Origin of the sequence: Streptomyces akebiae (genome assembly GCF_019599145.1) — a bacterium.
Taxonomy (GTDB): domain Bacteria; phylum Actinomycetota; class Actinomycetes; order Streptomycetales; family Streptomycetaceae; genus Streptomyces; species Streptomyces akebiae.
Genome location: NZ_CP080647.1, coordinates 169013 through 283165, shown reverse-complemented (window position 1 = coordinate 283165; position 114153 = coordinate 169013). Strand labels below are relative to the sequence as shown.

95 protein-coding genes and 1 pseudogene (2 of these 96 only partly in view) are annotated in these 114153 nt (G+C 72.6%); 53 read left to right on the top strand and 43 right to left on the bottom strand.

The features are described 5' to 3' along the window. Positions 1–434 carry the start of a ferredoxin reductase family protein gene (locus K1J60_RS01280; RefSeq protein ID WP_398683088.1) on the bottom strand. It extends 904 nt beyond the left edge of the window, so the window shows 434 of its 1338 coding nt (coding positions 1–434); it begins with the start codon at positions 432–434; its stop codon lies off the left edge, out of view. A gap of 786 nt (positions 435–1220) precedes the next feature. On the opposite strand from K1J60_RS01280, the gene K1J60_RS01275 reads away from it, so the two are divergent. The 3 genes from K1J60_RS01275 to K1J60_RS01265 all read left to right on the top strand — a co-directional run bounded on the left by K1J60_RS01275 (position 1221) and on the right by K1J60_RS01265 (position 3896). After that, complete coding sequence (locus K1J60_RS01275) at positions 1221–2381, top strand: PP2C family protein-serine/threonine phosphatase (protein ID WP_220644499.1); 1161 nt, start codon at positions 1221–1223, stop codon at positions 2379–2381. 98 nt (positions 2382–2479) lie between these two features. Next, positions 2480–2650: a hydrophobic protein gene (locus K1J60_RS01270; protein ID WP_220644498.1), complete on the top strand. Its 171-nt coding sequence runs from the start codon at positions 2480–2482 to the stop codon at positions 2648–2650. Positions 2651–2672: 22 nt separating this feature from the next. After that, a complete protein-coding gene (locus tag K1J60_RS01265) occupies positions 2673–3896 on the top strand; it encodes a phospholipase D-like domain-containing protein (protein WP_220644497.1) in 1224 nt (407 codons plus the stop codon). Between the two features lie 81 nt (positions 3897–3977). On the opposite strand, the gene K1J60_RS01260 is transcribed toward K1J60_RS01265, so the two are convergent. From K1J60_RS01260 to K1J60_RS01250, 3 genes are read right to left on the bottom strand one after another with little or no spacing between them, the layout of a single operon-like run. Further along, positions 3978–6281: an ABC transporter permease gene (locus K1J60_RS01260; protein ID WP_220644496.1), complete on the bottom strand. Its 2304-nt coding sequence runs from the start codon at positions 6279–6281 to the stop codon at positions 3978–3980. A gap of 3 nt (positions 6282–6284) precedes the next feature. After that, positions 6285–7034, bottom strand: a complete 750-nt coding sequence (locus K1J60_RS01255) for an ABC transporter ATP-binding protein (RefSeq protein ID WP_220644495.1) — start codon at positions 7032–7034, stop codon at positions 6285–6287. Next, positions 7031–7549, bottom strand: a complete 519-nt coding sequence (locus K1J60_RS01250) for a PadR family transcriptional regulator (RefSeq protein ID WP_220644494.1) — start codon at positions 7547–7549, stop codon at positions 7031–7033. Before K1J60_RS01250 ends, K1J60_RS01255 begins: the two co-directional genes overlap by 4 nt. A 124-nt stretch (positions 7550–7673) precedes the next feature. Between K1J60_RS01250 and K1J60_RS01245 the strand changes: the two genes are divergently transcribed. From K1J60_RS01245 to K1J60_RS01215, 7 genes are all read left to right on the top strand, one after another. Next, positions 7674–8939 carry an ABC transporter substrate-binding protein gene (locus tag K1J60_RS01245; protein ID WP_220644493.1) on the top strand — a complete coding sequence of 422 codons (1266 nt, stop codon included), beginning with the start codon at positions 7674–7676 and terminating at the stop codon, positions 8937–8939. A gap of 186 nt (positions 8940–9125) precedes the next feature. Continuing rightward, positions 9126–10772, top strand: coding sequence for a glycoside hydrolase family 13 protein (locus K1J60_RS01240; RefSeq protein ID WP_398683087.1), 1647 nt, complete (start codon positions 9126–9128; stop codon positions 10770–10772). Between the two features lie 82 nt (positions 10773–10854). Continuing rightward, on the top strand, positions 10855–12189 hold the full coding sequence (locus K1J60_RS01235) for an ABC transporter substrate-binding protein (protein WP_220644492.1): 1335 nt from the start codon (positions 10855–10857) through the stop codon (positions 12187–12189). 5 nt (positions 12190–12194) lie between these two features. Continuing rightward, positions 12195–13550: an ABC transporter permease subunit gene (locus K1J60_RS01230; RefSeq protein ID WP_220644491.1), complete on the top strand. Its 1356-nt coding sequence runs from the start codon at positions 12195–12197 to the stop codon at positions 13548–13550. Further along, complete coding sequence (locus K1J60_RS01225) at positions 13547–14392, top strand: carbohydrate ABC transporter permease (RefSeq protein WP_220644490.1); 846 nt, start codon at positions 13547–13549, stop codon at positions 14390–14392. Before K1J60_RS01230 ends, K1J60_RS01225 begins: the two co-directional genes overlap by 4 nt. Positions 14393–14556: 164 nt before the next feature. Next, on the top strand, positions 14557–15747 hold the full coding sequence (locus K1J60_RS01220; protein WP_220644489.1) for an alginate lyase family protein: 1191 nt from the start codon (positions 14557–14559) through the stop codon (positions 15745–15747). Between the two features lie 294 nt (positions 15748–16041). Then, complete coding sequence (locus K1J60_RS01215; protein ID WP_220644488.1) at positions 16042–18021, top strand: M20/M25/M40 family metallo-hydrolase; 1980 nt, start codon at positions 16042–16044, stop codon at positions 18019–18021. 65 nt (positions 18022–18086) lie between these two features. On the opposite strand, the gene K1J60_RS01210 is transcribed toward K1J60_RS01215, so the two are convergent. Together K1J60_RS01210 and K1J60_RS01205 are read right to left on the bottom strand one after the other, a co-directional pair. Further along, positions 18087–19136 (bottom strand): polyprenyl synthetase family protein, encoded by a 1050-nt coding sequence (locus tag K1J60_RS01210; protein WP_220644487.1) that lies wholly within the window; start codon positions 19134–19136, stop codon positions 18087–18089. Between the two features lie 12 nt (positions 19137–19148). Then, positions 19149–19640 (bottom strand): hypothetical protein, encoded by a 492-nt coding sequence (locus K1J60_RS01205; RefSeq protein WP_220644486.1) that lies wholly within the window; start codon positions 19638–19640, stop codon positions 19149–19151. A gap of 96 nt (positions 19641–19736) precedes the next feature. On the opposite strand from K1J60_RS01205, the gene K1J60_RS01200 reads away from it, so the two are divergent. Together K1J60_RS01200 and K1J60_RS01195 are read left to right on the top strand one after the other, a co-directional pair. After that, a complete protein-coding gene (locus K1J60_RS01200; RefSeq protein WP_220644485.1) occupies positions 19737–21761 on the top strand; it encodes a LodA/GoxA family CTQ-dependent oxidase in 2025 nt (674 codons plus the stop codon). Positions 21762–21838: 77 nt separating this feature from the next. Beyond that, entirely contained in the window at positions 21839–22999 is a 1161-nt protein-coding gene (locus tag K1J60_RS01195) for an NAD(P)/FAD-dependent oxidoreductase (RefSeq protein ID WP_259407499.1), read from the top strand. A gap of 23 nt (positions 23000–23022) precedes the next feature. Here K1J60_RS01195 and K1J60_RS01190 read toward each other — a convergent pair whose 3' ends face one another. The 4 genes from K1J60_RS01190 to K1J60_RS01175 all read right to left on the bottom strand — a co-directional run bounded on the left by K1J60_RS01190 (position 23023) and on the right by K1J60_RS01175 (position 27529). Then, a complete protein-coding gene (locus K1J60_RS01190) occupies positions 23023–24576 on the bottom strand; it encodes an FAD-dependent oxidoreductase (protein WP_220644484.1) in 1554 nt (517 codons plus the stop codon). Then, on the bottom strand, positions 24573–25301 hold the full coding sequence (locus K1J60_RS01185; RefSeq protein WP_220644483.1) for a class I SAM-dependent methyltransferase: 729 nt from the start codon (positions 25299–25301) through the stop codon (positions 24573–24575). The genes K1J60_RS01190 and K1J60_RS01185 overlap by 4 nt, the downstream gene beginning before the upstream one ends. A 70-nt stretch (positions 25302–25371) precedes the next feature. Then, complete coding sequence (locus tag K1J60_RS01180) at positions 25372–26625, bottom strand: lycopene cyclase family protein (RefSeq protein WP_220644482.1); 1254 nt, start codon at positions 26623–26625, stop codon at positions 25372–25374. A 277-nt stretch (positions 26626–26902) separates the two neighbouring features. Further along, positions 26903–27529 carry an RNA polymerase sigma factor gene (locus K1J60_RS01175; RefSeq protein ID WP_220644481.1) on the bottom strand — a complete coding sequence of 209 codons (627 nt, stop codon included), beginning with the start codon at positions 27527–27529 and terminating at the stop codon, positions 26903–26905. 321 nt (positions 27530–27850) lie between these two features. On the opposite strand from K1J60_RS01175, the gene K1J60_RS01170 reads away from it, so the two are divergent. The 4 genes from K1J60_RS01170 to K1J60_RS01155 are packed head-to-tail and all read left to right on the top strand — an operon-like array spanning position 27851 to position 32743. Next, positions 27851–29113, top strand: a complete 1263-nt coding sequence (locus K1J60_RS01170) for a polyprenyl synthetase family protein (protein WP_220644480.1) — start codon at positions 27851–27853, stop codon at positions 29111–29113. After that, positions 29110–30654 (top strand): phytoene desaturase family protein, encoded by a 1545-nt coding sequence (gene crtI, locus K1J60_RS01165; protein ID WP_220644479.1) that lies wholly within the window; start codon positions 29110–29112, stop codon positions 30652–30654. The genes K1J60_RS01170 and crtI overlap by 4 nt, the downstream gene beginning before the upstream one ends. Further along, positions 30651–31742, top strand: a complete 1092-nt coding sequence (locus K1J60_RS01160; RefSeq protein WP_220644478.1) for a phytoene/squalene synthase family protein — start codon at positions 30651–30653, stop codon at positions 31740–31742. Before crtI ends, K1J60_RS01160 begins: the two co-directional genes overlap by 4 nt. Beyond that, a complete protein-coding gene (locus K1J60_RS01155) occupies positions 31739–32743 on the top strand; it encodes a DUF5914 domain-containing protein (protein ID WP_220644477.1) in 1005 nt (334 codons plus the stop codon). The genes K1J60_RS01160 and K1J60_RS01155 overlap by 4 nt, the downstream gene beginning before the upstream one ends. A 203-nt stretch (positions 32744–32946) precedes the next feature. On the opposite strand, the gene K1J60_RS01150 is transcribed toward K1J60_RS01155, so the two are convergent. Then, positions 32947–33594, bottom strand: coding sequence for a class I SAM-dependent methyltransferase (locus K1J60_RS01150; RefSeq protein WP_220644476.1), 648 nt, complete (start codon positions 33592–33594; stop codon positions 32947–32949). 149 nt (positions 33595–33743) lie between these two features. Between K1J60_RS01150 and pgm the strand changes: the two genes are divergently transcribed. The 3 genes from pgm to K1J60_RS01135 all read left to right on the top strand — a co-directional run bounded on the left by pgm (position 33744) and on the right by K1J60_RS01135 (position 37025). Next, positions 33744–35384, top strand: coding sequence for a phosphoglucomutase (alpha-D-glucose-1,6-bisphosphate-dependent) (pgm, locus tag K1J60_RS01145; protein ID WP_220644475.1), 1641 nt, complete (start codon positions 33744–33746; stop codon positions 35382–35384). Positions 35385–35830: 446 nt separating this feature from the next. Further along, a complete protein-coding gene (locus tag K1J60_RS01140; protein WP_220644474.1) occupies positions 35831–36853 on the top strand; it encodes a trypsin-like peptidase domain-containing protein in 1023 nt (340 codons plus the stop codon). 22 nt (positions 36854–36875) lie between these two features. Then, positions 36876–37025: a hypothetical protein gene (locus K1J60_RS01135; protein ID WP_220651995.1), complete on the top strand. Its 150-nt coding sequence runs from the start codon at positions 36876–36878 to the stop codon at positions 37023–37025. Positions 37026–37111: 86 nt separating this feature from the next. Here the strand turns inward: K1J60_RS01135 and K1J60_RS01130 are convergent, their stop codons facing one another. The 7 genes from K1J60_RS01130 to K1J60_RS01100 form a co-directional block, all read right to left on the bottom strand. Next, the gene (locus K1J60_RS01130) at positions 37112–38932 is read right to left on the bottom strand and encodes a serine/threonine-protein kinase (protein WP_220644473.1); all 1821 of its coding nucleotides are present in this window, start codon (positions 38930–38932) and stop codon (positions 37112–37114) included. Between the two features lie 65 nt (positions 38933–38997). Continuing rightward, positions 38998–40578, bottom strand: coding sequence for an oleate hydratase (locus K1J60_RS01125; RefSeq protein WP_220644472.1), 1581 nt, complete (start codon positions 40576–40578; stop codon positions 38998–39000). A 132-nt stretch (positions 40579–40710) separates the two neighbouring features. Then, positions 40711–41088, bottom strand: a complete 378-nt coding sequence (locus K1J60_RS01120; RefSeq protein WP_220644471.1) for a hypothetical protein — start codon at positions 41086–41088, stop codon at positions 40711–40713. A gap of 85 nt (positions 41089–41173) precedes the next feature. Then, positions 41174–41887 carry a respiratory nitrate reductase subunit gamma gene (gene narI, locus K1J60_RS01115; RefSeq protein WP_220644470.1) on the bottom strand — a complete coding sequence of 238 codons (714 nt, stop codon included), beginning with the start codon at positions 41885–41887 and terminating at the stop codon, positions 41174–41176. Beyond that, positions 41884–42669, bottom strand: coding sequence for a nitrate reductase molybdenum cofactor assembly chaperone (gene narJ / locus K1J60_RS01110; protein ID WP_220644469.1), 786 nt, complete (start codon positions 42667–42669; stop codon positions 41884–41886). Before narJ ends, narI begins: the two co-directional genes overlap by 4 nt. Then, positions 42666–44219 (bottom strand): nitrate reductase subunit beta, encoded by a 1554-nt coding sequence (gene narH, locus K1J60_RS01105; protein WP_220644468.1) that lies wholly within the window; start codon positions 44217–44219, stop codon positions 42666–42668. The genes narJ and narH overlap by 4 nt, the downstream gene beginning before the upstream one ends. Position 44220: 1 nt before the next feature. Further along, positions 44221–47928 (bottom strand): nitrate reductase subunit alpha, encoded by a 3708-nt coding sequence (locus K1J60_RS01100; protein WP_220644467.1) that lies wholly within the window; start codon positions 47926–47928, stop codon positions 44221–44223. A gap of 345 nt (positions 47929–48273) precedes the next feature. On the opposite strand from K1J60_RS01100, the gene K1J60_RS01095 reads away from it, so the two are divergent. After that, positions 48274–49521: an MFS transporter gene (locus K1J60_RS01095; RefSeq protein ID WP_220644466.1), complete on the top strand. Its 1248-nt coding sequence runs from the start codon at positions 48274–48276 to the stop codon at positions 49519–49521. Between the two features lie 297 nt (positions 49522–49818). Here the strand turns inward: K1J60_RS01095 and K1J60_RS01090 are convergent, their stop codons facing one another. Both K1J60_RS01090 and K1J60_RS01085 read right to left on the bottom strand, forming a co-directional pair. Continuing rightward, positions 49819–50502, bottom strand: coding sequence for a CBS domain-containing protein (locus K1J60_RS01090; protein ID WP_220644465.1), 684 nt, complete (start codon positions 50500–50502; stop codon positions 49819–49821). Positions 50503–50543: 41 nt separating this feature from the next. Next, entirely contained in the window at positions 50544–51008 is a 465-nt protein-coding gene (locus K1J60_RS01085) for a cyclic nucleotide-binding domain-containing protein (RefSeq protein WP_220644464.1), read from the bottom strand. A gap of 196 nt (positions 51009–51204) precedes the next feature. Here K1J60_RS01085 and K1J60_RS01080 point away from each other — a divergent pair, with 196 nt between their 5' ends. From K1J60_RS01080 to K1J60_RS01045, 8 genes are all read left to right on the top strand, one after another. Then, positions 51205–51474, top strand: a complete 270-nt coding sequence (locus tag K1J60_RS01080) for a hypothetical protein (RefSeq protein ID WP_220644463.1) — start codon at positions 51205–51207, stop codon at positions 51472–51474. 350 nt (positions 51475–51824) lie between these two features. Continuing rightward, positions 51825–52748, top strand: a complete 924-nt coding sequence (locus K1J60_RS01075) for a carbamate kinase (protein WP_220644462.1) — start codon at positions 51825–51827, stop codon at positions 52746–52748. A 188-nt stretch (positions 52749–52936) separates the two neighbouring features. After that, complete coding sequence (gene pflB, locus K1J60_RS01070) at positions 52937–55201, top strand: formate C-acetyltransferase (RefSeq protein ID WP_220644461.1); 2265 nt, start codon at positions 52937–52939, stop codon at positions 55199–55201. A 5-nt stretch (positions 55202–55206) separates the two neighbouring features. Further along, positions 55207–55941 (top strand): pyruvate formate-lyase-activating protein, encoded by a 735-nt coding sequence (gene pflA / locus K1J60_RS01065; protein WP_220644460.1) that lies wholly within the window; start codon positions 55207–55209, stop codon positions 55939–55941. Positions 55942–56112: 171 nt separating this feature from the next. Beyond that, a complete protein-coding gene (locus K1J60_RS01060) occupies positions 56113–56742 on the top strand; it encodes a DoxX family membrane protein (RefSeq protein ID WP_220644459.1) in 630 nt (209 codons plus the stop codon). A gap of 190 nt (positions 56743–56932) precedes the next feature. Next, positions 56933–57838, top strand: coding sequence for a universal stress protein (locus tag K1J60_RS01055; RefSeq protein WP_220644458.1), 906 nt, complete (start codon positions 56933–56935; stop codon positions 57836–57838). Positions 57839–57863: 25 nt separating this feature from the next. Further along, positions 57864–58886, top strand: coding sequence for an alcohol dehydrogenase AdhP (adhP, locus tag K1J60_RS01050; RefSeq protein ID WP_220644457.1), 1023 nt, complete (start codon positions 57864–57866; stop codon positions 58884–58886). 5 nt (positions 58887–58891) lie between these two features. Continuing rightward, the gene (locus K1J60_RS01045; RefSeq protein WP_220644456.1) at positions 58892–59770 is read left to right on the top strand and encodes a universal stress protein; all 879 of its coding nucleotides are present in this window, start codon (positions 58892–58894) and stop codon (positions 59768–59770) included. Between the two features lie 17 nt (positions 59771–59787). Here K1J60_RS01045 and ppk2 read toward each other — a convergent pair whose 3' ends face one another. Then, entirely contained in the window at positions 59788–60591 is an 804-nt protein-coding gene (ppk2, locus tag K1J60_RS01040; RefSeq protein WP_220644455.1) for a polyphosphate kinase 2, read from the bottom strand. Positions 60592–60641: 50 nt separating this feature from the next. Between ppk2 and K1J60_RS01035 the strand changes: the two genes are divergently transcribed. After that, positions 60642–63020 (top strand): phosphoketolase family protein, encoded by a 2379-nt coding sequence (locus K1J60_RS01035; protein WP_220644454.1) that lies wholly within the window; start codon positions 60642–60644, stop codon positions 63018–63020. Between the two features lie 18 nt (positions 63021–63038). On the opposite strand, the gene K1J60_RS01030 is transcribed toward K1J60_RS01035, so the two are convergent. Then, on the bottom strand, positions 63039–63431 hold the full coding sequence (locus tag K1J60_RS01030) for an STAS domain-containing protein (RefSeq protein WP_220644453.1): 393 nt from the start codon (positions 63429–63431) through the stop codon (positions 63039–63041). A gap of 282 nt (positions 63432–63713) precedes the next feature. On the opposite strand from K1J60_RS01030, the gene K1J60_RS01025 reads away from it, so the two are divergent. Continuing rightward, positions 63714–64544, top strand: a complete 831-nt coding sequence (locus tag K1J60_RS01025; protein WP_220644452.1) for a universal stress protein — start codon at positions 63714–63716, stop codon at positions 64542–64544. Between the two features lie 26 nt (positions 64545–64570). Continuing rightward, positions 64571–65434, top strand: coding sequence for a universal stress protein (locus tag K1J60_RS01020; RefSeq protein WP_220644451.1), 864 nt, complete (start codon positions 64571–64573; stop codon positions 65432–65434). Between the two features lie 97 nt (positions 65435–65531). Here the strand turns inward: K1J60_RS01020 and ppdK are convergent, their stop codons facing one another. Next, positions 65532–68219: a pyruvate, phosphate dikinase gene (gene ppdK, locus K1J60_RS01015; RefSeq protein WP_220644450.1), complete on the bottom strand. Its 2688-nt coding sequence runs from the start codon at positions 68217–68219 to the stop codon at positions 65532–65534. A gap of 221 nt (positions 68220–68440) precedes the next feature. Here ppdK and K1J60_RS01010 point away from each other — a divergent pair, with 221 nt between their 5' ends. From K1J60_RS01010 to K1J60_RS01000, 3 genes are all read left to right on the top strand, one after another. Then, positions 68441–70159 carry a sensor histidine kinase gene (locus K1J60_RS01010; protein WP_220644449.1) on the top strand — a complete coding sequence of 573 codons (1719 nt, stop codon included), beginning with the start codon at positions 68441–68443 and terminating at the stop codon, positions 70157–70159. A 156-nt stretch (positions 70160–70315) separates the two neighbouring features. Further along, positions 70316–71080, top strand: a complete 765-nt coding sequence (locus tag K1J60_RS01005) for a CBS domain-containing protein (protein WP_220644448.1) — start codon at positions 70316–70318, stop codon at positions 71078–71080. Then, complete coding sequence (locus tag K1J60_RS01000; RefSeq protein WP_220644447.1) at positions 71077–71835, top strand: HAD family hydrolase; 759 nt, start codon at positions 71077–71079, stop codon at positions 71833–71835. Before K1J60_RS01005 ends, K1J60_RS01000 begins: the two co-directional genes overlap by 4 nt. A 95-nt stretch (positions 71836–71930) precedes the next feature. Here the strand turns inward: K1J60_RS01000 and K1J60_RS00995 are convergent, their stop codons facing one another. Beyond that, positions 71931–72521, bottom strand: a complete 591-nt coding sequence (locus K1J60_RS00995; RefSeq protein WP_220644446.1) for an Rv1733c family protein — start codon at positions 72519–72521, stop codon at positions 71931–71933. 393 nt (positions 72522–72914) lie between these two features. Between K1J60_RS00995 and K1J60_RS00990 the strand changes: the two genes are divergently transcribed. Both K1J60_RS00990 and K1J60_RS00985 read left to right on the top strand, forming a co-directional pair. Then, complete coding sequence (locus K1J60_RS00990; protein ID WP_220644445.1) at positions 72915–73985, top strand: zinc-dependent alcohol dehydrogenase family protein; 1071 nt, start codon at positions 72915–72917, stop codon at positions 73983–73985. Between the two features lie 202 nt (positions 73986–74187). Next, on the top strand, positions 74188–74628 hold the full coding sequence (locus K1J60_RS00985) for a pyridoxamine 5'-phosphate oxidase family protein (RefSeq protein ID WP_220651208.1): 441 nt from the start codon (positions 74188–74190) through the stop codon (positions 74626–74628). A gap of 176 nt (positions 74629–74804) precedes the next feature. Here K1J60_RS00985 and adhE read toward each other — a convergent pair whose 3' ends face one another. After that, a complete protein-coding gene (gene adhE, locus K1J60_RS00980) occupies positions 74805–77507 on the bottom strand; it encodes a bifunctional acetaldehyde-CoA/alcohol dehydrogenase (RefSeq protein ID WP_220644444.1) in 2703 nt (900 codons plus the stop codon). Between the two features lie 347 nt (positions 77508–77854). On the opposite strand from adhE, the gene K1J60_RS00975 reads away from it, so the two are divergent. The 3 genes from K1J60_RS00975 to K1J60_RS00965 all read left to right on the top strand — a co-directional run bounded on the left by K1J60_RS00975 (position 77855) and on the right by K1J60_RS00965 (position 81793). Then, positions 77855–78547, top strand: coding sequence for a response regulator (locus tag K1J60_RS00975; RefSeq protein ID WP_220644443.1), 693 nt, complete (start codon positions 77855–77857; stop codon positions 78545–78547). Positions 78548–78745: 198 nt separating this feature from the next. After that, complete coding sequence (locus K1J60_RS00970; protein ID WP_220644442.1) at positions 78746–80473, top strand: GAF domain-containing sensor histidine kinase; 1728 nt, start codon at positions 78746–78748, stop codon at positions 80471–80473. Between the two features lie 153 nt (positions 80474–80626). After that, positions 80627–81793: a pentapeptide repeat-containing protein gene (locus tag K1J60_RS00965; protein WP_259408212.1), complete on the top strand. Its 1167-nt coding sequence runs from the start codon at positions 80627–80629 to the stop codon at positions 81791–81793. A 154-nt stretch (positions 81794–81947) separates the two neighbouring features. Here the strand turns inward: K1J60_RS00965 and K1J60_RS00960 are convergent, their stop codons facing one another. The 4 genes from K1J60_RS00960 to K1J60_RS00945 all read right to left on the bottom strand — a co-directional run bounded on the left by K1J60_RS00960 (position 81948) and on the right by K1J60_RS00945 (position 87043). After that, positions 81948–83906: a PAS domain S-box protein gene (locus K1J60_RS00960; protein ID WP_220644441.1), complete on the bottom strand. Its 1959-nt coding sequence runs from the start codon at positions 83904–83906 to the stop codon at positions 81948–81950. 663 nt (positions 83907–84569) lie between these two features. Beyond that, positions 84570–85082: a universal stress protein gene (locus K1J60_RS00955; protein WP_220644440.1), complete on the bottom strand. Its 513-nt coding sequence runs from the start codon at positions 85080–85082 to the stop codon at positions 84570–84572. A gap of 217 nt (positions 85083–85299) precedes the next feature. Continuing rightward, positions 85300–85560, bottom strand: a complete 261-nt coding sequence (locus tag K1J60_RS00950; RefSeq protein WP_311588821.1) for a DUF1876 domain-containing protein — start codon at positions 85558–85560, stop codon at positions 85300–85302. Positions 85561–85696: 136 nt separating this feature from the next. Further along, positions 85697–87043 (bottom strand): phosphoribosyltransferase, encoded by a 1347-nt coding sequence (locus K1J60_RS00945; RefSeq protein ID WP_220644439.1) that lies wholly within the window; start codon positions 87041–87043, stop codon positions 85697–85699. 329 nt (positions 87044–87372) lie between these two features. Here K1J60_RS00945 and K1J60_RS00940 point away from each other — a divergent pair, with 329 nt between their 5' ends. Together K1J60_RS00940 and K1J60_RS00935 are read left to right on the top strand one after the other, a co-directional pair. Next, positions 87373–88368 (top strand): Acg family FMN-binding oxidoreductase, encoded by a 996-nt coding sequence (locus K1J60_RS00940; RefSeq protein ID WP_220644438.1) that lies wholly within the window; start codon positions 87373–87375, stop codon positions 88366–88368. Positions 88369–88806: 438 nt separating this feature from the next. Then, a complete protein-coding gene (locus tag K1J60_RS00935; protein ID WP_220644437.1) occupies positions 88807–89688 on the top strand; it encodes a universal stress protein in 882 nt (293 codons plus the stop codon). A gap of 272 nt (positions 89689–89960) precedes the next feature. Here K1J60_RS00935 and K1J60_RS00930 read toward each other — a convergent pair whose 3' ends face one another. Further along, positions 89961–90956: an Acg family FMN-binding oxidoreductase gene (locus K1J60_RS00930; RefSeq protein WP_220644436.1), complete on the bottom strand. Its 996-nt coding sequence runs from the start codon at positions 90954–90956 to the stop codon at positions 89961–89963. 260 nt (positions 90957–91216) lie between these two features. On the opposite strand from K1J60_RS00930, the gene K1J60_RS00925 reads away from it, so the two are divergent. Continuing rightward, positions 91217–92131 (top strand): universal stress protein, encoded by a 915-nt coding sequence (locus K1J60_RS00925; protein WP_220644435.1) that lies wholly within the window; start codon positions 91217–91219, stop codon positions 92129–92131. A 97-nt stretch (positions 92132–92228) separates the two neighbouring features. Here the strand turns inward: K1J60_RS00925 and K1J60_RS00920 are convergent, their stop codons facing one another. Together K1J60_RS00920 and K1J60_RS00915 are read right to left on the bottom strand one after the other, a co-directional pair. After that, on the bottom strand, positions 92229–92705 hold the full coding sequence (locus K1J60_RS00920; protein WP_220644434.1) for a pyridoxamine 5'-phosphate oxidase family protein: 477 nt from the start codon (positions 92703–92705) through the stop codon (positions 92229–92231). A gap of 154 nt (positions 92706–92859) precedes the next feature. Further along, positions 92860–93567 carry a CBS domain-containing protein gene (locus K1J60_RS00915; RefSeq protein WP_220644433.1) on the bottom strand — a complete coding sequence of 236 codons (708 nt, stop codon included), beginning with the start codon at positions 93565–93567 and terminating at the stop codon, positions 92860–92862. Positions 93568–93812: 245 nt separating this feature from the next. Between K1J60_RS00915 and gap the strand changes: the two genes are divergently transcribed. The 8 genes and pseudogenes from gap to K1J60_RS00880 all read left to right on the top strand — a co-directional run bounded on the left by gap (position 93813) and on the right by K1J60_RS00880 (position 103855). After that, positions 93813–94826: a type I glyceraldehyde-3-phosphate dehydrogenase gene (gap, locus tag K1J60_RS00910; RefSeq protein WP_220644432.1), complete on the top strand. Its 1014-nt coding sequence runs from the start codon at positions 93813–93815 to the stop codon at positions 94824–94826. A gap of 419 nt (positions 94827–95245) precedes the next feature. Next, the gene (locus K1J60_RS00905; RefSeq protein ID WP_220644431.1) at positions 95246–97621 is read left to right on the top strand and encodes a glycoside hydrolase family 65 protein; all 2376 of its coding nucleotides are present in this window, start codon (positions 95246–95248) and stop codon (positions 97619–97621) included. Positions 97622–97917: 296 nt separating this feature from the next. After that, positions 97918–98487 carry a hypothetical protein gene (locus tag K1J60_RS00900; protein WP_259407498.1) on the top strand — a complete coding sequence of 190 codons (570 nt, stop codon included), beginning with the start codon at positions 97918–97920 and terminating at the stop codon, positions 98485–98487. Beyond that, entirely contained in the window at positions 98484–98816 is a 333-nt protein-coding gene (locus K1J60_RS45520; protein ID WP_259407497.1) for a hypothetical protein, read from the top strand. Before K1J60_RS00900 ends, K1J60_RS45520 begins: the two co-directional genes overlap by 4 nt. Next, positions 98816–99613, top strand: a pseudogene (locus K1J60_RS00895) (serine/threonine-protein kinase); the annotation flags it as partial. The gene K1J60_RS45520 and the pseudogene K1J60_RS00895, both read left to right, overlap by 1 nt. Positions 99614–99863: 250 nt before the next feature. Beyond that, on the top strand, positions 99864–102554 hold the full coding sequence (locus tag K1J60_RS00890; protein WP_220644430.1) for a bifunctional acetate--CoA ligase family protein/GNAT family N-acetyltransferase: 2691 nt from the start codon (positions 99864–99866) through the stop codon (positions 102552–102554). Positions 102555–102574: 20 nt separating this feature from the next. Continuing rightward, positions 102575–103306 carry a CBS domain-containing protein gene (locus K1J60_RS00885; protein ID WP_220644429.1) on the top strand — a complete coding sequence of 244 codons (732 nt, stop codon included), beginning with the start codon at positions 102575–102577 and terminating at the stop codon, positions 103304–103306. Positions 103307–103336: 30 nt separating this feature from the next. After that, positions 103337–103855 carry a flavodoxin domain-containing protein gene (locus tag K1J60_RS00880; RefSeq protein WP_220644428.1) on the top strand — a complete coding sequence of 173 codons (519 nt, stop codon included), beginning with the start codon at positions 103337–103339 and terminating at the stop codon, positions 103853–103855. Positions 103856–103949: 94 nt separating this feature from the next. Here K1J60_RS00880 and K1J60_RS00875 read toward each other — a convergent pair whose 3' ends face one another. Beyond that, positions 103950–106247 carry a heavy metal translocating P-type ATPase gene (locus tag K1J60_RS00875; RefSeq protein ID WP_220644427.1) on the bottom strand — a complete coding sequence of 766 codons (2298 nt, stop codon included), beginning with the start codon at positions 106245–106247 and terminating at the stop codon, positions 103950–103952. Between the two features lie 203 nt (positions 106248–106450). Here K1J60_RS00875 and K1J60_RS00870 point away from each other — a divergent pair, with 203 nt between their 5' ends. Beyond that, on the top strand, positions 106451–107641 hold the full coding sequence (locus tag K1J60_RS00870) for an Acg family FMN-binding oxidoreductase (protein ID WP_220644426.1): 1191 nt from the start codon (positions 106451–106453) through the stop codon (positions 107639–107641). After that, a complete protein-coding gene (locus K1J60_RS00865) occupies positions 107634–108224 on the top strand; it encodes an Rv1733c family protein (RefSeq protein ID WP_220644425.1) in 591 nt (196 codons plus the stop codon). Before K1J60_RS00870 ends, K1J60_RS00865 begins: the two co-directional genes overlap by 8 nt. A 20-nt stretch (positions 108225–108244) precedes the next feature. On the opposite strand, the gene K1J60_RS47025 is transcribed toward K1J60_RS00865, so the two are convergent. From K1J60_RS47025 to K1J60_RS00840, 6 genes are all read right to left on the bottom strand, one after another. Continuing rightward, complete coding sequence (locus K1J60_RS47025) at positions 108245–108457, bottom strand: hypothetical protein (protein ID WP_398683084.1); 213 nt, start codon at positions 108455–108457, stop codon at positions 108245–108247. Continuing rightward, positions 108454–108645 carry a hypothetical protein gene (locus tag K1J60_RS47020; RefSeq protein WP_398683083.1) on the bottom strand — a complete coding sequence of 64 codons (192 nt, stop codon included), beginning with the start codon at positions 108643–108645 and terminating at the stop codon, positions 108454–108456. Before K1J60_RS47020 ends, K1J60_RS47025 begins: the two co-directional genes overlap by 4 nt. Positions 108646–108707: 62 nt before the next feature. Further along, positions 108708–109334 carry a CBS domain-containing protein gene (locus K1J60_RS00855; protein WP_220644424.1) on the bottom strand — a complete coding sequence of 209 codons (627 nt, stop codon included), beginning with the start codon at positions 109332–109334 and terminating at the stop codon, positions 108708–108710. 11 nt (positions 109335–109345) lie between these two features. Further along, positions 109346–109564 (bottom strand): hypothetical protein, encoded by a 219-nt coding sequence (locus tag K1J60_RS00850; RefSeq protein WP_317619688.1) that lies wholly within the window; start codon positions 109562–109564, stop codon positions 109346–109348. 127 nt (positions 109565–109691) lie between these two features. After that, complete coding sequence (locus tag K1J60_RS00845; RefSeq protein WP_220644423.1) at positions 109692–110360, bottom strand: DUF4389 domain-containing protein; 669 nt, start codon at positions 110358–110360, stop codon at positions 109692–109694. 51 nt (positions 110361–110411) lie between these two features. Further along, the gene (locus K1J60_RS00840; RefSeq protein WP_220644422.1) at positions 110412–110636 is read right to left on the bottom strand and encodes a hypothetical protein; all 225 of its coding nucleotides are present in this window, start codon (positions 110634–110636) and stop codon (positions 110412–110414) included. Positions 110637–111006: 370 nt separating this feature from the next. On the opposite strand from K1J60_RS00840, the gene K1J60_RS00835 reads away from it, so the two are divergent. Further along, entirely contained in the window at positions 111007–111909 is a 903-nt protein-coding gene (locus tag K1J60_RS00835; protein WP_220644421.1) for a universal stress protein, read from the top strand. A 29-nt stretch (positions 111910–111938) separates the two neighbouring features. Here the strand turns inward: K1J60_RS00835 and K1J60_RS00830 are convergent, their stop codons facing one another. From K1J60_RS00830 to K1J60_RS00815, 4 genes are all read right to left on the bottom strand, one after another. Beyond that, positions 111939–112343 carry a DUF302 domain-containing protein gene (locus K1J60_RS00830; RefSeq protein WP_220644420.1) on the bottom strand — a complete coding sequence of 135 codons (405 nt, stop codon included), beginning with the start codon at positions 112341–112343 and terminating at the stop codon, positions 111939–111941. Between the two features lie 78 nt (positions 112344–112421). After that, complete coding sequence (locus K1J60_RS00825; protein WP_220644419.1) at positions 112422–113396, bottom strand: sulfite exporter TauE/SafE family protein; 975 nt, start codon at positions 113394–113396, stop codon at positions 112422–112424. Beyond that, positions 113393–113974 carry a rhodanese-like domain-containing protein gene (locus tag K1J60_RS00820; protein ID WP_220644418.1) on the bottom strand — a complete coding sequence of 194 codons (582 nt, stop codon included), beginning with the start codon at positions 113972–113974 and terminating at the stop codon, positions 113393–113395. The genes K1J60_RS00825 and K1J60_RS00820 overlap by 4 nt, the downstream gene beginning before the upstream one ends. Positions 113975–114095: 121 nt before the next feature. Then, positions 114096–114153 carry the end of an MBL fold metallo-hydrolase gene (locus K1J60_RS00815; protein ID WP_259407496.1) on the bottom strand. 1400 nt of this gene lie beyond the right edge of the window, so the window shows 58 of its 1458 coding nt (coding positions 1401–1458); its start codon lies beyond the right edge, outside the window; its stop codon occupies positions 114096–114098.

Sequence of the window (114153 nt, the reverse complement as noted above, 5' to 3'; positions counted from 1 at the left end):
ACCACGACGACGATCGCCGCGGCCAGCATCCCGAGCAGGGAGGCCGGCACTCCGGCCAGCGCGAAGAAGGTCTTCGTCATCGACACGTCGTCGAGCCGCGCGTACCCCAGCACCACCAGCACGGCGTGGGTGAGGAGCGTCCACAGCAGGGTGAAGCCGACCCACCGGTGCCACACCGTCAGCCGGTCCATGCCGATACGACGGTCGAGCCACGGCAGCCGGGCCACCAGCAGCAGTTGGAACAGCATCAGCACGGCCGCGTGCAGACCGAAGAACTTGGCGACGGTGAGCACCCCGTTCTTGCCCGTGCCCGTGGTGAAGAACAGGATCTCGACGATGGTCAGGTTGACCACGACGAACGTCCACAGGGCCCAACGCGCCGCCCTGACAGGAGGTATGGTGCCGTGCCGCACCCGCGTACTCGTCGTCTCCACCGTTTCCCCCTCCGGTCCATGTGAGGTACCCCGCCCCGCTCCCGACAAGATCGCCAGGACCGGGGGCTCGAATCTGCCACGCCCCCTGGGAGCGGGGCAAGAATAGGGAACGTGGCAAGAATTGGACCCCCCTGGGCCTCGACTGGTTCCTCCTCGTTACGGCAGCACGCGAGTTCGACCGTGGTGGCGCCCCGAGTCTTGCTCCATGGCCCGGGTCCGCAGCAGGGTCACGGCGTCCTCCCGTGACAGCGGGGCCCGTTCGAGATGCGGATCCCGCAGGTGGCGAGTGGCCGCACCAGTCAGTGGGCCAGGAGGCAAACTGAGCAGTTCCACGATCGCCGTCCGACACCTCCGTGGAGGTCCGCCTCCCCGTAGGCGATCGACCCGCGCCGGGACCAGTCGCCCAAGGTCCGCTCGAAGGCTGGGGACATGGCCGTGACGGGGTGGCGCTCAGCCCCGGCGCCCTCCTGGCAGGTGAGCGGACCGGTCGGCTCCGCGAGGAGCGGTGGAGTGACAGGCACCAGCCCCAGGCGCTGTCGGAGCGGGACGACAACCGCTGCCCGCACCCGGCGGTCCGGCTCCTGAGCAGATCGAAACGTCCCATGACGGCGTTGAGCTCGTACGGCGTTCCCGCAGGGTGGTCGCACAGTCGCCGGTGGCTGCGGGCGGAGTGCGGGCGCGCGGAGGCAGCGCGTGTGACGCGGGCTGTGACCTCCTCCTCGTGAGCGCATCGGTGATGTCACGAGAACTCGGGGAAGAAGGTGCGGCAACCGATCGGAGGTTGTCGTGGAAGGTGCAGACCTGGAGCTGGGTGAGTTGTTGGCCGCTGCGGAGGCGGCCCCGCCCAGTGATTCCGTCGAAGTGGTGGCGCGCGATCTGCAGAAGCGGCTGGGTGCGGAGCGTGTGTCCTTTCTGTTCGTCGACCTCATGGGGCAGCGGCTGGTACGGCTCCCCGCGCCCGCCGGTGACCTCGCGGGCCAGGCCGAGCCGATCGATCTGCACGGCAGCGTCTACGACGACGTCCTGCGGAACCAGCGCCAGCACGTGGAGCCGGACGGACAGGACGGACAGCGAGTCATCACGCCGGTCACCAACCGCGGCGACTGCATCGGCGTCCTGGAGGTGACCCTGCAGCACATCGCGGACGCCGTGCTCCGGCAGGTCCGCGACGCGGCACACGCGTTGGCCTACATCATCGTCACGGACCGTCGCTTCACCGATCTGTACCACCTGGGCAGACGGACCACCCGCACCAGTCTGGCCGCCGAGATCCAGCACCAGCTGCTTCCCTCGTCGCCCTGCTGCGAGGCGGCCCAGTTCACCCTCGCGGCCGGGCTCGTCCCGGCCGACGACATCGGGGGTGACACCTACGACTACACACTCGACCGTGACACCCTGCACCTGTCCATCACCGACGCCATGGGCCACGACACCCAATCCGCCCTGCTCGCCACGTTGTTGGTCGGCGCGCTGCGGCAGGCGCGCCGCAGCGGCTGTGACGCCCTCTCCCAGGCAGAGCACGCCCACCAGGCCCTGTTGCGCCACAGCCGGGGCCTGGCCACCGGACAGTTGCTCTGCGTCGATCTCGAAACCGGCCTGTGCGAACTGGTCAACGCCGGGCACCCCTGGCCCCTGCGACTGCGGGACGGCACCGTCGAAGAGGTCGAACTCGCCGTCAACCTGCCCTTCGGGGTGTCGACCCCCATGCCCTACCGCGTACAGGAACTGCGACTGCGTCCCGGCGACCGCCTGATCCTGCTCACCGACGGGATGCAGGACCGTGGCGCCGCTGCCGCCGATCTGGTCTCCGTCCTGCGGGACACTCACGCGCTGCACCCCAGAGAGGTCGTCCGCAGCCTGACCGCCGCGGTGCTCGACGCCTGCCGCGGCCAGCTCAAGGACGACGCCACGGCCTTGGTGCTGGACTGGCACGGCCAGCCCGAATGAAAGCCACCCATGCCCCAGTTGTGCCTTCACAAACAAGGAATGATGGGGGATTGGTGAAGCATTAGCAGGGCAAACGACGGTGCAGGAGGTTGATAACAATGGTTCCCCTGCTTCTTGTCCTGCTTCTCGCCGTGATCCTCTTCGGTGCGGGTTTCGCCCTCGACGTTCTGTGGTGGGTGGCTCTCGCCGTCCTGGTGCTGTGGCTGTTGGGCTTCGTGATGCGCTCCACCCACGCCGGTGGTGGCCGCGGCCGCTGGTATCGATGGTGACGCGAGCGAGATGCCGACTGCCATGACCAGTACACAGGAACCGCCCGAGTTGGCCCCCCGACTCCTCGAAGGCCGCGGCGCGCCGTCCGTGGAGCACCGCGTCCTGCGCCTGCGCCGACGGCTGGAACGGCTGATAGGAGTGGCGGCGACCGAGGGCAACGCGCTCACCCCGCTGCGCAACGGGGACGAGATCTTCGCCGCGATGCTGGGCGCGATCCGTCGTGCCCGGCACACGGTGGACATGATGACGTTCGTGTACTGGAGGGGCGACATCGCCCGCGAGTTCGCCCAGGCGCTCGCGGAGCGGGCCCGCGCCGGGGTGCGGGTACGGCTCCTCCTGGACGGGTTCGGCAGCCGGCTGATCGAGACCGAGCAACTGGAGACGATGGAGCGGGCCGGTGTGCAGGTGGCCTGGTTCCGTAAGCCGCTGTATCTCTCACCGCTCAAACAGAACCACCGCTGCCACCGCAAGGTCCTCGTCGTCGACGAGGAGACGGCGTTCACCGGCGGGGTGGGCATCGCCCAGGAATGGTGCGGTGACGCGCGTGACGAGAACGAGTGGCGCGACACGCACGTCCAGGTCCGTGGGCCCGCGGTCGACGGCATGGCCGCCGCGTTCGCGCAGAACTGGGCCGAGTGCCACGACGAACTCTTCGACGAACGGGACCGGTTCATCGACCACCGCCCGCAGGGCGAGGCGATCGTCCAGGTGGTGCGCGGCTCGGCCAGCCTCGGCTGGCAGGACATGCAGACCCTGATGCGCGTCATGCTGGAATCCGCCGAGGAACGATTCCGCCTGGCCACCGCCTACTTCTCGCCGGACGCGTACTTCGTCGAGCTGCTGTGCGCGACCGCCCGGCGGGGGGTGGAGGTGGAGATCCTCCTGCCGGGCCCGCACACCGACAAACGGGTCTGCCGGTTGGCCGGTCAGCACTACTACGACGATCTGATCGCCTGCGGAGTGAAGATCTACCAGTACCGGCCGACGATGATGCACGCGAAGGTCGTCACCGTCGACCGCGTCGCCACGCTGATCGGTTCGACCAACTTCAACCGCCGGTCCCTCGACCACGACGAGGAGATCATGCTGGCCGTGCTCGACGGGGAGTTCACCCGCACCCTCGACGAACACTTCGAGGCGGACATCGCGTGCAGCGACGCGATCCGTCCCGGGCGTTGGAAGCGGCGCTCCCTCGTACAGAGAGCCCGTGAAGCCGCCGTACAGCCCATCCGCCGCTTCCTCTGACCGGGGATCCGGGGACTGGAGTCAGGAGACCTGCGATCGGGAGACCGCGCTCAGGTGGACCGGGAGTCCGTGCGAGCCCCGCTATGCCACCGCGCTCAGCGTGTCCGCGAGGCGTCGGCGGGCGGCGCGGGCCGCGGGGACGACGGCGAGGGCCAGTGCCCCCAGGAGCGCCGCCGCCCCGAAGGCGGACAGCGCCATGGGGGAGGGGCTCTGCGCGATGCCGGCCCCGATGCCGCTGGACCGGCCCTGGGCGTCGATCAGCCAGCGCGCGAGCGGGAGCCCCAGCGCCAGGGCGACCGCGATCGCGGCCAGGGCGGTGCAGCCCGTGGCGGTCACGGTGATCCCGGTGATCTGCCGCGGCGACAGCCCGGCCGCCTTGAGCGCCAGCAGGTCCCGTTCGCCCTCGCGCACGGTGCCGCCGATGACGGTCAGCAGTTCGACGAGCCCGATGAGCGCGAGAACGCCGAGCAGTCCGACGACGACACCCCGCAGCGGCGAGAGGCCGTCGGCGGGGTTCGTCACGGCGTGCACGTCCAGCTGTCCCCGGCCTGCCGTGCGGGACAGGTCGGCGGCGACCGCGTGCGGATCGGCGTCGGGACGCAGGCGCAGCTGGTAGAGCGTGGGGCGCAGTTCCGGGTCGTTCTCCCGGAGGGTGTCGAGGGAGGTGGAGACGACGCGGCCGGCGTTGTCCGGTTCGATGCTGCGGCCCACGATGTGCAGGATCTGCGGACGGCCGCCCACCGTCATGCGCACCCAGTCACCGACGCGCACGTCCAGCAGATCCAGCAGCCCCTGCCCGGCCACCGCCTCGTCGGGGCCCTGGGCGGTACGGCCCTCGGCGAGCGCGAAGGGGTAGGGGTCCTCGTTCGTGCCGAGGCCGCGCAGCGCGATCGTGGCCGTCTGACCCGGCACCAGCGCGGCCACCTCGACACCGGGATGGGCGGCGGTCACCTCGGGATGACGGGCCAGGAGGGCCCGTGTCGCCGGCGCGTGCGCGCCGTCGTCGACGTGCACGGTCAGCGCGGCCGGCAGACCCATCCGCTCCGGTTGGCCGTGGAAGCGGTCGATGGTCGTCCACGCGCTCATCGCCACCACGATCAGCGTCAACGGCAGCGCGAGCCGGGCGATGGTGGCCGGGGTGCGCGGTCGGCGGATGAACGCCTTGTGCCAGCCGAGGACCAGCGCGGGCGGCAGCCTCAGGGCCAGCGCCCGGCGTGCCACTGCGGACAGGCGTCCGCCGGTCGGTACGGCGGCCCGGGGCACCGGCACCGGGGGCACCCGCCCCGCCCGCCAGGCCGCGAGGCCGGTGGTCGCGCCGATGAACAGCACCACCGCCACGGGCACCGCGACGAGGGCGGCCGTGTGTCCGGGCAGCCCCTGCCACACACCGACCGCGTCCCCGAGCCGGCCCGGCAGCCGGGGACCCAGCGTCTCGGTGAGCGCTGCCGCGGCCAGGGCCCCCAGCAGGGCGTAGGTGAGGTGCTGGAGCAGGAAGACGCGCACCAGTTGGCCCGGGGTGAAACCGATCGCCTTCAGGATCGAGATGTCCCGCAGATGCCCTCGGACCCGGGTGCCGATCGCCCCGTGCACGGCGAGTCCCGCCGCGACCAGCGCGCCCAGTCCGAAGAGTCCCAGCACCTGGCCGAGCAGCCGGTCGTCGCCCTGGGCCTCCGCCCGCGCCTGCTGCCAGGAGGAGACCTCGCTGACGGCGCCGGCACCGAGCAGGGTGACGGCACGCTGGACGGCGTAGTCGGTGGCGTCGGGGTCGGTCAGCCGCAGCCCGATCACCTGGCCGCCGACGGCGCCGGTGGGGGGCAGGGCCGCCGACGCCACCCAGACCAGCCCGGGCCGCTCGCCCTTGCGGTAGCCGGGTTCGGCGCTGTCGGCGACGCCGAGGACGGTCAGGGGCCCGGCGTCGCCCGGCAGGGTGAGGACGTCCCCGGGCCCGGCCAGCAGCGCCTGGGCGAGGCGGCTCTCCAGCACCACCCCGTCGGGCCTGTCGGGGTCCAGCCAACGGCCGGAGGTGAGCAGCGGGCGGCCGGTGACGGGCCGCTCGCCGGTACCGCGCAGCTCGACCGGGGCGCGGGTGCCGCGGGAGGCGACCGTGGTGGCGGTGGTGGGGTAGGGGCCCGCCACCGCCTCGACCCCGTCCAGGTCGTGCAGTGCGGTGAGGTCCGAGGCGTCGGTGGAGGCGGCGGTGTGGATCCACACATGGGCGCCCCGGGACTGGGTGAAGACGCGCTGCCAGGGGTTCGTCGCGTAGCCGAACAGCGCCGCCGCCAGCAACAGGGAGGTGACGATGCCGACGGTGGCGAGGACCAGGAACAGGGCCTCGCCGCGATGGGTCCGCAGGTCCGAGTGCGCCCAGCGCAACATGGCTCGCATCGGTCAGTCCTTCAGCTCCAGCACGGCGGGGACCCCCGCGCCGGGCGACGGTGTGCCGTCCAGCTCGACGTCGTCGGCTATGCGGCCGTCGAAGAAGCTGATGACCCGGTCCGCCGCACTCGCCAGTCGTGCGTCGTGCGTGACCAGGAGGATCGTCTGCCCCCGCCGGTGGAAGCGGGACAGCACCCGCGTCACCTCGCGGGTCCCCTTGCTGTCCAGGCTGCCCGCCGGCTCGTCGGCCAGCAGCAGCGGGGGCCGGTTCACCAGGGCCCGGGCGAGCGCCACGCGCTGCTGCTCGCCGCCGGAGAGTTCGCCCGGCATGCTCCGCTCCTTGCCCGTGAGGCCCAGCTCGGCCAGCAACTCCTCGCGCTCGGCGCGCGCCCGCTTGGCGGAGGCCCCGGCCAGCAGTGCCGGCAGTTCCACGTTGTCCGCGACGGACAGGTCGGAGACCAGGTTGAAGAACTGGAACACGATGCCGATACGGCGTCGGCGCTCGACGGCCCAGCGCGCCTCGCTGTAGTCGTCCGTGCGCTCGCCGCCCAGCCAGACGCTGCCGCTGTCCGGCCGCTGCAACCCGCCGAGCAGATGCAGCAACGTCGACTTGCCCGCCCCGGACGGACCGGTGACGGCCACGAACTCGCCCTCGCGCACACACAGGTCCACGCCGCGCACGGCATGGGCGGGCGCGCCCTGCCCGTGGTGGGTCTTGACGAGGCCCTCGGCCCGCAACACAGGGATGGGGGCGTCGCTCACCGAGGCTCCTCCAGTTCCTCCTGGCAGCGCTCCAGCCAGTCGAGGTCGGCCTGGAGGTGCAGCATGGCGCCCTCGATCAGCAGCCGGGAGACACGGTTGTCCCGGCCGTTCTCGGCTGTGGAGAGCTTCGACAGGTTGCGCATGGTGTTCAGGTAGTGGCGCCGTTGTCTGTTGATCAGGGCGATCTGGTCGGCGAGACCGGTCTGCGGGGCGAGCGCGAGTTTCATGAAGAACTCGTCCCGGACCCGCGGCTCGTCCGCCGTCTCCTCGTACCAGGCGCGCAGCGCCTCCCGCCCGGCGTCGGTGAGGTGGTAGATCTTCTTGTTGGGCCGGCTCGACTGCTCGACCTCCTCGCCCTCGATCAGGCCCGACTTCTCGAGGCGGCCGAGGGTCACATAGATCTGGCCGACGTTCGGCTGAGGGTACGCGGCGCCCAGCAGTTGCTCAAGGTCCCGCTTGAGCTCGTAGCCGTGGGCCGGGCCGCGCGCCAGCAGGGCCAGGAGGGGCAGGCGCACTCGAGCTGTCCTCCTCGCAGCCTCGTATTGTGTTCCAGGCCCTAGTATCGCCCATACCTAACAGGTATACATGGCCTCTGACTCCGGGCGAAGGTGCCCGGTGCCGGTGTACAGGGAGGAACCTATGCGGTGGATACGCGCCGCCGGTAGGGGCCTTCTCGTCCTCGCGGTCGTTCTGGCCGGTTATGGGGCCTCCGGTGCCCAGGCCGACGGCGGACTCAGGGGCCGGGGTCCGCTGACCCTCGCCACCGCGGGCGACCTCACCGGCTATCTCGGCCCGCTCCTGAAGGGCTGGAACCGCGCTCACCCCGGGGAGAAGGTCACCCTCGTCGAGCTGCCGGACTCCGCCGACGAGACCCGCGCCCAGATGATCACCGACCTGCGCGCCGGTGAACGCGGCCGCTTCGACGTGCTCAACATCGACGTCACCTGGACCTCGGAGTTCGCGGCCGCCGACTGGATCCGTCCGCTGCCGAGAAACCGCTTCCCGCTCGGCAGCTTCCTCCCGCCGGTCGTGGACACGGCGACGTACGACGGACAGCTCTACGCCGTCCCCTACGTCACCAACGCCGGCCTGCTCCTCTACCGCTCGGACGTCCTCGCGGAGGAGGGCGTCCCGCCGCCCCGTACCTGGGCCGAACTGGAGCGCTACGCGAAGACCATCGCGCCCCGGCACGGACTCGGCGGCTACGCGGGCCAGTTCCTGCCCTACGAGGGCCTCACCGTCAACGCGGCCGAGGCCGTGTACTCGGCGGGTGGCACCATCCTCGGCGACGAGGGCGAACGCGTCACCGTCGGCTCGGCGGCCCGCGAGGGGATCGGCTTCCTCGCCCGCGGTGTGCGCGAGGGCTGGATCCCCCGGGAGGCGCTGGAGTACAAGGAGGAGGAGTCCAGGCGGGCGTTCCAGGACGGCCGACTCCTCTTCCTGCGCAACTGGCCCTATGCGTACGTCAGTGCCGCAGCCGAGGGCTCCGCGGTCGCCGGGAAGATCGGCGCCGTGCCGCTGCCGGGTCCGAAAGGGCCCGGAACCAGTGTGCTCGGCGGCTCCAACCTGGCCGTCGGAGCCCACGCCGAACACCCCGACACCGCCGCGCGCCTGATCGCGTACCTCACCGGCGAGCGCGTCCAGCGGCAGGTCCTCACGCGGGGCGCGCTGCCTCCCGTACGCGCGGAGCTGTACGAGGACCCCGACCTGGTACGGGAGTTCCCCTACCTGCCGACGCTGCGCGCGAGCGTTCTCGCGGCCGCTCCCCGCCCGAAGAGCCCGCGATACGACCAGGTCAGCATGGTCGTCCAGGCGGTCGTGCACGACGCCATGGCCGGGCGCCGGACGCCCGAGGCGGCGGTGCGACGACTGGCCCGCGAACTCGCGGCGATCTCCCGGGGCTAGTTCTTCCCCTCACCCCCTAGTTACATGTTAGGTAACGCGCGCGTCTCATGTGGCGCTCGACTGACCTGATAAGTCCGTATTTGACTCCCCAACTTCCCGGTAGCTTCCGTCTACTCGTTGACACCTCCTCGACATGCCTACCTAACATGCATGCATAACCGTCAGGTCGCACAGACAGGTCAACGGGTGAGCTCCAAGCACATCGACACACGTCGCTGGTGGCGCGACGCAGTGATCTACCAGGTGTACGTCCGCAGCTTCCTGGACAGCACGGGCGACGGCGTCGGCGATCTCGCCGGAGTCCGGGCCGGACTGCCGTACCTGAGGAAGCTGGGCGTCGACGGGATCTGGCTCAGCCCCTTCTACCCCTCGCCGCAGCACGACCACGGCTACGACGTCGCCGACTACCGCGACGTCGACCCGCTCTTCGGCGACCTCGCCGAGTTCGACCGGCTGGTGGCTGACGCCCGGCGGCTGGGCATCAAGGTCCTGCTCGACATCGTCCCCAACCACTGCTCCAGCGAGCACCCCTGGTTCCGCGAGGCGCTCGCCGGACCGCCCGGCGGCACGGCCCGCTCCCGCTTCCACTTCGCCGACGGGCGGGGACCGGACGGGGCCGAACCGCCCAACAACTGGCACGCCATGTTCGGCGGCCCGGCCTGGTCCCGCGTCACGGAGGCCGACGGCCGCCCCGGCCAGTGGTACCTGCACATGTTCACGCCCGAGCAGCCCGACTGGAACTGGCGTGACGCCGAGGTCGGCGCGTACTTCGACGGCGTCCTGCGCTTCTGGCTCGACCGGGGCGTCGACGGCTTCCGCATCGACGTCGCCGCAGGGCTCTTCAAACACCCCGAGCTGCCCGACTCGCCGGACCCGGAGGCCGACGCCCGCACCCGCGACTCGGTCAACCCGCTCGCCTGGAACCAGCCCGAGGTCCACGACGTCTGGCGGCACTGGCGCGCGGTGTGCGAGGAGTACACGGCACACGACGGCCGTGAGCGGCTCCTGGTCGGCGAGGTCTCCGTCCCGACGGCACGCGAACACGCCCGGTACGTCCGCCCCGACGAACTGCACCAGGCCTTCTTCTTCGACCTGTTGAGCGCCTCCTGGGACGCCGACGCCTTCCGCAAGGTCATCACCGAGGCCATGCAGGACATCGCCGGCACCGGCTCGACCGTCACCTGGGTCCTGAACAACCACGACCAGGTCCGCACCGTCACCCGCTACGGCGAACCGGCCACCGAGGGCAGCGGCCTCGGAGCCGCCCGCGCCCGCGCGGCCGCCCTGCTGATGCTGGCCCTGCCCGGCGCCGCGTACATCTACCAGGGCGAGGAGCTGGGCCTGCCCGAGGTGGTCGACCTGCCCGACGACGTGCTCACCGACCCGATCTTCCGCCGCACCGGAAGCCGTGCCCGCATCCGCGACGGCTGCCGGGTCCCGCTGCCGTGGTCCGGCCAGGCCTCACCCTTCGGCTTCACCTCCGGGGTGGAGGGCGCCAAGCCCTGGCTGCCGCAGCCCGAGTACTTCGCCGAGTACGCCACCGACCGGGCCCTCGCCGACACCCGGTCCTTCTGGCACCTGTACCGCGACGGACTTCAACTGCGCGCGACCCTGCCCCAGTTGGGCGAGGGCACACTGCGCTGGCTGGACACCCAGCCCGATGTCCTCGGCTTCGTCCGTGGCGACGGCCTGGTCTGCGCGGTCAACTTCGGTACGGCGCCCGCGCCCGCGCCCGTCCCCGGCACCCCTCTGCTGTCCAGCGGCCCCTGCCCGGCCGGGGTCCTCCCCGGCGCCACGGCCGCCTGGTGGATCGGTGACGACACCGGTTCCTGAGCCCCCACACCTCCCACACCTCCCGCACCGGCCCGTCCCGTCCTGGCCGTCTGCTCCATCACCTCCCGAAGGGACATCGACGATGATGCGACCACGTACCACCCTGCCCGCGAGCTGTACCGCCCTCGTCCTCACGCTGGCGCTCGGCGCGACCGCCTGCGGAGGCGGGGACCCCGTCGCCGCGGGCGGCGGCGACAAGCCGCTCGGCGGCCAGACCGTCTCCGTCGCCGGCGTGTGGTCCGGCACCGAGCAGAAGAACTTCCAGAAGGTCCTGGACGCCTTCACCGAGAAGACCGGCGCCAAGACCCAGTTCGTGTCCACCGGCGACAACGTCTCCACCGTCGTCGGCAGCAAGATCGAGGGCGGCAACGCCCCCGACGTGGTGATGGTCCCGCAGGTCGGCGTGGTCCAGCAGTTCGCCGAGGCGGGCTGGCTCAAGCCGCTGTCCGCCGCCACCGCCAAGTCGGTCGACGCCGACTACGCGAGCGTCTGGAAGGACTACGGCAGCGTCGACGGCACCCTCTACGGCCTGTACTTCAAGGCGGCCCACAAGTCGACCGTCTGGTACAGCCCCGACGCCCTCGACCAGGCGGGCGTCCAGCCGCCGAAGACGTACGACGAGATGCTGCGGGCCGGGCGCACCGTCTCCGACTCGGGCCTCGCCGCCTTCTCCGTCGCCGGACAGGACGGCTGGACGCTCACCGACTGGTTCGAGAACGTCTACCTCTCCCAGGCCGGCCCCGAGAAGTACGACGCCCTCGCCGCGCACGAGCTGAAGTGGACCGACCAGAGCGTGGTCGACGCGCTCACCACCCTCGGCGACCTCTTCGAGGACAAGCAACTCCTGGCCGGCGGGCAGAAGGGCGCCCTGAACACGGACTTCCCCGGTTCCGTCGAGAAGGTCTTCGGCCCCGAGCCCGAGGCCGGCATGGTCTACGAGGGCGACTTCGTCGCCGGAGTCGCCAAGGACCAGTTCGGCCGGAAGATCGGCGAGGACGCGGACTTCTTCCCCTTCCCGCCGGTCGGCGGCGGGAAGGCGCCCGTGGTCAGCGGCGGTGACGCGGCCGTCGTCCTGAAGGACGGCGAGAACACCAAGGCCGGCATGGCCCTCCTGGAGTACCTGGCGACCCCCGAGGCCGCCGCCGTGTGGGCCGAGGCGGGCGGCTTCCTGTCCCCGAACAAGGGGCTCGACCTCTCCTCCTACGGCGACGACGTCACCCGCTCGACCGCCAAGTCCCTGATCGAGGCCGGGGATTCGGTCCGCTTCGACATGTCCGACCAGGCACCGGCGGCGTTCGGCGGCACGAAGGGCGCGGGGGAGTGGAAGATACTCCAGGACTTCCTGCGTGACCCGTCCGACCCGAAGGCGACCGCGACCCGGCTGGAGAACGCCGCGGCCAAGGCCTACAAGGGCTGACCGCGATGACCGCCACACTCACGAAGGTGGCCGGTCCGCCCGCCGCCGGAACCGCCGCCCCCGAGCGGCGCGCCCGGCGGCGGGGCCGGATCGTCGCCCTGCTCTTCGTCCTTCCCGCGCTGCTCCTGCTCGGCGCCCTGGTCCTCTATCCGGTGCTGTTCTCGGTCGGCCGCAGCTTCTTCGACGCCTCCGGCACACGGTTCGTGGGCGGCGACAACTACACCGAGATGTTCCGTGACCCGGCCACCCTCAAGGCCGTGCGGAACACCACCGTCTGGGTCGTGGTGGCGCCCGCCCTGCTCACCGGTCTGGGGCTGATCCTCGCGGTGCTGGTCGAGAAGGTCCGCTGGGCCACGGCGTTCAAACTGCTGCTCTTCATGCCGATGGCCGTCTCCTTCCTGGCCGCCGGCATCATCTTCCGCCTCGCCTACGACGAGGACCCGGACAAGGGCGTCCTCAACGCGGCGGTCGTCGGCGTCCACGACGCCTTCCAGGGCACCTCCTCCTACCCCACGGCCCGCGCCCGTGACGGACAGGGCCTCACCGCGGGCGGCGGCGGTTCGTACCGTACGACCGCGACCGTGTCGCCCGGCGACACGGTGGCCCTCGGTCTGGTCGGCGTCGCGCCGAAGGACCTCGAAGGCGCGGCACCCGCGCACGCGGCGGCGGCCCGTACGGCGGGCCCCGACGAGCTGCGCGGCGTCGTCTACCTGGACTTCTCCCCTGGCGGGGGAGGCGAGCAGGGCGCGGTGGACCGCCGGGAGAGCGGACTGCCGGCGATGAAGGTCGAGGCGGTGCGTGAGGGGAGGACGGTCGCGAGCACGACCACGGCGTCCGACGGCTCCTTCCGCTTCCCGGACCTGGAGGCGGGCTCGTACACCGTCACGCTCCCCGGCTCCAACTTCGCCCCGCCCTACGAGGGCATCTCCTGGCTCGGGCCGACGCTCGTCACGCCGGCCGTCATCGGCGCCTACCTGTGGATCTGGACCGGCTTCGCGATGGTGCTCATCGGCGCCGGCCTGGCGACCCTGCCACGGGACACGCTGGAGGCGGCGCGGATGGACGGCGCCAACGAGTGGCAGGTGTTCCGCCGGATCACGGTACCGCTGCTGGCCCCCGTACTGACCGTGGTCTTCGTGACCCTCGTCATCAACGTGATGAAGGTCTTCGACCTCGTCTACATCATCGCGCCGGGGCCGGTGCAGGAGGACGCCACCGTGCTCGCCACCCAGATGTGGCTGGTGTCCTTCGGCGGCGGCAACGACCAAGGGCTCGGCAGCGCGCTCGGCGTTCTGCTCCTCCTGCTGGTCGTCCCCGCGATGGTCTTCAACGTCCGCCGCTTCAAAGGGAGTCAGCGATGAACGTCACCGCGCTCAGGCGGGCGCTCGGCAACAGTCTCGTCCAGGCCTTCCTCGTGGTCGTCGGCCTGATCTGGCTCACCCCGCTCGCCGGACTGCTCCTGTCCTCCCTCAGGTCCACCGAGGACACGGCCAGGGGCGGCTGGTGGACGGCGCTCACCGGCCCGGGGCAGCTGTCCTTCGACAACTACTCGGCGCTGCTGGGCAACTCGGGCATCACCCAGGCGTTCTGGAACACGGTCCTGATCTCGGTGCCCACGACCGTCCTCGTCGTCGTCATCGCGGCCCTCGCCGGATATGCCTTCGCCTGGCTGGACTTCCCCGGCCGTGACCCGCTCTTCCTGCTGGTGGTCGCCCTGTTGGTGGTGCCGGTACAGATCGGCCTGCTGCCGGTGGCCAAACTCTTCGGCCAGCTGGGACTGTTCGGCACCATCCCGGGGGTCGTCCTCTTCCACGTCTCCTACGGGCTGCCGTTCGCGATCTTCCTGCTGCGGAACTACTTCGCCGAGATGCCGAAGGAGATGCTGGAGGCGGCCCGGATGGACGGGGGTGGCGAGTGGCGCATCTTCACCCGTCTCGTCCTGCCCGTGGGACGGCCGGCCATCGCCAGCCTCGCCATCTTCCAGTTCCTGTGGGTGTGGAACGACATGCTGGTGGCGCTCCTGTTCGCCGACAGCTCGGCGCAGCCGCTGACCGTGGAACTCCAGTCACAGATCAGGCAGTTCGGCAGCAACATCGACGTGCTGGCCCCGGGTGCCTTCCTGTCCCTGATCGTGCCGGTCGCCGTGTTCTTCGCCTTCCAGAGGCACTTCGTCCAGGGGGTGATGGCGGGATCCGTGAAGTAGTGCCGGTGCCATGACACATGAAAGGGGATGCGCGGGGACCGCCCGCGCATCCCGCACCTCGCGCACTTCCTTCTATTGACATGTGCACGCTCGATTTCTATGGTCCGGACCAAGCTTCTGTATTCGGAACGGCGTTCCCATTCCTGAACGGAAGAGGTCATCGGATGCCACGCACCAGAACCGCCCTGCTCGGTGTACTCGCCCTGCTGGCCGCCCTGCTGAGCGTTCAGATCACCGGATCCGCCCCCCGCGCGACGGCCGCACCGGCCACCTTCACCCACCCCGGTGTCCTGGTGAGCCGGGGCCAGCTCGACCACGCCCGGTCGAAGGTGCAGGCCGGCCAACAGCCGTGGAAGGCCGCCTACGACGCCATGATGGCCAGCTCCTACGCCTCGTTGACGCGTGCCGCCAGACCGCGGCCCGTCGTGGAGTGCGGCTCGTCGTCCAACCCCAACAACGGCTGCACCGACGAGCGTCAGGACGCCATCGCCGCCTACACGCAGGCTCTCGCCTGGTACTTCACCCGGGACAGCCGGTACGCCAGGAAGTCCATCGAGATCATGGACGCCTGGTCCGCGACCATCACCGACCACACCAACAGCAACGCCCCGCTGCAGACCGGCTGGGCGGGTTCCACCTGGCCGCGCGCCGCCGAGATCATCAAGTACACCTACGACGGCGGCTGGCCGGGTGCGAGCCGGTTCGCGACCATGCTGCGCGACGTGTACCTCCCCGAGGTGATCAACGGCGCGTCGACCAAGAACGGCAACTGGGAACTGATCATGACCGAGGCGGCGCTCGGCATCTCCGTCTTCATCGAGGACCGCGCCGCCTACGACAAGGCCGTCCGCACCTATCTCGCCCGTGTACCGGCGTACGTCTACCTGAACGCCGACGGTGACCTGCCCGAGCCGCCCGCGGGCAGCAGCATCGACACCAGCGCCGAGATCATCAAGTACTGGCAGGGGCAGAGCACCTTCACCGACGGCCTCGCCCAGGAGACCTGCCGCGACTTCGGACACACCGGCTGGGGCATCGCCTCCCTCGCGAACATCGCGGAGACCAGCCGGATCCAGGGCCAGGACCTCTACCCCAGGATCCAGGACCGGCTGCGCCACGCACTGGGCTTCCACACGGCCTACGAGAACGGCGCCGCCGTACCCTCCTGGCTGTGCGGCGGCTCGGTCGACAAGGGGCTCGGCCGCGTCACCGAGGTCGCCTTCAACGCCCTGCACCACCGCCTCGGCATCGCGATGTCCCACACCCAGAGGTACACCGAGACACACCGGCCGTCGGGCACGGACAACTACTTCAACGCATGGGCGACGCTCACGCACGCCGACAATCCCGACTGAGCGCCTTTCGTGTCGCGGGCCGTTGACGATCGAGGGCGACGGTTGACGGTTGCCGGCCGGGCGGGCGCAGGTGCCCGCGCACCTCCACGCCGCCCGCGCTCCGTGCCTTCTTCAACTGTCCGAAGTTGAACGGCCTTCGCTTACATCCCGGGATGCGCGTGCGCAACCGAAGGCGGACGATGGAGTGGTCGGGAGCCCGGTCCGAGAGTGGGGACCTGGGCGGCGGCCCGGAACGTCCGCCAGGTCACACGCGGATTCCGGGCCGTTCACTTCGTGGTTCGTGGAGGCACCGCCATGCCCGTGCTCTTCTTCGACATAGGAGCGACCCTGGCCGACGCCCGGGAGGAGGCGGACGGTTCGCTGACGTTGCGGCCACGACCCCGCGTCCTCGCCGTGCTCGACGCCTTCTCCGACCTGCGCAAGGGGGTCATCTCCAACCCGGGCTCGGGCGAAGGCGCCGCGGAGCAGGCGGCGTCAGCCCTGCACGAGGCGTTTCCCGGCCGGTTCACGGACGACTCGCTCGTCCACTGGGGCCCCAAGAACAGCCGGGCGATCTTCGACGAGGCCGTTGCCGGGGCGGCGGCCGAGGGACATCCGGCCTCCGCCGCCGACGAGTGCGTCTTCGTGGGCGAGGACCACCAGGAGCGCGCGTTCGCCCGCCAGGCCGGACTGCGTACGGCGGCGCATCCCGTGTTCACCGGCGCCGCCCTGGAGAACCGGCCGGTCCTCTGGGCGCGGATCGAGCCGACAGGAGGGCTGGACCTGTCCGCACTGGAGTCCGTCGCCAACCAGAGCGAGGTCGTCCCCGTGCACGTCGCCTCGACGCGGCTCGTGCTGGCCATGGCGAGCATGCGCGGTGCCGAGGCACTCGAACAGGCCGGATTCACGGTCGACCTGCGGGGGCCGGTGGGGGACACGGCGGCCTTCCTGATCCGTGACGACCGTCCCCCCGCTCCCGGCCAGGGCCTCGCGGCCGCCGAGGACCGGGCGACGAGCCGCGCCATGTCCGCCTTCGCGATCGTCGCCGAGGAGGTCGCCGGCTCCACGGCCTCGCCCCTGCTCCCGCTGGGTCCCGCTCCCGGCGGTGTCTATGTGGCGGCGCCCGCCGACGCCCCGATCGAGGAAGTCCACCTGCCGGGCGCGAAGCCGGGTCACACCGAGCGACTGCTCCCGGACCCGACGCTCCTGTCCCGGCCCGCCGAGGCGTGGGCCCTAGGGCTCGCCGGGGGGCCGGCGCAAGACCTCGCGGAGCCGGGCGGGCCCGAAGCGGCGGCCGGTGACGGCCGTGCCTCACCGCAGACGATCGCCGCGGTACGCGCGGCCGTGACCCCGGAGGTGCTGCGCGGCCATGTAGCGCGCATCTCCGGAGTCGAACCGCTCAGGGAGGGCGAGGCGCTGCTGGTGCGCAGCCGTCACTCGTCCGCCGAGGACAACCCGCACGTCGTCGAGGCGCTCGCCGACCGCTTCCTCGGCCTGGGCCTGACGGTGCGGCTGCACCGGTTCCGGTGGCAGGGACGCCGGCTGTTCAACGTGGAGGCCGAGCACCAAGTGGCCGGAGCGGACTCGACCGTTCTCATCACCGCGCACCTGGACTCCACCGCCTCCGACGGTGAGTTCGTCGACGACAACGGCGACCCGCGCCCCTACGACCCCGCCGTGGACCCCGCGCCGGGCGCCGACGACGACGGCAGCGGAACCGCGGCCGTCATGGCCGCGGCCGAATGCCTGCACCACCTGCTCGAAGAGGGCAGGACACCGACGCGGAACGTTCGCTTCGTGCTGTTCAACGCCGAGGAACAAGGCATGGTCGGCAGCAAGTTCTACGCGCGGGCCGCGGCCGCCGAGGACGACCGCATCGCCGGTGTCTTCCAGATGGACATGATCGCGGGCCGCCAACCGGGCAGCACACCCGTGGTCGAGATCCACGCCGGTTCCTCGGTGCCGGGACCGGTCGTCGGCGCGTCCGACGCCCTCGGCGCCCTCCTCGCGGACACCCTGCCCGCCATCGATCCCACGGTGACGGTCCAACAGCTCACCGGCCCCTCCGATCCGGCGATCGGACGGAGCGACCACGCCAGCTTCCACGAGCGGGGATGGGCGGCCGTCGCCGTCTCCGAGGACCTCTTCGGCCCGACGGGCGAGCAGAACGGTACCGGCACCAGGAAGTACCACACCCCGGGTGACACCCTCGTCGACGTGGACCACAGCCCCCAGCACGCGGCGACGGTCGCCCGCTCCGTCACGGCGACCGCCTTCACCCTCGCGGGCCTGTGACCGCTGACCCGCCGGACGACCACCTGACGACCACCGGACGACCACCGGACCGGACCGAGGACCGTTCAGCTGTCCCGTTCCACCATGTAGAACGGCAGGTCGAGCAGGAACTGTCTCTCCTCGGTCTCGGGATGGTCGGCGAACGCCTCCAGCGCCTCCCTGTGCGCCTCCTCCGCAAGGGCCCGCGCCCTCGCCCGTACCGTCTCGACACACCCCGAGCCGAGCAGTTCGTCCCGTACCCACTGCACCTCGTCCTCGGTGCGTTCGGCGCGGGTCCTGCCCAGGAACCGCTCCATCCGCGCCCGTCGCGCCGGTGTGCACCGGCGCATGTACTCGATGAGGACGAGTGTGCGCTTGCCCTCCCAGAGGTCCCCGGAGATCTCCTTGCCGTACCGCGCGTAGTGACCCGTCAGATTGAGCAGGTCGTCCTGGATCTGGAACGCGGCACCGAGATAGCAGCCGTAGCGGTCGAAGCGGACCGTCGCGCTGTGCTTTCCCTCGGCCACGAGGGCGCCTACACGACAGGGATGGATACACGTGTACCAGGACGACTTCTTCATGCACATCCGGTAGTAGTCGTCGTCGACGAGGTCGCAGGCGTTGTTCCGGATCCAGCCGACCTCGATCGCCTGCCCCTCCAGTGAGTGGCGCATCATCAGCGCGGACTCCTGGAGGATCGCCCACGCGAGGTTGGGGCCGAGTGCCCACCGATTGGCCATCAGGTGCTGCAGGGCCAGCAGATTGGTCGCGCTGCCGACGTTGACCGCGACCCCGAGGCCGTACTCGGCGGGCAGCGTCGGCGCACCGCGGCGCATGTGGCTGCCGTCCTGCACGTCGTCGAGGATGAGGAACGCGTTGTGGGTGAGTTCGATCGCGACAGCCGAGTCGATCGCCTTCTCGATGTCGCCGCCGAGCGCCCGGCACACCGCCAGGCACAGCGCCGGGCGCAGCCCCTTGCCGGACCGGCTGGGGTAGTCGCGCACGAGGCTGTACAGCTCGTCCGGCGTCGAGTCCGGAATGCCGGACAGCAGTCGCGCGATGGTGAGGTCGCGGTAGCGCGCGAGAACCGACTCCACGGCTGAGGGGCCGACGCCCACGCCCGGTTCAGCGGTCATGGATCCGCCCTCTCAGACGCCGGGTCGCGGTGGTTCGCCGCCGGATTCCGCACCGGATTCCGGTGCGGAATCCGACGCCGACGTCTCGCCCGTCGCCGGCATGGGGCCCGCCGGCGGCGTGGTGAAGCCGAGATTGGCCAGGGTCCTGGCGGTCGCGGGCGCGTTCTCCACGAGGTTCATCGTGGTGTCGACCACGTCGTGCGCGTCGGTGGCCATACGTGACACCAGCGACTGGACCTCCGTGGTCTTGAGTTCGGTGAACATCTCCGCGGCCATCGCGATGAGGTCGTGCACGTCCTTGCGGACGCGGCTGCTCAGCATCTGGAACTCGTTGGGGTCGACCTTCTTCGTCGCCGCGTACTTCTTCTGCATGGCCGTGGCACGGCCCGAACCGTCGGTCAGCTCCTGCTGCAGGATCGTGGCCGCCTGCTTGACCACCTGGGAGACCGCGCGGGAGAGCTGAAGGCGCTCCGCGTCGACCCGATTGAGGTGCTCGTCGGACATGCGATCTCCTCGTGTAGAGAAATGCGCTGTTTGTGCAGATATGTGAGCGTAGTGGAAAGCGTCGGCGAGCCCGCGGAGCACAACGGAAGGTTCTCGATGGACGGTCACATCGTGCGGGTGAGGATTCACCCGGCAATCGGCGTCGCGCGGGTCGGCAACAGCGTCGAGGCGCCCTTCGTCGGCCCGGAGTCACCGGACCAGAAGCCCGCGGACCCCGGCTCCTTCAAGGACGCCGCGGGGGCGATCCGGAGGCAGGCCGCGCGTTTCCGGGTGTACGGCCACAACGCCGCGGGCGAGGTCGTGCGGGAACTCAAGCCGGGCGAGGCGGGTGTGTCCGAGATCCGGTGGACGGTGCATCTGGCCAACAAGAAGGCCGCCTGGTACCAGTTCCACGTGCCGCTCGACATTCCCGAGGGCGAGACACTCGCCCCCGAACAGTACGGCCGGCGCAACGCCGGCGTCGTGGGCGCCGACCGGAAGAAGCTGGTCAACGACCCCGGGAGCCGTACCGTCCGCGGCTCCCTGACGGAGACGCAGAAATTCGACACCGGCAAGATCATGGGCAAGGCCGTGTACCTCGGCGAGATCTCCACCCGCGCGGACGGCCGCTTGCTGGTGCTCGGCGGCAGGGGGCACTCCGCCTCGTACGCGAACGCTCCGATCACCGGAGTCGCCAACAACGACACCTGGTACGACGACGTGTCCGACGGCCCGGTGACGGCGAAGGTCCTCATCGACGACAGGGAACTGACGGCCACTCCGGCCTGGGTCGTGGTGGGGCCTCCGCACTACGCCCCGGGAGTGCGGTCCATCCGCACCCTCTACGACCTGCTCTTCGACGTCTTCGTCAAGGCCGGTTCACTGACCCGCCCGCAGCAGATCTCGTACACCGATCACATCGAACCGCTGCTGCGCCGCTTCTGTGATCTGCAGTGGGTCAACCAGGGCTTCGCCACCCAGTTCGGCTGGAACGGTCCGAACCACTTTGTCTCCCCCGCGCTGCGCGGGAGACTCGCCGATCCGTCCAGGCGGAGCCGGGAACTGCGCCGCCAGACGTACGTGGCCCTGCGCGACTGGGACCGCGACGGCATGTCCCCGCTGCCGTGGCCGTGGCTCTACGGTGACGCCATGGCCAGTAGGCCCAGGTCCGTACGTCAGCACATCACGCTGTCCCCGACCCAGGACTGGATGCTGCGACGCTGGGCGGACGGCGCGTTCCAGTCCGGGCCGCTGCGGCAGCCCCGTCCCACGCTCGACGACGCCCCCGTCGCCGAGCAGCCGGGGCTGCTGGACCGGGCGGCCCTGGAGAACTGTGCCGCCGACGCCTTCCACCCCGGGTGCGAGGTCACCTGGCCGATCAGGTCCCCGAGCATGTTCACCGCGCCCTTCCGCATCCGGCACCGTGCCCCGGGCACCACGGAACCTGACTTCGGACCCACCCTGACCCCGCAGGAGGCCGCCGCCGTGGGCGGACCGCTGTACGCGCAGGGGCCCGGAGACCTCACCCGCTGGATGGCCGCCCCCTGGCAGGCGGACACCGCGAGCTGCCGTTCCGGCTACGAGGTGCTGGCCAACCTCGGGCCGCGCTACAGCCCGTACCTGCCGACCTTCTGGCCCGCCCAGGTGCCCAACCACGTGCTCAAGCTGGTGGACTTCGAGACGGTGAACACCCCGCCGACCGGCGGCGACGACAGCGCCCGGGAGGAGGCGTTCGAGCGGCGGGCGACCTGGCTGCGCGGCCTGACCGGCACCATGAACGAGCAGCGCACCCAGATGATCACGGACTGGCCGAAGCTCGGCGTCGTCGAGGTGCGTGACTACACCGTGGGCGACGGGAAGTTCCCCGAACGGATCCAGGTGGAGTCCCGCCCGGGATCACCGCTCGACCAGGCGTCGGACACGGCGAACCTCGTCAACCTGCATGTGCCCGAGGCGGGGCCACCCACGCTGGCCGCCGCGGCGGGCGGCGTCCGGCCCGAGGACAGCACGGCCCTCGCGGCGGACGAGGCCGCGTATGTGGCGCGGGCGGTCAGCGAGGCCGCGCGGGCGACCGGCTACCGCGAGGAGGAGATCGCCGCCGGGTACCTGGAAAGACTCGACCCTTTCCACGAGGCGCAGTGAGGTCCGTGCCTGCGGCTGTGCCTGTGCCTGTGCGGGAGTCGGCGCTCGCGCCCGCACTCGATCCCGCTTTCGGAACGGTGCCTTTCGATGTGGTGGTGGCGGGCGGCGGCCCGGCCGGGTGTGCCGCGGCGCTCACCCTCGCCCGGGCCGGCCGTAGGGTCCTGCTGGCGGACGCCGGCACCGGGCCGCCGAAGGTCGGTGAGACGCTCGTGCCCGCCGGACGGGTCGTACTGGGCGATCTCGGCGTCACCGACCGCGTCCTCGGACCCGGGCATCTGCGCTGCTACGGCACCCTGTCGGCGTGGGGCTCGGCCGACCTGCGCGCCGTGGACTTCGTCAACGACCCGCACGGGCACGGCTGGCACCTCGACCGGCAGCTGTTCGACCGACGGCTGCGTGACGCCTCCCGCGCGGCCGGGGCCGAGGTCGCCGAGGACACGGCCGTACGCGGAACCGCACGGCGCCCGGACGGCAGTTGGACCGTGACCTTGCGCTGCGGCACGAGCCGCGCCGTGGCCGGTGGCGGCGTAGGCGTAGGAGCAGGCGGTGAGCGTACGGTGCGCTGCCGTTGGTTGGTCGACGCCACCGGCCGTGCCGCCGCGATCGCCGTCCGGTGCGGTGCGCGGCGGCGGGTCCGGGATCGGCTCACCGCCCTCCTGGCTCCGCTCGCGGCGGACCCCCGGGACACCGAGCGCTGTTCGCTCGTCGAGTCCGACGAGGACGGCTGGTGGTACACCGCCCCGCAGCCCGTCGGCGGGCGCCTGGTCGCCTACTTCACCGACACCGACCTGCCCGCCGCCCCCTACGCCGCGCACCACTTCCGGGGACGGATGCTGGCCACCCGGCACGTGTCCCGGCGGGTCCGGCCGCAGGGGGACCCGTCCGCGCCGTTCGACGCGCCGCGCCGGGCCGCCGCGCACACCGCGCACCTGGACCGGGTGTACGGAGACGGCTGGACCGCCGCCGGGGACGCGGCCCTCTGCTTCGACCCGCTGTCCTCCCAGGGCGTCCTGACCGCCCTGTACACCGGGCTGAGCGCGGGCCGCGCCGTCGACGCCCACCTGAGCCGCACGGGGCGCGGCGACGACTCGGCCCTCGCCGACTACGCGCACCAGGTCGCGGCCGCGCGGACCGCGTACGTGCGCGGCCACCGCTCTGCCCACGCCCAGGAGACCCGCTGGAGCCACCACGCCTTCTGGGCGCGGCGCCTGGCCGGTCTCCCCGAGACTCCGCACTGATCGTCCCGGCGCCCACGACGGGCTCAGCCGACGCGGGCGAGGCGGCGCAGCAGGGGGCCGCGGGCGCCGTCGGGGACGGTCCACAGGGTCTGGCCCCTGACCCCCCACCGCTCCAGCAGCGCGTTGGCGGCGAGGAATCCGCTCGTGGCCGCCCGCTCCATGAGGGCGACCGGGAGGCCGGTGCGGACCAGATCCCCGGCGACCACCAGAGCGGGGTCACCGGTGCGGACCGTGGGCCGGGCGTCGTACTCGCCGACCGGGAACAGCGGGCAGTCGGCCCGCCATTCGTGCCGTTCGTCCAGCACCGTCGCCGCGCGCGTCTCGGGGTACACCCGGTGCAACTGCTCCATTAGACGCTTCTGTTCGACGTCGTGGGGCGCGCGGTCGGACAGGGCGTAGGCGTGCAGTTCCACGACGGATCCGCCGGTGCGGGCCGCCCAGCGCGCGGCCTCGCCCTCCCAGCGGTCGAGCACGCTGACGTTGTCGAGCGGGCCGTAGCCGGCGGTGCCCAGGAAGCCGGGACGGTCGGCGGCGACGGGGCGGTCCAGCCACAGCCGGGAGACCAGGAAGGGCGGCGCGCTCCGCAGTCCCGCCACCCGTTCGCGCCACGCCGCGTCCGCCAGCCGTGGGGAGCGTTGGACGAGGCGGCGCAGGCCGATCGTGTCGAGGGCCAGGACGACCGCGTCGTACCGTCGTTCCTCCTGACCGGTGGCGACGAGGAAGCCGCCGTCGGGCGTGGGCTCGACCGCCTCGACCGGGGTCCCGGTGCGCAGGTCGGCCCCGTGGCCGCGCAGATAGGCGGCGAGGGGGTCCCACAGGGCGGTGGGGAAGGGCTCGTCGGGGACGTCGAACAGGAGTCCTTCGGCCGAGCCGAGGAAGTAGATGTGGAACATGAGGACCATCTCGGCCGCGGACAGTTCGCGTGGATCGGCGAAGAAACTGCGGGAGAACACCTCGAACGCGAGGTGCTGCGCGGCCTCGGGGAAGCGGATCGCGTCGAGGAAGTCGCGGGCGCTGACGCCGTCGAGACGGGTGTGGACCTCGGGGACCCGCACGTCCAGGAGGGGCAGCGCGGCGACCAGGTTCATACGGAACAGGTCCCGGAGCCCGAAGGAGGGGCTCAGGGCGACGAAGCCCAGCGCGCTCCACGGCGGGGTGCGCGGGACGTACCGGAAACCGTCGTGGAGACCGTCGGCGTGTCGCAGGGGGTAGTCGGGCAGTCCCCGCAGGCGGGTCAGGGTGGGATCGGTCCGCCGCAGCAGCCCGCGCAGGTTGTAGTACTGGCGGAAGAACGCGTGGAAGCCGCGGCTCATGGTGACGGTGGTCCCGTCGGACAGGACGGTCGGCCAGCCGGCCAGACGTCCGCCGAGGGTCGCCTCCCGTTCGTGGAGGGTGACCCGCACGCCGCGCTCCGCGAGGGCTGTCGCGGCCGCCAGGCCGGCGATACCGCCGCCGACGACAGCGGCCGTCGGCGGCCGGTCGCCCATGCAGCGCGGAGCGCCCGGTACCGCGTTCAGCCTGCGGACCCGCCGGTCCCTGCCGGGCCGCAGCGGGTCGTTGCCCCTGCGGGCCCTCATCGGCCGTCCCCCGCCGTGGTCGGTCGGCGGGCGACGATCGTGTGCGTGATGCCGGTCTGCCATCCGGGCAGGGGCAGTACCCGCACGGCTTCGAAGCCCTGGGAGCGGGCCCGCGCGGCGAAGTCGTCCGCGGTGTCGAACTCCACCACGCTGCGCCACAGATGGCGGTAGAGGCCGCCGTCGCCGAGGACGGTGGCGACGGGCAGGACCAGGCCACGGCACACGCCCGTCCACACGGCGCGGTGGAGGGCCCGGCCGCTGAGGGTGTACTCGTGCACCGCCAGGCGGCCCCCGGGAGCCAGGACGTCGCGCACCGTCGACAGGACGCGGTCGGGATCGGTGACGTTCCGGAAGAGGTAGGCGGCGAACACCGCGTCGAACGGCCCCTCCACCCCGGCCTGCGCCAGCCGCTCGGCGGGAGCGTGTACGAAGCTCACCCCCTCGCGCCAGGGTTTGCGGGCCGCACGCTCCAACATGCCCGCCGAGGCGTCCACCGCGGTGATCTCCGCCTCGGGGAGAACGGCGGCGAGCGCGGCGGTGGACGCGCCGGTCCCGCAGCCGAGGTCGAGGACGCGCAGGCCGGCCCCCCGCCGGGGCAGACGGAGGCGGCGGGCCGAGCGGCGCAACTGGCCGTGATAGCCGGGATTGGCGGACACCAGCGTGTCGTAGCTGCGCGAGGCGTGGTCGAACGCGGCGGACAGGTCCTCGTCGCGGAGCAGCGTCATGAGATCTCCTCGGTTCGGTGCACGGAAGGTCGCCGCCCTCGGTCCGGAGCACGGAAGGTCGCCGTGCCGGTCATGGGCGGCCGGGGTCGCGGTCCGGGAACGGTCCGCCGGAGAAGGGCTGTTCGGCGGAGAAGGGCTCTTCGGCCCATCCGCGGGGCAGCCAGGAAAGCTCCACCGCGGAGCGGAGCATCGGGAGCACGGGCGTGCGCAGGCCGAGTGCGAGATCCTCGTGCAGGCGGGTCCCCCCGTCCAGGAACCGCAGCAGGCGTTCCGCCGGAACCCGCGAGAACAACCGGGTGAAGAAGGCGGCGCCGTCGACCCGGCCGCTGTCCAGGGCTCTCAGCAGTACGGCGTCCATCGCGCGCGAGCGGGCCGAGTGAGCGGGGGGAGGCGCGGGGTTCCGGCCCGCGCGCAGTGCGGCGGCGATCGCTCGTGTCTGCCGCTGGATCGCGGAGAACGTATAGCCGGTGGACGGCCGTGTGGCGCCTCCGGCCGTACCGATGCGGAACACCGAAGGCCCCGATCGGCGGTCGAAGCGCGCGTCGGTCATGGGGATCACGCCGCTCTCCGTCGCGACGACCTCGAAGCCGCCCAGACCCAGCACGTCCTCGCTGTAGCGACGCAGCGCGGTGTCGTAGGTGGCACGGGGCAGGACGGCACCGGAGAACTCGGTGTACTCCACCAGCGCCCGGTCGCTGTCGGTGGGCAGGACATAGCCGAAGGCGAGTCCGCCGGGCGGCTGCGGCACCCGGAAGTCCATGAACTCCACCGTGCCGCTGTCGAACACCGGTCGCCGGGTGCGGACGAACCAGCCGTGGAAGTGCTGCAACAGGGTGGTGCGGGCGGCGGGCAGGCTCCCGAGGGGCCGGGAGTCGAAGACCCAGCGGGCGCGGACGGTCAGGGGGGAGCCCTCGCCGGAACGGGCGAGGAGCTCTGCTCCGCCGGCGACGCCGTCCACCGTCTCGACGGCCGCTTCCAGACGGCGGACCTCGTCACCGCGGGCCAGTTCGCGCGAGACGAGGTCCTCGAAGTCGTCCGAGCGGAGCATCTTGTAGGTCAGGGGCGCGATGTCCCTCTGAAGGATCCGGCCCTCGGGGGTCCGCACCCGCAGCCGCCGCCAGACGGCGCTGAGGGCGGCGTCGTACGGGCCGGGGCCCCTCTCCCAGAAGCACCAGGTGCGGCTCGGGGGACGCAGCGGGCCGGGTGGCGCGTCCACCAGGATCACCGACAGGCGGGGCTCGCCGGGGGCGCGTCGCGACAGCCGGTGGGCGAGGGACAGCCCGGCCGCTCCCGCGCCCACGATGACCACGTCGGCTTCCAGCACCTGCGGCTCCCTCCTCGTTGTCCTGTGTTCAGCGTGCTCAGCGTGCTCGGTGGCGTTCACCGGCGTTCACCGGCGTTCACCGGCGTTCCTCCGCATCCGTGCGCGTTCTTCCGCGCCGACGGGGGCGGGCGGGGAGGTCGGCCCTCCGTCAGTTTCCCGTCGCGGGGGCGGCCTCGGTGGCAGGCTCGACCGACGGGGAGCGGTTTCCCCGCCGGCCGCGGGGCGCCGCGCGTCGCGCCCCTCATGCGTGCGCCTCGATCGCGCATCGATTCGGGTGTCACGCCGAGTGGTCCAGGATGCCTTCCTCGCGCAGACGATGGCTCAGGCGTCGCAGTCCGCGCCGCGCATGGCTCTTGACGGTCCCCAGCGGCCAGCCGGTGACCTCGGCGATCTGTGTCTGCGTCAGGTCGTCGTAGAAGGCGAGGGTGAGCACCAGGCGCTGGGGTGCCGGGATCCGGGTGAACTCGCGGCCGATCAGGACCCGGTCGAGCACGGCGTCGGGCAGCGTGTCGGGGTTCACGGGCGCCTCGGTCATGTGCGCTCCGGCCGCCGCCACGAGTTCGGCCCGCCGCGTCCGTGCCGCCAGGGCGTCGGCGATCTTGCGTCGGGTGATGCCGACGAGCCAGGCCCCCAGGGGGCCGCGCTCCGGGGCGTATCCGGCCCGGCCGCGCCACGCGGCGAGGAACACCGACTGCCTGACGTCCTCCGCCTCCCGGGCGTCGCCGAGGGAGCGCCGGGCCAGGGTGAACACGAGTGGGCCCCAACGGTGGTAGACGGCGGTCAGGCAGCCCTCGTCCCCGGCGACGAAACCGGCTGCCAGGTCCTCGCACGCAGGAGCGTCCTCCGCCGGGCCCCGAGGCGGGACGCCGTCGTGGGTGTGCCTGGTGGCCTGCTGTGCAGTCATGGCGTCTGCTCCTTGTGAGGGCTGAGGTTCGTCGCGCCCCACGGGTTGACGGGCGTGCTGCCGGGGCACCCGTCCCCTCCGGGCCGGGCCCCTGTCGCCGGGCCGCTGCGACTCCTCCACCCTGCGAGGGCCGACCCGAGGGAGACAACTTGCATCGCCTGTGCAGCGCTTTGCGTCGTATCGCGTCGCGCTGTCGCACGCGCGGCGGCCCGTAGCGCGAACCGGCGGTGCCTTTTCACTCTTCCGGCGCATCCGTGCGCGCCTCTGCCACGGAAGGCGTTGAAGCAGACACCGCTGTTGCCGGCGACGGAAGGAACCCTGATGGGCCCCAGCGACGCGAAGGATCACCCTGCGGCAGCGTCACCGCCCGGATCCCCCGAGGAGGACCCCTCCCACGCCCCGGCGGACGCGTGCGACCCGCACGCCGTCGACCGCGACGTCCCCGGGGCCGTGCGACGCGTACTGGAGGGCCTGCTGGCGGAGCGCACCGAACGGGCCGCCGCGCTCGACCCGGTCTTCGCGGCGGATCTGGCCGAGCGCGTCGCCCGCTTCGCCCTGGACGGAGGCAAGCTCATGCGGCCGCGCTTCGTCTGGTGGGCCCTGCGCGCGTGCGGGGGAGGAGCCGCCGAGGCGGAGGCCGCCCTGCGTATCGGCGCCGCACTCGAACTGATCCAGACCTGTGCGCTGGTCCACGACGACGTCATGGACGGCTCCCGGCTGCGCCGCGGCCGACTCGCCCTGCACGCCGACGTCGCCGCGCAGTACGCCGACGTCACGGAACCGAGCCACGGGGCGCGCTTCGGAGAGGCCGCGGCGATCCTCGCGGGCGATCTGGCCCTGGCCTGGGCGGACGACATCGTCGCGGCCACCAGGACGGCACCGGTCGCCGGCCACGCCGTCCGCGAGCTGTGGAGCACCATGCGCACCGAGATGGTGGCCGGGCAGTACCTGGACGTCCAGGGCCAGGCCACCTCCTCCCGGTCCCTGGCCCGCGCCATCCGCGCCGCCTGTCTGAAGAGCGCCCTGTACTCCGTGGAGCGCCCCCTGGCCCTCGGAGCGGCGCTGGCGGGCGCGGACGCCGCACGGACCCGGGCCCTGTGCTCGGCGGGCCGGTGCGTCGGCATCGCCTTCCAGCTCCGGGACGACCTCGGCGACGTCTTCGGCGGTCCCCGGCACGTCGGCAAACCCACCGGGGGCGACATCCGGGCCGGCAAGCCCACCTACCTGGTCGCCGTGGCGCAGGCCCGGGCCGAGGCGGCCGACGACCGGCGTGCCCTCTCCCTGTTGCGGCGCTCCCTCGGCCGAGCCGATCTGTCGGAGCACCGTCTCGCCGAGGTCCGTGACGTGCTGGTCCGTACCGGCGCGCGCGACATCGTCGAGGCGAAGATCGACCGTCTGGTAGCCCAGGGCCTGCGTCATCTGGAGTCCGCCACGCTGGAGGCGGAGGGCCGACTGCGCCTGCGGGAACTGCTGCACACCACGGCCGGAAACCCGCCACCGCCTCCTTCCTCCGCCCCTCACGGTCCCCTGAACGGTGTGCCGGTCTCCCTCCTGCTGGGCGCCGTCGAGGGAGCCGCCCGATGACCAGGACCGTTCCCGGACGCACGGACCACGTCGTGGTCGTCGGCGCCGGACTCTCCGGCCTGGCGGCCACCCTGCACCTGCTCGGAGCGGGCCGCCGGGTCACGCTCGTCGAGCGCGACGCGCTGCCCGGCGGCCGCGCCGGACGCCTGGAGCGCGGCGGCTACCGCATCGACACCGGCCCCACCGTGCTGACCATGCCCGAGATCGCCGACGAGGCCTTCGCCGCGGTCGGCGGGACCCTGCGCGACCGGGTCGACCTCATCCCCCTGCACCCGGCCTACCGGGCCCTCTTCGCGGACGGCAGCGGCATCGACGTGCACACCGACGCCGACGCCATGGAGGCGGAGGTCGAGCGCTTCGCGGGCGCCGAGGAGGCGGCGGGCTACCGGCGGCTGCGCGGCTGGCTGGAGCGGCTGTACCGGGCACAGATGAGGCGTTTCATCGACACCAACTTCGACTCCCCCTTCCAGTTGCTCACCCCGGACCTCGCGCGGCTCGCCGCGCTCGGCGGTTTCGGGCGGCTGGACGCGGGGATCGGCCGCCATCTGCGCGACGAACGCCTGCGCCGGGTCTTCTCCTTCCAGGCGCTGTACGCGGGCGTCCCGCCGGCGCGGGCCCTCGCCGCCTACGCCGTGATCGCCTACATGGACACCGTGGCCGGGGTGTACTTCCCCCGCGGCGGGATGCACGCCCTGCCGCAGGCCATGGCGGACGCCGCCGCCGAGGCCGGCGCGGACCTGAGGTTCGGGCGGGACGTCGTCCGGCTGGAACGCTCCGGCGACCGCGTCACCGCCGTGGTCACCGCGCACGAACGCATCCCGTGCGACGCCGTCGTCCTCACTCCCGACCTGTCCGTCGCCTACGCCCTGCTGGGCCGACCGCCCCGCCGTCCGCTGCGCATCAGGCACGCCCCGTCGGCCGTCGTCCTGCACGCCGGCACCGACCGGACCTGGCCCGAACTCGCCCACCACACCCTGTCCTTCGGCACCGCGTGGCGACGCACCTTCGACGAACTCACCCGTACCGGCAGCCTGATGAGCGACCCGTCCCTGCTGATCACCCGCCCCACCGCCACCGACCCGACGCTCGCCCCGCCGGGCCACCACCTGCACTACATCCTCGCGCCCTGCCCCAACACCGACATCGGACCCGACGCCGCCGCGTGGGGCGACCTGGCTCCCCGCTACCGCGACAGCGTCCTCAGGGAGCTGGAACGGCGCGGATTCGACGGCCTCGCCGACGCCGTCGAGGAGCAGGCCCTCGTCACCCCGGCCGACTGGCACGCCCAGGGGCACGCGGCGGGCACCCCCTTCTCGGCCGCCCACACCTTCGCGCAGACCGGCCCGTTCCGGCCGCGCAACCTCGTACGCGGCACCGCCAACGCCGTACTCGCCGGCTGCGGCACCACCCCGGGCGTCGGCGTGCCGACCGTCCTGCTGTCCGGCAAGCTCGCCGCCGCCCGCATCACCGGCCGACATGCGACCCCCGTCCCCAGACGCCGGCGCACCGCGTCGGCCGCACCGGAAGGAACCTCCTCATGACCGCCCGCGAACTCGACGCGGCGGGCATCACCGAGCCGGTGCTGCGCGACGCCTACACGCGCTGCCGCCGCCTCAACGCCCGGCACGGCAGGACCTACTTCCTCGCCACCCGGCTGCTGCCCGTGGAACGCCGTCCCGCCGTGCACGCGCTCTACGGCTTCGCCCGCTGGGCCGACGACATCGTCGACTCCCTGGACACCGACGCGCCGGCGCACGCCCGCGCGGCGGACCTCGCGCTCCTCCACGAGCGCCTGGAACGCGGCCTGCGGGACGCCCACGCCCGCGGCGGGGGCCGGGGCGACGTCGTCGAGCCGGTCGTCCTCGCGCTCGCCGACACGGCCCGTCGGTACGCCATCGACCACCGGCACTTCAGCGACTTCATGGCGTCCATGCGCAGCGACCTGGAGGTCACCGACTACGCGACCTACGACGACCTGCGCACCTACATGCACGGCTCCGCCGCCGTGATCGGGCTGCAGATGCTGCCGATCCTCGGCACGGTGGTCCCGCGCGAGGAGGCCGCCCCGCACGCCGCCGCCCTCGGGCTGGCCTTCCAACTGACCAACTTCCTGCGCGACGTCGGCGAGGACCTGGACCGGGGCCGCCTCTACCTGCCCGCCGACCTGCTGAGCGCCCACGGAGCGCACCGGGAACTGCTGACGTGGAGCCGCCGCACCGGCCACCGCGACCGGCGGATCACCGAGGCACTGCGGGCCTTCGAGGACCTCACCCGTGGCGTCTACCGCGAGGCCGCTCCGGGCCTCGCCATGCTCGACCCCGTCTCACGCCCCTGCATCCGCACCGCGTTCGTGCTGTACGGCGGCATCCTGGACGCCGTCGCCCGTGACGGGTACGCGGTCCTGCACCGCCGTGCCGTGGTCCCCCGGCGACGGCGCGCCGCGGTGGCCGTCGACGGGCTCGTGCGCCTGACGGCGGCACGGGCGGCCGCACGGATGGCCGCACGGACCGCGGCGCGCGCCGGGGCACGGCGGACGGTACCGCCGGCGCCGGCCGCCCCACCCGCCGCCGGACACGAGCCGCCCGCCGTCACCGTCTCGCCCAACCCGCTTCACGAGGAGGTCGCGTGAGCCCCCGACGTCCCGCCCGCCGCGGACGGTATCCCCTCTCCCTGCACCGTGACCCGGTGCCCTGGGAACGACAGCGGCCCACGTGGCGCGAGGCCCGCCCGGCCGTGATCGCCGAGGCCCTCAAGCGGGCGCAGGCACGCCCGTCGGGCAACTGGTACGTCGTCGGCGAGACCCGGGACCTCCGGGACGACCGCCCGCTGGCCCGGACGATCGCCGGCCGGGAGGTCGTCGTATGGCGCGATACGGACGGCCGACCTGTCGCCGGGCCCGGCATCTGCCCCCATCTGGGCGCGCCGCTGAAGGACAGCCCGGTGCGCTGCGGCACCCTCATCTGTCACTGGCACGGACTCGCCCTGTCCGGCGGCCCGTTCGCGGGGTGGGAGCCGCTGCCCGCCCATGACGACGGAGTGCTGGTGTGGGTGCGTCTGGACGACGTGGGCGGCGAGTCGCCGCTGGAGGCGCCGGTGGTGCCGGTGCGGCCGGCCCGTGCGGCGTCGCTGTCGGCGGTCTACGTCGGCGTCGGCGTCTGCGAGCCGGAGGACGTCGTCGCCAACCGGCTGGATCCGTGGCACGGCGCCTGGTTCCACCCGTACTCCTTCGTCGACCTGACCGTCGTCGACGCGCCCGCCGGACCGGACGACGGGTTCACGGTCGACGTGTCGTTCCGGCTCGCCCGGCGACTCGTCGTGCCCGTGCGGGCGGTGTTCACCGCGCCCGAGCCGCGCACGGTCGTCATGCGCATCACCGAGGGCGAGGGCGAGGGTTCGGTGGTGGAGACCCATGCGACACCGCTCGCTCCCGACGACCGGGGTCGGCCCCGGACAGCCGTGGTGGAGGCCGTCGTGGCCGCCTCGGACCGGCCCGGTTTCGTCCTGGCCCGCAGGGCGGCGCCGCTCCTGCGACCGCTCGTGCGGGCCGCCGCGGGCCGCCTGTGGCGCGACGACCTTGCCTACGCGGAGCGGCGCTGGCACCTGCGCTCCACGGGACGCTTTCCCGGGTGAACCGGCTCGGGGCCGTCCGTGGTTCGGGACCCGCATGAGGGCCGGGCCCGTCTGCGGCTCGGGACCTCAAGAGGGCTGGCTGCGGCCAGGGACCCCCATGAGGGCCGAGCCCGTCTGCGGCTCGGAAACCCCGGGCGCGCATCCGTTCGGTCACGTCCGCCGGAGCGCCCCGGGGCCGAGCGTCAGTGACCGGACGCCGAGCGTCAGTCGCCGGTTCCGTCGCGACGGCAGTACAGGAAGAGATGGGGTTCGGGGCCGGCGCCCGGATGGTCCGGGGTGAAGACGGTGCCGTGCCGGGACAGGACCGTCAGCCCCGCCGCCTCCACCATGTCGATGACGCCCTCCTCGGCGAAGCTGGTCGCGCGGACCGGCCGGCCCATGAAGACCACCTCGACGTCGTCCTCGTCCGCGGGCACCGTGGCCAGCACCAGATGGCCACCCGGCCTGAGGGCGAGGGCGAGGCGCCGCATCAGCGCAGCCTGTTCGGCACGGGTCATCTGCAGCAGCGAGAAGAACACGCACACGCCGTCGAACGAGTCGGCGTCGAGAGGCAGATCACGGATGTCGACGCGGCGGAACTCGGCCTCGGGGACCTGGCGGGCGGCGAGTTCGACCATGACGGGGGAGACGTCGACACCCAGCACACAGTGGCCCGCCTCGACCAGCGCGGCCGCCGTCGGCCGCCCGGTGCCGCTGCCCACGTCCAACGTCCGCGCGGCAGGCGGCAGCCGCTCGACCAGCCACTCCAGGGCGGACAGATGGGCGGGAGCACGGGCGAACGCCTTCTCGTAGGCGGGACCCAGCGCGTCGAACAGCACGGCGGCGGGCGGCCGTCGGTCCCCATGGCTCACGTCGACGTCCCTTCGCCTCGTCGGCCCGTATCGTCGCACCCACCGCGCACCGGCCACAACGGGCGCCCGGTGCGCGTGCGTCCCCACGGGCCGGGCAGGGGAGAATGAGCACCGTACTCAACGGTCGACCTTTGCGGAGGAGCGGGGACATGCAGAACGCGCGAGCGGGCCAGGTCGCCGGGCACGAGGACCTCATCGACGTGGCCCGTCTGGTCACGGCGTACTACGCCCTGCGTCCGGACCCGGCCGAGCCCGGGCAGCGAGTGGCCTTCGGCACCTCGGGACACCGCGGGTCGTCCCTGGCGACGGCGTTCAACGACGACCACATCGCGGCCACCAGCCAGGCCATCTGCGAGTACCGCGCCGCCCAGGGCACCGACGGCCCCCTGTTCCTCGGCGCCGACACCCACGCCCTGTCCGAGCCCGCGCGGATCACGGCCCTCGAGGTGTTCGCCGCCAACGACGTGACCGTCCTCATCGACCAGGCCGACGGCTACACGCCGACTCCGGCGGTCTCGCACGCCATCCTCACCCACAACCGCGGCCGTACGTCCGGCCTCGCCGACGGCGTGGTGGTCACCCCCTCGCACAACCCGCCCGCCGACGGCGGCTTCAAGTACAACCCGCCGAACGGCGGACCGGCCGGTTCCGACGCGACCTCCTGGATCCAGGACCGTGCCAACGACATCATCGCGAGCGGCCTGAAGGACGTACGGCGCATCCCGTACGCCCGTGCCCTGGCCGCCCCCGGCACCGGCCGCCACGACTTCCTCGGGGCCTACGTGGCGGACCTGCCGAGCGTGCTGGACCTGGAGGCGATCCGGGCCGCCGGCGTCCGCATCGGCGCCGATCCGCTCGGCGGCGCCTCGGTCGCCTACTGGGGCCGCATCGCCGAACAGCACCGGCTCGACCTCACGGTGGTGAACCCGCTCACCGACCCCACCTGGCGCTTCATGACGCTGGACTGGGACGGCAAGATCCGCATGGACTGCTCCTCGCCGTACGCCATGGCCTCGCTCATCGAGCGGCGCGACCGGTTCGACATCGCGACCGGCAACGACGCCGACGCCGACCGGCACGGCATCGTCACGCCGGACGGGGGTCTGATGAACCCCAACCACTATCTGGCCGTGGCGATCTCGTACCTCTTCTCGCACCGGGAGCAGTGGCCCGCGACCGCCGGGATCGGCAAGACCCTGGTGTCGTCCAGCATGATCGACCGGGTCGCCGCGGACCTCGGCCGGCAACTGGTCGAAGTCCCGGTCGGCTTCAAGTGGTTCGTGGACGGACTGTCCGACGGCACGCTCGGGTTCGGCGGCGAGGAGTCGGCCGGCGCGTCCTTCCTGCGCCGCGACGGATCGGTGTGGACCACCGACAAGGACGGCATCATCCTGGCGCTGCTCGCCTCCGAGATCACGGCCGTCACCGGCAAGACGCCCTCGCAGCACTACGCCGGGCTCACCGAACGCTTCGGCGCCCCCGCCTACGCGCGCGTCGACGCCCCGGCGTCCCGCGAGGAGAAGGCGCTGCTCGCCAAGTTGTCCCCGCGCCAGGTCACCGCCGACACCCTCGCCGGTGAGCCGGTGACCTCGGTCCTCACGGCGGCCCCCGGCAACGGCGCGGCCCTCGGCGGCATCAAGGTCGCCACGGCCAACGCCTGGTTCGCGGCCCGCCCTTCGGGCACCGAGGACGTCTACAAGATCTACGGCGAGTCCTTCCTCGGCCCGGACCACCTGCGCCGCGTCCAGGACGAGGCCAGGTCGGTGGTGCTCACAGCACTGGGCAGCTGACGCGCGGGGCCGAACAGGCGGTGCCTGACGGCCTGACGGCCTGAACGTCGTCGGTCCGTCCACCGCCACGCTGGTTACCCGCCAAAACGACGGCCGTCGCCGTCCTGGCACATCTCCCTGTCCGGCCGGTTCACGACAGCCCGGCGTGCGGCGGCGGTGCCGTTGACAGGTGTCGGCCGGGTCCCCGGCGGGAGCGGCCTCTCCACCCCCGCCGGTCCGGGAGCAGGTGCGACCGGCACCACGACGCTGCCCACGACACCCGGGCCCGCAAGACAAGCGGCAATCCGGACCGGCCGAATAGCAGGTCTCCTCGCGGCGAGGAACAGAGCGGCTTGTCTGGGGCTGTTTGGCATGTCCCTGTCCCGCCTAGGTTCGCTGTGCTCCGCACACTGATCGGCTCTGCCGTCAGAGACAGGCACTGCACCGACCATCGAGGGAGACAGTTCGTGCGCAGTTTCAGACACGCGATACTTCCGCTGGCCGCGGCCACCGTACTGGCACTGATCGGTACGGCGACGGCCGCCGAGGCGGCGCCCGTCCCCGGCGCGGCCACGTCACGGGTCACCGCAGGTGATCCCGCCGCCGGGAACGGCGCCGACGTCAGCCACATCGCGCGGTTGTCGAGCGGGGCCCCGGTCGACTCGGCACAGGACCTTGCCGCACTGGAGCGGTACTGGACGCCCGAGCGGATGGCGAAGGCCGTCTCGCTCGACAAACGGCCCGCCGCGCCAGGGCCGCGCGCCGGTGAGACGCCCGGCCCCACCGGGAAGCCGGGGAAGATCCCGGCCGCCCCTGCCCGTTCCGACGCACCGGCCCCGCGCATCAACGAATCCGCCGCGGTGGGCAAGGTGTTCTTCACCAATCCCGGCAACGGCGGCACCTACGCGTGTTCGGCGAGCGCCCTCAACAGCGACTCGAAACAGATGGTCGTCACCGCCGGGCACTGCGTCCACGGCGGCAGCGGCGGCACGTGGATGACGAACTGGGTCTATGTGCCGCGTTACCGCTCCGGGGCCCGGCCCTTCGGCACCTTCGCCGCCAAGCAGATGCGCACGTTCAACGCCTGGATCAACAGCAGTGACCTCAGGCGCGACGTGGCCATGGTGACCACCTGGCCGCTCAACGGGAACAAGATCGTCAATGTCACCGGCGGTCACGGCATGAGCTGGAACTTCTCGCGCACACAGCCCATCACGATTCTGGGCTACCCCGGGAACCTCGACAGCGGCGAGATCCAGTGGGCGTGCACGGGCACGACACGGGCAGCCGGTGACGGCGGCATCGAGCTCCAGTGCAACTTCGGCGGCGGCTCCAGCGGCGGGCCCTGGCTGCGGGAGTTCAACGACTCGAGCGGCCTCGGATCCGTCAACGGGGTGATGAGCACCGTCACCTCCACCGGCTGGAACGAGGCCGCCTACTTCGACGACGCGGTCAAGGCGATGTACGACGCCCAGGGCGGCGTCACCTGACGATGGACAAGGAGGCGGGCCTGTGCGTCGTAGGGGGCTGGAATCCGAGCCGCGGCCGGACCCGGGTACCACGGCCCATGACGTCCGGCAGGACCCGGAGCAGGTCCGGGACCACTGGACACCCGAGCGGATGAGGGAAGCCGAGGACGCGCCCATGCCGAAGCGCGACTGACGGGGCGGACCGGTCCGCCGGAAGCACGGCACCCGGGGGCGTGGGGGGCGGGGGAGACCGCCGCTCCCCACGCGCCCGGGGTCATGTCAGTCCGCCGCGGGGTACACGCGGGTCACCTTGCCCTTGGTGTCGGCCTCCAGGTACCCGGACTGGTTGTACTCGTCGCTCAGGTAGACGGCCATGCCGGCCGGTGTGTCGAAGATGTCGTTGGGCTGCCTGACCAGCAGATAACGGTTCTCCGGGTCGGGGACGTTGAGCTTCTTCTCCGCCTGCTTCAGGAGTGCGGGAACCTTGTCCCAGTCGAAGTCGTCGAGACTGACGGGCTGTTCACCGCCCGCGAGGGTGCCCTTGATGATGCCCTTCTCCACGCCCTGCCCCGGACGGTAGCTGTAGGTGTCGTACTTGGTGTCACTGCCCTCGACCATGAGCTGGGCCGACACGTAGTCCGGGTAGACCGAGAAGTCCCCGTACCTGTCGCGGCCGGTCTCCTCCTCGAACGCCTTGATCGCCGTGCGGATGCCGTCCGGGGTCAGCATGTCGCCGGTCTCCGCGTCCTGCGGCTGCTGCGTCGCCGGGTCGTCGGACGGTGAGGCGTCGCCGGTCGGTGAGGCGGTCGACTTCGACTTCGAGGAGGAGGCCGAGGTCGACGTGGCCGGCGGGACAGTCGCGTTCGTGTCGCGGGCGTCGTCCAGGGGCAGCAGCCACCACAGCAGGACCAGGACGCCGGCGAGCGACACTCCCGACACGCTCAGCGGAACGGCGAGGCGCGGCCCACGTCGCCGTACGTCCTTCACGGGCGCGGTCGTCGGCTGGTACGGACCCGCGCCCGGCAGCGACTGGACCAGCGGTGGGTGGCCCGGCGGCGCGTGGACAGGCGGTGGCTGGACGGGCGTTGACTGGGAGGGAGGTGACTGGAAGGGAGGTGACTGGAAGGGAGGCGGACCGAATCCCGCGGCGGTGACACGCGTCGTACCGGGAGCGCCCGGGCCGACCCCGGTGGCGGGCGTCGGCGGGTTCAACGGATACGACGTGGGCTCGTCCCACACGGCCGCGGTCGTCGGCCCCGATTCGACCTCGGCGAGTCGAAGGTCCAGTTCGGCCGCCGACGGCCGTGCCGACGGATCCCGCACGAGCACGCTCATCAGGACGTCGCCCAGGGCACCGGCGCGCACCGGGGGCGCCACGTCGTCGTTGAGGACCGCGGCGAGGGTCGCCAGGGTGGAGCCCCGGCGCAGCGGGTGGTGGCCCTCCACGGCGGCGTACAGCATCATCGCCAGCGACCACAGGTCGGAGGCGGACCCGCCCTCGTGCCCCGATATGCGCTCCGGGGCCATGAAGTCGGGCGTCCCGATGACGGAGCCGGTGGCGGTGAGACCGCTCGTCTCCCGGATCGCCGCGATACCGAAGTCGGTGAGGACGGGACGTCCGTCGGGGCGCAGCAGGACATTGGCCGGCTTGACGTCCCGGTGCTGGATACCGGCGTCGTGCGCGGCCGTCAGCGCGCCCAGCACCTGCCGGCCGAGCCGTGCGGCCTCGGCCGGCGGCATCGGGCCCTCGGCCAGCCGGTCGGCCAGCGAGCCACCGCTGACCAGTTCCATCACGATCCACGGGTAGGTGCCGTCGCCGCCGTCGACGATGTGGTGGATGGTGACGACGTTCGGATGGTCGATGCGGGCCAGCGCCCTGGCCTCGCGCAGCACCCGCTCCCGCAGCGTCCGCGCGCCCTCGGGGTCGTACTCGGAGAGGTCCCGGTCGGGCGGGCGGACCTCCTTGACGGCCACGAGCCTGTGCAGCACCAGGTCCCTGGCCCGCCAGACGGTCCCCATCCCACCCCCGCCGAGGCGGGTCTCCAACTCGAAGCGCCCGTCGACGACTCGTCTTGCGGGGCCTCTGTCGTCCTCGTTCATGGGCGGGAGCATAGTGGCCGCAACCGACAGCTTTCGCCGCCCCGTGGACCGGGAGCCGGTGCGGGTCAGCCGGCGGGCCGACGGTGCAGCGTCTCCAGGGCGGCGGCCAGGACGTGCGGGTCGTGGTGGCCCTTGTGGACCGTCGGCGGCCGCCTGTCGAGGTGGAGGAGCCGGGACACCGCCGTCCACGCCGTGCGCACCGAGTACTCGACGGTGAGGACGACGTCGTCGGGCAGTTCGGCGAACTGCCCGATGAAGGCGAGGTTGACCGATCCCTCCGGCACGACCTCCGGCCGGTCGCCGTGCCGGCGTACCAGGAACTGGCTGGTGCGGTAGGGCATCAGACAGGGCACGACGGTGGAGGACTTCAGGACGCGGGTGGTGGTCCCCTCGTCGAAGGGCAGATGGTGGAGGACCTCTTCGAGGATCTCCCGGCCCGAGCACATGGTCATCGGCTTGGGTGTGTGGTTGCCGGAGCGCCCGGGGAAGAGGCCGTAGCCCCACCAGACGGATACGCCGTCCGGCTGGTCGCGGTAGACCGGCTGACGATCGGCCACGACGGTGAGCAGCCAGGGGGAGTCGGTGAAGGTCATCATGCCGCCCCGGCCGGTCTCGCGACCGCTGAACTCCGCGAGTGCGTCGAGGAAGACGGGGTCGTCGGCGGTGACCGTGAACGACACCCCGCGGGACTCCTTGACACGCTTGTCGAAGGCGGTCGGGTCACCGAAGTCCTCGCGTCCGCGGGCCAGCCGGTGCCAGAGCAGCCAGGCGTCCGAGCGGTGCGGGGGCGGCGGGGGAGCGGTGAAGTGCGATCCGACACTGGACGCGTCGGTCATGGAGCCGTTGGTGACCAGGACCAGGTCCTCGGGAGCGATGTCGATCCTCTCGTCGTGGCCGCTCCGGGAGAGGTGGATGCTGTTCACCGTTCCGCTCCTGGTCCCGGGGGTGAATCCGAGGTCGGTGACTCGGCATCCGGTGCGGATGACGACCCCTCGCTCGCGCAGCCAGGCCGTCAGGGGGCGCACGATCGAGTCGTACTGGTTGTACCGCGTGCGGTGGATGCCCGACATGGAGCCGAACTCCGGGAGCAGATGGAGGAAACGTCTGAGATGGCGGTGGAACTCGACGGCGCTGTGCCAGGGCTGGAAGGCGAACGTGGTGCACCACATGAACCAGAAAGCGGTGGTGAAGAAGTGCGGGCCGAAGCAGTCCGTGATCCGCTTGCCGTCCAGGTGTCTCTCGGGGGTGGCCGCGCACCGCACCAGTTCCCACCGGTCCCGCTCGGAGAAGCCCATGGACGTCGTGTCGACGATCTTGCCGTCGCCGTCGACGAGCCGGGCGATGTCGTCCCAGGCGAAGTCCTCGTGGCCGGCCAGGATCTCCTGGGTGACCGACACCGACGGGTCGTCCGTCGAGGGGATGGTGGACAGCAGGTCGTAGGTGCAGCGGAACTCGGCCTCGAACATCCGCCCGCCCCGCATGGTGTAGCCGGCGTCGGGGGTGCCACCCGCGTCGAGACTGCCCCCGAGGGAACGCTGCCCCTCGAAGAGCTGGATGTCCGCCCCGTCGAAACCGCCCTCGCGGATCAGGAACGCCGCCGCCGCGAGCCCCGCGATGCCACCGCCCACGAGATATGCCTTCGCCATCACACAACTCCTCGTCCTCGCCCCGTGGCCGGGGCCGCGCGTCCCACGATGGCCCGGGCCACGGGGCGCCGTCGGTGGGCCGTTGGTCATCGGCCGGGGCCGTACGGCCCTACCTGGCCGTGTGCAGGGGCGTCACTCCCCCGAGTCGGCTCCGCCGCGCCACGGTGGAGTGCCGGTGCGGCGGTCGCGGTCCCGGAGGTGGGCGGCCCTGTCGGTCTGCCGACGCAGCCGGTCCTGGAGCTCGTCGACGACCTCCGTGGCGGTGGCTTCCTCCGCGAGGACCACGACCTGGCGGCGCCCGACGCGCAGATCGGCGGTGGCCGACCACGGACGGCCGGCGTGACCGGCGGCCACGCGGACGATGCGCACCTCACCGGTGACGTCCGGCAGCCCCGGCCGGGAGACGACGGCGTCGATCTTCGTGCGGGCGTACGCCAGCGTCTCCTCGTCCACGGCGCCCTCGTGCCGCAGGACGACCTCGGGGGCGGCTGGTGCGATGTCGCGGGTCATGTGACGTTTCCTTTCTCGAACACAACGGGACCGGTGGCTTGAAGGGGAGGACGGATCGCCGCGGCCGGTGCGGTGGGACGTCGGCTCAGGCCGTGCGCCCGCGGTAGACCAGGTACGGGCGGACGAGGTAGCCGACCGGCGCGCTCCAGACGTGCACGAGTCGGGTGAACGGCCAGACGGCGAAGAGGAGGCAGGCGGTGAGGGCGTGCAGTTGGAACAGCAAGGGTGCCCCGGCGATCGCCTCCGGCTGGGGCTGGAGGGTGAACAGGCCCCGGAACCACACGGAGACGGTGGAGCGGTAGTCGTAGCCGGCGCCGAACACGTTGTGGGCGGCGGTGGCGGTGATGCCGAGCAGGACGGTGGCGGACAACAACGGGAAGAGAAGCTTGTCGCTGCGATCGGTGGTGAGGCGGATCCTGCGGGTCAGCAGACGCCGGGCGCACAGCATGCCGAGTCCGACGACCATGGCCGCACCCGCCACCGAGCCCGCCCAGACGGCGGTGGTGTGGTAGGCGTGCTCGGAGATCCCGGCGCCCTCCGTCCAGGACGCCGGTACCGCGAGGCCCACCACGTGGCCCGCGACGACCATGAAGGTGCCCAGGTGGAACAGCGGGCTGCCCCAGCGCAGCCAGCGGTGTTCGAGGAGCTGACTGGTGTGGGTGGTCCAGCCGAACTGGTCGTGGCGGTAGCGCCAGACATGCCCGACGACGAACACGGCGAGGCAGACGTACGGGACGGCCACCCACAGGAGGAGCTCGGCTCCGCTCGATGTGGCCAGGGTCGTGTCCGGGGTGTTCATCGGGGGCCTTCCGGGGACGAGAGAGGCGGCATGAGGGTGGGTGGTGCCTGCTCGGGCGGCACGAAGGCGCCGGGCGGCGCGAACTCGCCTGCCCCGTACGTCCCGTAGGGGTCGAGGCCGACGTCCTCGTCGGGCGGTCCCTGCGCGGCCAGCTCGGCGACCGCCCTCAGATCGGCCTCGGTGGGCGGCGGCAGCAGGGTGAGCAGGGCGGCGAGGACGTGTCGGTACGGGGAGTCGGCGTCGGTCAGGGCGTGGTGGATGAGCTCCAGGCCTCGCCGGTGCTGTCGTAGCGGCGCCTGGCCCGTCCGGGGCCCGGCGAGGGCGGCGAACTCCAGCACCACGGGGAGGTGGTCGGGCAGTTCGCCGGTGTCGGCGTCCCAGCCGGCCCCCCGGTACCGCTGGTTCAGGGTGAGCAGGGCCATGCCCCGGCGGCGGGTGTCGCCGTGCAGGTAGTAGGTCAGGTACAGGCTGCTCTTGCGGCGCAGGTCGAACATCTCCACGTAGTGGCGCTGCGGCCCGTCCGGCCCCTGGGCGGCGAACCAGGTGGTGAACACGGTCAGGTGCGCGGCGGCGGGAGAGGGCGGCAGTGCCGCCACCGCCGCCGTCAACTCGGACCGCGCGTCCATGAGTTCGGCGTCCGGGTACTGGAGCAGCAGGGAGCACAGCCGCAGCAGCAGGGGGAGGGCCTCGGCCTCCTCGCGGCCGGGACGGGAAGGGCGGCGCACGGCGGCCCGGACGCGGGTGCGGACGATGGCGGGGATCGTCGCCGGCAGCGGGCTCACGGGCGGCCTCCGGTGGTGGTGTCGCGGCGCAGGGTGGGCAGGCCGAGCAGCACACGGCGGCCGGACCGTTCGCCGTCGGGGGCCTCGACCGGGCAACGGTTCTCCACCGCGCCGAGCGCGGCGGCGTCCTCCTTGTGGGCGGCGGGGACGACGTACCGGTCGGCGTACTTCGCGACGGCGAGCAGCCGGTGCAGGTCCTCCGCCTCGCGCCCGGTGAGGCCGACGGCGTCGAGCACGGCCCCGTCGCCGTCCTCGCCGAGGGTGCGTGCACGCATGTACGAGCGCAGCGCGGTGAGTTTCATCAGCACCCCGGCGACGGCCCCGGTGTCCCCGGCGGTGAACAGCTCCGCCAGATACTCCAGCGGGATGCGCAAGCGGGTGACGGCGGCGAAGACATGGTCGGGGTCGTCCTGGTCGCCGCCGGCCGCGTCGACGGCGTCGAGGACCGGGGAGAGCGGGGGGATGTACCAGACCATGGGCAGGGTGCGGTACTCCGGGTGCAGCGGCAGGGCCACCTCGTAGCGCTTCACCAGGTCGTACACCGGGGAGCGGCGCGCCGCCTCCAGCCAGTCCTCGGGGATGCCCGACTTCCGTGCGGCGGCGATGACGTCGGGGTCGCGCGGGTCGAGGAACACACCCCGCTGGGCGTCCAGGAGGTCCTGCTCGTCGGGAGTGGCGGCGGCCTCACCGACCCGGTCGGCGTCGTAGAGGAGCAGGCCGAGGTACCGCAGTCGGCCGACGCAGGTCTCGGAGCAGACGGTGGGCTGGCCGGCCTCGACGCGCGGGAAGCAGAAGGTGCACTTCTCGGCCTTGCCGGTGGCGTGGTTGACGTACACCTTCTTGTACGGGCACGCCGTCACGCACATCCGCCAGCCCCGGCAGCGGTCCTGGTCGACGAGGACGATGCCGTCCTCGACCCGCTTGTACAGGGCACCGGACGGACAGGCCGACACACAGGCCGGGTTGAGGCAGTGTTCGCACAGCCGGGGCAGGTGGAAGAGGAAGGTCTGCTCGAACTCGAACCGCACCTTCTCCGCCCACTCGCCGGTGAGGTTCGGGTCGCCGCCCGCGTGCTCGGGTGCGCCGCCCAGGCCGTCCTCCCAGTTGGCGCCCCAGGTGACGGCGGTCGGCTTGCCGGTGAGGACCGAGCGGGGGCGGGCGACCGGCATGTCCGGGCCGGCCGGGGCACTGACCAGGTTGTCGTAGTCGTAGGTGACGGGCTCGTAGTAGTCCTCGACGGAGGGCAGGTCGGGGTTGGAGAACAGTGACAGCAGCCGCTTCACGCGTCCGCCGGAGCGCAGGACCAGCCGTCCGCGCCGGTCGAGCATCCAGCCGCCCTTCCACCGTTCCTGGTCCTCGTAGCGGCGCGGGTAGCCGATGCCGGGCTTGGTCTCGACGTTGTTGAACCAGGCGTACTCGACGCCCGTCCGGTTGCTCCAGGTCTGCTTGCAGGTGACCGAGCAGGTGTGGCAGCCGATGCACTTGTCGAGGTTCATCACCATCGCGACCTGGGCCATGACGCGTCCGACGGTGGCTTCGCCACGGGGCATGTCAGTACTCCACTTCCTGCGAGCGTCGGCGGATGACCGTGACCTCGTCGCGCTGGTTGCCGGTCGGGCCGTAGTAGTTGAAGGCGTAGGTGAACTGGGCGTAGCCGCCCGCGAGATGCGTGGGCTTGACCAGGAGCCGGGTCAGGGAGTTGTGGATGCCGCCGCGCCTGCCGCTGACCTCGGTCTTCGGGACGTTCACCGTGCGGTCCTTGGCGTGGTACATGTACACCGTGCCCTCCGGCATACGGTGGGTGACCACGGCCCGGGCGGCGACGACACCGTTGCGGTTGTACGCCTCGATCCACTCGTTGTCCTTCACGCCGATCTTCTCGGCGTCGGCGGTGGACATCCAGATCACCGGGCCGCCGCGGGACAGGGCGAGCATGAACGCGTTGTCCTGGTACTCGGAGTGGATGGACCACTTGGAGTGCGGGGTGAGGTAGCGGACCGTCACCTCGGCCCGGTCGCCGCCGAGTTCCTCGTTGCCGTAGTGCCTGCGGGTGTTCAACGGCGGGCGGTAGACGGGCAGTTGCTCACCCATCTCGGCGATCCAGTCGTGCTGGACGAAGAAGTGCTGACGGCCGGTGAGGGTGTGCCAGGGCTTCTTGTGCTCGACGTTGATGACGAACGGGGAGTAGCGGCGCCCGCCCGTCTCGCTGCCCGACCACTCGTACGACGTCAGTACCGCGCGGGGCTGGGTGCGGGTGTCGGCGAAGGTGATGCGTTCCGCCTCGCGCTCGGCGGACAGCTCCACCAGACCGTCGCTGCCGGTGCGTTCCTGGAGCTGCCGGAAGCCCTCCGTGGCCAGGCGGCCGTTGGTGGTGCCGGACAGGGCGAGGATCGCCTCGCACATGTGGGTGGCGGTGGCCAGTGAGGGCCGCCCGGCGCCCGGACCGTCCGGCGCGGTGCCGTTGAGGCGCCCCAGCCCGGCCACCTCCTGGTCCGGGTGGACGGTGACGCCCTTCGTCGTGGTGCCCAGGGTGTCCAGCAGCGGGCCGACGGCACGCATCTTCTGGGCCACGGCGGGGTAGTCGCGCTCGATCGCGACCAGCTTCGGCATGGTCTTGCCGGGGACCGGTTCGCACTCGCCGGCCTTCCAGTCCCGGACGACCCCGCCGGGCTGGGCGAGTTCGTCGGGAGTGTCGTGCAGCAGCGGCACGGCGAGGACGTCGGTGCGGGTGCCGAGGTGTTCGGCGGCCAGCTCGCTGAAGCGGTCGGCGATCGTCAGGAAGGTGTCGTAGTCGGTGCGGGCCTGCCAGGGCGGGGCGATGGCCGGGGTGAAGGCGTGCACGAAGGGGTGCATGTCCGTGCTGGACAGGTCGTCCTTCTCGTACCAGGTGGCCGCCGGCAGGACCACATCGGCGAGCAGCCCGGTGGAGGTCATCCGGAAGTCCATCGTCACCAGCAGGTCGAGTTTGCCCTCGGGGGCCTCCTCCCGCCACACCACGTCCTGCGGGCGTCCCTCGGGCGGGGTCTCCTCGGAGCGGACCGCCGCGTCCGTCCCCAGGAGGTGGCGCAGGAAGTACTCGTTGCCCTTCCCGGAGGAACCGAGCAGATTGGCCCGCCACACCGTCAGCACGCGCGGGAAGTTGGCCGGGTCGTCCGGGTCCTCGGCGGCGAACCGCAGCCGCCCGGACCTCAGCTCGTCGACGATGTGCTCGGCTACCGGGCGGCCCGCGGCGGCGGCCTCGTCGGTGAGGTCGAGCGGGTTGCGGTCGAACCCGGGGTGACCCGGCGTCCAGCCCATACGGATCGCCTGGGCCAGACAGTCGGCGGTCGCACGGCCGGTGAAGCGTCCCTCGCCCAGCGGGGACGCCAACTCGTCGGGCCCGAAGGCCTCGTAGCGCCACTGGTCGGTGTTGAGGTACCAGTACGAGGTGCCGGCCATGTGCCGGGTGGGCCGCTGCCAGTCGAAGGCGAAGGCCAGATGCTGCAGGCCGGTGATCGGTCGGATCTTCTCCTGGCCCACGTAGTGCGCCCAGCCGCCGCCGTTGACGCCCTGGCAGCCGGTCATCGTGACCAGGGCGAGGAAGGCCCGGTAGATGGTGTCGGAGTGGAACCAGTGGTTGGTGCCGGCGCCGAGAGCGATCATCGAACGGCCCTCGGTCCGCTCCGCGTTGCGGGCGAACTCCCGGGCGATCCGGGCGGCCTGCTCGGCGGGCACGGAGGTGATGGTCTCCTGCCAGGCGGGGGTGTACGGCTGTGCCGCGTCCTCGTACGACGACGGCCAGCTGCCCGGCAGCCCCGGCCGCTCCACGCCGTACTGCGCCAGCATCAGGTCGAAGACCGTGGTGACCAGGCGCCCGCCGATCCGGCGCACCGGGATCCCGCGCACCATCGTCGAGCCGCCCTCCGTCGGGCCCTCGTCGAAGCGGGGCAGGGTGATCTCGGCCGTCTCCTCGGCCCGTTCGAGCAGACTCAGCTCGGGCACCACATCGCCCAGGTCGAGATTCCAGCGGCCTCGCCCGGCCTCCCCCCACCGGAAGCCGAGCGAGCCGCCGGGGACCACCGGTTCGCCGGTGGCCCGGTCCAGGAGGACGGTCTTGAACTCCGCGTTCTCTTCGGTCCGCTCGTCGCCGCCGAGGTCGGCGGCGGTCAGGAACCCGTCCGGGACCAGACCGTGCTGGTCGTGCTCGCGCAGGGTCACCAGGAACGGGGCGTCCGTGTACGCCCTCAAGTAGTCCCGGAAGTAGGGCACTTCACGGTCCACCAGGAACTCGCGCAGGATCACGTGCCCCATGGCCATCGCCAGCGCGCCGTCCGTGCCCGGGTGCGGGGCCAGCCACTCGTCGGCGTGCTTGACGTTGTCGGCGTAGTCCGGGCTGACCGCGACGACCTTGGTGCCGTTGTAGCGGGTCTCGGTGAGGAAGTGCGCGTCCGGGGTGCGGGTGACGGGGATGTTGGAGCCCCACATGATCAGATAGCCCGCGTTCCACCAGTCGGCCGCCTCCGGTACGTCGGTCTGGTCGCCGAAGACCTGCGGGGAGGCGATCGGCAGGTCCGCGTACCAGTCGTAGAAGGACAGCAGCGTGCCGCCGATGAGTGACATGAAGCGGGCACCGGCGGCGAAGGACGCCATGGACATCGCGGGGATGGGGGAGAAGCCGGCGACACGGTCGGGCCCGTACGTCTTGACGGTGTGGACGTGGGCGGCGGCGATCAGCTCGCTCACCTCGTCCCAGTCGGCGCGTACCAGGCCGCCCTTGCCGCGCGCCCGCTTGTAGGCGCGGGCCTTGGCCGGGTCGCCGGTGATCTCGGCCCACGCCGCCACCGGGTCGCCGAGCCGCCGCCGGGACTCGCGCCACAGCTTCAGCAACTCCCCGCGCACATACGGGTACCGGACGCGGCTGGGGGAGTACGTGTACCAGGAGAACGAGGCTCCCCGGGGACACCCCCGCGGCTCGTACTCGGGGCAGTCCGCGCCGATCGACGGGTAGTCGGTGGCCTGGTGCTCCCAGGTGATGATGCCGTCCTTGACGTACACCATCCACGAGCAGGAACCGGTGCAGTTCACCCCGTGCGTCGAGCGCACCACCCTGTCGTGGGCCCAGCGGTCCCGGTAGAAGCCCTCCCAGCGGGGGTCGGCCTCGCCGAAGACGGCACGGCCGTCGGCCGACACCTCACGGCGGGTGAGCAACCTCCGCGCCGCGAGCGGCCATCCCTCGCCGCCGCGTGGCACCCGGCGCCCTGCGTTCTGCTCGTCGTCCATGGCCAGGACGCTAGGCGGGGCGGGCCCCGGCGCACCCGGGGTCGGCGGTCCCTGCCGGATGCCCGTCCGGCCCCATCGGGGACCGCTCCGACAGGGCCGAACGGCCCTGCGCCGGACCGGACATCACCGCTGCCGGGGTGTCGGCCCCGGCCCCGGCTCCGGTGCCGCCGGCCCCGGCTCCGGGACCGTCCGGCCGCCGGGAGGGACTGATGGCCCATGCCCAACCGATCTGCCCCCGCGGACAGTTGACGCGGGCTCTGGCCTGCCCGGACCCGGAGTCCGTGGCAGCAGCGTCAGCGCGAGCCCGCGAGCCCGCACACGCGTGAGAGGGAAGGGACGGACACCATGGTCCAGTCGTCGACAACACGGGACAGCGGGGCAGCGGCGGGTGACGCCGTACCCGGCCGGGCATGGCTGATGCTGGCCCTGGCCACCGTCGGCTTCGCCGTGAACTTCTGGGCCTGGGCCCTGTTGAGCCCCCTCGGGCCCCGGTTCAAGGACAGCCTGGAACTCAGCTCCTTCCAGCAGTCGCTGCTGGTGGCCGTCCCCGTCGTGGTCGGCTCGCTCGGGCGTGTCCCGGTCGGCGCGCTGACCGACCGGTTCGGGGGACGCGTGATGTTCCCCCTCGTCTCGGCGGCCACCGTCCTGCCCGTGCTCTACCTGGGCCTGGCCGGCCACTCCTCGCTCGCCGCGCTCCTGGCCGGCGGGTTCTTCCTCGGCGTCGGCGGCACGGCTTTCGCCGTGGGGGTGCCCTTCGTCGGCGCCTGGTTCCCGCCCGAGCGGCGCGGACTGGCCATCGGTGTCTTCGGCATGGGCATGGGCGGCACCGCGATCAGCGCCCTGTCCACGGTGAAGCTGGTCGACGCCCACGGCATGGCGAACCCGTTCCTGCTCACCGCGGCCGTGCTGGTCGCCTACGCCGTCCTGGCCGCGCTGCTCCTGCGCGACGCCCCCGGCCGCACGGTGCCCACCGAGCCGCTCTCGCGACGGCTGGCCGACACCCTGCGCCTCGGTGTCACCTGGCAGGCGTCCGCCCTGTACGCCGTGGCGTTCGGCGGCTACGTCGCCTTCTCCGTCTACCTGCCCACCTACCTCAAGACCGGCTACGGCCTCACCCAGGCCGACGCGGCGAACCGGATGGCCGGCTTCGTGCTCCTGGCGGTGGCGATGCGGCCGATCGGCGGATGGCTGTCGGACCGGCTCGGACCGGTGCGGGTCCTGGCCGTGGCACTCGGCGCGGTACTGGCGGGGGCCACCGTCCAGGCGCTCACCCCGGCCCTCGCACCCGTGGGCACGATCGCCTTCCTGACGATGGCGGCCGCGCTGGGCGCGGGCAGCGGGGCGGTGTTCGCCCTCGTGGCCCTGCTGGCTCCCGCGAACAAGGTCGGCTCCGTCACGGGTGTCGTCGGCGCGGCCGGTGGGCTCGGCGGGTTCGTACCCCCGTTGGTGATGGGATCGCTGTACGGCGCCTACGGGTCGTACGCCGTCGGTCTCGTCCTGCTGGGCCTCGTCGCGGCGGCGGCCCTGACCTTCACCGAGACCGGCGTCCGGACCGCCCTGACCCGCCGTGCGGCGGTGGCCCGGCCTCGGTGACCGATACCGAAGCACCGCTCGCGCCCTCGCCCCCGGTCAGGGGGCGAGGGCGCGAGCGGCGTGTCATGTCGGGGTCGGGCAGGCCACGACGGACGGCCCTCGTGGTCGTCCGCCAGGAGCACCCGTACGGGCGTCGCTCGGTGAGGGCGCGCGGCGCGGCCGGGGCCGCCCCTCTCGTCCGGGCGGCTGACGCGAGCGTGGGCCGACGCGACGCGACGCGCGTCGCGCGCGGACGCCGGGCGCGCCACGGCCGACCGGCTCGTTCGCCGTCGGCCGGTAGCGGCCCCGCAGGTGACCTCACCGAGGCGCGGCGGCCTCCTCCGGCTCCGGTGACGTTCCGGGGGGTGTCAGGTCGAAATCGACGGACACCACACCCTCCACGGCACGGACCAGCCGGGCCGCCACCGGCACCAGCGAGGTGTCCCGGACCCGGCCGCCGAGCCGTACGACACCGTCCCGCACGTTCACCCGAACGGCGGAGGCGGGAGACGGGAAGAGGTAGGCGACGACCTCGCGTCGCACTTCCTCGGCGATCTCCTCGTCGGTCCGCAGGAACACCTTCAGCAGATCCGCGCGGCTGACGATGCCCTCCAGCACCCCGCCGGCGTCGACCACCGGGAGCCGCTTGACCTTGGCCCGGGCCATCGTGCGGGCCGCCCGGGCGAGCGTCACCCCGGAGCGGACCGTGAGGGCGGGGGAGGTCATCAGCTCCTCGGCGGTCACCGCACCGGCCTTCGCCAGATCGGCCAGCCGTCGCAGCTGGGTGTACCGGTCGGGGTCGCTGTCACGGAACTCCTCCTTGGGCAGCAGGTCGGCCTCGGAGACGATGCCGATCACCCGGCCGTTCTCCTCGATCACGGGCACGGCACTGATCCTCCTGTCCCGCATCAGCTGGACGATCTCCTTGAAGGCCGTCCCCCGACCGACTGTCGCGACCGTACGGGTCATGACGTCGCCGACGATGTGCGGTGTGCCGTGCATGATCACTCCTTCGAGGTCCGCGCCGGGTACGGGCGGACGGGTCAGCGGGCGCTGCCGGCGCCGTAGGGGGCGTACAGGTCCAGCAGCCGGGTCCGTGCGGCCTGCAGACGATGGGCGAGCACCTCACCGACCCACAGACCCACGGCCCGGCCCATGGCCGGGTCCTCCTGGCACATGAGACGGACGGCCGTGGCGTCGAACTCGTACGCCCGCACCGGAGTCGTCGCCTCGGCGCCCAGGTGCCACACGTGCGGGGGGAACAGCCAGGACCAGCCGACGAGTTCGTTGTGCCGCAGCGACTCGATGACGGCCGGCCGGCGGCCCGGCACCCGCATGTCGAGCTCCACCGTGCCCGTGCGGAGGATCCAGAAACGGTCGGCACGGCTTCCCTCCTCGAACAGCCGTGTCCCCTGCGGGAACGCCACCTCACGGGCGACGCGCATCAGCCGCTGCCGATGCTCGGTGGGCAGCGCCCGCAGCATGCTGGGCGTGGGAGTGGTGATCATGGCGTGCCTCCAGGCGGTCTACCGGAACTGCCATGCCCAGCCTGTGCCGCGCCGCCCCCGCCCGCCATGGGCCGTCCGGTCCCTCACCCGGGCCGGTCGGCACGGCGGACGAGCCTTCCGGCACCCTGTGGCGACCGGGGCCCCGCTGTTCCATGGAGGCATGGGACGAACCGCCCGACCTAGGGGGATGAGCACCGTGGGTACCTCACTGACTCCCGACTTCTGGAGGCTGTTCGCCGTACTCCTGGCCGTGTCCGCGACGCTCACGTTCGTGTTGAGCACCGTGCTCGACGCGCTGTACGTACGGCGGCTGCGGCGCCGGCAGGACCGGCGGCCCACCTCTCCCGCGGAGGGGAGCGCGGACCGGCCGTCCGACACCCCCGCGGACGCTGCGCGGCACCACCCGTCCATGGCCCACCGGGGCCGGACCCCGCACCCGCCCCGGCGAACACCCGCGCACCGGTGACGGGCGAGCCCGGTCGTCCGGGGCCACGGCGCCGGGGCGGGGACCGCGGCCGGCCCCGAGGGGCCTGCCCGCGGCCGCCGTCCCGGCAGCGCGAGCGGTCCACCGTGCCAACTGCTCTCCGCCCACGGCCCGGACGGGCCGGAGGTCACCTACGACAACGTCACCTCACCCGCCTCGATCGTCTTCGACCAGGCCGAGAACCGACCGAGAACCGACCGAGAACCGACCGAGAACCGACCGAGAACCGACCGAGAACCGACCGAGAACCGACCGAGAACCGACCGAGAACCGACCGAGAACGGCTGCACACCATCAAGGCCGCACTCGTCGCCACCCTGGAGGACTGATTCATGCGCATGGTCGTCGCCCTCGGCGGCAACGCCCTGCTGCACCGGGGCGAACGCCCCGAGGCGGCCGTCCAGCAGGCGAACGTCGACCGGGTCGCCACCGCCCTCGCCGCCCTCGCCCGCGACCACGACATCGTCGTCACCCACGGCAACGGCCCCCAGATCGGGCTGCTGGCGACGGAGAGCGAGTCCGACCCCGCGCTGGGCGCGCCCTACCCGATGCACCTCCTAGGCGCGCAGACGCAGGGCATGATCGGATCCCTGCTGGCCCGCGCCCTGCACAACGCCATGCCGCGCCGCCGGATCGCCACCCTGGTCACCCACACCCTCGTCCGCTCCGACGCCCCGGCCTTCGACCGCCCCACCAAGTTCGTCGGCCAGGTGTATCCGCGGGACGTCGCCGACCGCCTCGCCCGCGTCCACGGCTGGCGCATGGCGCCGGACACCGGGGGCATGCGCCGCGTCGTGCCCTCCCCGAGGCCCGAGCGCGTCCTGGAGACCGACACGGTCCGCGAACTCCTCGCCACCGGCACCCTGGTCGTCTGCGGGGGCGGAGGTGGCGTGCCGGTCACCGCCGACCGTGTCACCGGTGCCCTCACCGGCGTCGAGGCGGTCGTCGACAAGGACCTCACCGCGGCCCTGCTCGCCGAGGAACTGAAGGCCGACTTCCTGCTCATCCTCACCGACGTGCCCTACGTCTACGACGGCTACGGCACCCCGGACCAGCGCCCCCTGCTGGACGCCACCCCCGACCAGCTGCGCGGGCGCGGCTTCGCCCCCGGCTCCATGGGGCCCAAGACCGAGGCCGCCGCACTGTTCGTCAGCCGCACCGGTGGGCTGGCCGCCATCGGCGCCCTGGACGCGGCCTACGAGATCGTCCACGGCCTCTCGGGGACACTGATCCGCCCCGATCTCCCCACGGGCTGACGGGCTGACGGGCTGACGGGCTGACGGGCTGACGCGACGACGGGCCGGGCGGGGCTCCGAGCCCCGGCCCCGGCCCACCGGGGACCAACGGCACTGCCGCGTGCGCCGCTCGGCACTCCCCCCGGGCCGCGCGCACGACGAGCATCCGAGGTGCAGGCAAGTGCGACGAACCGAGGAGAGGACCCGCGATGACCGCGACCACGACCACGACCGTGGGCAGCCGAACGAGCGACGCCTGGCGGGACTTCGCCGGGACACACTGGCGCGAGCAGGTCGACGTACGTGACTTCATCCAGGCCAACTACACCCCGTACGAAGGCGAAGCCGACTTTCTGAGCGGCCCGACGGACCGTACCCGCGCCGTCTGGGAGAAGATCGTCGCGCTGTTCCCCGAGGAGCGGAGCAGGGGCATCCTCGACGTCGACACCGCGACCCCCTCGACGATCACCTCGCACGCGCCCGGGTACATCGACCGCGAGCGCGAACTGATCGTCGGTCTGCAGACGGACGCGCCGCTCAAGCGCGCGATCATGCCGAACGGCGGCCTGCGGATGGTGGAGAACGGACTGCGCGCCTACGGCTACGAACCCGACCCGTTCGTCACCCGGGTCTTCGGCACCTACCGCAAGACCCACAACGACGGCGTCTTCGACGCCTACACCCCCGAGATGCGGGCCGCCCGCAAGGCGGGCATCATCACCGGGCTCCCGGACTCCTACGGACGGGGCCGGATCATCGGCGACTACCGTCGCGTGGCGCTGTACGGCACGGACCGGCTGACCGAGGCCAAGAGGGCCGAGCGGGCCCTGCTGGACGCCCGGCCCTCCACCGCCGACGTCATCCGGGACCGGGAGGAACTCGCCGAGCAGATAAGGGCGTTGGGCGAGCTGACCCGGATGGCCGCCGGCTACGGCTGCGACGTCTCCCGCCCCGCGACCACCGCCCACGAGGCCGTGCAGTGGCTCTACCTCGGCTACCTCGCCGCCGTGAAGGAACAGAACGGCGCCGCGATGTCCCTGGGCCGCACCTCGACCTTCCTCGACGTCTACCTCCAGCGCGACCTGACGGCAGGGCTCCTCGACGAGACCCGTGCCCAGGAACTGATCGACGACTTCGTGATCAAACTGCGGATCGTCCGCTTCCTGCGGACCCCCGAGTACGACGCCCTCTTCTCCGGCGACCCCACCTGGGTGACGGAGTCCCTCGGCGGCATCGGGGCCGACGGACGCCCGCTGGTCACCCGCACCTCCTTCCGCTTCCTGCAGACGCTGTACAACCTGGGCCCCGCACCCGAGCCGAACCTCACGGTGCTGTGGTCGCCGAGCCTGCCCGACGGCTTCAAGCGGTTCTGCGCCCAGGTCTCCATCGACACCAGCGCCGTGCAGTACGAGTCCGACGAGCTGATGCGCCCACGCACCGGGGACGACACGGCGATCGCCTGCTGTGTCTCCGCCATGGCCGTGGGGAAGCAGATGCAGTTCTTCGGGGCCAGGGTGAACCTCGCCAAGGCGCTGCTGTACGCGGTCAACGGCGGCCGGGACGAGATGACCTCCGAGCAGGTCGCCCCGGCCACGCCCCCGCTCACCGGGGAGTACCTGGACCACGCGGAGCTGTCGGCGGCGTACGACCGGGTCCTGGACTGGCTGGCCGCGACGTACGTCGACGCGCTGAACGTCATCCACTACATGCACGACAAGTACGCCTACGAGCGCATCGAGATGGCGCTGCACGACCACCCGGTGCACCGCTTCATGGCCTGCGGCATCGCCGGGCTGTCGGTGGCCGTGGACAGCCTGTCGGCCGTCAAGTACGCGCGGGTGAAGGTGTTCCGCGACGCCGCCGGCCTCGCCGTCGACTTCCGCACCGAGGGCGACTTCCCGACCTACGGCAACAACGACGACCGCGCCGACGACATCGCCGTCCGCCTGGTCGAGTCGTTCATGGCGAAGGTGCGCGAGCACCCCACCTACCGGGACGCCGAGCACACCCAGTCGGTGCTCACCATCACCTCCAACGTGGTCTACGGCAAGCACACCGGCAACACCCCCGACGGCCGCCGCGCCGGACAGCCCTTCGCCCCCGGCGCCAACCCCATGAACGGCCGCGATCTGCACGGGGTGGCCGCCTCGGCCCTGTCGGTCGCCAAACTGCCGTACGAGCAGGCGCGTGACGGCATCTCGCTGACGACGACCATCACCCCGGAGGGACTCGGCCACCGTCCCGACGAACGCGCGGGCCACCTCGTCGGCATCCTCGACGCCTACACGGCCTCGGGCGGCTTCCACATGAACGTCAACGTGTTGGACCGCGCCACGCTCCAGGACGCGATGGAGCACCCGGAGAAGTACCCCGACCTGACCGTGCGCGTCTCCGGATACGCCGTCAACTTCGTCCGCCTGACCCGCGAGCAGCAGCTCGACGTCATCAGCCGCACCTTCCACGGATCGACGTGAGCCGGATGCCCTCGCCCAGGGGCCGGATCCACTCCTGGGACCTGTCCACCGGCGTGGACGGTCCCGGGACCCGGTTCGTCCTGTTCGTCGCCGGCTGTCCGCTGCGCTGCCTGTACTGCGCCAACCCCGACACCTGGCACATGCGCGACGGGAAGGAGACCACGGTCGACGAGGTGATGGCGGAGATCGAGAAGTACCGTGCCTTCCTCACCACGGCCGGCGGAGGCGTCACCGTCACGGGCGGCGAACCCCTCCTCCAGTCCGGGTTCACCGGCGAGATCCTGCGCCGCTGCAAGGAACTGGGACTGCACACCGCCCTCGACACCTCCGGCTTCCTCGGCGTCCGCGCCACCGACGAACTCCTCGGCGACACCGACCTGGTGCTGCTGGACATCAAGTCCTTCGACGTCACCACCTACCGGCGGCTGACGGGCGGCGAACTGGGCCCCACCCTGAACTTCGCCACCCGCCTCGACCGGCTCGGCGTCCCGATGTGGATCAGATACGTCCTGGTGCCCGGCTGGACGGACGAGCCGGAGTCCGTGGAGGGCCTCGCCCGCTTCGTGGCCGGTCTCGGCGCGGTCGACCGCGTGGACGTCCTGCCGTTCCACAAGCTCGGCGCCGCGAAGTACGAGGCCCTCGGCGTACCGTTCCCGCTCCGCGACACCCCCGGCCCGGACGCCGACCTGACCGAACGGGTCCGTGAGCGGTTCAGGACGCACGGCGTGTCCGCCTACTGATCCTCACGTGCCGCCCCGCTCCCCGCCGCGCCGCTGTCGCCCAACAGGCCTCACAGACAGGGCCGTTCAGCCCCACAGCCGCAGACCTTCGGCATCCGGCGCGCCTCGGCGGACGCGACGAGAGTGGAGGCATCACACCAGGTCCCGACCGTCCCCGAAGGGAACACCATCATGGCCGTGCACGAGCACCCTCACCGGAGGCCGGGCCTCCACCTGCCGTCCTTCCGGGGGACCCGGACCGCCTCCGCGGCCGAGCCCACCCTGTCGGAAGCGGCCGGCACGCACGCGGTGGCGGCCTACTCGCTCGCCTCCCTGCGACTGCTCACCGGATTCGTCTTCCTGTGGGCGTTCCTCGACAAGACCTTCGGCCTCGGCTACGCCACCCAGTCCGGCAAGGGCTGGATCGACGGCGGCTCCCCGACCAAGGGCTTCCTCGGCTCCGTCGCCGTCGGGCCGATGGAGTCCACCTTCCACTCCTGGGCCGGCGACCCCTGGGCCGACTGGCTGTTCATGCTCGGTCTGCTCGGCATCGGGCTCGCCCTCACCGCCGGGGTCGCCCTGCGGCTCACGGCCGTGGCCGGCACGGTGATGATGGCGCTGATGTGGGTCGCCGAATGGCCGCCCGCCCGGCATCTGTCGGACGGCTCGCCGAGCATGTCGACGAACCCGTTCGCGGAGTACCACGTCGTCTACGCCGTCGTCCTGGTCGTTCTCGCCGCCACGGCCGCCGGAGACACCCTCGGCCTCGGCAGGGCCTGGGCCGGCCTCCCGCTGGTGCGCCGCAGCCCCTGGCTGCGTTGACCACGGGAGGGGCGGCGGGCCCGACGGTGGGCCCGCCGCCCCACGACCGCGCGGGGCAGGGCCGGTCGGCCCTCCCCAGGGACCTGCGGCCCCTGCCGGGGAACCGGCCCGCGGAAGAAGCTCTAACCGGGACACGGACGCCCCCGCTCGAACCCTCCGATCAGTACCCACGACCCCGAAGGTGGAGATCATGAACCGCACCGTCACCGTCGGCCTCGACGGCTCCCGCGAGAGCCGCTCGGCGGCCGAGTGGGCGGCCCGCGAGGCACAACTGCTCGGCGTGCCGCTGAAGCTGGTGCACGTCTGGGAGCCCGTCCCGGTCCCGATGGCGCAGGCACCGCTGCTCGGCGCGGAGACCCAGCAGCACTGGACCGAGCGCGTCCCCCGCGAGGCCGCCGAGGGCATCCGCCTGCGCCACCCGGGGCTCGAGGTCGTCATCGAGCACGTCTCCGGTCGCCCCGCCGAGGTACTGGTCGACGAGGCGAAGCACGCCGAGCTGCTGGTCCTGGGCTCCCGCGGGCTGAGCGGCATCGGCGGTTTCATGGTCGGCTCGGTCGGACTGGCGGTCGTGGCGCACGCCGAACGGCCGACCGTCCTGGTCCGCGCCGAGGAACTGGCCGCCGACGAGCACGAGATGGACCCGGCCGGCATCCCGTCCGCGGCGACACCGTTCCGTCCCGTCGTCCTCGGCCTCGACGTCGAGAGCCCCGACGAGGAACTGATCGAGTTCGCCTTCGCGGCGGCCGCCCGCCGCGGCACCTCCCTGCGGGTCGTGCACGGCTGGAACCCGCCCCCCTACTACGCGTACGGCCTCTCCGTCGACCTCGAACTCCACGGCGCCCTCGCCCGCCGCGAGACCACCGCCCTGGCCGAGGTCCTGAGCCCGTGGCGCGAGAAGCACCCGAACGTCGAGGTCACCGAGGAGTCGCACTACGGCACCCCCGGCAACCACCTCGTCGACGCGTCCCGCGAGGCCTCCCTGGTCGTCGTGGGCCGCCGGATCCGCCGCAACCCGTTCGGCGCCCACATCGGCCCCGTCGCCCACGCGGTCCTGCACCACAGCGCCGCCCCCGTCGCCGTCGTCCCGCACAACTGACGCCACAACCCGAGGAGTTGACCCCATGAAGGCAGCGGTCGTCCGAGCCTTCGGCGAGCCCCTGGTCATCGAGGACCGCCCCGACCCCGAGCCCGGCCCCGGCCAGGTCCGCGTCCGTGTCGAGGCGTCCGGACTGTGCCACACCGACATCCACGCCGCCCACGGCGACTGGCCCGTCAAGCCGAACCCGCCGTTCGTCCCCGGCCACGAGGGCGTCGGCCTGGTCGAAAAGCTCGGCGACGGGGTCACCCACCTCCGCCCGGGCCAGCGTGTCGCCGTGCCCTGGCTGGGCCGGGCCTGCGGGCGGTGCGAGCACTGCCTGTCCGGCTGGGAGACGCTGTGCGAGCAGCAGATCAACACCGGCTACGGCTGCGACGGCGGGTACGCCGAGAAGATGCTGGCCTGGGCCGACTTCGCCCAGCCGGTGCCGGACGGCGTCACCGCCGTCGACGCGGCACCGCTCACCTGCGCCGGCGTGACCACGTACAAGGCGCTCAAGGTCGCCGACGTACGGCCCTCGCAACTGGTCGCGATCTCCGGGATCGGAGGCCTCGGCCACCTCGCCGTGCAGTACGCCAAGATCGCCGGAGCGACCGTCGCCGCGATCGACGTCACCGACGAGAAGCTCCAACTGGCCGCCGAACTCGGTGCCGACATCCTCATCGACGCCCGCAAGGAGGACGTCGGCGAGGTGCTCAAGCGGCACGGCGGCGCCCACGCGGCCATCGCCCTCGCCGTGAACGACGCCGCCTTCGCGGCCGTCAACACGGGCCTCAGGCGTGGCGGCAAACTCGTCATGGTCGCCCTGCCCGCCCACGGCACCGTCCAGGTCCCGATCTTCGACACCGTCCTGAACGGCACGAGTGTGATCGGCTCGATCGTGGGCACCCGGCAGGACCTCGCCGAGGTCTTCCAGCTGCACGCGGCCGGCCGGACCAGGGTCATCTGCGAGACCCGCCCGCTGGCCTCCGTCAACGACTCCATCGACGAGGTGCTGCGCGGCCAGGTCAAGGCCCGGATCGTGTTCGACCTCGGTGCGGGACGGTGAGCGACATGACGCACGACCTGCCGATCGTCGTCGGCGTGGACGGCTCCGAGCCGAGCCTGCGGGCCGTGGACTGGGCCGCCGACGAGGCCGCGCTGCGCGGGACACCGCTGCGGCTGGTCTACGCCTCACTGTGGGAGCGGTACGAGGGCGCCCACCTCGCCGAGGACGTCGGCGGGACGTCCGAAGGGGTGCGGGCGGAGGTGATCGTGGAGAGCGCCGCCCAGCGGGCCGGCCAGCGCCGCCCGGAGGTGAAGATCACCACCGAGGTGGTGCCGGAGGAGCCCGAGTACACCCTGCTGCGGGAGAGCCGCACCGCCTCCCTGCTGGTGACGGGCACCCGCGGCCGCAGCAGCCTCACCGAGGCGCTCCTGGGCTCGGTGAGCCTGACGGTGGCCGCGCACGCGCACTGCCCGATGGTCGTCGTACGCGGCAGCCACGACAACCGGGCCCTGCCCACCACGCACGGCCGGATCGTCGTCGGCGTCGGTGAGCACCCGACGTCATCGGCGGCGGTGCGGTTCGCCTTCGACGAGGCCCGGCGGCGCGGGGCCGAGGTCGAGGCGGTCAGGGCCTGGCGGTGCCCCGCGCACGAGAGCACCGATCATCCGCTGCTCACCGGGGAGCCGGCGCGGCTGCACGAGGAACGGGCCGTGGAAGGCCTGGAGGAGGCTCTCCGGAAGGCTCCCGACGACGTCCGGCTGCGCCGCCGTACCGTCGAGGGCCATGCCCGGATCGCCCTGTCGGACGCCTCCCGCGACGCCGACCTCCTCGTCGTGGGAGCCAGGCGTCGCCAGCGCCACTTCGGACTCCAGCTGGGCCGGGTGACACACGGGGTGCTGCACCACTCCGCCTGCCCGGTCGTGATCGTGCCCGAGCCGGAGTGAGCACGGTGACCGGCTGCTCACACACCCGCCGCGTGATCCGGGACGTACGTCCGCAGATCGCGCGGCGGGCGCTCGTAGCCGGTCGACGGCGGGCGCGCCGGCAGTTCCAGCACCGGGGGCGGCACCTCGCTGTACGGCACCGACGCCAGCAGATGGGCGATCATGTTCAGCCGGGCCCGGCGCTTGTCGTCGCTCTCCACGACGTACCACGGCGCCTCGGCGATGTCGGTGTGCACCATCATCTCGTCCTTGGCCCGCGAGTACGCCTCCCAGCGGGTGAGCGACTCCAGGTCCATCGGCGAGAGCTTCCAGCGCCGCAGCGGGTCCTCCAGGCGCCGCCGGAAGCGCTCCTGCTGCTCGGTGTCGCTCACCGAGAACCAGTACTTGCGCAGCAGGATCCCGTCCTCGATCAACATGCGCTCGAAAATGGGGCATTGCCGCATGAACAGCTGGTATTCCTCTTTGGTGCAGAAGCCCATGACGTGCTCCACACCGGCCCGGTTGTACCAGGACCGGTCGAACAGCACGATCTCCCCGGCCGCCGGCAACTGCTCGACATACCGCTGGAAGTACCACTGGGTGCGCTCGCGCTCCGTCGGCTTGGGGAGGGCCGCGATCCTGGCGACACGGGGGTTGAGGTGTTCGGCGACCCGCTTGATCGTGCCGCCCTTGCCCGCCGCGTCACGCCCCTCGAAGACCACGACCAGCCGGGCGCCCTCGGCCCGCACCCACTCCTGGAGTTTCACCAACTCCGTCTGCAGTCGCAGCAGTTCCTTCTCGTACGCCGCACGCGACACCCTCGTCGCCTTCTTGCCGGCCATGCCGTCCTCCACCGCCCGACGACCCCCGTCGATGAGTTTGGGAGTCACCCATGACCCAGGTCGAACACCAGAACGTCACCGTACTTTCCGACGACGAACTGCGCACCCTGGACGCCCACTGGCGGGCCGCCAACTACCTGGCGGCCGGGCAGATCTATCTGATGGCCAACCCCCTGCTCACCGAGCCGCTGCTCCCGGAACACATCAAGCCGCGGCTGCTCGGGCACTGGGGCACCTCCCCGGGCCTGAACCTCGTCTACACCCACCTCAACCGCGTGATCAAAGCGCGCGACCTGGACGCCCTCTGCGTGTGGGGACCCGGGCACGGCGGGCCGTCCGTGCTGGCCGGCTCCTGGCTGGACGGCAGCTACAGCGAGACCTACCCGGACGTCACCCGCGACGCCCCCGGCATGGAACGGCTCTTCCGGCAGTTCTCCTTCCCCGGCGGGGTACCGAGCCATGTGGCACCGGAGGTCCCGGGCTCGATCCACGAGGGCGGTGAGCTCGGCTACTCCCTCGCCCACGCCTACGGCGCCGCGTTCGACAACCCCGACCTGCTGGTGGCCTGCGTCATCGGGGACGGCGAGGCGGAGACCGGGCCGCTGGCCGCCTCCTGGCACTCCAACAAGTTCCTCGACCCGGTCCACGACGGCGCCGTCCTGCCGATCCTCCACCTCAACGGCTACAAGATCGCCAACCCGACCGTGCTCTCGCGCCTGCCCCAGGCCGAACTCGACGCCCTGCTGCGCGGCTACGGCCACGCCCCCCTCCACGTCACCGGAGACGACCCGGCCACCGTGCACCGCGCCCTGGCCCACGCCTTCGACGAGGCGCTGGACCGGATCGCCCTGATGCAGCGCACGGCACGCGATGACGGCGTCGCCGAACGTGTGCACTGGCCGATGATCGTGCTGCGCACCCCGAAGGGCTGGACCGGCCCCGCCGAGGTCGACGGCCAACCGGTCGAGGGCACCTGGCGTGCCCACCAGGTTCCGCTCGCCGGGGTGCGGGAGAACCCCGAGCACCTGCGACAGCTGGAGGCATGGCTGCGCTCGTACAAACCTCGGGAGCTGTTCGGCCCGGACGGACGGCCCGTCGACGACGTCCTCGCCTGCGTCCCCTCCGGCGCCAGGCGACTGGGCGCCACCCCGCACGCCAACGGCGGACTCCTCGTCCGCGATCTGCCCGTGCCTTCCCTGGACGACTTCGCCGTCCCCGTCGACAAGCCGGGCACGACGCTCCACGAGCCGACCCGGGTCCTCGGTGACCTCCTGGCCCAGGTGATGAAGGACACCCGCCTGCGCCGGGACTTCCGGGTCGTCGGACCGGACGAGACCGCCTCCAACCGCCTGCAGGCCGTCTTCGACGCCAGCGGCAAGGCCTGGCAGGCCGAGCACCTCCCCGTCGACGAACACCTCGACCGGCACGGACGGGTCCTGGAGATCCTCTCCGAACACCTCTGCCAGGGCTGGCTGGAGGGCTACCTCCTCACCGGCCGGCACGGACTGTTCTCCTGCTACGAGGCGTTCGTGCACATCGTCGACTCCATGGTCAACCAGCACATCAAGTGGCTCAGGACGTCGCGGGAGTTGCCCTGGCGGGCCCCCATCGCCTCCCTCAACTACCTGCTCACCTCGCACGTCTGGCGCCAGGACCACAACGGCTTCTCCCACCAGGACCCCGGCTTCGTCGACCACGTCCTCAACAAGAGCCCCGAGGTCGTACGCGTCTACCTGCCCCCGGACGCCAACACACTCCTCTCCGTCGCCGACCACGCCCTGCGCAGCCGCGACTACGTCAACGTGATCGTCGCCGGCAAACAGCCCTGCTTCGACTGGCTCTCCATCGACCAGGCCCGCGCCCACTGCGCACGCGGCGCCGGGATCTGGGAGTGGGCGGGCAGCGAGAACGGCGGCGAACCCGACGTCGTCCTCGCCTGCGCCGGAGACGTGCCCACGCAGGAGGTCCTGGCCGCCGCGCAGCTGCTGCGCCGCCATCTGCCCCAGCTCGCCGTCCGCGTGGTCAACGTCGTCGACATGACCCGGCTGCTGCCGCGCGAGGAGCACCCGCACGGCATGACCGACTTCGAGTACGACGGCCTGTTCACCACCGACAAGCCGGTGATCTTCGCCTACCACGGCTATCCGTGGCTCATCCACCGCCTCGCCTACCGCCGCGCGGGCCACGGCAACACGCACGTCCGCGGCTACAAGGAGTCGGGGACGACGACCACACCGTTCGACATGGTCGTCCGCAACGACCTCGACCGCTACCGCCTGGTCATGGACGTCATCGACCGCGTCCCCGGGCTCGCCGTCCGCGCCGCCGCCGTACGCCAGCAGATGGCGGACGTGCGCACCCGCCACCACGCGTGGATCCGCGAGCACGGCACCGATCTGCCGGAGATCGCCGACTGGCACTGGGCCTGACGCCGCCGGGCCGCGGCCTCACCCGCGTGAGGCCGCGGCCCGTGCCACCGGTGCCCCGTCGGCGAGCGCCTCCGGCAGGTTGGGGTGCACCTCGAAGGCGCCGCTCAGCCCCGTGCACCGCAGCAGCCGCCGGAAGGTGCTCGCGGACGTGACCAGCCGCAGCCGGCCGTGCCGCGCACGGATCCGGCTCTGTGCCCGGCACAGCAGGCCGAGCCCGGAGCAGTCGATGAAGGACACGGGACGCAGGTCGAGCACCACATCGGGGCGGGACACCGCCGTCAGGGCGTCCAGGGCCGCCGAGAGCGCGGAAACCGCCAGAAGGTCGAGTTCGCCGTGCAGCGACACGATCGTGCTGCCGGCGGCGCTCCGGGTCGTGTGATACGCGGAGGACCTCGTGGGTTCGTCGTCCATGAAGACAGACAAGCCAAGCCCGTGCGACCTGCGGAAGGGCCGTTCGGTCCCTTTCGCGGGTCCCGCATGGACCCTCCCAGCCGCGATGCGGCGGCCCTCCCGTCAGGGCCCCGCGCCGCGACCGCGCGCCACGGCCCGAACGTCCCCGCGGACAGGGGCCGTTCGGCACGCCCACGGGTCTCCCGGCTCCTGCCCGGGGCGGCGGTCCACGGCGAACATCGAGGGTGGGGGGCCACCATCCGGTGCTCCTCGGTCACCGTCCGTCGAAAAGGAAGCGGAGCCATGACCCACAACGATGTGGTCGTAGGAGTGGACGGCACCCTGTCCTCCACCAGGGCCCTGGACTGGGCCGCCGGGGAAGCGATCCGGCGCGGTGCCGAGCTGCGTCTGGTGTGCGCCGCTTCCGACCGCGACGAGGCCGCGCCGATCCTCGGGGCCGCCGTCGCGCGCGTCCACGAGCGGCACCCCGGTCTTCCGGTCCGGACCGTCGCGGCCGAGGGCGGCGCCGTGCGGGAGCTGGCCCGGCAGAGCGCCGACGCGGCGCTCACCGTCGTGGGCACCCGGGGCATGGGGCGCGCCGCCGGTCTGCTGCTGGGATCGGTCAGTCTGCGGCTGTCCCGTCGCGTGCGGGGTCCGCTGCTCGTCGTGCGCGGGGACCACCCGTGCGACAAAGGGCGCGAGGTGGTGCTCGGCCTGGAGGACGACACGGACGAGCGGGCCGCCGTCTACGCCTTCGAGGAGGCCCGCCGACGCGGCGCCCACCTGCGCGTCCTGCACTCCTGGTCCCACCGCCACGTCACGCCCGCACTGCCGCCGCTGGTGCCCACCGAGGGCCGGCGACGGGACCCGGCCACCTCCTACGAGCGCGTCGAGGAGGCCGTCCCGCGGTTCGCCCTCGCCGCACTGCGGGAGCGGTACGCCGATGTCCCGGTGAAGGCCGTCACGGTGCGCACGAGCGCGCCCGAGGCGTTGCTGGAGTCGACCCGCGAGGCCGGTCTGGTGGTCGTAGGCTCGCACCACCGGACGTCCCCCGTCGCCCCGCACCACACACAGGTCGCCCCCGTCCTGCTGCGCCGGGCGCACTGCCCGGTGGTCGTCGTCCCCGCCGCGTGAACCGTGCGACTCCAGGAGGCTCACCCATGTCCCGTGTCGTCGCCGTGGGGCTGGACGGATCGTCGGAGAGCCGCGCGGCCGCGGACTGGGCCGCTCGTGAAGCCCGGATGTACTCCGTCGCCCTTCGGGTCGTGCACGCCGACGACCTGCCCCCGCACGCTTACGTGCCCTTCGCCGGCGAACAGATCGCTCCGCTCGGCGCGGACCGTTCCGCCGCGCTGCTGCGCGAGTCGGTCGCCCGGCTGGCCCACCGCCACCCCGGCCTGCCGATCGAGGGCGAGCGACTGCCCGGGCACCCCGCGTCGGCCCTGGTCGCCGTGGCCGAGGGCAGCGAGTTGCTGGCGCTCGGGTCACGGGGTCTGGGCAGGGCCGCCGGGTTCCTGCTCGGCTCCGTCGCGGCGGCCGTGGTGGCGCGGGCCGGACGGCCGGTCGTCCTCGTCCGCGCCGAAGCCGCGAGCGAGTACCGGACCGACGCGTCCGGGACCGCGACGACCGCCTACCGGGACGTCGTGCTGGGGCTGGACCTCGGCGATCCCGACGACACGGTCATCGCGTTCGCCTTCGACGCGGCCGCACGGCGTGCGACGGGACTGCGCGTCGTCCACGGCCGCGGCACGCCGCGGCCCGGCGACAGCGGGACGGCCGGGGGCGAACAGGAGCCGTCCGCCCTCCTCGCACCCTGGCGGGACAAGTTCCCTGGTGTGGAGGTGACCGAGGAGGCCGTGGTCGGCAGGGCCGGAGCGCGTCTGGTGGACGCCTCCCTCGACGCCTCCCTGGTGGTCGTCGGCCGCCGCGTCCGCCGGGCCCCGTTGGCCCCGCACGTCGGCCCCGTGACCTACGCGGTCGTACGGCGCTCCGTCGCCCCGGTCGCCGTCGTCCCGCACCTCTGACACCGCGCACGCCCGAACCGCCCTGCCCCGGACAGGAGGGGCAGGGCGGCGCTTTCGTGCGTACGGGACGCAGCGAAACGGGATCGAGCGGCACCGATCACCGGCTGTCGCTGACATCCGTCCCGGTCAGGGTGGCCCGGCCGGCCTCCAGGCGGGCCACGGGGACGCGGAAGGGGGAGCAGGAGACGTAGTCGAGCCCGGCCGCGTGGAAGAAGTGCACCGACTCCGGGTCGCCGCCGTGCTCGCCGCACACCCCGATCGTCAGGCCGGGGCGGGCGGCGCGGCCCTCGTCGACCGCGATCCGGACCAGTCGTCCCACCCCGTCGCGGTCGATCGTCTCGAACGGCGAGGCGGTGAACACGCCCTTGTCGAGGTAGGCGGCGAAGAACTCCGCCTCGACGTCGTCGCGGGAGAAGCCCCACGCCGTCTGGGTGAGGTCGTTGGTGCCGAAGGAGAAGAACTCCGCCTCCTCGGCGATCCGGCCCGCGGTGAGCGCGGCCCTCGGCAGTTCGATCATCGTGCCGACGGGGCACCGCACGGGTACACCGGTCTCCTCCCCGATCCTGGCCAGCACCTGCTCCACCTCCTCGCGGGCGAGCCGTAGCTCCTCGACCGCGCCGACCAGCGGAACCATGATCTCCGCGTGCGGTGCGCCACCGGCCCGTACGCGCTGCACCACCGCCTCGGCGATCGCCCTCACCTGCATGGCGACCAGCCCGGGAACCACCAGCCCGAGGCGCACGCCCCGCAGGCCGAGCATCGGGTTCTCCTCGTGCATGCGGTCGACCGCCGCCAGCAGCTCGGTGTCGTGCGCGGTCGGCGGCTCACCCCGGGCATCGGCGGTGGCGACTCGGACGGCGAGTTCGGTGCGGTCGGGCAGGAACTCGTGCAGCGGCGGGTCCAGCAGACGAATGGTGACCGGCAGGCCGTCCATCGCCTCCAGGATGCCGACGAAGTCGCGTCGTTGCAGGGGCAGCAGAGCCCCGAGTGCCCGCGCGCGCTGGGCGTCGGTGCGGGCCAGGATCATCTCCTCGACCAGCTTGCGCCGCTCGCCGAGGAACATGTGCTCGGTGCGGCACAGCCCGATGCCCTGCGCGCCGAACCGCCGGGCGCGGGCCGCGTCCTCGGGCGTGTCGGCGTTGGCGCGTACCTCCAGCCGTCGTACGGCGTCGGCGTGTCGCAGGGCCCGGGCGCCGGCCGCGACGATCCCGTCCGCCTGCTCGCCGGTCTCCAGGTAGCGCATGAACGCCGAGGCCACCAACGGAACGCCACCCAGGTACACGGCGCCGGCCGAGCCGTCGACCGAGACGACGGTGCCCTCCTCGACGACGGTGCCCGCACGCGTGGTGAAGCGCCGGGCGTCGGTGTTCACGGTGAGTTCCTCGGCGCCGCACACACAGACCTTGCCCATGCCGCGGGCCACCACGGCCGCGTGGCTGGTCTTGCCGCCCCGGCTGGTCAGCACCGCCTGGGCCGCCAGCATGCCGGGCAGGTCGTCGGGGGTGGTCTCCTGGCGCACGAGGACCACCTTCTCGCCGGCGGCGGCCCGGCGTACGGCCTCGGCCGAGTCGAAGACCGCCGCGCCGACCGCGGCCCCGGGCGAGGCCGGGATGCCGTGGGCGAGGGCGTCACCGGTCGCGGCGGTGTCGAAGCGCGGGAACATCAGCCGGGCGAGCCCGTCCCCGCTCACCCGGGCGAGCGCCTCGTCCGGCGTGATGAGCCCCTCCTCGGCCAACTCGGCGGCGATGGCGAACGCGGCCTCGGCGGTGCGCTTGCCGACCCGGGTCTGGAGCATCCACAGGGTGCCGCGCTCGATGGTGAACTCGATGTCGCACAGGTCGCGGTAGTGCCGCTCCAGGGTGCCCATGTGGTCGCACAGGCGTCGGTACGATTCCGGGTCCAGCCGCTCCAGGTCCGTCAGCGGGACGGTGTTGCGGATACCGGCCACGACGTCCTCGCCCTGGGCGTTGGACAGGTAGTCGCCGTAGAGCCCGGGGCGCCCGGTGGCGGGGTCCCGCGTGAAGGCGACACCGCTGCCGGAATCGGCGCCGAGATTGCCGAAGACCATGCGCTGCACGGTGACCGCGGTGCCGAGATCCTCGGGGATGTGCTCGCGCTTGCGGTACAGGCGGGCGCGCTCGCCGTTCCAGGAGCGGAAGACCGCGAGGACGGCGAGACGCAGTTGCTCGGCCGGGGACTGGGGGAAGTCCTGTCCGGTCTCGTCGCGGATCAGGGACTTGTAGGTCTCCACGAGCCAGGCGAGGTCGCCCGCGTCGAGCTGCACGTCGTCCTGGACCTCCCGGGCCTCCTTGAGCAGGGTGATGGTCCCTTCGAACAGGGCCGTGTCGACCCCCATGACCGTGCTGCCGAACATCTGGACGAGCCGGCGGTAGGAGTCCCAGGCGAACCGCTCGTTCCCGGACGTCTTGGCGAGCCCCTGGACGGATTCGTCGTTCAGGCCGATGTCCAGGACCGTCTCCATCATGCCGGGCATGGAGAAGCGCGCTCCCGAGCGGACCGACAGCAGCAGCGGGTCGTCCCGCTGCCCCAGGGACCGTCCGGCGGCCCGCTCCACCGCCGTGAGATGCCGGGAGATCTCCGCCGTCATCCCCTCCGGTTCCGCACCGGTGGCCAGGAAGGCCCGGCAGGCCTCGGTGGTGACGGTGAAGCCGGGCGGGACCGGGAGACCCAGCCGGGTCATCTCGGCCAGGTTCGCTCCCTTGCCGCCGAGCAGGTCGGCCATGTCACGGCCGCCCTCCGCGAAGTCGTACACGTAACGGACCATGACGCCGGTCTCCTCCGGTTGGCTGCGTACCCGCTTCAGCTCCAGCGTCGACCGGACATGGCCCGCCCGGCAGGTGCTGTCCGTCCCCCCGGGCGGGCCGATGGGCCCTGGTCCGCTGTTGGTCTCCGGTCGCGCGGATTACCGTGGTTCATGACCCGAACGGTCGGTGCCCCTGGCCGGAACAGAGCAGGGCAGAGCAGGACAGAGCAGGGAGGAGCGCGGTGGCGAGCTCCGACGACGCCCGTGTGCGGCTGCCGCAGCTGAGGTTGGACGAGTTGCTGGAGGAGTTGCAGGCGCGTCTGGATGCGGCGCGGGGGACGCGGGATCGGGTGCACAGTCTGTTGGAGGCGGTGCTGTCGGTCGGGCGTGAGTTGGAGTTGGAGCAGGCGTTGCGGGGCATCGTGGAGGCGGCGGCGGTGCTGGTGGATGCGGAGTACGCGGCGTTGGGGGTGATCGGTCCGGACGGCAGGCGGTTGTCGGCGTTCCACACGGTGGGGGTGAGTGCGGAGCAGATCGCCGGGATCGGTGCGTATCCGGAGGGGCACGGGATTCTGGGTGAGTTGATCAGTCATCCGGAGCCGTTGCGTCTGGCGAAGTTGTCGGAGCATCCGTCCTCGTATGGGTTTCCGCCGAATCATCCGCCGATGAATTCGTTCCTGGGTGTGCCGATCCGGGTGCGTGAGCAGGTGTTCGGGAATCTGTATCTGACGGAGAAGCGGGGTGGGGCGCAGTTCGACGAGGAGGACGAGTCGGTTCTGTCGACGTTGGCGGTGGCGGCGGGTGTGGCGATCGACAACGCGCGGTTGTACGAGGAGTCCCGGTTGCGGGAGCGGTGGCTGCGGGCCAACGCGGAGATCACCCACGACCTGATGTCGGGAGCGGAGCAGGCCCTGGTGCTCCGGTTGATCGCCGAACGGGCCCGGCAGATCACCGGCGCGGCCCTCGCGGTCGTCGCGGTGCCGATGGAGGGCACCGAGTCCCTCACGGTCGACCTGGCCATCGGCGAGGAGGCGGAGACGCTGAGCGGGCTGGTCCTGCCGGTCGAGGGCAGCCTGATGGGAGAGGCGTTCGCCGGCGCGACCGCGGTCACCAGCGAGGACGTGACCCACGACGAGCGGGTGTGGGCCGGACCGCCCCGCCTCACCGGTCTCGGCCCCGCCGTGGCCGTTCCCGTCGGCACCCGGGACGAGGGCATCCGGGGCGTCGTTCTGCTGGTCCGGGAGGCGGGCCAGGCCCTCTTCACCACGAAGGAGACCGAACCGCTCCGCGTCTTCGCCGCCCAGGCGGCCATCGCCATGGAACTGGCCGAACGCCGTCGGGACGCCGAGGAGATCGCGGTTCTCAAGGACCGCGACCGGATCGCCCGGGACCTGCACGACCTCGCCATCCAACGCCTCTTCGCCACCGGTATGACCCTGCAGAGCGCGGGCCGCCTCATCGAGCACCCGGAGGCCTCCGAGCGGGTGCTGCGCGCGGTGGAGGACCTGGACGAGACCATCAAGATCATCAGGTCGACCATCTTCGGCCTGCGCACGCGGGACGGCACGGCCGACGTCGGCCTGCGGACCCGCGTGGTGCGGGTGGCCGCCGAGGCGGCACCGGTCCTGGGTTTCGCCCCGAGCATCCGGATGGAGGGGTTCATCGACACCGACGTACCGAAGGAGACCGCCGACCACCTGGTCGCCGTGCTCTCCGAGGCCCTGGCCAACATCGCACGGCACGCCCACGCCGACCGCGCCGAGATCGTGGTGACGACCGACGGGCGGGAGCTGGTGCTGACGGTCCGGGACAACGGGGTGGGCATACCGCCGTCGGGCCGCCGTGGCGGGCTGCGCAACATGGCGGAACGGGCCGGGCAGCTCGGCGGCCGGATGGAGTGGCACTGTCCCGAGGCCGGCGGCACCACACTGGTGTGGCGGGTGCCGGTGGCGCCGCCGTAGGGGAGGCGAGGGAGCGGCCGGGGCTCCGGGAGGACCCGGCGGGGGGCAGGGGACGTCCGGCGTCGGGAAGAGGCCGCTCGGCCCCGTGCCCGGGACGGCCGGGAGCCCGACGCTGAAGGTGTCGCAGTGTGTCACCCGAGCATCTCGGAGGTCGCCATGGCCGGCACTCCCCATCTCGTGAGCGATGTGATGACCCGCACCGTGGGAGCGGTGCGCCAGCGGGCGGCGTTCAAGGACATCGTCCATGCCATGCGGCAGTGGCACGTCAGCGCGGTTCCCGTCGTGGACGACGAGGGACGCGTCGTGGGCGTCGTCTCCGAGGCGGACCTGTTGCACAAGGAAGAACTGCGTGACGGCGACCCGGACCTGCCCAGGGCCGGACACGCCCCGACCGGAGGCTCCCTGTATCCGCGGCCCCGGCGTCTGTCCGACCTCGGCAAGGCGGCCGCGGTGGAGGCGGAGGGCCTGATGACCGCGCCGGCCGTCACCGTCCACGGCGACACGCCCTTGGCGCAGGCCGCCCGGCTGATGGCCCGGCACCGGGTCAAGCGGCTTCCGGTGGTCGACGCCGAGGGCCGGCTGCGGGGCGTCGTCAGCCGCTCCGACCTGCTGAAGGTGTTCCTGCGCGACGACGCGGACATCGCCGAGGAGATCCGGCGCGACGTCGTGCCGATGCTCGCCCCGGACTCGGACGGACCGGTCCGGGACGAACCGGTCCGGGTGGACGTGCGCAAGGGAGTCGTGACCCTCACGGGCCGGCTCCGGAACACCGCCCTCGTCCCCGTGGCCGCCCGTCTCGCACGCGCCGTCGAGGGGGTGGTGGACGTCGACTGCGTGCTCACCGGTGCGGGCAACAGCCCCGGCCCGGACCAGCCCCTGAAGGGTGAAGCCGGACGTCCGATCGCGAAGGAGGGGGCATGACCATCGGCTCCCGGCCACCGCTCGCTCCCGTGCTGCGGGAGGTCCGGGCGGTCGTGTTCGACACCGACGGAGTGATCACCGACTCGGCACGGGTGCACGCCGCGGCCTGGAAGACCGCCTTCGACGCCTTCCTGCGCGCGCATTCGCCCGCCGACCCGCGGCAGGGACGCCCCTTCGACGTCCGGGACGACTATCCGCGCTTCGTGGACGGCAGGTCGCGGCTCGACGGGGCCGCCGCCTTCCTCGCGTCGCGTGGCATCGAACCGTCGGCGCGGACGGTGCGCGCCGTGGCGGCGGAGAAGGAACGGCTCTTCACCCGGCGACTCGGCGAACAGGGTATCGACGCCTACCCGGGAACCGTACGGCTGGTCCGTGCCCTGCGGGCGGCACGCCTGCCGGTGGCGGCGGTGTCCGCCTCCCGGCACGCCCGTGAGCTGCTGAGCGGGGCCGGGGTGGCCGATCTCTTCGACGCCCTGGTCGACGGAGGAGAGGCGGCCCGCCTGGGGCTGGCCGGAAAGCCGTGCCCCGATCTGTTCCTGGAGGCGGCTCGCCGTCTCGATGTCCCCCCGGACCGTGCGGCGGTCGTCGAGGACGCCCTGGCGGGAGTCGAGGCGGGCCGGCGCGGCGGCTTCCGCCTGGTCGTCGGAGTGGACCGCGCCCAGGGCCCCGACACGGGGGAGCGCCTGCTCCGGCACGGCGCCGACATCGTGGTGGCCGACCTTGGTGAACTCCTCGACGGCGAACTCCGGCGGTGAGGAACGAGCAGCCCGGGCCGCCCCGGGGCCGCCCGGGCTGCTCCCAGGCGGCCCCGGGGCCTGCCCCTGCCCGGTCAGCCCGTCTCCCTGCCCGGTCAGCCCGTCTTCTGGCTCCACAGCGGGCCGATCCGGGCCCAGTCCGCCCCCCACCGCTCGACCCGCCGCCGGTCGAGCCACCAGCGTCCGGCGCCGCCGGCACCGAAGACCAGACCACTCAGGGCGAGCCCGGCGACGACGCCCAGGACCCCTGCCTCGACGGCCGCCTCCGTGGGCGTGGGCGGCTCGGCGCTCAGCGCGCCCCGACCGTCGGTCCAGACCTCGACCTCGGCACCGGCCCGCTGTCCGGTCTCCACCATGGTCGAACCGGTACGGGTGACTCCCTCCGGGGTCGTCCAGCGCACCCGCGCCGAGGTCCTGTCGTTCCCGTCGCCCACACCCGAGGCCGTCAGCGGGACGTCGGAGACGAGCACAGCCGAGACCGTACGACGTTCGGCACGCTGTTCGGCGAAGACGCCCTCGGCGGCGCGAGTGGTCATGACGCCGGTGATCGTGCCGCCGACCACGACGGCGATCCACACGGCCAGCACGATCCACGCCTCCGTCGCGTCGTCACGCCGTCGCAGCGGATTGCGCCGCCACCGCCACAGTGCCTTGCTCGTCTTCCTCGGGTGCCTGCCGCCGTTCATCGGTCTCAGCCTCCTCGTGTCACCGTCTCCCCAGGAAGGTGACAGCCGGGGGACGGCGGTCACAGGGGCCGAGAGGGTGCCCCCAGCGGGCCGACCGGGGCCGACTCGGTCGCGGGGAGGGGACCTTCAGCCCCTGGCCCGGCGGGGACCAGCGGCCGGCCGGCTCTGCCGCGGAGCCCCTTCGCCGGGAGTCACGGGCGCCGGTCCGCCCGGTGGGCCCCTTGCCCCTCCGGCACCGGGTGGGGGGCCGGCCGGCCCATGCGAGGTCCGGCCGGGAGGACCAAGCTGGATCTGCGGGGCCAACCCGGCACCGCACCGGCGTCCGGAAGTAGGGCCTGTGGGTGAACCACCGGTCCGCAGGACCCGGGGAGACAGAGAAAGGCAGGGATCGTCATGAAGGGCTTGGTCTTTCACGGCCCCGGACAGTCGTCCTGGCAGGAGGTGCCCGACCCGGGGATCAAGGACCCCACCGACGCGATCGTCCGAGTCGACACCGTCACGATCTGCGGGACGGACCTGCACATCCTCAAGGGTGACGTGCCCGAGGTCCGACCCGGCACGGTCCTGGGCCACGAGGCCGTCGGGGAGATCGTCGAGGTCGGCAGCGACGTACGGACCGTGCGTCCCGGCGACCGGGTGCTGGTCTCCTGCATCACCGCCTGCGGCCGGTGCCGCTACTGCCGGGAGGGGGCGTACGGCCAGTGCCTGGGCGGCGGGGGCTGGATCCTCGGCCACCTGATCGACGGGACCCAGGCCGAGTACGTCCGCGTCCCGTACGCCGACCTGTCCGTCCACCCGCTGCCCAGCACGCTGGCGGCCAAGGACGCCGTACTGCTGGCGGACATCTTCCCCACCTCCTACGAGGTGGGCGTGGTCAACGGGTGCGTCCGCCCCGGCGACACCGTCGCCGTCGTGGGCGCAGGACCCATCGGCCTCGCGGCGATCGCCACCGCCCGGCTGTTCTCGCCCGAGCGGATCGTCGCCGTGGACCTGGCCCCGGCCCGTCTGGAGGCCGCCAGGCGACTCGGGGCGGACGCCGTGGCCGACGCCCGGGAGGCTCCGGAGCAACTGGTCGCCGACCTCACCGACGGACTGGGCGCGGATGTCGTGATCGAGGCGGTCGGCGTGCCGGAGAGCTTCGAGCTCTGCACCCGCATGGTCCGCCCCGGCGGGCACGTGGCCAACGTCGGTGTGCACGGCAAACCGGCGACGCTGCACCTCGAAGACCTGTGGATCAAGAACGTGACCATCACCACGGGCCTGGTGGACACCCACTCCACCCCCACCCTGCTGCGGATGGCGGCCGCCGGTCGGCTGCCCACCTCGTCCCTGGTCACGCACACCTTCCCGCTGGACGACATGGAGGAGGCGTACGACATCTTCTCCCGGGCGGCCGACACCGGCGCGCTCAAGGTCGTGCTCGGTGAGCCTCCGCACGACGTCGTAGCCGTCCCGGCGGCCTGACGCGACCGTCGCACGGCGATCGACATCGCCCCCGACGGCGCGTCCGGCGGATCCCGGGTCGGGCGGACGACCGCGGGTCTGGGCCGCTCTCCGGCCCGGCCGGGACCGATGGCCCTGCTCGGGGGCGGGCGGCGGAGGGACGATGGTGCGCACACCCGACGTACGGGTGGGCTGGGCACGAGGCAGGGGGACGGGCGGGCTGATGTACGCCAACGACGGATTCCGCGAACTGGACAGGCAGGAATGCCTACGGCTGCTGGCGAAGGCGACCGTCGGCCGCATCGTCCACACCCGCCAGGCGCTGCCGGCGGTCCTGCCGGTCAACTTCTCCCTGGACGGGGAGGGTTCGGTCCTGCTGCGCACGTCGGCCGCCTCGGAACTCGCCCGCGCGGTGGACGGGGTGGTCGTGGCCTTCGAGGCCGACGAGGTCGACCCGGTCGCCCACTCCGGCTGGAGCGTCGTCGTCACCGGCCGGGCCTCGATCGTGACCGATCCGGCCCAGCGGGCGCGACTGGCCCACAGCGGGCCGCGCTCGTGGGTCGCCTCGCCGCAGGACGTCTTCGTCCGTATCGAGGCGGAACTGGTCACCGGCCGTGAACTCGTCGGCGGCCGGACGATGTACGGCGTGGACCTGACTCCCTGATTTCCCGACTTCCCTGTTCCCTGACCCTGCCGCCACCCAGGCGGCCGCCGCACGGCACGCGCACGGCCGCAACGCGGCCGTGCACACCGAAGCCGCCGTCCGCACGCAGCGTGCGGACGGCGGCTCCGGTGTGCACGGGGCCGGACCCGGCCCCCCGGGTCTGGCCCCGCCCCCCCTCACGCGGCGGCTGTCGGCTCCTCGCCCGTGCCCGCCCCGCCGCGGCCGGTCCCCCGGTAGGCCGCGCGCATCAGGGCCTCCATGTCGGCGAGCATCGGCATGCGCGGGTTGGCGGGCGCGCACTGGTCCTCGTAGGCGTTCAGGGCCTGTTGGGGCAGCGCGTCGAGGAAGGTCCGCTCGTCGACGCCGAGCGCCCGGAACGACGGCTCGATGCCCACGGCGTCCCGCAGCCGCTCCACGGCGGCGGCCAGGGACTCGACACCCTCCGCCGGGGTGGCGGCGGGCAGGCCGAGCGTTCGGGCGATGTCCTGGAAGCGTTCGGGGGCGCGGTAGTGCTCGTACTTGGGCCAGCCGGTCAGCTTCGTCGGGACGGTGCCGTTGTAGCGGATCACATGGGGCAGCAGGACCGCGTTGGTGCGGCCGTGGGCGATGTGGAAGGTGGCGCCGAGGGTGTGCGACATGGCGTGGACGATGCCGAGGAAGGCGTTGCCGAAGGCCATGCCCGCGATGGTGCCCGCGTTGTGCATCTTCTCCCTCGCCCGAGGGCTGTCCGCACGGTGGCCGACGGCCGCCTCCAGGTGGTCGAAGACCAGCCGGATCGCGTGCAGGGCGAGCCCGTCGGTGAAGTCGTTGGCGTACACCGACACATACGCCTCGATGGCGTGGGTGAGCGCGTCGAAGCCGCTGTCGGCGGCCAGCGCCGGAGGCAGTTCCGTGGTGAGCAGCGGGTCGATGATGGCCACGCTCGGGGTGAGCGCGTAGTCGGCCAGCGGGTACTTCTTGCCCGTCGCCGGGTCGGAGATCACGGCGAAGGGCGTGACCTCGGCGCCCGTCCCGGACGTCGTGGGCACGCACACCAGGCGGGCGCGCGCCCCGGGCACCGGGAAGCGGAAGGCACGCTTGCGGATGTCGGAGAACTTCTGCCGCATGTCCGCGAAGTCCATGTCCCGGCCGGCGGCCTGCTGTTCGTACAGCAGCCACATCACCTTCGCCGCGTCCATCGGCGAACCGCCGCCCAGCGCGATGATCGTGTCCGGCCGGAAGTCCCGCATCAGCCGGGCGCCGCGCTGCACCGAGTCGATGCTCGGCTCCGGCTCCACGTTGTCGATGACCTGCACGGTCACCGGTTCACGGCGTCGCTGCAGGACTCGGTTGACGCGGTCGACGAAGCCCAGGCGGGTCATGGTGGCGTCGGTGACGACGGTGACGCGGTGGACGTCCGGCATCGACTGGAGATACCGGATGGCCTGCGGCTCGAAGTAGATCTTCGGCGGGACCTTGAACCACTGCAGGTTGTTGCGTCGGTCGGAGACCCGCTTGATGTTCAGAAGCTGCGCGGCGGAGACGTTGTCGGAGACCGAAGTGCTGCCCCACGAGCCGCAGCCCAGCGTCAGCGACGGCAGCAGGCCGTTGTAGATGCCGCCGATGGCCCCTTGCGAGGAAGGGGAGTTGACGATGATCCGCACGGTCTTCATCCGCCTGCCGTACGCCTCGGCGACCGCCCGGTCCTCGGCGTGGATCACGGCGCTGTGCCCCTGGCCGTGGAAGGCGACCATGTCGGCGGCCAGCTCGAAGCCCTGTTCCTGTGAACCCGCGCGCAGCACGGTGAGCACCGGGCAGAGCTTCTCCCGGGTCAACGGCTCGGCAGGGCCGACGCGTTCGGCCTCGACCAGGATGAGCGAGGTGCCGGCGGGCACGGTGAAGCCGGCCTGCTCGGCGATCCACTCCGGGCTCTGTCCGACGGCCGCGGAGTTGACCTTCGGCTCGCAGCCGCCGCCCACGGGCCCGCCGCCAGGGAAGAGGAAGACCTCCAGCTTCGCCTTCTCCTCTGCGGTCGCCAGGTGGGCGCGCAGGGTACGGAACTCGGTGAGCGCCGCGTCGTAGATCTCGTCGTCCAGGATGACGGCCTGCTCCGAGGCGCAGATCATCCCGTTGTCGAAGGACTTCGACAGCACCAGGTCGTTCACGGCCCGCCGCAGTTCGGCGCTCCTGTGCACATACGCCGGTACGTTGCCCGCCCCTACGCCCAGGGCGGGCTTGCCCGCCGAGTAGGCGGCCTTGACCATGCTGTTGCCGCCGGTGGCGAGGATCAGCGAGACACCGGGGTGCCGCATCAGCATGCCGGTCGCCTCGACGGACGGGGTCTCGATCCACTGGACGCAGTGCTCGGGTGCCCCCGCCGCGACGGCCGCGTCGCGCACGACGCGGGCCGCCTCCGCGCTGCAGCGCTGGGCGGAGGGGTGGAAGGCGAAGACGATCGGGTTGCGGGTCTTCAAGGCCATCAACGCCTTGAAGATCGTGGTGGACGTCGGGTTGGTCACGGGAGTGACCGCGCACACCACCCCCACCGGCTCGGCGATCTCCACCATGTCCTCGATGTCGTCGCGCGCGATGACGCCGACCGTCTTCATCGGACCCATGCTGTGCGTGACGTGCTCGCACGCGAACATGTTCTTGGCCGCCTTGTCCTCGAACACACCGCGCCCGGTCTCCTCCACCGCGAGGCGGGCCAGCGCCGTGTGGCGGTCCAGGGCGGCCACCGACGCTTTCTTGACGATGTGGTCGACCTGTTCCTGGGTGAGGCCGTCGTAGTCGGCCAGCGCCTTGAGGCCGTCCGTGACCAGCCGGTCCACGGCCACGGCCGTCCGGGACGGCGCGTCGGTGGCCGTGCTGGTTGCGGGGCCGCTGTCGTGACGGGTCATGAGGAGTGCCTCCGGGGTCGAGCGCCACCGTCGTGCGACCGGTGGCGTACGGGTGGGACGGCGCCGTACGAGGCAGCCGCCCTGGGACCGATGTCGCTCACCCGCTCACTCTCGTCCGCCCCCGGCCGCGTCCCGGAGGTGCCGATGGTCCCTCGTCGGGACTGAACGGCCCGACCGGGTCGGCCGGCCGTCGTCGATCCGTCGGTGATCCGTCGGTGATCCGCTCGTGAAACAGGGCCGACCGGCCCTGGCCGTTCGGCCCGGATACGACGAGGATCAGCGGGTCGAGGCCGATACTGTCCGTGGCGGACAGGACGGCGTGAAGTGCGGAACCGAGGAGTGAAGCGATGCCGGTCAGCGAGCAGCCGGGCCCGGACAGCCCGATCCGGGTCTTCCTGCTGGACGACCACGAGGTCGTGCGCCGGGGTGTACGCGACCTGCTGAACGACGAGCCGGACATCTCGGTGATCGGCGAGGCAGGCACCGTGGAACAGGCCCTGGTGCGCGTTCCCGCCCTGCGCCCGCAGGTGGCGGTGCTCGACGTCCGCCTGCCCGACGGCGACGGGATCACCGTGTGCCGGGAGCTGCGCTCGCGCATGCCGGAACTGTCCTGTCTGATGCTGACCTCCTTCGACGACGAGGAGGCCCTCCTGGACTCGATCATGGCGGGCGCGTCCGGGTACGTCCTGAAGCAGATCCATGGCTCGGATCTGGTCTCGGCGGTGCGCACGGTGGCCGCCGGTCAGTCCCTGCTCGATCCCAGCGCCACCGCCCGGCTGATGGCCCGGCTGCGGCAGGGCCCGAAGGAGGAGCAGGAGCCCGAGGCACTGCCGGGCCTGACCGAGCGCGAGCGGGAGATCCTGGCCCTGATCGGTGAGGGCCTGACCAACCGACAGATCGGTCAGCGGCTCTTCCTCGCCGAGAAGACGGTCAAGAACCACATCTCCCGGCTGCTCGCCAAGCTCGGTGTGGAACGGCGCGTACAGGCCGCCGTCATCGCCACCCAGGCCCAGGACAGGATGCGGCAGGAAGGGCGGTAGGCCGTACTCCCGGGTGAACCCGCAGGCCGCGCACCGTTCGTCCGGAAGGTCCGGGCGGGTGCGGCTGGACTCCTTCCAGGTCGGACCCGCGCGCGACCGGATCCGCTACCGTGCCCGGTGACGGGTCGTTACCGTGGCTCAGGACAGCGGCGGAACGGGCGGCTGCCGGCAGGCTGTGGGGAATGTGGAGGGGCACCGGTGGCAAGCGTGGAGAGGGCCGGGGAAGCACGTGTACTGCTGCCGCAGCTGAGGTTGGACGAGTTGCTGGAGGAGTTGCAGGCGCGTCTGGATGCGGCGCGGGGGACGCGGGATCGGGTGCACAGTCTGTTGGAGGCGGTGCTGTCGGTCGGGCGTGAGTTGGAGTTGGAGCAGGCGTTGCGGGGCATCGTGGAGGCGGCGGCGGTGCTGGTGGATGCGGAGTACGCGGCGTTGGGGGTGATCGGTCCGGACGGCAGGCGGTTGTCGGCGTTCCACACGGTGGGGGTGAGTGCGGAGCAGATCGCCGGGATCGGTGCGTATCCGGAGGGGCACGGGATTCTGGGTGAGTTGATCAGTCATCCGGAGCCGTTGCGTCTGGCGAAGTTGTCGGAGCATCCGTCCTCGTATGGGTTTCCGCCGAATCATCCGCCGATGAATTCGTTCCTGGGTGTGCCGATCCGGGTGCGTGAGCAGGTGTTCGGGAATCTGTATCTGACGGAGAAGCGGGGTGGGGCGCAGTTCGACGAGGAGGACGAGTCGGTTCTGTCGACGTTGGCGGTGGCGGCGGGTGTGGCGATCGACAACGCGCGGTTGTACGAGGAGTCCCGGTTGCGGGAGCGGTGGCTGCGGGCCAACGCGGAGATCACCCACAGCCTGATGTCCGGCGGCGAGCCCGCCGAGGTCCTCCAAGTGATCGCCGAACGGGCCAGGGAGATCATGACCGCGGCCCTCGCGGTCGTCGCGGTGCCGATGGAGGGCACCGAGTCCCTCACGGTCGACCTGGCCATCGGCGAGGGAGCGGCAGCGTACCGCGGGCTGGTGCTGCCCCTGGAGGGCAACCTGATCGGCCAGGCCTTCTCCGGCGCCGCTCCCGTCACCGGCGCGGACGTCTCCCGTGACGACTCCGGCGTGACGGGCGCCCCGAACCTCACCGGTCTCGGCCCCGCCGTGGCCGTTCCCATCGGATCGGGCGAGGGGACCCGGGGCATTCTGCTGCTGGCGCGCGCGGTGGGCCACACGGTGTTCACCGAGCCGGAGATCGAGCGCCTCCAGGGCTTCGCCGCGCAGGCCGCGGTCGTCATGGAGCTGGCCGAACGCCGTCGGGACGCCGAACAGATCGCGCTGCTGGAGGACCGCGACCGGATCGCCCGGGACCTGCACGACCTCGCCATCCAACGCCTCTTCGCCACCGGTATGACCCTGCAGAGCGCGGGCCGCTTCATCGAGCACGCGGAGGCCTCCGAGCGGGTGCTGCGCGCGGTGGAGGACCTGGACGAGACCATCAAGATCATCAGGTCGACCATCTTCGGCCTGCGCTCACGCGAGGGCGCCACCGGTGTCGGTCTGCGGGCCCGTGTGGTGCGCGTGGTCGGCGAGGCGGCACCGGTCCTGGGCTTCGCCCCCAGCCTGCGGCTGGAGGGACTGCTGGACACCGAGGTGCCCAAGGAGGTCGCCGACCATGTGGTGGCCGTGCTCTCCGAGGCCCTGACGAACGTCGCCCGTCACGCCCAGGCGTCCCGGGCCGACGTGGTGGTGGAGACCGCCTCGGGGGAGGTGCGCCTCACGGTGTCCGACAACGGGGTGGGCATCCCCGCCGAGGGCCGCCGCAGCGGACTGCGCAACATGGCCGAGCGCGCCCGGCAGCTGGGCGGCGAACTGGAGACGACCAGCCCGCCCGGCGGCGGTACGACCCTGGTGTGGCGGGCGCCGTCGGCCCACACCCGGTAGCGGAGAGCCTCTCGGCCGGGGACCCGCCACAGGTGGGTGACTGGTTGTGCGGCCGAGAGTGGGCAACCCCTGTCGGGCCGGTGGGAGTGGAGCGCGGCGCTCCAGGTCGTGCGTCTTGATCGTTTTTTGAGCGGCGCCTAGGCTCCCATGCCCATGGAGACGGGGGAGCCGGACCGCGGTCGCAGGCCGTGGCGCGACCGGCTGGTCAGGCTTCGTGCGGTCGGGGCCCTGCTGGCCGGGGCAGCGGGGCTGGCCGTTCTGGGCGCGGTGCTCGTCGTCGTGCCGGGTGTGGTGGTCGACCATGATCTCGCCGGGGCGAGCGTCGCCGCGCAGGACCGGTTGAAAGCGGTGAACGACGTCCGTACGACACTTCTGCAGGCCGTGGGCGGCATGGTCGTGCTGTTCGGCGCGTACGCCACCTGGCGGCAACTACGTGTCAGCCAGGACGGCCTGCGCGCCACCCAGGAGGGCTATGTCACCGACCGGTTCAGCACGGCCGTCGATCAGCTCGGCAGTGACAAGCTGGAGACACGCATCGGCGGGCTCCACGCGCTGTGGCGGATCGCGGAGCACTCCGCCCGCGACCGGGAGGCCGTCATCTCCATCCAGGCCGCTTACCTGCGTACGCACCTGCCCTGGCCGCCCGCCGGACCGGAGGCTCCAGCGGCGGACGTGCCCGTCAACGACGTCGTGCCGCTGGAGGTGCGTGCCGCCGACGCCCAGGTGGCGCTGACCGGGCTCGGCGTGTTGCTGCTGCGGCCCCGGGAGCAGTCCTGGGTCAACCTCGGCGTCACGGACCTGCGCCGGGCCGACTGCGACGGGCTGTGGCTGCCCGAGGTCAACCTCGACCGGTCCTGTATGGAGGCGGCGGGCCTGTACCACGCCAACCTGACACAGGCGTCTCTCGTCTCGGTCAACCTGCGCCACGCCGACCTCAAGACGGCGATCCTGCGCCGGGCCCGCTGCGTCCACGCTGACCTGCGGGGCGCACGGCTGGTCGAAACGGACTTGCGTGACGCGGACTTCACCGAGGCCGACCTGCGCGAGGCGAACCTGCGCAAGGCCGACGCGGGCCGCGCTGTCTTCCGTGGCGCCGACCTGCGCCTGGCCGACTTGCGTGGCTCCGACCTGAGCACCGCCGACCTTCTCCAGGCACGTCTGACCGGCGCGATGGCCAGCGAGCGCACTCGCTGGCCGGCCGGTTTCGACCACGCGGCCGCCGGCGTGGTGGTCACCGAGGATCCCGGCCCCGAACCTCCGCCACTGCTCCAGCCCTCAGGGATAACGACGCAGCACCCGCCCCTGCGGTCCATGCCGTGACCGAGGGGGCCCGGTGAAGTAATCGATGGGTCCTGCCGAGAAGGGACTGGCACAACTGAAGTCGGCCGTGCGGGAGCTCGTCGGCCGAGAGGAAGGGGGGCCGGGGGCGCCGGAGGGGCCGGGAGCCCTGCGGCTCGGCCGCTTCTCCCGGCCGTCACAGCTTGAGCGTGAACCAGGTGGTCTTCCCGTCGTCCGTGGGGCGCACTCCCCAGCTGTCGGAGAGCGCGCGGACCAGGTGCAGACCACGTCCCGACTCCTCGTCCTCGGCCGCGAGGCGCGGCTGGGGCAGTTGGGGACTGCTGTCGCTGACCTCGACCGTCAGGTCCGTGTCGGTCCGGCACACCTGGAGACCGATGGGGCCCTCGGCGTGCTGGACGGCGTTCGTCAGGGTCTCGGAGAGCAGCAGCAGTGCGTGGTCCGCCGATCCGACGCAGCCCCAGGAGGCGAGAGCCTTGGTGAGGAACTCGCGGCCCTCGGGCACCGACGAGGGCACGGCGGGCAGATCGGTGGTGACGGACGCCAGCGGGGCCGCCGGCAGCTGGGCGAGGAGCAGCGTGACGTCGTCGTTGTGGCTCTCGGCGTCGGGCAGCAGCCGTGCGAGCACATGGTCGGCGGCGGCCTCCAGGCACGAGTCGTGGACGAAGAACCCGTCGAGGGAGGAGACGAGTTCACCGATGTGGTCGTCGATGTCGCTGCCGGGGGTCTCGACCAGACCGTCCGTGTAGAGGACGAGCGTGGCGCCCGGCGGGATCTGCTCGCAGGACTGCTGGTAGAGGATGCCGCCGACACCGAGGGGCGCGTTGACGGGTGTGGTGAGCCGGCGGACGCGATCGCCGGGGGAGGCGATGAGCGTCGGCAGATGGCCGGCCGAACAGACGGTCACGGTGCCCGTGTCGGGGGCGATGACCAGGTAGCAGCAGGTGACGAGCTGATCGGGGACGTCGAGGTCGGCCACGCAGGTGTCGAGGGCCTGCATCAACTGACGTGGCTGCATACCGGTCTTGGCGAGCGCGTGTGCGGCGGACCGCAACTGGCCCATCACGGCGGCCGCATCCAGGCCACGGCCCATGACGTCACCGATCAGCACCCCGACCCGGCCCGCCCCCAGCGGGATCAGGTCGAACCAGTCGCCGCCCACGCCCGCGCCCTGGGTGGCGGGACGATAGCGGCTCGCGGTGGCCAGCCCGGCGATCGCGGGCGGGGTACCCATCAGGCTGCGCTGCAGGGTGAGCGCGATGTGCCGCTGCTGCTCGTACAGGGCGGTGAGTTCGGCCTCCGCACGCTTGCGGTCACTGATGTCCCGGACGATGGCGCAGGCCCCGACGACCGTGCCGTCGGTGTCCCTGGTCGGCCACAGCGTGACGTCGACGTCCAGCAGGGCCCCCGCCCGGGTGAGGCGCAGGGTCTCGAAGTGCTCCACCTTCTCGCCCTGCCGCAGCCGTTCCATGAGCGCGCTGACCTCGTGCCTGCGGTCCATCGGGGCGAGGAACGACATGTGGCGACCGATGGCCTGCTCGGCCGTGTAGCCGTACAGCCGCTGGGCGGCGGCGTTCCAGTAGGTGATGTGGCCGTCGAGGGTCTTGGCGAGGATGGCGTCCTGGGACGACTCGACGAGCGCGGCCAGTTCGTTGATGCGCCGCTCGGCGGCCTTGCGGTCGCTGACGTCCCGGACGGCGGCGGACACCAGCAGTCCGTCCGCGGTCTCCAGGGGACTGAGGCTGATCTCGACCGGGAACTCGGTGCCGTCCTGGCGCAGGCCGTGCAACTCCAGTCCGGCGCCCATCGGGCGCACCTGCCGGTTGGCGGCGTAACCGCCTCGGTGCCGGGTGTGATGGTCACGGAAGCGGTGCGGGATGAGCAACTCGACCGGGCGGCCGAGCAGTTCCTCGCGCCGGTAGCCGAAGAGAGCCTCCGTCTGGGCATTGACCAGTCGGATGGTTCCGGTGTCGTCGACGATGACCATGGCGTCCGGCGCGGCCTCCAGCAGCCCTCGGAACCGCTCCTCGACCACGCTCGGTCCACCGTCTCGTTCCCGTCGCCCACCGCATCGGCAGCGCTCCCGCTCGCCGACCTCGGCGTGCCGTGCCCGCGTCACCGAGACGAAGTTGTCCATGCTCGCCCCACCCCGCCTTCCCTGACGATCGGGTCATCCCACTGCATCCGTGGCGGCCGGACCACCGTTTGTCGGCAACTGTCCTTCTACCGAATGAATCTGCCCGGTTCGCGCCTCGGATGCCCGACCTGGCACCGCCGCTGTCCGAGAGCGCCGGGACATCAGGGAAGGCCAGGATCGACAGGCTCCTCCCTGAGCCCGGTCGGCTCACGCGGGACACGGTCCTGTGGAGCGACGCTCGTCGTGAGGAGGTCGCGGAGCAGCATCGCGCCGAGTTCCACTCGGTGCGGCCCGTCCGAGTCCGTCCCCACGTCCCCGAAGCGCCGCCCCTATGCCGCCGCGTACACGCCGGACGGGGAGACGTACACGCCGGCCGGGGGGACGGCGCGGCAGTCAGGGACGCGGCCGCAAGGGACGTACGAAACCGCGATGCAGGCCGTTCGGCTCATGTGCCCCGTACCGCACCGGAGTTGGCTGTGACCAGACGGACCACTACGACTCGAGAGGGGACGAGGGCCATGGGCACGAGTCTCACCCCGGAGCTCTGGGCACGGTTCGCGGTGCTCCTGGTCGCGGCCGTGGGGATCACCCTCGTCCTGACCGCGTGGCTCGACACGCTCGCCGTTCGACTGCTGCACCGCGTCCACAGGGCGGACCGTGTGCCTACGCGGCTCCACGCCCGGCGAAGGGCGCAGTACCGGAGGGGGCCGGTGGCGAGGCGTGCCGTTGCGGAACGGGCACCGTGACGACGGGGACCGTGGCGTGGCGCAGACAGTCACGGGTGACGGGGCCGATCGCGGGGAGCCCCTGGTCGTGGTGGTCGGGGCGACCGAGGGCCAGCAGCTGTGCGTCGCGGGCGTGCTTCAGCAGGACCCGCGCGGGTGAGCCCTCGACCACGACGGCGCGTACGGCGGTGTCGACGTGCGGGCCGAGGGACCTGCGCACCGCCCCCGCGAGCAACCGCTCGGCCCGAAGGCGTTCCTCGGCGGGGCCGGGGTGGGACGACGCCGGAGCGTAGGGGGCGAGTGTGGCCCCGGTCCATTCCCAGGCGTGGACGGCGACCACGTCCGCGCGCCGGGAGTGGGCCTGTCGTACGGCCCAGCGCAGCGCGGCCACGGACGCGTCGGATCCGTCGACGCCCACGACGATGTGGTTTCCGGCGGTCGGTTCCGTCATGGCAGCCTCCCTGGACGGTCTCTGGTCCCACCATGCCCTTCACCGGCGCGGTGGGGCCTGGGCCGAGGGGGCTCGCCCTCGTGCCGAACGGTCCCTTGCCGCCGGGCCGCCGGGCCGCCGGGGACGGGAGTTTGTCCCTCGGGAGCGGGGCGGCTGTCGCTCCATGGCCGTGACCGTCTCGCGTCCCGGATCGACAGGCGTGCCCGACGGCTCGGTGTCACGCCTGGACAGGGCCGGTGAGTTGAACGATGTCGTCGGAGGCGACGTCGTGCAGGCGGATGGCCAGGTCCTCCAGGGCACGGCTCGCGGCGAGCTCGTCGCCGATCTCCGGGATGGGACGGTCGATCGGGTTGCGCCGGGCCACCCCCCTTCCCATGAGGCGCGAGGTGTCACGTGTGGCCAGGACGGCACGTGCGTGCGTCTCGTCTCCTTCCTCGCTGATGTAGATCTGGACGGTCCACTGCTTGGCTTCCATCATGATCACTTCCGTCCGGTTTCTCGGCCTCTGTTTCTCAGCGTGCGCCGGTTCCGACGGCCGGTCCAGCAAGGGGAGGCGACGGTCGGCAGGGCGGCCCGGCGCTGCGACCTGGTCAGGCCCGCGGGAGCGAGCGTGCTCAGGCCGACCGGCGGTGTCCGGCACCCGGCTGGGCGAGATGGGTGGTGAACCAGTCGCGGGCCAGTTCGGCGACCGTGGCCAGGGTTCCGGGCTCCTCGAAGAGGTGGGTCGCGCCGGGGACGACGGCGAGGCGGTGCTCACAGCGCAACCGGTCGGCGGCGAGGCGGTTGAGGCTGAGCACCCTGGTGTCCAGACTCCCCACCACGAAGAGCGTCGGGGCCCGCACACGGCCCAGGGCCGCCGGGGTGGCCAGGTCGGGGCGCCCGCCCCGGGAGACGATCGCGCGGATGTCCGCCCCGGGCGCGGCCGCGGCCTCCAGGGCGGCCGCGGCTCCGGTGCTGGCACCGAAGTAGCTCACCGGTACTCCGGTCCCGTCGCGCAGCCAGGTGGCGGCCGCGTGCAGCCGGCCCGCCAGGAGAGCGACGTCGAAGACATTGCGGCGGTCGCCTTCCTCCTCCGCCGTGAGCAGGTCGAGCAGCAGGGTGCCCAGGCCCGCCCGGTTGAGGGTGTCGGCGACATACCCATTGCGTGGACTGTGGCGTCCGCTGCCGCTGCCGTGCGCGAAGAGCACCACCGCCGGGGCCGCGTCGGGCAGCACCAGCCGGGCGGGCAGCCGTACGTGACCGGCGGGCACTTCCACCTCACCATGGCCAGGCCTCTCCGCCTGCGGCCCCGTGGACGTCGCCCTGGGGGCGGGCCTCGACGACTGAGCGGACGCGGCACGCGTGAGGAGATCGATCACCTTCGAGTCGGGTGTCTGCGTGAAGTCGCGGTACCAGGCGCCGACCGAGCCCAGGTTTCCCGGCGTTTCGAGGCAGACGACCTGGTCGGTGACTCCGCGCAGCCGGACGACCGCCTCCGTCGATCCCACCGGGACGGCGAGAACGACCCGCGCCGCACCCTGGCCCCGCACCACCCGGCAGGCCGCCTCGGCCGTGGCGCCGGTGGCCAGCCCGTCGTCCACGACCAGCACGGTGCGACCCGCGAGGGACACAGGGGCGCGCCCGGCGCGGTAGCGGGCCACACGCCGACCCAGCTCCGCCCGCTCGTCCCTCTCGACGCCGGCCTGTTCCTCGTCCCGTATCCCGCAGCTGACGATCACGTCCTGGTTGAGGACCCTGACCCCGTGCTCCCCCAGAGCGCCGAAGGCCAGCTCCGGCTGCCACGGCACCCCCAGTTTGCGTACCACGAGCACGTCCAGCGGCGCCTCCAGCGTTCGGGCCACCTCGTACGCGACCGGAAGACCGCCCCGAGGCAGCCCCAGGACCACGATGTCCTCGTCGCGCAGGTGTTCAAGACGTCGGGCCAGTCGGCGTCCGGCGTCCGTACGGTTGTCGAAGGGCATACGCCACCTCCTCGTGCGCCTTCCGCGACGATGCGGAGGAATCGGCGGGACGGAAGGATGCCTTTTGCCGTCGCCTCCATTGCAGCGCGCCTCCCGCCGTCGCGCGAGGGGCCTTCGGCCCGGGTGAGGGCCGGACGGTCCCTCCCGGTGGCGGCGGCACCGCCGCAGACTGGGGACGAAGCGGACACTGCGAATGTCTCGCCGGGCGGGACGCCGCACCGACACGACGGCCCCCGGGCGGCCGTGGCCACCGAGCCGCGGCTCAGGGGCGGCCGGTGGAGGAATCCTCGGTCTCGGGCGGTCGACGCTCGGTGGGCGAGGAGGTTGCGATGACCACGCGAGAGCTGGACACGAGGACGGTGACCGGACTCGTCGACGACGCCACGGCCGCACCGTCGATGCACAACGCGCAGCCCTGGCGCTTCCGCTTCCTGACCGACGAGGGCGTCCTGCTGCTGCGCGCGGACCTCGGCCGGGCCATGCGCCGCAGCGACCCCACCCACCGGGCGCTGCACATCGGCTGCGGGGCGGCGTTGTTCAACCTCCGCGTCGCCGCCGCGCACTCCGGCCTTTCCCCGCTGGTCCGACTGCTGCCGGCCCAGGGCGATCCGCAGTTGCTGGCCGCCGTCCACCTGGCGGGTCCCGGGGGACCGGCACCGGACGAACAGGATCTGGCACGGCTGTATCCCGCCATCCGCCAGCGGCACACCAGCCGCTATCCCTTCGACGACCGGGACGTCCCCGAGGACGTACGGGCGCGTCTGCGGGCGGCCGCCGCGCGGGAGGGGGCCGAGCTGTCGTTCCCCGAGTCCTGGCACCTCGACACCGTCCTGGAGCTGGTCCATGACGCCGAGAGCCGCGACAGCCTGGATCCCGGAGGCAGGGAGGACCTGGAGCGCTGGACCCGGCTGGGCCCGGAGGCCGACGTCGCCACCGACGGGGTTCCCGAGTACGCCTTCGGCCCGCGCCGCAGGGACGGCCGGGCCCCGCAGCGGGACTTCGCCGGCCGACGGCCGGTGGCCGACCGCGGCAGCACCGTCTTCGAGAAGAGCCCGCACCTGGCCCTGCTGTACACCGGCGGTGACGCGCCCCTCGACTGGCTGCGCGCCGGGCAGGGGCTGGAGCACGTCCTGCTGGAGGCCACCACGGCCGGACTGGCCGGTTCGCTGACCTCCCACCCGCTGGAGAACGACGACCTGCGCACCCTTGCCCGAGACCCGGTCTCCGGCCGGGGATACGTCCAGATGGTGCTGCGCCTCGGCTATGGGCCGCACGGCCCGGCCACGCCCCGCCGAGCCGTCCGGGACGTCCTGGACATCACCTGACCGGCCGCACGACCACCTCGCCGGCCTCGCGCCCGGGAGATCAGGTCGGCCCACGTGCCGACGGCCCAGGACTGCGGGCACGGCGTGGCCCTCGGTGCGCGGACATGCCGACGATCGGCGGAGACCGCGTCGGCGCCGGAGCCGGACGGGCCGAGCGTCTTGTCGTGGACCCGCGTGCGAGGGAACGATCGGCATCAGCGAGTGTGTTCGCGGGAACGTGGTGGGACGAGGGCCGGACGGGGCGCCCCCCGGGGCCGTCCGGCCCAGTGCGGGATACGGCCGACGGGGAGACGCTGAAGTCCGGAAGAGCGCGCCGGACCGCCGGACGAGGAGCTACGGCCGTCCGGCGCCGCCCTCACCCGTCCGTCGGGACTCGGCGGTCCGTCCGGGGCCGCGCACCCGCACCCCGGACCGTGCCCGGAGAAGAGGAGAGCCGCGATGAGTGCTCCCGTCGTGGTCGGAGTGGACGGCTCGCCGTCCAGCCTGGCCGCCGTGGAGATCGCCGCGCGCGAGGCCGCCCTGCGCGGCGTCGGTCTGCGTCTCGTCCATGCCTTCGGATGGCCCGGCGCCCATGTGCCGTCGGGCGTTCCGCCCTGGAATCCCACGGGCGCGGGCCTGCGCGCGATGGTGGACGGCACGATGACCGAGGCAGAGCGGCGGGCCCACACCGCGGCACCCGGTGTGGAGGTCACCCGTGAGGTCGTCGCGGGCGAACCGGTCCTGGTGCTGGAGATCGAGTCGCGCACCGCCGGGCTCCTGGTGGTCGGCAGTCGGGGAACGGGCACGTTCGCGACCCTGCTGCTCGGCTCCACCTCCGCGCACCTGGCCGCCCACGCGCGCTGCCCGGTCTTGGTGGTGCGCGGCACCTCGGATCCGGCGGATCCCGTGCTGCTCGCCGTCGACGGCTCCCCGACGGGCGAGGGCGCCGTCCAGTTCGCCTTCGCCGAGGCCTCGGCGCGCGGTACGGACCTGGTGGCGCTGCACGTGTGGAACACCCGGACCGAACGCGTCTACGACGGTGCCGCCGATCCGCCCTTCGTGACGTACGACGAGGGCCGGCTCCGTGACGAGGAGGAGCGGGTGTTCGCCGAGGCGCTCTCGGGGATGCGCGAGAGGTACCCGGACGTGACCGTGCACCGCCGGCTGGTCCGAGGACGGGTGCGGGCCTCGGTGATCGAGGCGACCGCGCAGGCTCAGCTCCTCGTGGTCGGAGCACGCGGGAAGGGCGGCTTCGCCGGTCTGCGTCTGGGGTCGGTGAGCCAGGCCGTGCTGCACCACGCGCACTGCCCCGTCACCGTCGTCCGCCGGGCGAAGGACTGACAGTCGAAGGACCGAGGGGCGGACGCACCGACGCCGCGAGCCCTCGTACGGCCCGGCTCACCGAGCGGGCGGGAGGCCCGCCGGCTGCCCCCGCGCCGGCGGTCGCCCGCACGGTGGCCACCCGCGCCCGCCCCCGCCCGCCTAGGTGTCGAGGCCGACTCGCCGCCCGCGTCGCGTACATCGAGGGCTTCGCGAGGGGCGCCCCCGAGCACCGGGTCGTGTCTCGGCGACGTGAGGGCAGGACCGGGCCGGGTGTCAGGACCGGGCCCGACTCACCGGGGCAGAGGCAGCGCACTCTCGTCCAGCACCTGCCCCACCGACCGGCGTGGTGAAGCAGGGCCTTCCGGGCCGTAGCCGAGACGGAGCACCATCTGGGCGTGGGCGCGGCGGTCGCCCGCCGGCGGAACCAGCTGCTCGCGCAGGTCCGGCCATTCCAGGGCCTGGTGCAGCAGGGAGGCCCGCAGCCCGCGGGCGGTGGCCACCAGCAGGACGTGTTCGAGAGCCTGTCCGGCCCGCAGCCAGTCGGCCCTCCGGTCGTGCGCGGTGAACAGCACGGCGATCGACGGCCGCTTCTCGAAGGGGCGGCTGGTCAGTGCGGAGGGGTGCCGGTGGGCGCCGAAGTCCCGCAGCGGAATCCGCTCGCGGAAGTCCTGCGGGCCCACTGCAGCGGGCGGCATGCCGAGAGACGCCCCATTGGGCTCGTGCACCCAACGACGGCTCTCCACCGCCCTGTAGGCGTCGGCGGTGTTGCGGTGCTCGGCCTCACGCGTGAGCCGTAGCAGCCGTTCCGTCGCGCCGGGTGCGGGACGACTCAGCAGGGCGCCCTCGCTGTGGGCGGCCTCGGCGAGCTCCGCCGCCACCGCGGTGGGCACGGGCACGTCGGAGAAGGGGAACCGGCTGCTGTGCCGGCGCCACAGCGCCTCGTACAGCCCGGGAAAGGGGGTGTTCCGCACCGGACCGCCGAATCGTACGGTGGCGAGCAGATCCGGTTCGTCGGGCCGGGGCAGCAGCCGTGTCACCGGCTCCCGGCCGAAGTGGGCCACCGCCACCCGCAGGTTGAGGACGGCGCAGCCGACGGAGAGGTGCAGCGCACGGCCGGTGGGATCGATGTGGCGCAGGCCCCGGTCCGCGGCGGCCCGGATCTCCAGTGTCACGGTGTCCGGATCGAGCCGGAACCGCCAGGGCTGGGTGTTGTGGATGGAGGGCGCGGCCACGGCCGCCGAGATCAGAGTCTCCAGCGCCCGGGCATCGAGGGTCTCGGACCACATCGGATACTCCTCCCCGCTCCGTGTGCGCGGAGCCGCTGGGCCTCGGAGGTGGACCCTGCCCAGTGTGCTGGCCCCGTGTCGGGCGTGGCATGGGCCGTACGGCCCCGGCCGGTGCCGGTCGGCCCGGTCTTCGAGGCACCGCGCGGCAGTGGGGGCCGAAGGGCCCGACGAAAGGACTGTGCGGCCCTCTGCGGGGGAGGCGGTTCTCCGCGAGGCTACGGCACAGCAGGATCCAGGCCCGAGCGCAGGAGGTACGCATCATGCTTCGGCACGTGACCGCAGGAGTCGACGAATCGACCGAGAGTCTGGCCGCCGCCCACTGGGCGGCCAGGGAAGCGCTGCGTCTGGGCGCCGAGTTGAGGCTCGTGCACACCTGGGCGTGGCACCCGCGTCCGCCCGCTTCCGTGCCGGCCGACGTCAGCGAGCGCCACTGGGCCGAGCGGACGCTGGACCGGGCGGTCGTCAGCGTCCGCTCCGCGCACCCCGGACTGCGGATCGTCGACCGGCTCGTCGCGGACTCCCCGGTGAACACGTTGCTGGAGGAGGCGGACAAGGCGGACCTGCTGGTGCTGGGCTCCCGAGGCCTGGGCGCGGTCACGGGGTTCGTCGTCGGCTCGGTCTCCCAGCGCCTGGTCGGCAGGTCACCGCGTCCCGTGGTGCTCGTCCGGGCCCGGCAGACACTCGCCGACGACCACCTCCCGGCCCCGGACGGCATCTCGCCCGACGAGATACCGGAGACCCCCTACCGGGACGTCGTCCTCGGGCTGGACACCTCGCGCCCCTGCGACGAACTCATCGAGTTCGCCTTCGCCGCCGCCGCGCGTCGCGACGCCCGGCTCCGTGTGATCCACGCGTACCGGCTGCCGACGGCGCACACGGTCGACGACAGCTCCGTACCGACGCCGGCACCCGAGCTGGTCGCGGAGCGGGAGCGCGCCGTCGTCGCGACGCTGCGCCCCTGGTGCGAGAAGTTCCCCCGGGTCCCCGTCGTGGAGAGCGTCGTGCGGGGACGGGCGGCCACCGAGCTCGTCCAGGCCGCGACCGGAGCCGGGCTGATCGTCGTGGGGCGCCGGACGCGGGACGCTCACCTCGCCGTCGGTCCGCACATCGGCCCGGTCACCCACGCGGTACTGCACCACGCGGGCTGCCCCGTCGCCGTCGTCCCGCACCCCTGAGCCGAACCGGCGACGCGGGTGGTCGACCCCTGTTCCCGGCCCCCGTTCCCGGCCGGTTCTGTCGACGGCGCATGTCGCACGGGTGTCCCGATCGGCGTCAGACGTCGGCCTCGACGCCCGTCACGTCGGCCTCGACAGCCGTGAGGCGGATGCCGGTGACCAGATCCGGGCGGATACGGACCGCGTGGTCCATGGACCCGCTCACCCAGGGCCGCAGCATCGCCTGATAGCGGGCCAGCTCCTCGGGATCGGTGACCGGGCGGGCGTAGCCCGTGACGACCACGCTCCAGCCGAGGTGGGTCTCCGGGTCGATGGAGTCGGCCTCGTACGCCACCACGACGCCCAGGTCGTCCGCTTCCTGGGCCCGCGCGGTCAGCGCCGTGCCCTCGTGCGTACGGATGACGATGTCGCCGTCGTCCAGCACATGGTTGACGGGGCGGACGGTCGGCAGCGCGTGCCGGGTGAAGACGATCCGCCCGAAGGACACACTGCCGAGCAGCCGCAGCGCCTCGTCGCTGTCGAGGTCGACTGACCGCCGGGGCTTGGCGGCTCCGTTGTGGTTGCTGATCGGCATCGTGATCTTCCGCGCGGGTGGGTGTGTGTGCTGACGGATTTCGGCTCGGGCGGCCTCCATGGAACGGCGGCCGTCCGGGTCGCGGTAGGGCCGTTCGGCCCCAGACCTCGGGCGATCCGGCCCCGGTCCCGGGCGAGAGCCCCGTCGGGGCCGCTCAGCTCGCCAGCCCGGAGCGGCGCGACGTGCCCGGTGCCGGGTCCGCGGACGTGTCGGTGTCGTCGATCCGGTGGTCCAGGTCGGCGGATACGTCGACCACTCCGTCGACACCGCCGCACAGCCGCACGACGACCGGGACCAGGGACTTGCGCTCGACGGTGCCACGGAGCGTGACGCGCCCGTCGACCACCCGCACCAGGATCGCGTCGGGCGCGATGCCCAGGGTGCGCAGCAGGACGTCCGCGTTGATCTCCTCGCGGATGGCGCGGTCGCCCCGCAGGAAGACGCGGAGCAGATCGGCCCGGCTGACCAGCCCGACCAGCCGGCCGGCCTCGTCGACGACCGGCAGCCGCTTGACCCGGTGCCGCTCCATGACCTGGGCGGCCTCCACGACCGTCCACTGCGGCCGGGCGGTCACGGCCGGACTGTTCATCAGTCCCGCGGCCGTCGCCGCCTCCGCCTTCGCACGGGCGGCGGGTTTCGGGTGCAGCACCGGCAGCAGACCGGCCGGATCCAGCTGAGCGGCCTCCTTGCGCAGCAGGTCGGCCTCGGAGACGACGCCCACGGGACGGTCGTCGTCGTCCACCACCGGTACGGCCGTGATGTCGTACTCGGCGAGCAGCTTGGCGATCTCCTTGAACCCGGTGTCGGGACGCACCCGGACGACCGACGTGGTCATGAGGTCGCTCACCATCCGGTGCCGCATGGCTCTCGCCTCCTGAGGACGCTCGTGTTTCTCCAGTTGCCTTCCCACCCACTGTCCGCCGCCGCCGGACCGGCCTCCATGGGCCGGTCGGCCCCGGGCGGGGACCTGCGGCCCCTGCTCCCGGGGCCCCCGCTGCCACGACGCTGCCATCGGGGAGCCCGGCCACGAGGCCGGGGTGACCGTCACGGTCGCCGGTCCTCGCCCGAACCAAGCGCAGTTCCCGACCCCGTGAGGAGCACACCGTCATGACCGTTCGCGTCGGCATCAACGGCTTCGGCCGTATCGGCCGCACCTACCTGCGCGCCGCCCTCGGCCGCGCCGAGGCCGGCACCCAGGACGTCGAGGTGGTCGCGATCAACGACATCACCTCGCCTGCCACGCTCGCGCATCTGCTGGAGTACGACTCGACGTTCGGGCGCATCGGACGCGAGGTCGTCCACGACGACAGCTCCATCACCGTCGACGGCCGGCGCATCACTGTCACCGCCGAACGCGACCCCGCCGCCCTTCGCTGGGCCGACCACGGCGCCGACATCGTCGTGGAGTCCACCGGCCGCTTCCGCGACCGTGAGTCCGCCGCCCTGCACCTGAAGGCAGGCGCCCACACCGTGCTGCTGTCCGCGCCGGGCAAGAGCGTGGACGCCACCATCGTCATGGGCGTCAACGACGACACCTACGACCGCCACCGCGACCGGATCGTCTCGGCCGCGTCCTGCACCACCAACTGCGTCGCCCCGATGGTGAAGATCCTCGACGACGCCTTCGGCGTCGAGCGCGGCGTGATGACCACCATCCACGGCTACACCAACGACCAGGCCCTCCTGGACGGCCCGCACAAGGACCTGCGCCGCGCGCGCTCGGCGGCGCTGAGCATCATCCCGACCAGCACGGGCGCCGCCCGAGCCGTCGGCCTGGTGGTGCCGGAACTGGCCGGCGCCCTGGACGGGATAGCGGTCCGGGTACCCGTCGAGGACGGCTCCCTGACCGACCTGGCCGTCGTGCTGGAGCGCGAGGCCACGGTGGAGGAGGTCAACGCTGCGTTCGAGACGGCCGCCGAGGGCCCCCTGCACGGCATCCTGCGCGTGTCGAAGGCCCCGATCGTCTCCCGTGACGTGATCGGGGACCCGTCGTCCTGCGTCTTCGATCCGGCCCTCACCCAGGTCAACGGCACCCTGGCCAAGGTCTTCGGCTGGTACGACAACGAGTGGGGCTACACCAACCGCCTCCTCGACCTGACCGCCCTGGTCGCCGACGACTGAGGTCCACCACGGCAGCACGGCCGAGGAGCGGGACCGAGGGCCCCGGCCGAGGAACGACCACCGAGGACGCACGGGGGCACGATCCCCCGTCTGCCGCCGTACCCGCGTCGCGCGGGACGTGTGGCCCGTAGGGGGTGTTTCGAAAGTCCCGCACAGCACCCACGGCGCCCGGCACGCTCCCCCACTCTCGGCTCCGCTCGAGCGGGAGGGACCCCCACCGCCGCACCGGCCGAAACCCCAAGTGCGTCCAGTACGAGGGCTTTCGTCCGGCACGCCGCGAGCACGCACCGGACACCGCGGGCACCGCACAGGACTTTCGAAACACCCCCCAGGCTCGACACGACGACGGGACGCCCACGGGCTCCGCGCGGCTTCGCCGCCGAGGCGGCCTCGCGGAGCCCGACGCATCGGAGGACCGGATGCGCGATCGGATCTGGGAGTACCAGGGATACGACCCGGGGCAGGAGGGCCTGCGTGAAGCGCTGTGCACCCTCGGCAACGGCTATTTCGCGACCCGTGGCGCACTGCCCGAGTGCGGCGCCGACTCCGTGCACTACCCGGGCACCTACGCGGCCGGCTGCTACGACCGGGTCACCTCCGAGGTCGCGGGCCACCACGTCGAGAACGAGGACATGGTCAACCTGCCCAACTGGCTGCCGCTGCGCTTCCGCCTCGCCGGCGAGGACTGGCTGACCCCGGACGGCCCCCGGCTCCTCGACCACAGCCTGGGGCTCGACCCGGGGACCGGCCTCCTGGAGCGCCGTTCCACGTACGGCGTCGGCACCGGCCGTCGGCTGCGGATACGGCAGCTGCGGCTGGTGCACATGGCGGATCCCCATCTCGCGGCGATGCGCACGGAGTTCACCGCCGAGGACTTCACGGGCGAACTGGAGGTGGAGGCCGCCCTGGACGGCCGGGTGCGCAACACCGGAGTGGCGCGCTACCGGGACCTGGAGACCCGGCACCTCGTGCACGTCCACACCGACTCGGCGGACGCCGACACCGTGTGGCTGCGCTGCCGCACCAGCGCCTCGGACATCCGAATCGGCATGGCGGCACGGACGGTCGGCGCGAACGGCGAGACCTCCGAGGCCCGCCACCAGGGGCGGCGCGCGGTCCAGCGGTTCCGCCTCGCGCTCGCGCCCGGCCGCACCGTCACCGTGGACAAGACCGTCTCCCTGTTCACCTCCCGCGACCCGGCGATCGACGACCCGCTGCAGGCGGCCGTCGACCGGGTCGGCCACGCACCCGGCTTCGACGAGCTGCTGGAGTCCCACCTCACCGCGTGGGACCTGCTGTGGCGCCGGGCGGACCTGGAGGTGCCGGGGAAGGCCGGCCGCGTCCTCCGGCTGCACCTGTTCCACGTCCTGCAGACCCTCTCCCCGCACACCGCGGACCTCGACGTCGGCGTCCCCGCGCGCGGGCTGCACGGAGAGGCCTACCGCGGGCACGTCTTCTGGGACGAACTGTTCGTCCTGCCCTATCTGAACCTGCACTTCCCCGAGGTCTCCCGGGCGCTGCTGACCTACCGCCACCGCCGCCTGGAACGGGCCCTGGCCGCGGCCCGGGAGATCGGGCGGACCGGTGCCATGTACCCCTGGCAGAGCGCGAGCGACGGCCGGGAGGAGACCCAGCAGCTGCACCTCAACCCGCGCTCGGGACGCTGGCTGCCGGACCACTCGCACCTCCAGTACCACGTGGGGTCGGCCATCGCCTACAACGTGTGGCGGTACTACGAGGCCGGCGGCGACACGGAGTTCCTGCACACCAAGGGCGCCGAGATGCTGCTGCAGATCGCCCGCTTCTGGGCGAACGCGGCCACCTGGGACGAGGGCCTCGGCCGCTACCGCGTCCGTGGTGTCGTCGGGCCCGACGAGTACCACGAGGCCTACCCCGGCGCCGACCGGCCGGGGCTCGACGACAACGCCTACACCAACGTCACCGCCGCCTGGGTTCTCGCCCGCGCCGGTGAACTGCTGCAGACGCTCCCGCGGCCGCGCCGCCTCGAACTCGCCGACCGCACCGGCTTCGACGGCGGCGAACTCGAACTGTGGGAGGACGTCTCCCGCTCCCTGCACGTGCCCTTCCACGACGGCGTGATCAGCCAGTTCGAGGGGTACGGCGAGCTCGCCGAACTCGACTGGGCGGCGTACACGGCGAAGTACGGCGACATCCGGCGGCTGGACCGGATCCTGGAGGCCGAGGGCGACACCGTCAACCGCTACAAGGCGTCCAAGCAGGCCGACGCGCTGATGCTCGGCCTTCTCTTCTCGCCCGCCGAACTGCGCGCCCTCTTCGACCGGCTCGGGTACCGGCTGGACGACGAGACCTGGCGGCGCACCGTGGACTACTACCTGGGCCGTACGTCCCACGGCTCCACGCTCAGCGCCCTCGTGCACGGCTGGGTGCTCGCCAGGGCACGGCGCGCCGAGGCATGGACCTTCGTCCAGGAAGCGCTCGCCGGGGACATCGCCGACCTGCAGGGCGGCACCACCGGCGAGGGGATCCACCTGGGCGCCATGGCGGGCACCCTCGACCTCGTGCAGCGCGGTCTGACCGGACTGGAGACGCGCGGCGACACGCTGAGGCTCGACCCCGTACCGATGCCGGAACTGTCCGAGTTCGGGTTCTCGATCCGTTACCGGGGCCACTGGGGCGTGCACCTGCGGCTGCGCTCCGGACAGCTGCACATCACCGTGCCCGACTCCGACCGCGACCCGATCGTCGTCGCCCTCGCCGACCGCACCGTCTCCGTCGCGCCGGGGGAGTCCCGCACGCTCGTCCTTCCCGACTGAGGAAGCCGCCGGAGCGGCGCCGGAGCGTGAACGGCCGCCGGGTCATGCGTCCGGGATTCCCCGGGCCGCAGCGGCCCGGGTGTCCGGGCACCCGGGCACCCGGACCTTCGTCACCCCCGATCCCCGATGGACCTGGGATTCTGAACTACCTTGAGAACATGGAGGGTTGGGGGAAACGTCATTCCGGTACCGCGGAGACATCGGTACAGGCATGCGACGGCTGGTGCCGCCCCGGTGCTCGCGGCGGCGGTCACCCGCGGTTCCTGAGGACGAGTACCGCGACGAGCGGAGAGATCGTGACGCATGCGAGGGCACGACTGGTCTGCGGAGGCGTGATGATCTGCGCCGTGCTGCTGGCCGGCTGCACGGGCGGCGGCAGCGGTCCGGCCGGGGAGACGACGGGGACGTCGAGTCCCGAGGGCGGCGGCAGCGGGACCGCCGGGGACACGGGCACGGGAAGCGACGCCGGTGCCGCGCTGCCCGCCGCCTCGCCGACCGAGACGGCGGACCCGTCGAAGCAGCCGCACACCGCGGCCGAGGCGCGGGCGCTGGTGCGGAAGGTCATCGCCGATCCGGACTTCTTCGGAGCGGGGACGGTACCGGCGACGCCGTACGAGAGCGATCCGGACACCTGGGCCGTGCCGGGCGAGGACTGCGCATGGCGGCGGTCGAGCCTGCCGAAGGACGTACTGGCCACGCTCACCCGCCATTTCGACGTGCCCCTGGAAGGTACCGAGGCGTCGGCGCGGTTCTCGACCACGGTCACGGTGCACCGGACGGCGCTGGACGCGGTCTGGGAGCAGGCCGGGATGCTGGAGGAGGCCGTCACCTGCCCGACCAGACACTGCGGCCGGGCGAGCGGTTGACCGGTCTCTCCTCCGTCGCCGTCGCGTGGGGCGAGAACGCCAACACGACCAGCGACGACTCGCTGTCGGAGACGGGCACATGCGTCAGCGACACCAGGGGCGGCCCGTACCAGTACACGTGGACGCAGTCCGTGTTCGGCTCGGTCGTGGTCTCCACGTCCGTGTGCGGACGGCAGGAAGCCACCAGGAACGAGGCGGACGTCATGGTCCGGATGCTGCTGCGGGTACAGGAGGCGATCGGCAGCCCCAGCGGGGCCGGTTCGTCCTCACCCGACCCGGCCGCCCCTTCCTACAGCCCGGGCGTCGAGGACAAGAAGGGCGGCGAATGATGGAACGACTGCTGCCCACCGACCCCTCCCGCCTCGGCGGCAACCGCCTCCTGGGTCGTCTGGGAGCCGGCGGCATGGGCGTCGTCTATCTGGCTCGCACCGGGACCGGCGACCTGGCCGCGGTGAAGGTGATCCAGCCCGAGTACGCCGACCAGGCCGAGTTCCGGGCTCGCTTCCGCCGTGAGGCGTCCGTCGCCGGACAGGTCGACAGCCCCTGGGTGGTGAGGGTGGTGGGCGCCGACACGGAGGCGGCCGCGCCCTGGCTGGCCACCGCGTTCGTGCCCGGACCTGCCCTGGAGGAGGCGGTCGCGGCCTGCGGCCCGCTGCCGGACCGTGCGGTACGGGTGCTGGGCAAGGTACTGGCGGGAGCCCTGGCCGCCGTGCACGGGGCGGGTCTGGTCCACCGGGATGTCAAGCCGGGCAACGTCCTGCTCGCCCTCGACGGACCGCGCCTGATCGACTTCGGCATCGCCCGCCCGACGGCGGCCGACGAGACCGAGCTGACCTCGGACGACATGGTGGTCGGCACCCCCGGTTTCCTCTCTCCCGAGCAGGCGCGGGCGCAGCGGGTGGGCTCGTCGAGCGATGTCTTCTCCCTGGGGTGCGTGCTGGCGTACGCGGCCACGGGACGCCCGCCGTTCGGTACCGGCGCCTTGGACGCGTTGCCGTACCGCACCGTCCACGACGAGCCCGGACTGGACGGTGTCGCGGACGCCGAACTGCGGGCGCTGCTCGGCCGCTGTCTGGCGAAGGAGCCGGAGCGCCGGCCCACGGCCCGCGAGGTGGACGCGGCACTGGGCCACCACCGCCGCAGCCGGGCGCATCCTCCGCTCCCGCCCGGACCCCGAAGACCGACCGAACCTCGCACTCCGCCGACAGAACCAGGGCGAGGACGTCGGCCACTGCCGGGGTGCCATGGCGCTCCCGGGCCGTCGGACTCGTCCGGTCAGGGCCGACCGGCCCCATACACGCCCCCGGACAGCCCATGGGACCACCTCCCGGTCCGCTGGATGCTCGAAGTGTCACCGGCCCGGAGGAGAACCTGCCATGACGGACGACCTGCTCAGCCGCCCCCCTGTCCACGCCCTGCTCGCGGACGGCACGACCGTGCGCATCCGGGCCGTGGAGCGAGGCGATCACGAGCAGCTGCAAGGACTCTACGAGGAGATGTCCCCGGAGAATCTGCGGCTGCGGTTCTTCGCGGCGAGCCGGCGTTCCGCCGAGCTGGCGGCGGACCGGGCCTGCGCCCCACCTCGTCCGGGCTACCGGGCGCTGCTGGCGGAGCGAGAGGGCCAGGTGATCGGCCTCGCCGAGTACGAGACCGGTGAGGACACCGCCACCGCCGAGATCTCCATCGCGGTCGCCGACGGACTGCACCACCGGGGCGTCGGAACCCTGCTGATCGAACACCTCGTCTCGGCCGCCCGCGCGGAGGGGATCGTCACCTTCACCGCCGACGCGCTCAGCGAGAACAGCGAGGTGCTCCGGCTCTTCTCCGACCTCGGGCTGCACATGTCCCGCAGCTTCGACGGCCCCGAGGTGCGCTGCACCATCGCCCTGACCGAGGACGACACCTACCTCACGGCCGTCGAGGCCCGCGGCCGGGCCGCCGACGTCGCCAGCCTGGAGCCGCTGCTGCGACCCCGTACCGTCGCCGTGATCGGCGCCGGCCGCAAGCCGGGCTCCGTGGGACGTGCCGTCCTGCACCACCTGCGGACCGGCGGCTTCACCGGACGGCTGTTCGCGGTGAACCCCGCCGCCACGTCCGTCTTCGGCGTGCCCTGCCACCCGTCCGTCTCCGCCCTGCCCCGCACCCCCGACCTCGCGGTCGTCGCCGTACCCGCCGCCGCGGTCCCCGCCACGGCCGAGGAGTGCGGCAAGGCCGGCGTACGGGCCCTGCTCGTCGTGACGGCGGGCCTGGACCGCGACCAGGCGCGGGCCCTGATGGCGGCCTGCCGCTCACACGGCATGCGCCTGGTCGGCCCCAACTGCCTGGGCATCTCCCACACCGACCCCGCCGTCCGCCTCGACGCGACCTTCGCCGTCGGCCATCCGAGCCCCGGCACCGCCGGTGTCGCCGTGCAGTCCGGCGGGGTGGGCATCGCGCTGCTCGACGGGCTGACCCGGCTCGGCATCGGGGTGTCCTCGTTCGCCTCGCTCGGCGACAAGTACGACGTCAGCGGCAACGACATGCTCCAGTGGTGGGAGAGCGACGGCCGCACCGACCTCGCCCTGCTCCACCTGGAGTCCTTCGGCAACCCCAGGGCGTTCTCGCGCACCGCGCGCCGGGTGACCCGCCGTATGCCGGTGCTCACCGTCGACGCGGGCCGCACCGAGGCGGGGCGCCGGGCCGCCGCCTCGCACACGGCCGCCGCCACCCCGACCATGACCCGCAGGGCCCTGTTCACCCAGGCCGGCGTCACCGCCACCGGCTCGGTCGGCGAACTCCTGGAAACCGCCGCCCTGCTGCACTCCCAACCCCTGCCGAAGGGCTTCCGCGTCGCGGTTCTCACCAACGCCGGAGGCGCCGGCGTCCTGGCCGCCGACGCCTGTGTGGAGGCCGGACTGCTCCTTCCGGCGTTCGCCCCCGAACTCGTCGACGACCTGCTCACCCTGCTGCCCGGCGGCGCCTCCGTCGGCAACCCCGTCGACGCCACCGCCGCCGTCACGGAGGAACAGCTCAAGGACTGCGTGGAACGGGTCCTGCGGAACGGCGGGATCGACGCCGTGCTGCTGGCCCTCGTTCCCACGGCGGTCGCCGCGGCCACCGGCGACGACCTCGTCAGGGCACTCACCGACGCCCGGGGTCCCCGGACCAAGCCGGTCGCCGCGGTACGCCTCGAACAGGACCTTCCGGTCCGGCTGCTGCCCACCACCGGCGGCGGCACCGTCCCGTCCTACGCCGAACCCCAGGCCGCGGCCCGGGCCCTGGCCCACGCCGCCCGCCGCAACGCCTGGCTCGCCCGCCCCGCCGGAACGGTGCCGGACCTGGGCGGCGTCGACGCCCAGCGCGCCCACGACCTGGCCGAGACGTTCCTCGCCGCCCATCCGGAAGGCGGCTGGCTCGACCCGCGCACCTGCGCCGACCTGCTGTCCTGCTACGGCATCCCGCAGATCCCCTGGGCCTGGGCCGAGACCGAGGACGCCGCCGTCCTCGCCGCCGACCGGCTGCGCGGCCCCGACGGCCGGGTGGTCATGAAGGCACACTGGCCGGGCCTCGTGCACAAGAGCGAACAGCGCGCGGTCCACCTCGATCTCCAGGGCGACTCCCAGGTCCGCGCCGCCTTCCGCGACTTCGAGACCCGGTTCGGCGACCTGATGGACGGCGTCGTCGTCCAGCCGCTCGCCCCACGCGGCACCGAACTGTTCGCCGGTGTCGTCCAGGACGAGGTCTTCGGCCCGCTCGTGCTGTTCGGACTCGGCGGCACCGCCACCGAAGTCCTCGGCGACCACGCCGCCCGGCTCGCCCCGCTCACCGACCACGACGTCCACGACCTGATCACCGCCCCGCGCTGCGCCCCGCTGCTGTTCGGGGCACGCGGCAGCGGACCGGTCGACCTCGAACGCCTGGAACGGCTGCTGCTGGGCCTGTCCCGCATGGCGGCCGACCTGCCGCAGCTCGCCGAGGCCGACTTCAACCCCGTGCTCGCGACCTCGGCCGGAGTCTCCGTGCTCGACGCGCGGGTACGCCTGCTGCCCCGCAGGCCCCATGACCCCTATCTGCGGCGCCTTCGCTGAGGGCTGAGGAGGGAACAGAGATGAAGCACGACAAGGTCGGCTCCGTGATGACGACGGACGTCGTCCGTGCCACGTACGACACCCCGTTCAAGGAGGTCGCGCGGCTGCTCGCCGACCACCGGATCAGCGGACTGCCGGTGGTCGACGACGACGAGAAGGTCATCGGGGTCATCTCCGAGACCGATCTGATGGCCCGGCAGGCGGAGACCCCCGACCCGTACGAGCCGCCCCGGCGCCTCCGCCTCGCCCCGCTGACCCACCGGGCACGACGGCAGGCCGCCAAGGCGCGAGCCCGTAGCGCCGGCCGGCTGATGACCGAGCCGCCGATCACCGTGCACGCCGAGGACACCGTCGTCGAGGCCGCCCGGACCATGGCTCAGCACCGCGTGGAGCGGCTGCCCGTCGTGGACGAGGAGGAGCGCCTCGTCGGCATCGTGACCCGGCGCGACCTGCTCCAGGTCTTCCTGCGGCCCGACGACGAGATCCGCGACATGGTGATCCGGGAAGTGCTGGCGCGCACCCTGTGGCTGGCCCCGCACAGCATCGACGTGGCGGTGGACCAGGGCGTCGTCACCCTCTCCGGCCACATGGAACGCAAGAGCGAGACGGAGATCGCCGTCTCCATGACCCGCCAGGTCGACGGAGTGGTCGGCGTGGTCGACAAACTCACCTGGCGACTGGACGACGCACACATCGAGCCCGCCGGACAGGCGCTGCACGGAGTCACGGACCACTGGCTGCGCAGGCTGTGAAGCGCAGACCGTGAAAGGAGGCGTACCGCCATGACCGTCAAAGTCCTGGTCGCCTACGGGACGACCAACGGATCCACCGCCCGGATAGCCGAGACCATCGCCGAGACGCTCACCGAGGAGGGGCTGACGGCCGAGGCCCGGCCCGCCGAATCCGTCGTCACCCTGCTGCCGTACGACGCCGTCGTGGTCGGCGCCGGGGTGTATGCCGGGCGCTGGCAGAAGAACGCTCGCCGTTTCCTGCGCCAACACCGCCGCGAACTCCCGCTGCGGCCGCTGTGGCTGTTCAGCAGCGGGCCCCTCGACGCCTCCGCCTCCGAGCGGGACATCCCGCCCGTGCCCGGCGTCCGCAGGGCCATGATCCGCTTCGACGCCAGGGAGCACATCACCTTCGGCGGCTGCCTGGAGAAGGGCGCCAAGGGCTTCATCGCCCACCGGATCCTGGAGTCCGGCAAGGGAGGCGACTTCCGGGACTTTCCCGCGATCGAGGCGTGGGCGGGCCGGATCGCGAAGGAACTGCAAGGGGCACGGCAGGAGGAGAGGAAGGGCTGACACCGGAGACGAGCGGGCACGGTGCGGCGGGCGGCGGATCGCCCGCCGTCACCGTGTGCCCGGCGTTCCTCAAGCCGTGCCCCGGGCAGGTGCCTCACGGGGCCAGCGAGAAGTAGTTCTCCTCCTCCTGGTCGAAGTGCAGCCGCAGAACGCCGTACAGCCCGTACAGGCAGGCCCGCAGGTCGTCGAGGTTCTCCGGGCGGAGCCGGCCGTCCGCGTCGGTGAGGGCGAGGTGGGTGGCGACACGGCCGGCGAGACGGTCGATCTCGGCATGGGCCCTGCTCATCGTGGCCGTCGCCTCCGGGCCGCCCAGCGAGTCGGCGAGCGCCGGGTAGAGCTGGTGCTCCTCGGCGTGCTCGTGCGGCAGCAGCCGCTCGGTCAGCAGCCGGTGCACCTGCTCCACGGCCGCCCGCGCCTCGTCCCGCGGGGCCCCGGAGAGCCGGTCGGCCGCCGCGCGGACCGCCTCCACCACCTCGCGCAGGTCGTCGTGCTCGGCCGCGAACCGGTGGACCAGCTCCTCCGCGGTCGGCGTGAGCACCTGGACGTCCTCGCGGGCCGGGAGCAGCACGCGCAGGGCGTTGAGGATGACGGCCACGTCGATGCCCTCCTGGAGGAGGGCCCCGGCGGCCGGAGGCAGCAGCCCGAAGGCCGCCGCCACCATCGCGGCCAGCGACATCAGCATGCCGCCCAGCGCGCTCTGCACGGCGATACGGCGGGCGCGTACGGCGATGCCCATGGCGTCGGCGAGCCGGTCCACGCGGTCCGTGGTGAGCACGATGTCGGCCGCCTCGGAGGAAGCGCCGGAGCCCCGAGCGCCCATGGCGACCCCGACGTCGGCGGCGGCGAGAGCGGGTGCGTCGTTGACGCCGTCGCCGACCATCACGGTGACGGCGCGGTCGCGTTCGGCACGGACCGCCGCGACCTTGTCGGCCGGGGACTGCCCGGTCCGCACGTCGTCGAGGCCGAGGACGGTGGCGACCTCACGAGCGGGTGCGGCACGGTCACCGGTGAGCATCGTCAGCCGCCGGATGCCGGCCGAACGCAGCCGCCGTAGCGCCCGCGGGGCGTCCCGGCGCAGCGGATCACGCAGTAGGACGGCTCCGGCGACCTCGCCGTCGACGCTCACCCAGACCACGGACGCCCCGTCGAGTACCGCCCGGTTGTCGACGGCGCGAACCCATGCGGCGGCCTCCGCCCCGACGGACATGCGGCCCACCGAGAGCGCACGGCCGTCCACGCGGCCCGTGGCGCCCCGCCCCGGCTCCTCGTGGACGGCCGTCGGCAAGGACAGCTCCAGCCCCCGCCGGTGGGCCTCCTCGACGAGGGCCTGGGCCAGGACGTGCGGGGAGAACCGGTCGAGGGAGGCGGCCTGCCGCAGCACCTCCCTGGCGTCGAGCCCGGGGGCGGCGGCGACGTCCACCACCCGGGGGCGGCCCGCCGTGAGCGTGCCCGTCTTGTCCAGGACCAGGGTGCGCGCCCTGCCCAGGCTCTCCAGGGCGCCGCCGTCGCGGACCACCACGCCCCGGCGTGCGGTCCGCGACAGGCCCGAGACGATCGCCACCGGGGCGGCGAGCAGCAGCGGACAGGGCGTGGCGACCACCAGCACCGCGACCGCGGAGGTCGCCGACCCGCCGACCAGCCAGGCGAGCCCCGCCACGACCAGGCTCAGCGGCACGAACCAGGCGGCGTACCGGTCGGCCAGCCGCACCACCGGGGCGGTCTCGGCACCCGCCTGCCGGGCGAGCCGGACGATCTCGGCGTAGGCGCTGTCCTCCTCGGTGGCGGTGGCCCGCAGTTCGAAGGCGGCGCCCGCGTTGACGGCGCCGCTGCGCACCAGTTCGCCCCGGCCGTGCTCGACGGGCAGGGACTCACCGGTGAGCACCGACTCGTCCAGGACCGCGGACCGGTCCACGACCCGACCGTTCACCGGGACGACCTCGCCGGGGCCGACCACCAGCAGATCGTCCACCGCGACCTCGGCCAGCGCGACCGTGCGCACCACGGACCCGGTGCGGCGGCGCGCCGATCGCGGGGCGTGCCGCACCAACGCGCTCAGATCGCGGGAGGCCCGCCGCCGCGCCGCCGTCTCCAGCGCCCTGCCGGTCGCCAGCATCACCGCGATCAGTGCCCCGGCCAGGTACTCGCGCACGGCGAGTGTGCCGCCCAGGGCCAGGACGGCGATCACGTCGACGCCCGCGTGTCCGTGGTGCAGGGCGCGCAGAATCCAGATCACCGAGGGCGCCACCGCCGCCACCGTCCCGGCCGCCCAGCACAGATCCGCCGTCTCGGGCGCGTCCGCCAGCCAGGCCACGCCGCCGGCCACGAGCGCCGCCGTGGTCACCGCCAACAGCAGCGCGTCCGCTCCGTACCGAGCCAGTCGCACACGCGTCATGAGCCGGCCTCCTCGCCCCGCCCGACGCGGCTCCGCTCGCTGGACGGGCCTTCGGCCGGCACAGGGCTCCGATCCCAGCGTCTCGCGCGAGCGGCGTTCCGGCCCGGGGACGCACGGACCGGGCAGGAGGACGGATGGCCCCTCCCCAGGCGCCCACCGGCCCAGGACGCTGGAGGCGGATGGTTCACGAAGGGCGGAACACCATGTCCGTGTCGTACGAAGTCCCTGCTCCCGAGCTGCCCGCTCCCGCGTTCCCCGGCCACGCGGCCTTCCGTCTCGCCCGCGCCGCCACCTGCGCGCCCTCGATCCACAACACCCAGCCCTGGCTCTTCGTCGACGCGGGAGGGGACCGGGGCTTCGAGGTGCACGCCGACGCCGCGCGACGGCTGCCGCTGACCGACCCGGCCGGCCGGGAGATGGTGATCAGTTGCGGAGCCGCGCTGTTCAACGCACGGGTCGCGGTACGGCACCTGGGCTTCCGGCCGGTCGTGACGCCGCTCCCGGATCCCGCGCGTCCGCCCTTCCTGGCCCGCGTCCGCTTCGGCACCCACCTCCCCGAGTCCCGCGAGGCCATGCTGATGGAGCGCGCGGTGACCCACCGGCACACGCACCGCGGGCCCTTCGGCCCCGAGCCCGTGCCGTGGTCCCTGATCGAGGAGCTGCGTGCCCACGCGCGCGCGGAGGGTGCGCTGCTGCACACGGTCGACAACCCGGAGAAGCTGCGGATGCTCGCGCAGTCGGTGCGGGCGGCGGAGTCCGCGCACCGCGCCGACCCCGGCCATGTCTCGGAGGTCTCCGGCTGGTCCGGGCACGCCCGGCGGTCGTGGCTGGAGCGGGTGCCCCACGAGGCGTACCGCCTCAACCCCGACCGTCTGCTGCTCGCCGGTCGCGACTACGCGGGCCTGGCCACCGAGTGCGACGGTCCCTCACGGCGGTGGACCGTGCGGACGGGCACCGTCGTCGTCCTGTCCACCCCGCATGACACCCGACTGGACTGGCTGCGGGCGGGACAGGCGCTCCAGCGGGTCCTGCTGTACGCGGCGGTCCACGGTGTCGTGGCGGCCTTCCATACCCAGCCGCTCGAACTACCCGACTCGCGTGCGGAGTTGCGGGCCGGACTGACCGGGGAACGGCACCCTCAGCTGGTCCTGCGCCTCGGGCACTCGGCACGCGTGCGGACCTCACCGCGCCGGCCACCCGCAGCCGTGCTCCACTGCGGCCGGCCGGACCGAAGGTCCCCGGCGCGTGCCCGGTGGGCCCCTGACCGCCCGGGCACCGGACTGGGAGATTGCATCGAGGAGGTTCCCGGCGAGGAGCTCCCCGCCGAGGAGGTCTCCCCGGCGGGTCCCCGCGACTCGCGGAGGGGCGTGACAGGAGGTGCCGAGGATGGCTGACAGTCGTCACCGCACGACGCGGAGGGTGTGGCTGTGGCGCTGGCGGAGCAACCCGCTCAGGCGCCGCGACGACATCGTCGAGGCCTGGCTGCTCCTCGCGGTCTGCGCGCTCGCCGTCGCCACGGGTGCCTTCGTCGGCGCGGCGACCGCGCTCGGCGTGGAGCGGAACCTGAACGAGCGGCGGGCGGAGCGCCACCCCGTCCAGGCCGTCGTCACCGAGGACGCCCCCGCCACGGTCTCCGCGACCGCCGGTGCCGGCGGTCAGGTGTGGGCCGGGGTGCGCTGGAAGGCGGCCGACGGCTCCCTCCGGACGGGGTCGGCCCGCGTCGAGCCCGGCACGGACGGCGGAACCACGGTCCGGGTGTGGCTGGACCGCCATGGCAATGTCGTGCCGGCGCCCCTCGACAGTGACGATGCCATGTACCAGGGCGTCGCCCTGGGCACGGCGACCGCCGTGGGCGCCGCCCTGACCGTCTCCTGCCTCGGCTGGGCCGTCCACGGACGCGCCGAACGGAGGCGGATGGCGCAATGGGACACGGAGTGGGCGCGGATCGGCCCGCAGTGGGGACAGCGGACCGGTTGACGCGGGCCCGCCGTGATCGCTCAGGGGGGGGCGGCGTACACGACACGTACGTCCGCGCCCCGGGCCCGCAGCGACAGCGGGTCCGGGGCGTGCCCGGGACGCGCAGCATGTCGCCGAAGCTGGTGAAGATCACCTCGGGTCGGGTCGGGTCGGGCCGGGCCGCGTTCGGCCAAGGCCCGGTCCGGGGTCTCCAGCGGTGTCACGCAGACCGGGCAGCCGCGACCGTGGATCATCCGCATCCCGGCGGGCAGCAGCTCGGCAGCTCGGCGGGCAGCAGCTCGCCGATGCCCCGACGCACCAGAGTGTGGGTTGGCCCCCCGCACACCTCCACGATCCGCCACGGACGGGTGGCGGTGCCCCGCTGCTCGCCCAGCAGACGCCGGGCGAGCAGCGGGTCGCGGTATACGTCCGGGTACCTCATCCGGGCCTCGGCTGCTTGTCGTCGGGTTGCTTGTCGTCGGGTGACCGCACGCGCGGGTGCCGTCAGCGGTGCGAGAGGTCGAGACGGATGTCGACGACCCCCTCGACCGCCCGCACGGACCGGGCCAGGACGGGCACGAGCCCCCGTTCGGGCAGTGAACCGCCCAGTGTCACCACTCCCTCCGCGACGGTCACCGTGATCGCCTCCGTGGACGGGAGCGAGGTGAGCACGGAGCCGCGCACCTCCTGCGCGATCTCCTCGTCGGGGCGCAGGAACACCTTGAGCAGGTCACCTCGGCTGACCACGCCCTGAAGCATCCCGAGCGCGTCGACCACCGGGAGCCGCTTGACCTTCCGGCGCGCCATGATGCGGGCGGCCTCGGCCAGGGTGGCGTCGGGGTGGACGGAGACGGCGGGCGCGTTCATCAGCTCGCCGGCGGTCACCGCGCCCGCCTTGAGACGGGCCGCGAAGTCGCCGGAGGTGTCGTCGGCGTCCCGGAACTCCTCCTTGTGCAGCAGGTCGGCCTCCGAGACCACCCCCACGACCCGGCCCTCGCCCTCCAGCACGGGCAGGGCACTGACCTTCCACTGGTCGAACAGCTGGACGATCTCCTTGAAGGGCGCGTCGCGCCCCACGGCGACGACGGTGTGGGTCATCACGTCGCTCACGGTGTACGGCGAGTCAGGCATCGGGGCCTCCTTCAGGTACGGACGACGGTCAGGTCGAGGAAGTGGGCGGAGCACGAGATGCACGGGTCGTGGTCGCGGATCGCCCGCTCGCACAGGCCCGTCAGCTCCCGGTCGTCCGGGTCGCGGTCGGTGATGGCCTCCTGGGCGACGCGGAGCAGGTCGTCCTCGAAAGCCCGCGCGGGGCCTCGGTTCCCGACGCCGATGACGGCGATCCGACTGCCCTTCGTCACGCTCCTCACCGTGCGCCGGGACGCCCCGGCCCAGCAGGGGCCGAACGGCCCGTGGCCCTGGGCCGGTCTTCCTCGTCCCGGCCCCGGACCAGACCGCGTCGCCGGCGGACGGCGACGGGTCCGGGGGTCATGGCAGCCGCTCCGGCTCCCTGCCGCCCTGGTCGAGCCGGAACGGTGGGTAGACGTCCGTGAGCAGCGACGTGTACGCGGCGACCCGCAGCACCCACCGATCGAGACCGATCACCAGATCGAAGATGCCGCGCGGATAGACACCGGTGAAGAGCAGGGCGACCCCGGCGAAGAACGTCAGGAGCGCGATCAGCCCTCCCGAGGTCCAGGCGACGTGGACACTGCCCCCGATGATGCCCAGCACCAGGTAGTGGGGGATGGCCAGGAGCCACCACTTCACGAGGACCAGCCCTCGGGACAACTGCTCGGGGTACGCCACGTCCAGGTGTGCCGGGTAGTCCGGCACCTCGGCGAGCGTGAAGGGCGGGTAGCGGTCGGTGCCGAGGGCGGCGTACGTGTAGTAGGCCACCCGCCAGCTCCAGCGCAGCACTCCGGTGCTGAAGTCGAACAGAGGGCGTGGATAGCGGCCGGTGAACAGGATCGCGAAGAACGCCACCACGCCCACCAGCACGAACGCCACCCACAGGAAGACCAGGACGACGTAGTGGGGGAGCGCGAGCAGCCACTTCACCAGCCACAGCCAGCGGGACAGCTGTGGATCACAGGTCGCGGTCAGCCGGACCGGCTGGACGGGGCTCACACTCGGCGGGACTGTTTCCGATGCCATGGTTCTCGGTCCTTTCCCAGCGGTTCTCGGTCCCCCCACGGCATGTGCGGATCACTGCCGGTAGTGGCGGTGGTCGTCGTGCTCGCCGATGTAGTGGCGCTCCTCCAGGACGACCTCGCGTTCGCCGGGCCGCCGGACCACACCCGGGGTGCCCAGGAAGGCGATGAGTCCGAGGAAGCCGAACGCCATCAGGACGAAGCCGACGACGAACGAGCTGTAGCCGAAGATCAGGCAGGCACCGAGCACTGCCGCGCCGATCAGAATGAACGGGATCATGATCCCCTCCTGGAGCGAACCCGGGCCGTGCCCGGGACACAGGAGCCCTGGGGCGGACGGACCTCGGTGAGGTCCCCCGGTCGTGTCGGACGGCTCCTCGCTCCCAGCCTCGTCCGGACGGAGCCCCGGTCCCAGGGGCTGAACGGGTACCCGGGCGGGCCGGACGTCCCCCGCCGGGCCCGCCCGGTCCCGAGGGCCCTCGGGACCCGGACCGGGCGTGTAGGTGCCGGGGCGTGCAGGGGCCGGTCGGCCCCGCGCGAAGACCTGGCGGCCCATGCCCGTGGGCCCGGGACGGCACGACGCTGGCACTGACGAGTCGACTGGCACCGGCCGACGGTGACCGGTGGTCCGAATAGGGGAGGGACACGTCATGCTTCCGCCTGTAGTCGCCGGTGTGGATGGATCCGCGCAGAGCCTGGCCGCCGCGCAGTGGGCGGCGCGCGAGGCCGCCCGACGAGGGCGCGCCCTTCGTCTAGTACACGCCTGGAACTGGCAACCCCGCTCCTCGGAGGGCGAGGGCGAGCACGCGGCCCAGCGGTACCTGGCCCGGCGGGTCCTGCGCCGGGCGGAGGACCGTGTCCGTGCCGGGTGCCCCGAGGTACGACTGACCGACGAGCAGACCGAGGGCCCGGCCACCGCGGCCCTGCTGAGGGCCGCCGAGCAGGCCGAACTGCTGGTGCTCGGCTCGCGTGGACTGAGCGGTTTCACGGGCTTCCTGGTCGGTTCCGTCGCGCTGGGGGTGGTCGCGAAGGCCACCCGCCCCGTCGTCCTCGTACGGGCCGAGGAGGAGGCCGCGGACGAGCGTCTGCCCGGCGCGGACGGCGGCACGTCCACCCGGACCGGCTACCGGGACGTGGTGCTGGGTCTCGACCTCGACGATCCGTGCGACGAGGTGATCGAGTTCGCGTTCGAGGCTGCCCGGCTGCGCCGTGTCCGCCTACGGGTCGTGCACGCCTGGCAGACCCCTTCCGCGATCTCGCTGGGTCCCGGGGACATAGCGCTGGTGGACGAGAGGCGGCAAGGGGAGGAGTGGCAGGGGTTCATGGCAGCCGTGCTGCAGACGTGGCGGGACAAGAACCCCGACACGGACGTGCTGGAGACCGTCGCCGAGGGCAGGGCCTCGACCGCGCTGGTCCGCGCTGCCTCGGCGGCCAGCCTCCTTGTCGTCGGCCACCGCCTGACCGACCGGCCGACGCTCCCGCGCACCGGTCCCGTCACCCACGCCGCCATCCAGCACGTGCGCTGCCCGGTGGCCGTCGTCCCCCATGGGTGAGCCGGCCGCCTGTGCGGTGTCCCGTGGTGTCAGCTCCCGGAGGCGCCTTCGGCGAGCGCGGCCAGGGCGCTGTCGAGGCGGCGGGTGGCCTCCTCGGCGACGGGGCGCAGGGCGTCGAGTTCCGTCAGGGCGACCATGGTGTTCGGATCGAGCACCTGCACGGCGGTGTGGTCACCGTCGCCGCGGACGACGACGTTGCAGGGCAGCAGAAGGCCGATGGAGCGGTCGGTGTCCAGGGCACGGTGGGCGAGGGACGGGTTGCAGGCGCCCAGGATGACGTAGTCCTCCATGTCGTGGTCCAGCTTGGCCTTCAGGGTGGCCGTGACGTCGATCTCCGTGAGGATGCCGAAGCCCTGCTCGGCCAGGGCGTCGCGAACCCGGCCGACGGCGGTGGTGAAGTCGGTGTCGAGGTGCACGGTGCGGTCGTAGCGCATGGCGATGGTCTGCCCTTCCCACGAATTCAAAATACCCCCTGGGGTATTCACCGGCATCCAGAGTACTCTCTCGTCGGGCTAGGCGCTGCCCCGCGCAGCGGTCGAACGGGCGCGGTCGACGGGGGGCTCGTTCGGGGGCCGTGAGCCCGCTGGCTCGGCCTTCTTGTCGGCCGGGACCGGTCCGTCGACCCCGTGGATCAACCGGCGTGCGGGGCCGCGCGGCAGCAGGCGCCGACCGAGCGTGACCGCCGCCGCCGCTGCCACGGCCGTCCAGGTCCAGGGGCTGGTGAGCAGCGTCTGGCGCAGGCCGGGGGAGAGCTGCAGGCCGAGGACGAGGAGGCCCGTGACGGCGACGAACCAGCCGAAGGACTCGCGCAGCCTCTCCTGAGGGATGCTTCCGGCGAGTCGCCCTCCCAGGAGGCCTCCGACGACGGCGGCCGCGGTTACCAGCGCCGCGAACCCCCAGTCGATGTGGACGACGGCGAGGTATCCGGCTAGTCCCGCGAAGGACTTCATCGCGATGACGAGCAGTGAGGTGCCGACCGCGACGCCCATCGGCAGCCCGCCGAGGAGGGCCAGTGCGGGCACGACGAGAAAGCCGCCGCCGGCGCCGACCAGTCCGGTGACCAGGCCGACGGCGATGCCGTCCACGAGGACGTGGGGTACGGGGAAGTCGCGGTGCTCCGTCTCCGGCTGTCGCCGGCGCCCCCGGATCATGGCCACGGCGGTGGCGATCATCATGAGGGCGAACGCGCTGAGCAGGACGGTGTCGGGGACGAACACGGCCAGGCGCCCGCCCGCGTAGGCGCCGGTCATGCCGGCCAGACCGAACAGCAGTCCGGTGCGCCAGCGGACGCGTCCGCCGCGGGCGTGGGAGACCACGCCGGCGGCGCTGGTCACGCCGACGACGAACAGCGAGGTGGCGATCGCCTCCTTGGTCTCCATCCCCGCCAGATAGACGAGGACGGGCACGGTCAGGATGGAGCCGCCACCGCCCAGGACGCCGAGGGCGACGCCGATGAGCAGGGACGCGGCGATGACGACGGCGATCACGACGTGCCCCGCAGGGCGGCGACGACGGCGTCGACGTCGGTGCGCGGACCGCGGTTGTAGGGCAGCTTCGCCAGCAACATGCCCATGGCGCAGGTGTTCGTGAGGGCGGCGATCGTCAGTCCGGCGCCGACGGCTGTGCCGATGAGGTGCAGGCCGGGCAGGAACAGGCCCGCGACACCGGTGACGAGTACGAGAAGGCCCGCGACGAGACGTATCTGGCGCTCCAGGTCCCAGCGGTCCGGCCCGCGGGTGAGGGCACCACCGGCGGCTTCCCAGGCGGTGACGCCGCCGTCGAGTACGCGCAGGTTGGGCAGTCCGGCCTCGGCGAGCGCCTCTTCGGCCTGGGCGGCGCGGGCGCCGGAGCGGCAGATGAGGACGACGTCCTCGTCGAGGTGGTGGAGCAGCTCGGCGCGGTGTTCGCGCAGCGTGTCGAGGGGGACGTTGTAGGAGCCGGGTATGTGGGCGGTGCGGAACTCGCCCGGTGTGCGGACGTCCAGCAGACGTGGGGCGTCGCCGTTCCCGGTCAGGTGGCGCAGGGCGGTGGGGTCCAGTCGCGGTTTGTCGGCATGCGTGGTCATGGGTCTCCTCGGTGTGTCGCGCGGAAATCGGGCCGTGTCAGGCGGGGATCGGGCCGTGTCGTGCGGGAGATCGGGCCGGGCGGCGGCCGATGTCCGTGGGCGCCGCCCGGGGCGCGGTGGATCAGGCGTCGACCGAACGCGGATCCGCCGCGGCGGGAGCGTCTCCCGCCGGAACGCGG

What these genes read in the sequence shown, in the direction of transcription:
- K1J60_RS01125 (WP_220644472.1), bottom strand. Translation starts at nt 40,578, where the DNA reads ATGGCGAAGGCATATCTCGTGGGCGGTGGCATCGCGGGGCTCGCGGCG.
- K1J60_RS00840 (WP_220644422.1), bottom strand. Translation starts at nt 110,636, where the DNA reads ATGATCCCGTTCATTCTGATCGGCGCGGCAGTGCTCGGTGCCTGCCTG.
- ppdK (WP_220644450.1), bottom strand. Translation starts at nt 68,219, where the DNA reads ATGGTCCGTTACGTGTACGACTTCGCGGAGGGCGGCCGTGACATGGCC.
- pflA (WP_220644460.1), top strand. Translation starts at nt 55,207, where the DNA reads ATGCCCTCGCCCAGGGGCCGGATCCACTCCTGGGACCTGTCCACCGGC.
- narH (WP_220644468.1), bottom strand. Translation starts at nt 44,219, where the DNA reads ATGCCCCGTGGCGAAGCCACCGTCGGACGCGTCATGGCCCAGGTCGCG.
- K1J60_RS01265 (WP_220644497.1), top strand. Translation starts at nt 2,673, where the DNA reads ATGACCAGTACACAGGAACCGCCCGAGTTGGCCCCCCGACTCCTCGAA.
- K1J60_RS01230 (WP_220644491.1), top strand. Translation starts at nt 12,195, where the DNA reads ATGACCGCCACACTCACGAAGGTGGCCGGTCCGCCCGCCGCCGGAACC.
- K1J60_RS47020 (WP_398683083.1), bottom strand. Translation starts at nt 108,645, where the DNA reads ATGAGGTACCCGGACGTATACCGCGACCCGCTGCTCGCCCGGCGTCTG.
- K1J60_RS00835 (WP_220644421.1), top strand. Translation starts at nt 111,007, where the DNA reads ATGCTTCCGCCTGTAGTCGCCGGTGTGGATGGATCCGCGCAGAGCCTG.
- K1J60_RS00925 (WP_220644435.1), top strand. Translation starts at nt 91,217, where the DNA reads ATGCTTCGGCACGTGACCGCAGGAGTCGACGAATCGACCGAGAGTCTG.
- K1J60_RS01130 (WP_220644473.1), bottom strand. Translation starts at nt 38,932, where the DNA reads ATGAACGAGGACGACAGAGGCCCCGCAAGACGAGTCGTCGACGGGCGC.
- K1J60_RS00985 (WP_220651208.1), top strand. Translation starts at nt 74,188, where the DNA reads ATGTACGCCAACGACGGATTCCGCGAACTGGACAGGCAGGAATGCCTA.
- K1J60_RS01100 (WP_220644467.1), bottom strand. Translation starts at nt 47,928, where the DNA reads ATGGACGACGAGCAGAACGCAGGGCGCCGGGTGCCACGCGGCGGCGAG.
- adhE (WP_220644444.1), bottom strand. Translation starts at nt 77,507, where the DNA reads ATGACCCGTCACGACAGCGGCCCCGCAACCAGCACGGCCACCGACGCG.
- K1J60_RS01060 (WP_220644459.1), top strand. Translation starts at nt 56,113, where the DNA reads ATGGCCGTGCACGAGCACCCTCACCGGAGGCCGGGCCTCCACCTGCCG.
- K1J60_RS01095 (WP_220644466.1), top strand. Translation starts at nt 48,274, where the DNA reads ATGGTCCAGTCGTCGACAACACGGGACAGCGGGGCAGCGGCGGGTGAC.
- K1J60_RS01235 (WP_220644492.1), top strand. Translation starts at nt 10,855, where the DNA reads ATGATGCGACCACGTACCACCCTGCCCGCGAGCTGTACCGCCCTCGTC.
- gap (WP_220644432.1), top strand. Translation starts at nt 93,813, where the DNA reads ATGACCGTTCGCGTCGGCATCAACGGCTTCGGCCGTATCGGCCGCACC.
- K1J60_RS00830 (WP_220644420.1), bottom strand. Translation starts at nt 112,343, where the DNA reads ATGCGCTACGACCGCACCGTGCACCTCGACACCGACTTCACCACCGCC.
- K1J60_RS01090 (WP_220644465.1), bottom strand. Translation starts at nt 50,502, where the DNA reads ATGCACGGCACACCGCACATCGTCGGCGACGTCATGACCCGTACGGTC.
- K1J60_RS00995 (WP_220644446.1), bottom strand. Translation starts at nt 72,521, where the DNA reads ATGAACGGCGGCAGGCACCCGAGGAAGACGAGCAAGGCACTGTGGCGG.
- K1J60_RS01055 (WP_220644458.1), top strand. Translation starts at nt 56,933, where the DNA reads ATGAACCGCACCGTCACCGTCGGCCTCGACGGCTCCCGCGAGAGCCGC.
- pgm (WP_220644475.1), top strand. Translation starts at nt 33,744, where the DNA reads ATGCAGAACGCGCGAGCGGGCCAGGTCGCCGGGCACGAGGACCTCATC.
- K1J60_RS01005 (WP_220644448.1), top strand. Translation starts at nt 70,316, where the DNA reads ATGGCCGGCACTCCCCATCTCGTGAGCGATGTGATGACCCGCACCGTG.
- K1J60_RS00990 (WP_220644445.1), top strand. Translation starts at nt 72,915, where the DNA reads ATGAAGGGCTTGGTCTTTCACGGCCCCGGACAGTCGTCCTGGCAGGAG.
- K1J60_RS00940 (WP_220644438.1), top strand. Translation starts at nt 87,373, where the DNA reads ATGACCACGCGAGAGCTGGACACGAGGACGGTGACCGGACTCGTCGAC.
- K1J60_RS00890 (WP_220644430.1), top strand. Translation starts at nt 99,864, where the DNA reads ATGACGGACGACCTGCTCAGCCGCCCCCCTGTCCACGCCCTGCTCGCG.
- K1J60_RS00965 (WP_259408212.1), top strand. Translation starts at nt 80,627, where the DNA reads ATGGAGACGGGGGAGCCGGACCGCGGTCGCAGGCCGTGGCGCGACCGG.
- adhP (WP_220644457.1), top strand. Translation starts at nt 57,864, where the DNA reads ATGAAGGCAGCGGTCGTCCGAGCCTTCGGCGAGCCCCTGGTCATCGAG.
- K1J60_RS00960 (WP_220644441.1), bottom strand. Translation starts at nt 83,906, where the DNA reads ATGGACAACTTCGTCTCGGTGACGCGGGCACGGCACGCCGAGGTCGGC.
- K1J60_RS00935 (WP_220644437.1), top strand. Translation starts at nt 88,807, where the DNA reads ATGAGTGCTCCCGTCGTGGTCGGAGTGGACGGCTCGCCGTCCAGCCTG.
- K1J60_RS01245 (WP_220644493.1), top strand. Translation starts at nt 7,674, where the DNA reads ATGCGGTGGATACGCGCCGCCGGTAGGGGCCTTCTCGTCCTCGCGGTC.
- K1J60_RS01220 (WP_220644489.1), top strand. Translation starts at nt 14,557, where the DNA reads ATGCCACGCACCAGAACCGCCCTGCTCGGTGTACTCGCCCTGCTGGCC.
- K1J60_RS47025 (WP_398683084.1), bottom strand. Translation starts at nt 108,457, where the DNA reads ATGATCCACGGTCGCGGCTGCCCGGTCTGCGTGACACCGCTGGAGACC.
- crtI (WP_220644479.1), top strand. Translation starts at nt 29,110, where the DNA reads ATGACCAGGACCGTTCCCGGACGCACGGACCACGTCGTGGTCGTCGGC.
- K1J60_RS01215 (WP_220644488.1), top strand. Translation starts at nt 16,042, where the DNA reads ATGCCCGTGCTCTTCTTCGACATAGGAGCGACCCTGGCCGACGCCCGG.
- K1J60_RS00945 (WP_220644439.1), bottom strand. Translation starts at nt 87,043, where the DNA reads ATGCCCTTCGACAACCGTACGGACGCCGGACGCCGACTGGCCCGACGT.
- ppk2 (WP_220644455.1), bottom strand. Translation starts at nt 60,591, where the DNA reads ATGGCCGGCAAGAAGGCGACGAGGGTGTCGCGTGCGGCGTACGAGAAG.
- K1J60_RS01160 (WP_220644478.1), top strand. Translation starts at nt 30,651, where the DNA reads ATGACCGCCCGCGAACTCGACGCGGCGGGCATCACCGAGCCGGTGCTG.
- K1J60_RS01200 (WP_220644485.1), top strand. Translation starts at nt 19,737, where the DNA reads ATGGACGGTCACATCGTGCGGGTGAGGATTCACCCGGCAATCGGCGTC.
- K1J60_RS00880 (WP_220644428.1), top strand. Translation starts at nt 103,337, where the DNA reads ATGACCGTCAAAGTCCTGGTCGCCTACGGGACGACCAACGGATCCACC.
- K1J60_RS01120 (WP_220644471.1), bottom strand. Translation starts at nt 41,088, where the DNA reads ATGACCCGCGACATCGCACCAGCCGCCCCCGAGGTCGTCCTGCGGCAC.
- K1J60_RS00930 (WP_220644436.1), bottom strand. Translation starts at nt 90,956, where the DNA reads ATGTGGTCCGAGACCCTCGATGCCCGGGCGCTGGAGACTCTGATCTCG.
- K1J60_RS01000 (WP_220644447.1), top strand. Translation starts at nt 71,077, where the DNA reads ATGACCATCGGCTCCCGGCCACCGCTCGCTCCCGTGCTGCGGGAGGTC.
- K1J60_RS01075 (WP_220644462.1), top strand. Translation starts at nt 51,825, where the DNA reads ATGCGCATGGTCGTCGCCCTCGGCGGCAACGCCCTGCTGCACCGGGGC.
- K1J60_RS01085 (WP_220644464.1), bottom strand. Translation starts at nt 51,008, where the DNA reads ATGATCACCACTCCCACGCCCAGCATGCTGCGGGCGCTGCCCACCGAG.
- K1J60_RS01035 (WP_220644454.1), top strand. Translation starts at nt 60,642, where the DNA reads ATGACCCAGGTCGAACACCAGAACGTCACCGTACTTTCCGACGACGAA.
- K1J60_RS00975 (WP_220644443.1), top strand. Translation starts at nt 77,855, where the DNA reads ATGCCGGTCAGCGAGCAGCCGGGCCCGGACAGCCCGATCCGGGTCTTC.
- K1J60_RS01185 (WP_220644483.1), bottom strand. Translation starts at nt 25,301, where the DNA reads ATGACGCTGCTCCGCGACGAGGACCTGTCCGCCGCGTTCGACCACGCC.
- K1J60_RS00955 (WP_220644440.1), bottom strand. Translation starts at nt 85,082, where the DNA reads ATGACGGAACCGACCGCCGGAAACCACATCGTCGTGGGCGTCGACGGA.
- K1J60_RS00875 (WP_220644427.1), bottom strand. Translation starts at nt 106,247, where the DNA reads ATGACGCGTGTGCGACTGGCTCGGTACGGAGCGGACGCGCTGCTGTTG.
- K1J60_RS00920 (WP_220644434.1), bottom strand. Translation starts at nt 92,705, where the DNA reads ATGCCGATCAGCAACCACAACGGAGCCGCCAAGCCCCGGCGGTCAGTC.
- K1J60_RS01020 (WP_220644451.1), top strand. Translation starts at nt 64,571, where the DNA reads ATGTCCCGTGTCGTCGCCGTGGGGCTGGACGGATCGTCGGAGAGCCGC.
- K1J60_RS00905 (WP_220644431.1), top strand. Translation starts at nt 95,246, where the DNA reads ATGCGCGATCGGATCTGGGAGTACCAGGGATACGACCCGGGGCAGGAG.
- K1J60_RS01205 (WP_220644486.1), bottom strand. Translation starts at nt 19,640, where the DNA reads ATGTCCGACGAGCACCTCAATCGGGTCGACGCGGAGCGCCTTCAGCTC.
- narI (WP_220644470.1), bottom strand. Translation starts at nt 41,887, where the DNA reads ATGAACACCCCGGACACGACCCTGGCCACATCGAGCGGAGCCGAGCTC.
- K1J60_RS01045 (WP_220644456.1), top strand. Translation starts at nt 58,892, where the DNA reads ATGACGCACGACCTGCCGATCGTCGTCGGCGTGGACGGCTCCGAGCCG.
- K1J60_RS01225 (WP_220644490.1), top strand. Translation starts at nt 13,547, where the DNA reads ATGAACGTCACCGCGCTCAGGCGGGCGCTCGGCAACAGTCTCGTCCAG.
- K1J60_RS00885 (WP_220644429.1), top strand. Translation starts at nt 102,575, where the DNA reads ATGAAGCACGACAAGGTCGGCTCCGTGATGACGACGGACGTCGTCCGT.
- K1J60_RS01025 (WP_220644452.1), top strand. Translation starts at nt 63,714, where the DNA reads ATGACCCACAACGATGTGGTCGTAGGAGTGGACGGCACCCTGTCCTCC.
- K1J60_RS00865 (WP_220644425.1), top strand. Translation starts at nt 107,634, where the DNA reads ATGGCTGACAGTCGTCACCGCACGACGCGGAGGGTGTGGCTGTGGCGC.
- K1J60_RS00915 (WP_220644433.1), bottom strand. Translation starts at nt 93,567, where the DNA reads ATGCGGCACCGGATGGTGAGCGACCTCATGACCACGTCGGTCGTCCGG.
- K1J60_RS01260 (WP_220644496.1), bottom strand. Translation starts at nt 6,281, where the DNA reads ATGCGAGCCATGTTGCGCTGGGCGCACTCGGACCTGCGGACCCATCGC.
- K1J60_RS01270 (WP_220644498.1), top strand. Translation starts at nt 2,480, where the DNA reads ATGGTTCCCCTGCTTCTTGTCCTGCTTCTCGCCGTGATCCTCTTCGGT.
- K1J60_RS01175 (WP_220644481.1), bottom strand. Translation starts at nt 27,529, where the DNA reads ATGACTGCACAGCAGGCCACCAGGCACACCCACGACGGCGTCCCGCCT.
- K1J60_RS01170 (WP_220644480.1), top strand. Translation starts at nt 27,851, where the DNA reads ATGGGCCCCAGCGACGCGAAGGATCACCCTGCGGCAGCGTCACCGCCC.
- K1J60_RS00820 (WP_220644418.1), bottom strand. Translation starts at nt 113,974, where the DNA reads ATGACCACGCATGCCGACAAACCGCGACTGGACCCCACCGCCCTGCGC.
- K1J60_RS01210 (WP_220644487.1), bottom strand. Translation starts at nt 19,136, where the DNA reads ATGACCGCTGAACCGGGCGTGGGCGTCGGCCCCTCAGCCGTGGAGTCG.
- K1J60_RS01030 (WP_220644453.1), bottom strand. Translation starts at nt 63,431, where the DNA reads ATGGACGACGAACCCACGAGGTCCTCCGCGTATCACACGACCCGGAGC.
- K1J60_RS00870 (WP_220644426.1), top strand. Translation starts at nt 106,451, where the DNA reads ATGTCCGTGTCGTACGAAGTCCCTGCTCCCGAGCTGCCCGCTCCCGCG.
- K1J60_RS01190 (WP_220644484.1), bottom strand. Translation starts at nt 24,576, where the DNA reads ATGAGGGCCCGCAGGGGCAACGACCCGCTGCGGCCCGGCAGGGACCGG.
- K1J60_RS00950 (WP_311588821.1), bottom strand. Translation starts at nt 85,560, where the DNA reads ATGATGGAAGCCAAGCAGTGGACCGTCCAGATCTACATCAGCGAGGAA.
- K1J60_RS00845 (WP_220644423.1), bottom strand. Translation starts at nt 110,360, where the DNA reads ATGGCATCGGAAACAGTCCCGCCGAGTGTGAGCCCCGTCCAGCCGGTC.
- K1J60_RS00855 (WP_220644424.1), bottom strand. Translation starts at nt 109,334, where the DNA reads ATGCCTGACTCGCCGTACACCGTGAGCGACGTGATGACCCACACCGTC.
- pflB (WP_220644461.1), top strand. Translation starts at nt 52,937, where the DNA reads ATGACCGCGACCACGACCACGACCGTGGGCAGCCGAACGAGCGACGCC.